The 113,165-nt window shown below is 64.1% G+C and carries 104 protein-coding genes, 2 tRNA genes and 2 pseudogenes (1 of these 108 cut by a window edge); 55 read left to right on the forward strand and 53 right to left on the reverse strand.

Features of this window, described 5'->3' with window-relative positions:
• The first annotated feature begins 177 nt into the window (after positions 1-177).
• Positions 178-708, forward strand: coding sequence for an outer membrane beta-barrel protein (locus IVB28_RS15260; RefSeq protein ID WP_247527249.1), 531 nt, complete (start codon positions 178-180; stop codon positions 706-708).
• A gap of 217 nt (positions 709-925) precedes the next feature.
• Here IVB28_RS15260 and IVB28_RS15265 read toward each other — a convergent pair whose 3' ends face one another.
• The 6 genes from IVB28_RS15265 to IVB28_RS15290 all read right to left on the reverse strand — a co-directional run bounded on the left by IVB28_RS15265 (position 926) and on the right by IVB28_RS15290 (position 7,228).
• Positions 926-1,288 carry a hypothetical protein gene (locus IVB28_RS15265; protein ID WP_247527250.1) on the reverse strand — a complete coding sequence of 121 codons (363 nt, stop codon included), beginning with the start codon at positions 1,286-1,288 and terminating at the stop codon, positions 926-928.
• A 254-nt stretch (positions 1,289-1,542) separates the two neighbouring features.
• Positions 1,543-1,767: a hypothetical protein gene (locus IVB28_RS15270; protein WP_247527251.1), complete on the reverse strand. Its 225-nt coding sequence runs from the start codon at positions 1,765-1,767 to the stop codon at positions 1,543-1,545.
• Positions 1,768-1,847: 80 nt separating this feature from the next.
• The gene (locus tag IVB28_RS15275; protein ID WP_247527253.1) at positions 1,848-2,030 is read right to left on the reverse strand and encodes a hypothetical protein; all 183 of its coding nucleotides are present in this window, start codon (positions 2,028-2,030) and stop codon (positions 1,848-1,850) included.
• 1,215 nt (positions 2,031-3,245) lie between these two features.
• Positions 3,246-3,321 (reverse strand) — tRNA-Lys (locus tag IVB28_RS15280).
• 430 nt (positions 3,322-3,751) lie between these two features.
• Positions 3,752-6,421: a glycosyltransferase gene (locus tag IVB28_RS15285; protein ID WP_247527255.1), complete on the reverse strand. Its 2,670-nt coding sequence runs from the start codon at positions 6,419-6,421 to the stop codon at positions 3,752-3,754.
• Between the two features lie 216 nt (positions 6,422-6,637).
• Positions 6,638-7,228, reverse strand: a complete 591-nt coding sequence (locus tag IVB28_RS15290) for a beta-1-3, beta-1-6-glucan biosynthesis protein (RefSeq protein ID WP_247527257.1) — start codon at positions 7,226-7,228, stop codon at positions 6,638-6,640.
• 341 nt (positions 7,229-7,569) lie between these two features.
• On the opposite strand from IVB28_RS15290, the gene IVB28_RS15295 reads away from it, so the two are divergent.
• Positions 7,570-9,129, forward strand: a complete 1,560-nt coding sequence (locus tag IVB28_RS15295) for a beta-(1-6) glucans synthase (protein WP_247527259.1) — start codon at positions 7,570-7,572, stop codon at positions 9,127-9,129.
• Here IVB28_RS15295 and IVB28_RS15300 read toward each other — a convergent pair.
• Positions 9,089-9,469 (reverse strand): hypothetical protein, encoded by a 381-nt coding sequence (locus IVB28_RS15300; RefSeq protein ID WP_246931402.1) that lies wholly within the window; start codon positions 9,467-9,469, stop codon positions 9,089-9,091. The two genes, IVB28_RS15295 and IVB28_RS15300, sit on opposite strands and share 41 nt — an antisense overlap.
• 150 nt (positions 9,470-9,619) lie before the next feature.
• Here IVB28_RS15300 and IVB28_RS15305 point away from each other — a divergent pair, with 150 nt between their 5' ends.
• Complete coding sequence (locus tag IVB28_RS15305) at positions 9,620-9,766, forward strand: hypothetical protein (RefSeq protein ID WP_247527260.1); 147 nt, start codon at positions 9,620-9,622, stop codon at positions 9,764-9,766.
• Positions 9,767-9,783: 17 nt separating this feature from the next.
• Here IVB28_RS15305 and IVB28_RS15310 read toward each other — a convergent pair whose 3' ends face one another.
• The 3 genes from IVB28_RS15310 to IVB28_RS15320 form a co-directional block, all read right to left on the reverse strand.
• Positions 9,784-9,939 (reverse strand): hypothetical protein, encoded by a 156-nt coding sequence (locus tag IVB28_RS15310; protein ID WP_247527261.1) that lies wholly within the window; start codon positions 9,937-9,939, stop codon positions 9,784-9,786.
• A gap of 86 nt (positions 9,940-10,025) precedes the next feature.
• Complete coding sequence (locus IVB28_RS15315; protein ID WP_247527262.1) at positions 10,026-10,466, reverse strand: MgtC/SapB family protein; 441 nt, start codon at positions 10,464-10,466, stop codon at positions 10,026-10,028.
• A gap of 135 nt (positions 10,467-10,601) precedes the next feature.
• Positions 10,602-11,966 carry a hypothetical protein gene (locus IVB28_RS15320; RefSeq protein WP_247527263.1) on the reverse strand — a complete coding sequence of 455 codons (1,365 nt, stop codon included), beginning with the start codon at positions 11,964-11,966 and terminating at the stop codon, positions 10,602-10,604.
• A gap of 172 nt (positions 11,967-12,138) precedes the next feature.
• On the opposite strand from IVB28_RS15320, the gene glmU reads away from it, so the two are divergent.
• A complete protein-coding gene (glmU, locus tag IVB28_RS15325) occupies positions 12,139-13,494 on the forward strand; it encodes a bifunctional UDP-N-acetylglucosamine diphosphorylase/glucosamine-1-phosphate N-acetyltransferase GlmU (RefSeq protein WP_247527264.1) in 1,356 nt (451 codons plus the stop codon).
• A 47-nt stretch (positions 13,495-13,541) separates the two neighbouring features.
• Positions 13,542-13,727, forward strand: a complete 186-nt coding sequence (locus tag IVB28_RS15330; protein WP_247527265.1) for a hypothetical protein — start codon at positions 13,542-13,544, stop codon at positions 13,725-13,727.
• Between the two features lie 9 nt (positions 13,728-13,736).
• On the opposite strand, the gene IVB28_RS15335 is transcribed toward IVB28_RS15330, so the two are convergent.
• A complete protein-coding gene (locus tag IVB28_RS15335) occupies positions 13,737-13,967 on the reverse strand; it encodes a hypothetical protein (RefSeq protein ID WP_247527266.1) in 231 nt (76 codons plus the stop codon).
• Positions 13,968-14,182: 215 nt separating this feature from the next.
• Here IVB28_RS15335 and glmS point away from each other — a divergent pair, with 215 nt between their 5' ends.
• From glmS to IVB28_RS15350, 3 genes and pseudogenes are all read left to right on the forward strand, one after another.
• On the forward strand, positions 14,183-16,009 hold the full coding sequence (glmS, locus tag IVB28_RS15340; protein WP_247527268.1) for a glutamine--fructose-6-phosphate transaminase (isomerizing): 1,827 nt from the start codon (positions 14,183-14,185) through the stop codon (positions 16,007-16,009).
• An 84-nt stretch (positions 16,010-16,093) separates the two neighbouring features.
• The gene (locus IVB28_RS15345; RefSeq protein ID WP_247527269.1) at positions 16,094-16,864 is read left to right on the forward strand and encodes a DUF502 domain-containing protein; all 771 of its coding nucleotides are present in this window, start codon (positions 16,094-16,096) and stop codon (positions 16,862-16,864) included.
• A gap of 104 nt (positions 16,865-16,968) precedes the next feature.
• Positions 16,969-17,823 (forward strand): annotated as a pseudogene (locus tag IVB28_RS15350) (DUF1932 domain-containing protein); the annotation flags it as partial.
• A 31-nt stretch (positions 17,824-17,854) separates the two neighbouring features.
• Here IVB28_RS15350 and IVB28_RS15355 read toward each other — a convergent pair.
• Positions 17,855-18,370 (reverse strand): AAA family ATPase, encoded by a 516-nt coding sequence (locus tag IVB28_RS15355; RefSeq protein ID WP_247527270.1) that lies wholly within the window; start codon positions 18,368-18,370, stop codon positions 17,855-17,857.
• Between the two features lie 150 nt (positions 18,371-18,520).
• A complete protein-coding gene (recG, locus tag IVB28_RS15360; RefSeq protein ID WP_247527271.1) occupies positions 18,521-20,629 on the reverse strand; it encodes an ATP-dependent DNA helicase RecG in 2,109 nt (702 codons plus the stop codon).
• A 186-nt stretch (positions 20,630-20,815) separates the two neighbouring features.
• Between recG and IVB28_RS15365 the strand changes: the two genes are divergently transcribed.
• The 5 genes from IVB28_RS15365 (at position 20,816) to IVB28_RS15385 (ending at position 25,692) form a co-directional block, all read left to right on the forward strand.
• Positions 20,816-21,106, forward strand: a complete 291-nt coding sequence (locus tag IVB28_RS15365) for a succinate dehydrogenase assembly factor 2 (protein ID WP_247527272.1) — start codon at positions 20,816-20,818, stop codon at positions 21,104-21,106.
• A complete protein-coding gene (mfd, locus tag IVB28_RS15370) occupies positions 21,103-24,621 on the forward strand; it encodes a transcription-repair coupling factor (protein WP_247527273.1) in 3,519 nt (1,172 codons plus the stop codon). Before IVB28_RS15365 ends, mfd begins: the two co-directional genes overlap by 4 nt.
• Positions 24,622-24,866: 245 nt before the next feature.
• The gene (locus IVB28_RS15375) at positions 24,867-25,076 is read left to right on the forward strand and encodes a cold-shock protein (protein ID WP_028144554.1); all 210 of its coding nucleotides are present in this window, start codon (positions 24,867-24,869) and stop codon (positions 25,074-25,076) included.
• Positions 25,077-25,284: 208 nt separating this feature from the next.
• Positions 25,285-25,437 (forward strand): hypothetical protein, encoded by a 153-nt coding sequence (locus IVB28_RS15380; protein WP_247527274.1) that lies wholly within the window; start codon positions 25,285-25,287, stop codon positions 25,435-25,437.
• A gap of 18 nt (positions 25,438-25,455) precedes the next feature.
• A complete protein-coding gene (locus IVB28_RS15385) occupies positions 25,456-25,692 on the forward strand; it encodes a hypothetical protein (protein ID WP_247527275.1) in 237 nt (78 codons plus the stop codon).
• 38 nt (positions 25,693-25,730) lie between these two features.
• On the opposite strand, the gene IVB28_RS15390 is transcribed toward IVB28_RS15385, so the two are convergent.
• The 3 genes from IVB28_RS15390 to IVB28_RS15400 form a co-directional block, all read right to left on the reverse strand.
• On the reverse strand, positions 25,731-26,954 hold the full coding sequence (locus tag IVB28_RS15390; protein ID WP_247527276.1) for a GGDEF domain-containing protein: 1,224 nt from the start codon (positions 26,952-26,954) through the stop codon (positions 25,731-25,733).
• Positions 26,955-27,040: 86 nt separating this feature from the next.
• Positions 27,041-28,543 carry a class I adenylate-forming enzyme family protein gene (locus IVB28_RS15395; RefSeq protein ID WP_247527277.1) on the reverse strand — a complete coding sequence of 501 codons (1,503 nt, stop codon included), beginning with the start codon at positions 28,541-28,543 and terminating at the stop codon, positions 27,041-27,043.
• 4 nt (positions 28,544-28,547) lie between these two features.
• The gene (locus IVB28_RS15400; RefSeq protein WP_247527278.1) at positions 28,548-30,407 is read right to left on the reverse strand and encodes an extracellular solute-binding protein; all 1,860 of its coding nucleotides are present in this window, start codon (positions 30,405-30,407) and stop codon (positions 28,548-28,550) included.
• 261 nt (positions 30,408-30,668) lie between these two features.
• On the opposite strand from IVB28_RS15400, the gene IVB28_RS15405 reads away from it, so the two are divergent.
• Entirely contained in the window at positions 30,669-31,487 is an 819-nt protein-coding gene (locus tag IVB28_RS15405; RefSeq protein ID WP_247527279.1) for an invasion associated locus B family protein, read from the forward strand.
• A gap of 74 nt (positions 31,488-31,561) precedes the next feature.
• Here IVB28_RS15405 and hspQ read toward each other — a convergent pair whose 3' ends face one another.
• Positions 31,562-31,894, reverse strand: a complete 333-nt coding sequence (gene hspQ, locus IVB28_RS15410) for a heat shock protein HspQ (protein ID WP_247527280.1) — start codon at positions 31,892-31,894, stop codon at positions 31,562-31,564.
• A 106-nt stretch (positions 31,895-32,000) separates the two neighbouring features.
• Here hspQ and IVB28_RS15415 point away from each other — a divergent pair, with 106 nt between their 5' ends.
• Positions 32,001-32,954 carry an AEC family transporter gene (locus IVB28_RS15415; protein ID WP_247527281.1) on the forward strand — a complete coding sequence of 318 codons (954 nt, stop codon included), beginning with the start codon at positions 32,001-32,003 and terminating at the stop codon, positions 32,952-32,954.
• A gap of 73 nt (positions 32,955-33,027) precedes the next feature.
• Here the strand turns inward: IVB28_RS15415 and IVB28_RS15420 are convergent, their stop codons facing one another.
• On the reverse strand, positions 33,028-34,212 hold the full coding sequence (locus tag IVB28_RS15420) for a UbiH/UbiF family hydroxylase (RefSeq protein WP_247527282.1): 1,185 nt from the start codon (positions 34,210-34,212) through the stop codon (positions 33,028-33,030).
• 247 nt (positions 34,213-34,459) lie between these two features.
• Here IVB28_RS15420 and pcsA point away from each other — a divergent pair, with 247 nt between their 5' ends.
• From pcsA to IVB28_RS15435, 3 genes are all read left to right on the forward strand, one after another.
• Positions 34,460-35,227, forward strand: a complete 768-nt coding sequence (gene pcsA, locus IVB28_RS15425; RefSeq protein WP_247527284.1) for a phosphatidylcholine synthase — start codon at positions 34,460-34,462, stop codon at positions 35,225-35,227.
• Positions 35,224-35,958: a TerC family protein gene (locus tag IVB28_RS15430; RefSeq protein ID WP_247527286.1), complete on the forward strand. Its 735-nt coding sequence runs from the start codon at positions 35,224-35,226 to the stop codon at positions 35,956-35,958. The genes pcsA and IVB28_RS15430 overlap by 4 nt, the downstream gene beginning before the upstream one ends.
• A gap of 76 nt (positions 35,959-36,034) precedes the next feature.
• On the forward strand, positions 36,035-37,009 hold the full coding sequence (locus IVB28_RS15435; RefSeq protein WP_247527288.1) for a quinone oxidoreductase: 975 nt from the start codon (positions 36,035-36,037) through the stop codon (positions 37,007-37,009).
• A 74-nt stretch (positions 37,010-37,083) separates the two neighbouring features.
• Here IVB28_RS15435 and IVB28_RS15440 read toward each other — a convergent pair whose 3' ends face one another.
• Positions 37,084-38,280, reverse strand: coding sequence for an acetylornithine transaminase (locus IVB28_RS15440; protein WP_247527290.1), 1,197 nt, complete (start codon positions 38,278-38,280; stop codon positions 37,084-37,086).
• Between the two features lie 448 nt (positions 38,281-38,728).
• Here IVB28_RS15440 and IVB28_RS15445 point away from each other — a divergent pair, with 448 nt between their 5' ends.
• Positions 38,729-39,667: a hypothetical protein gene (locus tag IVB28_RS15445; protein WP_247527292.1), complete on the forward strand. Its 939-nt coding sequence runs from the start codon at positions 38,729-38,731 to the stop codon at positions 39,665-39,667.
• 31 nt (positions 39,668-39,698) lie between these two features.
• Here IVB28_RS15445 and rimO read toward each other — a convergent pair whose 3' ends face one another.
• Positions 39,699-41,024, reverse strand: a complete 1,326-nt coding sequence (gene rimO / locus IVB28_RS15450) for a 30S ribosomal protein S12 methylthiotransferase RimO (protein ID WP_247527293.1) — start codon at positions 41,022-41,024, stop codon at positions 39,699-39,701.
• Between the two features lie 110 nt (positions 41,025-41,134).
• Here rimO and IVB28_RS15455 point away from each other — a divergent pair, with 110 nt between their 5' ends.
• The 5 genes from IVB28_RS15455 (at position 41,135) to IVB28_RS15475 (ending at position 46,967) form a co-directional block, all read left to right on the forward strand.
• Positions 41,135-41,725: an ANTAR domain-containing protein gene (locus IVB28_RS15455; protein ID WP_247527295.1), complete on the forward strand. Its 591-nt coding sequence runs from the start codon at positions 41,135-41,137 to the stop codon at positions 41,723-41,725.
• Positions 41,722-42,885 carry a CmpA/NrtA family ABC transporter substrate-binding protein gene (locus IVB28_RS15460; protein WP_247527296.1) on the forward strand — a complete coding sequence of 388 codons (1,164 nt, stop codon included), beginning with the start codon at positions 41,722-41,724 and terminating at the stop codon, positions 42,883-42,885. Before IVB28_RS15455 ends, IVB28_RS15460 begins: the two co-directional genes overlap by 4 nt.
• 334 nt (positions 42,886-43,219) lie before the next feature.
• Positions 43,220-45,004 carry a NirA family protein gene (locus tag IVB28_RS15465; RefSeq protein ID WP_247527298.1) on the forward strand — a complete coding sequence of 595 codons (1,785 nt, stop codon included), beginning with the start codon at positions 43,220-43,222 and terminating at the stop codon, positions 45,002-45,004.
• Positions 45,001-46,611 carry a sulfite reductase subunit alpha gene (locus IVB28_RS15470; RefSeq protein WP_247527300.1) on the forward strand — a complete coding sequence of 537 codons (1,611 nt, stop codon included), beginning with the start codon at positions 45,001-45,003 and terminating at the stop codon, positions 46,609-46,611. The genes IVB28_RS15465 and IVB28_RS15470 overlap by 4 nt, the downstream gene beginning before the upstream one ends.
• 203 nt (positions 46,612-46,814) lie before the next feature.
• Positions 46,815-46,967 carry a hypothetical protein gene (locus tag IVB28_RS15475; protein WP_247527302.1) on the forward strand — a complete coding sequence of 51 codons (153 nt, stop codon included), beginning with the start codon at positions 46,815-46,817 and terminating at the stop codon, positions 46,965-46,967.
• Here the strand turns inward: IVB28_RS15475 and IVB28_RS15480 are convergent, their stop codons facing one another.
• Genes IVB28_RS15480 through pxpB form a run of 3 tightly spaced genes read right to left on the reverse strand, consistent with a single transcriptional unit; the run spans position 46,968 to position 49,537 of the window.
• Positions 46,968-47,738, reverse strand: coding sequence for a 5-oxoprolinase subunit PxpA (locus IVB28_RS15480; RefSeq protein WP_247527304.1), 771 nt, complete (start codon positions 47,736-47,738; stop codon positions 46,968-46,970).
• A 33-nt stretch (positions 47,739-47,771) separates the two neighbouring features.
• Positions 47,772-48,809, reverse strand: a complete 1,038-nt coding sequence (locus IVB28_RS15485) for a biotin-dependent carboxyltransferase family protein (RefSeq protein WP_247527306.1) — start codon at positions 48,807-48,809, stop codon at positions 47,772-47,774.
• Entirely contained in the window at positions 48,806-49,537 is a 732-nt protein-coding gene (gene pxpB, locus IVB28_RS15490; RefSeq protein WP_247527307.1) for a 5-oxoprolinase subunit PxpB, read from the reverse strand. The genes IVB28_RS15485 and pxpB overlap by 4 nt, the downstream gene beginning before the upstream one ends.
• A gap of 249 nt (positions 49,538-49,786) precedes the next feature.
• On the opposite strand from pxpB, the gene IVB28_RS15495 reads away from it, so the two are divergent.
• Together IVB28_RS15495 and IVB28_RS15500 are read left to right on the forward strand one after the other, a co-directional pair.
• Positions 49,787-50,485 carry a ribonuclease activity regulator RraA gene (locus IVB28_RS15495; protein ID WP_008129640.1) on the forward strand — a complete coding sequence of 233 codons (699 nt, stop codon included), beginning with the start codon at positions 49,787-49,789 and terminating at the stop codon, positions 50,483-50,485.
• A 15-nt stretch (positions 50,486-50,500) separates the two neighbouring features.
• A complete protein-coding gene (locus IVB28_RS15500) occupies positions 50,501-50,905 on the forward strand; it encodes a cupin domain-containing protein (RefSeq protein WP_028144578.1) in 405 nt (134 codons plus the stop codon).
• Positions 50,906-50,969: 64 nt separating this feature from the next.
• Here the strand turns inward: IVB28_RS15500 and IVB28_RS15505 are convergent, their stop codons facing one another.
• From IVB28_RS15505 to IVB28_RS15515, 3 genes are all read right to left on the reverse strand, one after another.
• Positions 50,970-51,320 carry a hypothetical protein gene (locus IVB28_RS15505; RefSeq protein ID WP_247527308.1) on the reverse strand — a complete coding sequence of 117 codons (351 nt, stop codon included), beginning with the start codon at positions 51,318-51,320 and terminating at the stop codon, positions 50,970-50,972.
• A gap of 178 nt (positions 51,321-51,498) precedes the next feature.
• Positions 51,499-52,374, reverse strand: a complete 876-nt coding sequence (locus IVB28_RS15510) for a DUF2147 domain-containing protein (RefSeq protein ID WP_247527309.1) — start codon at positions 52,372-52,374, stop codon at positions 51,499-51,501.
• 205 nt (positions 52,375-52,579) lie between these two features.
• Positions 52,580-53,359: a transporter substrate-binding domain-containing protein gene (locus tag IVB28_RS15515; RefSeq protein ID WP_247527310.1), complete on the reverse strand. Its 780-nt coding sequence runs from the start codon at positions 53,357-53,359 to the stop codon at positions 52,580-52,582.
• A gap of 126 nt (positions 53,360-53,485) precedes the next feature.
• Between IVB28_RS15515 and IVB28_RS15520 the strand changes: the two genes are divergently transcribed.
• Entirely contained in the window at positions 53,486-53,983 is a 498-nt protein-coding gene (locus IVB28_RS15520; RefSeq protein WP_247528555.1) for a DUF1993 domain-containing protein, read from the forward strand.
• A 70-nt stretch (positions 53,984-54,053) separates the two neighbouring features.
• Here the strand turns inward: IVB28_RS15520 and IVB28_RS15525 are convergent, their stop codons facing one another.
• From IVB28_RS15525 to IVB28_RS15550, 6 genes are all read right to left on the reverse strand, one after another.
• Positions 54,054-54,599, reverse strand: a complete 546-nt coding sequence (locus tag IVB28_RS15525) for a hypothetical protein (RefSeq protein WP_247527311.1) — start codon at positions 54,597-54,599, stop codon at positions 54,054-54,056.
• A gap of 170 nt (positions 54,600-54,769) precedes the next feature.
• A complete protein-coding gene (locus IVB28_RS15530; RefSeq protein WP_247527312.1) occupies positions 54,770-55,759 on the reverse strand; it encodes a hydroxyacid dehydrogenase in 990 nt (329 codons plus the stop codon).
• 34 nt (positions 55,760-55,793) lie between these two features.
• Complete coding sequence (ugpC, locus tag IVB28_RS15535; protein ID WP_247527313.1) at positions 55,794-56,894, reverse strand: sn-glycerol-3-phosphate ABC transporter ATP-binding protein UgpC; 1,101 nt, start codon at positions 56,892-56,894, stop codon at positions 55,794-55,796.
• A gap of 6 nt (positions 56,895-56,900) precedes the next feature.
• Positions 56,901-57,812 (reverse strand): carbohydrate ABC transporter permease, encoded by a 912-nt coding sequence (locus tag IVB28_RS15540; protein ID WP_247527315.1) that lies wholly within the window; start codon positions 57,810-57,812, stop codon positions 56,901-56,903.
• Entirely contained in the window at positions 57,812-58,750 is a 939-nt protein-coding gene (locus tag IVB28_RS15545; protein ID WP_247527316.1) for a sugar ABC transporter permease, read from the reverse strand. Before IVB28_RS15545 ends, IVB28_RS15540 begins: the two co-directional genes overlap by 1 nt.
• A gap of 131 nt (positions 58,751-58,881) precedes the next feature.
• Positions 58,882-60,222, reverse strand: coding sequence for an extracellular solute-binding protein (locus tag IVB28_RS15550; protein WP_247527318.1), 1,341 nt, complete (start codon positions 60,220-60,222; stop codon positions 58,882-58,884).
• 494 nt (positions 60,223-60,716) lie between these two features.
• Between IVB28_RS15550 and IVB28_RS15555 the strand changes: the two genes are divergently transcribed.
• Positions 60,717-61,523 carry a Spy/CpxP family protein refolding chaperone gene (locus IVB28_RS15555; RefSeq protein ID WP_247527320.1) on the forward strand — a complete coding sequence of 269 codons (807 nt, stop codon included), beginning with the start codon at positions 60,717-60,719 and terminating at the stop codon, positions 61,521-61,523.
• A gap of 113 nt (positions 61,524-61,636) precedes the next feature.
• Complete coding sequence (locus IVB28_RS15560; RefSeq protein ID WP_247527321.1) at positions 61,637-62,014, forward strand: response regulator; 378 nt, start codon at positions 61,637-61,639, stop codon at positions 62,012-62,014.
• A 104-nt stretch (positions 62,015-62,118) separates the two neighbouring features.
• On the opposite strand, the gene IVB28_RS15565 is transcribed toward IVB28_RS15560, so the two are convergent.
• The 3 genes from IVB28_RS15565 to glk form a co-directional block, all read right to left on the reverse strand.
• Positions 62,119-62,274 carry a hypothetical protein gene (locus tag IVB28_RS15565; RefSeq protein ID WP_247527324.1) on the reverse strand — a complete coding sequence of 52 codons (156 nt, stop codon included), beginning with the start codon at positions 62,272-62,274 and terminating at the stop codon, positions 62,119-62,121.
• 144 nt (positions 62,275-62,418) lie between these two features.
• Positions 62,419-62,622, reverse strand: a complete 204-nt coding sequence (locus tag IVB28_RS15570; RefSeq protein WP_247527325.1) for a hypothetical protein — start codon at positions 62,620-62,622, stop codon at positions 62,419-62,421.
• A 142-nt stretch (positions 62,623-62,764) separates the two neighbouring features.
• On the reverse strand, positions 62,765-63,757 hold the full coding sequence (gene glk / locus IVB28_RS15575) for a glucokinase (RefSeq protein ID WP_247527328.1): 993 nt from the start codon (positions 63,755-63,757) through the stop codon (positions 62,765-62,767).
• Positions 63,758-64,025: 268 nt separating this feature from the next.
• Between glk and pncA the strand changes: the two genes are divergently transcribed.
• From pncA to IVB28_RS15620, 9 genes are all read left to right on the forward strand, one after another.
• The gene (gene pncA / locus IVB28_RS15580; protein WP_247527329.1) at positions 64,026-64,652 is read left to right on the forward strand and encodes a bifunctional nicotinamidase/pyrazinamidase; all 627 of its coding nucleotides are present in this window, start codon (positions 64,026-64,028) and stop codon (positions 64,650-64,652) included.
• A 16-nt stretch (positions 64,653-64,668) separates the two neighbouring features.
• Entirely contained in the window at positions 64,669-65,784 is a 1,116-nt protein-coding gene (locus IVB28_RS15585; RefSeq protein WP_247527330.1) for an alpha/beta fold hydrolase, read from the forward strand.
• 140 nt (positions 65,785-65,924) lie between these two features.
• Positions 65,925-67,958, forward strand: coding sequence for an NAD(+) synthase (locus tag IVB28_RS15590; RefSeq protein ID WP_247527331.1), 2,034 nt, complete (start codon positions 65,925-65,927; stop codon positions 67,956-67,958).
• A gap of 32 nt (positions 67,959-67,990) precedes the next feature.
• On the forward strand, positions 67,991-68,374 hold the full coding sequence (locus IVB28_RS15595) for a GrlR family regulatory protein (RefSeq protein WP_247527332.1): 384 nt from the start codon (positions 67,991-67,993) through the stop codon (positions 68,372-68,374).
• Positions 68,375-68,466: 92 nt separating this feature from the next.
• Positions 68,467-69,744 (forward strand): DUF1236 domain-containing protein, encoded by a 1,278-nt coding sequence (locus tag IVB28_RS15600; RefSeq protein WP_247527334.1) that lies wholly within the window; start codon positions 68,467-68,469, stop codon positions 69,742-69,744.
• 687 nt (positions 69,745-70,431) lie between these two features.
• Positions 70,432-72,282 (forward strand): dihydroxy-acid dehydratase, encoded by a 1,851-nt coding sequence (gene ilvD, locus IVB28_RS15605; RefSeq protein ID WP_247527336.1) that lies wholly within the window; start codon positions 70,432-70,434, stop codon positions 72,280-72,282.
• A gap of 219 nt (positions 72,283-72,501) precedes the next feature.
• Positions 72,502-72,825 carry a hypothetical protein gene (locus IVB28_RS15610; protein WP_247528556.1) on the forward strand — a complete coding sequence of 108 codons (324 nt, stop codon included), beginning with the start codon at positions 72,502-72,504 and terminating at the stop codon, positions 72,823-72,825.
• A gap of 306 nt (positions 72,826-73,131) precedes the next feature.
• Positions 73,132-73,221 (forward strand) — tRNA-Ser (locus tag IVB28_RS15615).
• A gap of 48 nt (positions 73,222-73,269) precedes the next feature.
• A complete protein-coding gene (locus IVB28_RS15620) occupies positions 73,270-74,025 on the forward strand; it encodes a DUF2786 domain-containing protein (protein ID WP_247527338.1) in 756 nt (251 codons plus the stop codon).
• Positions 74,026-74,066: 41 nt separating this feature from the next.
• On the opposite strand, the gene IVB28_RS15625 is transcribed toward IVB28_RS15620, so the two are convergent.
• Positions 74,067-74,273: a hypothetical protein gene (locus IVB28_RS15625; RefSeq protein WP_247527341.1), complete on the reverse strand. Its 207-nt coding sequence runs from the start codon at positions 74,271-74,273 to the stop codon at positions 74,067-74,069.
• A gap of 338 nt (positions 74,274-74,611) precedes the next feature.
• On the opposite strand from IVB28_RS15625, the gene IVB28_RS15630 reads away from it, so the two are divergent.
• The 4 genes from IVB28_RS15630 to IVB28_RS15645 all read left to right on the forward strand — a co-directional run bounded on the left by IVB28_RS15630 (position 74,612) and on the right by IVB28_RS15645 (position 78,191).
• Positions 74,612-74,908 (forward strand): hypothetical protein, encoded by a 297-nt coding sequence (locus IVB28_RS15630; protein ID WP_247527343.1) that lies wholly within the window; start codon positions 74,612-74,614, stop codon positions 74,906-74,908.
• A gap of 197 nt (positions 74,909-75,105) precedes the next feature.
• Positions 75,106-77,139: a VTT domain-containing protein gene (locus IVB28_RS15635; protein WP_247527345.1), complete on the forward strand. Its 2,034-nt coding sequence runs from the start codon at positions 75,106-75,108 to the stop codon at positions 77,137-77,139.
• Entirely contained in the window at positions 77,139-77,828 is a 690-nt protein-coding gene (locus tag IVB28_RS15640) for an endonuclease/exonuclease/phosphatase family protein (protein ID WP_247527346.1), read from the forward strand. The genes IVB28_RS15635 and IVB28_RS15640 overlap by 1 nt, the downstream gene beginning before the upstream one ends.
• Before the next feature lie 171 nt (positions 77,829-77,999).
• On the forward strand, positions 78,000-78,191 hold the full coding sequence (locus tag IVB28_RS15645) for a hypothetical protein (protein WP_247528558.1): 192 nt from the start codon (positions 78,000-78,002) through the stop codon (positions 78,189-78,191).
• 31 nt (positions 78,192-78,222) lie between these two features.
• On the opposite strand, the gene IVB28_RS15650 is transcribed toward IVB28_RS15645, so the two are convergent.
• Positions 78,223-78,447, reverse strand: a complete 225-nt coding sequence (locus IVB28_RS15650; RefSeq protein WP_247527347.1) for a hypothetical protein — start codon at positions 78,445-78,447, stop codon at positions 78,223-78,225.
• Between the two features lie 93 nt (positions 78,448-78,540).
• A pseudogene (locus IVB28_RS15655) lies at positions 78,541-78,708 on the reverse strand (TIGR00645 family protein); the annotation flags it as partial.
• A gap of 805 nt (positions 78,709-79,513) precedes the next feature.
• Here IVB28_RS15655 and IVB28_RS15660 point away from each other — a divergent pair.
• On the forward strand, positions 79,514-80,440 hold the full coding sequence (locus tag IVB28_RS15660) for a septal ring lytic transglycosylase RlpA family protein (RefSeq protein WP_247527348.1): 927 nt from the start codon (positions 79,514-79,516) through the stop codon (positions 80,438-80,440).
• Here the strand turns inward: IVB28_RS15660 and IVB28_RS15665 are convergent.
• Entirely contained in the window at positions 80,437-81,390 is a 954-nt protein-coding gene (locus IVB28_RS15665; protein WP_247527349.1) for an alpha/beta hydrolase, read from the reverse strand. The genes IVB28_RS15660 and IVB28_RS15665 overlap by 4 nt on opposite strands.
• Positions 81,391-81,542: 152 nt before the next feature.
• Between IVB28_RS15665 and IVB28_RS15670 the strand changes: the two genes are divergently transcribed.
• The 9 genes from IVB28_RS15670 to IVB28_RS15710 all read left to right on the forward strand — a co-directional run bounded on the left by IVB28_RS15670 (position 81,543) and on the right by IVB28_RS15710 (position 91,294).
• Positions 81,543-82,805 carry a D-alanyl-D-alanine carboxypeptidase family protein gene (locus tag IVB28_RS15670; RefSeq protein ID WP_247527350.1) on the forward strand — a complete coding sequence of 421 codons (1,263 nt, stop codon included), beginning with the start codon at positions 81,543-81,545 and terminating at the stop codon, positions 82,803-82,805.
• Positions 82,806-82,807: 2 nt separating this feature from the next.
• Positions 82,808-83,494 (forward strand): dTMP kinase, encoded by a 687-nt coding sequence (gene tmk, locus IVB28_RS15675; RefSeq protein WP_247527351.1) that lies wholly within the window; start codon positions 82,808-82,810, stop codon positions 83,492-83,494.
• The gene (locus IVB28_RS15680) at positions 83,491-84,537 is read left to right on the forward strand and encodes a DNA polymerase III subunit delta' (RefSeq protein ID WP_247527352.1); all 1,047 of its coding nucleotides are present in this window, start codon (positions 83,491-83,493) and stop codon (positions 84,535-84,537) included. Before tmk ends, IVB28_RS15680 begins: the two co-directional genes overlap by 4 nt.
• Positions 84,538-84,584: 47 nt before the next feature.
• Positions 84,585-86,615 (forward strand): methionine--tRNA ligase, encoded by a 2,031-nt coding sequence (gene metG, locus IVB28_RS15685; RefSeq protein ID WP_247527355.1) that lies wholly within the window; start codon positions 84,585-84,587, stop codon positions 86,613-86,615.
• A gap of 12 nt (positions 86,616-86,627) precedes the next feature.
• Positions 86,628-87,404: a TatD family hydrolase gene (locus IVB28_RS15690; RefSeq protein ID WP_247527357.1), complete on the forward strand. Its 777-nt coding sequence runs from the start codon at positions 86,628-86,630 to the stop codon at positions 87,402-87,404.
• A 13-nt stretch (positions 87,405-87,417) separates the two neighbouring features.
• Positions 87,418-88,215, forward strand: coding sequence for an MBL fold metallo-hydrolase (locus IVB28_RS15695; RefSeq protein ID WP_247527358.1), 798 nt, complete (start codon positions 87,418-87,420; stop codon positions 88,213-88,215).
• A gap of 189 nt (positions 88,216-88,404) precedes the next feature.
• Positions 88,405-88,968 carry a TRAP transporter small permease gene (locus IVB28_RS15700; RefSeq protein ID WP_247527359.1) on the forward strand — a complete coding sequence of 188 codons (564 nt, stop codon included), beginning with the start codon at positions 88,405-88,407 and terminating at the stop codon, positions 88,966-88,968.
• Between the two features lie 2 nt (positions 88,969-88,970).
• Positions 88,971-90,284 (forward strand): TRAP transporter large permease subunit, encoded by a 1,314-nt coding sequence (locus IVB28_RS15705; RefSeq protein WP_247527360.1) that lies wholly within the window; start codon positions 88,971-88,973, stop codon positions 90,282-90,284.
• A 32-nt stretch (positions 90,285-90,316) separates the two neighbouring features.
• The gene (locus IVB28_RS15710) at positions 90,317-91,294 is read left to right on the forward strand and encodes a TRAP transporter substrate-binding protein (RefSeq protein ID WP_247527361.1); all 978 of its coding nucleotides are present in this window, start codon (positions 90,317-90,319) and stop codon (positions 91,292-91,294) included.
• A gap of 90 nt (positions 91,295-91,384) precedes the next feature.
• On the opposite strand, the gene IVB28_RS15715 is transcribed toward IVB28_RS15710, so the two are convergent.
• Genes IVB28_RS15715 through IVB28_RS15725 form a run of 3 tightly spaced genes read right to left on the reverse strand, consistent with a single transcriptional unit; the run spans position 91,385 to position 95,995 of the window.
• The gene (locus IVB28_RS15715) at positions 91,385-93,034 is read right to left on the reverse strand and encodes an acyl-CoA synthetase (RefSeq protein ID WP_247527362.1); all 1,650 of its coding nucleotides are present in this window, start codon (positions 93,032-93,034) and stop codon (positions 91,385-91,387) included.
• A gap of 21 nt (positions 93,035-93,055) precedes the next feature.
• Complete coding sequence (locus tag IVB28_RS15720; protein ID WP_247527363.1) at positions 93,056-94,945, reverse strand: TRAP transporter large permease subunit; 1,890 nt, start codon at positions 94,943-94,945, stop codon at positions 93,056-93,058.
• 30 nt (positions 94,946-94,975) lie between these two features.
• Positions 94,976-95,995: a TRAP transporter substrate-binding protein gene (locus IVB28_RS15725; RefSeq protein WP_247527364.1), complete on the reverse strand. Its 1,020-nt coding sequence runs from the start codon at positions 95,993-95,995 to the stop codon at positions 94,976-94,978.
• Between the two features lie 443 nt (positions 95,996-96,438).
• Here IVB28_RS15725 and IVB28_RS15730 point away from each other — a divergent pair, with 443 nt between their 5' ends.
• Entirely contained in the window at positions 96,439-97,635 is a 1,197-nt protein-coding gene (locus IVB28_RS15730) for a Xaa-Pro peptidase family protein (protein WP_247527365.1), read from the forward strand.
• 191 nt (positions 97,636-97,826) lie between these two features.
• Here IVB28_RS15730 and mdoH read toward each other — a convergent pair whose 3' ends face one another.
• From mdoH to IVB28_RS15770, 8 genes are all read right to left on the reverse strand, one after another.
• On the reverse strand, positions 97,827-99,971 hold the full coding sequence (mdoH, locus tag IVB28_RS15735) for a glucans biosynthesis glucosyltransferase MdoH (protein ID WP_247527366.1): 2,145 nt from the start codon (positions 99,969-99,971) through the stop codon (positions 97,827-97,829).
• The gene (locus IVB28_RS15740) at positions 99,959-101,467 is read right to left on the reverse strand and encodes a glucan biosynthesis protein G (protein ID WP_247527367.1); all 1,509 of its coding nucleotides are present in this window, start codon (positions 101,465-101,467) and stop codon (positions 99,959-99,961) included. The genes mdoH and IVB28_RS15740 overlap by 13 nt, the downstream gene beginning before the upstream one ends.
• A gap of 230 nt (positions 101,468-101,697) precedes the next feature.
• Positions 101,698-102,513, reverse strand: coding sequence for a hypothetical protein (locus IVB28_RS15745; protein ID WP_247527368.1), 816 nt, complete (start codon positions 102,511-102,513; stop codon positions 101,698-101,700).
• 127 nt (positions 102,514-102,640) lie between these two features.
• Entirely contained in the window at positions 102,641-103,297 is a 657-nt protein-coding gene (locus IVB28_RS15750) for a hypothetical protein (protein ID WP_247527369.1), read from the reverse strand.
• 15 nt (positions 103,298-103,312) lie between these two features.
• Complete coding sequence (gene aroQ / locus IVB28_RS15755; RefSeq protein ID WP_247527370.1) at positions 103,313-103,807, reverse strand: type II 3-dehydroquinate dehydratase; 495 nt, start codon at positions 103,805-103,807, stop codon at positions 103,313-103,315.
• Positions 103,808-103,928: 121 nt separating this feature from the next.
• Positions 103,929-105,209, reverse strand: a complete 1,281-nt coding sequence (locus IVB28_RS15760) for a TRAP transporter large permease subunit (protein WP_247527371.1) — start codon at positions 105,207-105,209, stop codon at positions 103,929-103,931.
• Positions 105,210-105,270: 61 nt separating this feature from the next.
• Complete coding sequence (locus IVB28_RS15765; RefSeq protein WP_247527372.1) at positions 105,271-105,780, reverse strand: TRAP transporter small permease; 510 nt, start codon at positions 105,778-105,780, stop codon at positions 105,271-105,273.
• Between the two features lie 76 nt (positions 105,781-105,856).
• Positions 105,857-106,876, reverse strand: a complete 1,020-nt coding sequence (locus tag IVB28_RS15770; RefSeq protein WP_247527374.1) for a TRAP transporter substrate-binding protein — start codon at positions 106,874-106,876, stop codon at positions 105,857-105,859.
• 222 nt (positions 106,877-107,098) lie between these two features.
• On the opposite strand from IVB28_RS15770, the gene IVB28_RS15775 reads away from it, so the two are divergent.
• A complete protein-coding gene (locus IVB28_RS15775; RefSeq protein ID WP_247527375.1) occupies positions 107,099-107,755 on the forward strand; it encodes an FCD domain-containing protein in 657 nt (218 codons plus the stop codon).
• A gap of 56 nt (positions 107,756-107,811) precedes the next feature.
• On the forward strand, positions 107,812-108,702 hold the full coding sequence (locus tag IVB28_RS15780) for an SMP-30/gluconolactonase/LRE family protein (protein ID WP_247527376.1): 891 nt from the start codon (positions 107,812-107,814) through the stop codon (positions 108,700-108,702).
• A gap of 2 nt (positions 108,703-108,704) precedes the next feature.
• Here IVB28_RS15780 and fsrB read toward each other — a convergent pair whose 3' ends face one another.
• From fsrB to IVB28_RS15795, 3 genes are all read right to left on the reverse strand, one after another.
• Positions 108,705-109,997, reverse strand: coding sequence for a siderophore utilization protein FsrB (fsrB, locus tag IVB28_RS15785; RefSeq protein WP_247527377.1), 1,293 nt, complete (start codon positions 109,995-109,997; stop codon positions 108,705-108,707).
• 62 nt (positions 109,998-110,059) lie between these two features.
• Positions 110,060-112,048: a TonB-dependent siderophore receptor gene (locus tag IVB28_RS15790; RefSeq protein ID WP_247528559.1), complete on the reverse strand. Its 1,989-nt coding sequence runs from the start codon at positions 112,046-112,048 to the stop codon at positions 110,060-110,062.
• Between the two features lie 517 nt (positions 112,049-112,565).
• Positions 112,566-113,165: the 3' portion of a methionine ABC transporter permease gene (locus IVB28_RS15795; protein ID WP_247527379.1), read on the reverse strand. 66 nt of this gene lie beyond the right edge of the window; 600 of the gene's 666 nt are visible here — the last part of the coding sequence; its start codon lies beyond the right edge, outside the window; it ends in the stop codon at positions 112,566-112,568.

The following is a 113,165-nucleotide window of genomic DNA, read 5'->3' on the forward strand; positions in this document are numbered from 1 at the left end:
AGTCCCGGGATCACGGCAGGACCGTCCTAGGCTGCGCAACGCCGCGCAAGATGAGGATCGCGTTCGGCACCGCCCAAGGTTTATCGGCGCGGACGCCGGGTTCGCTGCGGGTCGCAAGGAAGCTTCACCCCCAAGGAAACCTCACCAGGCCGGCACGAGATCGCTCAGCCAGTCGGGATGAGCGGGTTTCTCGGAGGTGGCCAGATCGGCTACAATTGGCAGTCCGGATGGGCCGTATTCGGCGTCCAGGGTGACATCGCCGGAATGGACGTGAAGGGCACGACGCCATGCCTCTTCGTTGCCAGCTGCACCGGCAAGAGCGATTGGCTCGCAACTGTCACGGGCCGGTTCGGTGGCGTCGTGGCTGAACGTACGCTGGTTTATGTGAAGGGCGGTGCTGCATGGCTGCACACCAACCATACCTTCAGCGCGGGTGCCGGATTGGGACCGGCAGCGTTTTCGGTTAGCTCGGACAGCACGTCTTTCGGTTGGCTGCTCGGTCTTGGTGCAGAATACGCATTCGACCATAACTGGAGCGCATTCATCGAATACGACTACATGGACTTCGACAAGAAGAGCGTCGCGTTTGATTTCTCTCCGCTCGCCGGCGTACCCGCCGTTGCAAACGTCGACATCAAGAACAAGCTTTCCATCGCGAAGGTCGGCCTGAACTACAAGTTCGGCGGCCCCGTTGGGGGACGGTACTGATCTGCAAGCTTCTATGTTCCAGTCAACTGAGCCCGGCCGCTGTGCCGGGCTTTTTCTTTGGAAAGTCCCGGGATCACGGCAGGACCGTCCTAGGCTGCGCAACGCCGCGCAAGATGAGGATCGCGTTCGGCACCGCCCAAGGTTTATCGGCGCGGACGCCGGGTTCGCTGCGGGTCGCAAGGAAGCTTCACCCCCAAGGAAACCTCACCGCAATGCGTCAAGCGGCTCCGCGCAGAGGGAGCGCCAGTTGCAGGCCAAACGGGCGGGAGCTGTTGGCCTGAACGAATGCCTCCAGCGCGGGTGAGAGGTCGAGCCCTTCAAGTGCGGCCAGGTCTGCCAGCGCGTCCGCAATGTCCTCGGTGGCATCTCGCGACCAGCCCTCGATGGCATTGAAGGCAACGATCCTGACTGGATAGGCATACTGGCCTGAGAGCAAATCCCGCAGCACCGTCTTGAGGTCGGTATCCTGCTCGTCCGTCTCGCGCCACGAGCAGCCAGCGCGGGCCCCGAAGTCTTCGAGAACCAGGTAAATCTCCCGGTCGAGGCGATCCAACGGTACGATCGACGGCGCATGACCCATGACGCAACTCCTACTCGGAGGAGCAATCGCCCGCCTGAAGGCTTTGTTCCGCCCGAACCGGGGCGGCGGCTTGAGAAATGGCTGCTGCTCGACCGGGCGAGGCTGCAAATAGTAGGAACGATGCGGATCAGCGACGCTTGTTCTTCATGCGTTCAGACGCATGAGGCTACCGTAGCGTAGTCCGAAGCGGCCTCAGCCCTGGGTCCTGCCACCTTGGCCTGGGGCCGTTTCTTTGGGCTGCGGGCCTTGCGGGTTTATTCGCCCGCTCGCAGACCTTGCGCTGTCGGCTCGTAGCGCTGGCCGTGCTGTTCGAGCCAGCCGCCTTCGACCATTTTCCGCGCCAGAGACATCGTGCATACCGGCTGACTGCCGCCGGGGTGGTAGAGTCCGTCTCCGCGCTGGATCAGGTAGCCGTAGACGCGAGCCAGTCGCAGCGGCTTGATCATGCCGGGAAAGAGAAGGATAGATTTGTTGCTCATTGCCCGATCCCGAACACGTCGGGAGGGCTGATCGTTCCTGGAATCTTTGTCGCAGCCGCATCGCCGATCGCCCGGGCGACCTACGGCTTGTCCTCAGTCCAGGTCTGCTCCCCGCACTCGCACTTGAACATACGGACCGTGCGGCCGGTGAGAGAGTCCAGCATGAACCGAACCTGCGCCGGCTTCTTGCCGCATGCATTGCAGCTCCGGATCGGGTTCGGCTCGAATTTCGAAAAGACTTCGTTCTTGAAATCGCGGTCCACGGCACGGCCTCGCCATTGAGCGACTCGGTAAGTATCAAAGTGCACACTTGTTCCAATCGGCGAAACCGTCAACGGCTTAGTCACTGCTTCCTTGGTTATCGACATCGACGAGAGCGAGGACAGTCCGGCCGATTGAAGTCCGGCCTGACCTCCGCGCCTTGTTGCTACAGGCGGCGCAGACGCAGGCTCGTGTCGGGCGGCCACGGACAACTCGCAAATTTGGCGAACGCCGGCGCACTTCATCTCAGGGGGCTACTGGGGAATACGCGCAGGACACTATCAACCATGGAGAGATGCTTGTCGGAATCTTGGCGCTGCCTGATGCCGGTGCTGCCCTTGGCTGCATCTGGCGAACGGCCTGGCATTTGAGCTGGCCGAAGCCATCAAGGCTAGAAGCGCACGGCAACGCGCGTGATCCCGGCGCAGATGCTCGCCTGAACCAACAAACCATAATTGAGCCGCCGGGCATACAATACCTTGTCCCGGCGGCTTGATAGTGCGTCCAGCCCCGGGAGGGGATTAGCAAAAATCCCGGATACCCATGAGTATGGACGTGGAGTGTGAAAGTTCAGTGCGCTTCTGAAAATAAAGCCCGCCGGTTCACGCTGGCGGGCTGCTACGATCCAAGAGCGATTGAGAGTCCTCTGCGCAGCGTTGGTTGATAGCGATGCCGACGGGGCGCCACTATTCTTCTTGTAGTGATTGGAGTCCGCAGAATGACTAGGCCGATCTTAGTTGCTTCCGTTGCTCTGGTTCTAGTGGGCGGCTCTGTACAGGCCCAGCAGGGCGCGCCTCGCAACCCTCAAAAATTGGAAAGATGCCAGCAGCTCGCTAGCGAGCGTGGGTTTTCGAGTGCAAGCGGAAGAGCAAAGGGACAAGGAAACGCGAAGCGAGAGTTTGTGATCGCCTGCATGCACGGGAAGCAAAGCTGAGCGAGCGGTTCTAGGACCATCTACGGGCGTCCCGCCGGTTCACGCCAGCAGGCCAAGTTTCGCCTAGTAGAAGCCTCGCGGGGACGAACATCCCGGCGGCGCTTCCCAGCGCTCGCTCCAGCAAATCAAACGAGCAGCACGGCAGTGATGCGCACTTCATCCGCGAACGCAACCAACAGCGCCCGGGCGATCACTCGCGTTCTCCAGTGTGCATGTCGTGTGCACATGGTTCTTGAAGTTGAGGGAAGGAGCGCAAAGCCGGATCTAAGTAATCAATTTTGCTTGGTGAGCGCGCTGGGGCTCGAACCCAGGACCCCGTGATTAAAAGTCACGTGCTCTACCGGCTGAGCTACGCGCTCCCATGGCCGCTGATGGCATGAAGAGATCGCCATCGTGTTCGGACATTCGAGAAGCATGTCTTGCCGCTACGCTAAAGGGCGTCGCGAGGAAAAACCGGCTGTTTCCGGATCATGCTCTCGGCCTGCGCTGTGTAGGGGCAGTGGCTGCGCAGGTCAATAGTCGGGGGCGCTGCCAAAACTCTCGGCAGGAGCGGGGATTCGTTCGCCCTGTCCACGGCTTAGGCCGGAATTCTCAACTCGATTGGCGGGTCGTCATCCACGCTGAACCGCAGGAGGTTGCGGTAAGAGTTCGGCCTGCATGGTTCGAAACGCCCGCTTTGCGGGCTCCTCACCATGAGGGTCGGACAATCTCGCGGCAGATCCCGACCTCATCCTAATGGCCCGCCGTGGGCGGGCGTCTCGAAGGATGGGCGCAGGTGGGCTCGCCTTGTCAGTTCGTCTCCTGCCGAACCTCGTTCGGCACGGCTTGCGGCGTGCCACCCGGATGGGGCAGCGCGACCGGGCGCAGGCCGATCAGCTCGGCGGTACGGATGGCGCTGTCGCGCCAGAATTGGAACGAGTTGATGCGGCTGAGCTCGAGGATGGCGATGGCGACGGCGGCCAGGAACGGCAGGCTTTGCAGCACCAGCACGCCGGCGAAGATGTAGATCTCGGTGATCTGACGGAAGCTGTTGGAGGCGATCAGCACGCCGGCACCGATCAGCAGCAGAGCGCCGATCACGGCTTCCCAGAAAGCCTGGAACTCGATCGACATCCTGGATAGGCCGCCCTTGGAGGTGCGGGCGAAGGCGATGTGCTCGGTGATGAGGCCCTGCGCCACCGCGCGCGACACCGTCCACTGCACGCTCATCGCCGCGATCATGGCGCCCAGCATCTGGCCGGGCTTGATCGCAACACGGGCGCGGTACATTGAAAGGAAGTGCGCCAGCGAGATGATGAAGGCGCCGATGATCGGCAGCGTCAAAATCTTGTCGGGGATGGCGATGTCGGCGAAGGCGACGATCGGCACCCACACGAGGTTGAGCAGCGCCACCACGACGCCGAGGCTTTCGGCGCCGAGCCAGTTCAGCCAGCCGAGGCCATATTCGCGCTTCTGGTCGGCCGTCAGCCGGCTCGCGCCCGGCAGGAAGCGGCGCCAGTGCTTCTTCACGATCTGCAGGCCGCCATAGGCCCAGCGGTGACGCTGCTTCTTGAAAGCCTCATAGGTGTCGGGGAGCAGGCCCTGGCCGTAGCGGTGGTTGGTGTAGTGCGTCGTCCAGCCGAGCTGCTGGATCGAAAGGCCGAGATCGCTGTCCTCGCAGATCGTGTCGGACGACCAGCCGCCGGCCATATCCATCGCGGCGCGGCGGATCAGGCACATCGTGCCGTGCACGATGATGGCGTTGGTCTCGTTGCGCTGGACCATGCCGATGTCGAAGAAGCCGGCATATTCGCCGTTCATGATGTAGTGCATGATCGACAAATCGCCGTCGCGGTGCTCCTGCGGCGCCTGCACGAGGCCAACGCGCGGATCGGCGAAGGCCGGCACGAGATCGCTCAGCCAGTCGGGATCGACGACATAGTCGGCATCGAGGATGCCGATGATCTCGGCGTCGGCCGCGGTGCGGTCCATCGCGATGCGCAGTGCGCCGGCCTTGAAGCCCTGCACCTTCTCGGCGTTGATGAACTTGAAGCGTTCACCGAGCGCGCGGCAATGGTCCTGGATCGGCTGCCAGAACGCGGGATCCGGGGTGTTGTTGATGATGACGACGCATTCGTAGTTCGGATAGTTCAGCCGCGATAGCGCATCCAGCGTCTGCTTGAGCATGTCGACCGGCTCGAAGTAGGCGGGGATGTGGATCGAGACTTTCGGATAGTAATTCTCGGGAACGTTCTCGATGGGCTTGTGCTTCGTGATCAGCCGCTGCGGGGGCCGGCCGAACGCGACTGCTGCGATCTCCTCGATGCGCGCCATCGCAATGAGGACAAGAGGAACGAGCAGGATCATGCCGAGCGTCAGCGCGAAGGCCGAGCCGAAAATGAAATAATGGCTGTTCCAGAACGCGAACACGACCGCGGTCCAGGCGCCGACGCCGTTGGCGGCCGCCGACAGCAGGAACGCCTGCTTCGCGGTCGGTTTTTCAAGCCGCAGGATCGGCAGGGATAGCAGGATGCCGACCAGCAGTGCGATGCCCATCAGCTTCCAATAGTCGGGGTTCTCGACCGGGCCGGTCCAGGCGAATTTCGGCTCGCGGCTGGCGTTGAGGATGCCCCAATAGGGACCGACGCCGCCTTCGAAGAACTTCCACGGCTGATCGATAGCTTCGACGATGTTGTATTCCATGCCGATGGCTTCGGCGCGGCTGACGAAGTTGCGCAGAATCAGGGCCTGCTGGAATGGACCCGGATCGGCGTTGCGCAGATTGTAGCCCTGGCTGGGCCAGCCGAACTCGGCGATCACGATGCGCTTGCCGGGAAACAAATTGCGCAAGAGGTTGTAGCGGTCGACGGCCTGGTCGACGGCCTGGTCCGAGCGGAAGTTTTCCCAATAGGGCAGCACGTGCGCGGCGATGAAATCGACGCTGGATCCGAGCTCGGGATTGTCGCGCCAGATGTTCCAGATCTCGCCGGTCGTGACCGGCACGCGGACCGAGCCCTTGACCTTCTTGATCATGTCGATGAGGTCTTCAACCTTCTGCTCGCCGCGGTAGATCACCTCATTGCCGACGACCACGCCGACGACGTTGCTGTTCTTGCGGGCGAGCTCGATGGCGGCCTTGATCTCGCGCTCGTTGCGATCCTTGTCCTTGTCGATCCAGGCGCCGACGGTGACCTTGAGGCCGAACTCGGCCGCGATCGGCGGCACCAGTTCCACACCTCCCGTGGACGAATAGAGACGGATCGCGCGCGTCATGGTCGACAGCGTCTTGAGGTCGGCGCGGATTTTCTCGACGGTCGGGATGTTGTCGATGTCAGGGTGGGCCGAGCCCTCGAACGGCGCGTAGGAGACGCTCGGCAGCAGACCTTTAAAGTCGGGCGCGGCTTCCTTGTCGCGCAAGAGTCCCCACAGGCCGCCGTGAAGCGCGGACACAAGCAACAGAACGGCGGCGACAACGCGCATCGCGGCTAAACCAAAAGGGGCTGAGGGGGCAGGGAAGCGGATCCGACCCCGAGATCCGACCAAGTCCGCGGCAAATGGAGCATACCTCTGCCGCGCGGTTTCTCAACTGTCATGGCCTCATGTCCTTCTGAGGGCATGGCCTTTTCTGGAAGACGCGTGGCAGTGCCAACCGCGTCTATGGCCGACCGTTCCTGAACGACGGCTGAAACGATCGCGCTATTTCGGGGGCGCCGGCGACGGGCTTGCCGCAGGCGTGGGGCTGGCGGCCGGCTGCGGCTGCGCATTGCCGGCGGTCGGCGCGGCCGGCTGCGAGGCGCTCGCCGCCGCCTGCTGCGGCTGGGAGGCCGGATTAATCCAGCAAACGTGCACACGGCTATCCAGAGTCTCGGCGACCTTGGGATCGATCTGGCCGCCAAAGCGGGTTAGGCAGCGGAAGGCGGCCTGGATGTGGCCGCCGGGGCAGCCGAAACGGTCGTAGAGGTCGAGATGGCGGAACGCGGTATCGAGATCATCCCGCCACATCAGCCGCACCACGCGCCGGCCGAGCCAGACGCATTCGGGGTTGCCGGCCGGGCCGTTGATGACCTGGGCCGCTTCGGCGAACTCGTCGGTGCGGCGCTGGTTCTGGGCGGCATCCTTGGCGGCGTCGGCGGGCTGGGCGGCGGCCTTGCCCTGGTCCGGGGCGGGCGTGCCGCTCTGCGCGGAGGCGCCACCGAGACCTGCGAGAACGAGAAGGCAGGAGACGGCCAACGTGGCGGCGAACTGCCGCAGGACCGCATTTCGTGACTCGAACACCCGTTGCCGCATGAATTCCCCAATGTATCCGCTGGCCGTCCGCGTCAGGATCCCGCGGACGCGACGGTGATGGCGTCCAAATGGGTCTCCAATGCGGCGGAAAAGTCTTTCGGAGTCCATGACCTGTATTTTGAATTTTGTCCAGCAAAGTCACGACGCTAGGCCCCGGTCCAACAGCCGCAGCCGGTTTCCTTTGGGGCAAGAGCGGATACAAGGAGCGGATCCTCTCCGGCGCCCCCCTTGGCAGACGGCGTGCAAGCAGGTAATCGACGGACCCTTCGCGGAGGACGGAACCGATTTCTCTTCGTACGCCACTGGCGCTTCTGCTCGTTTCACTGGGTGCGATTGCTGCCGTGTGGTGGTGGTTGGCGACGCCGATCACGCTCGCGCGCGCCCCGATCGATCCCGCCGAGAAGGTTCAATGCGTCTCCTACGCGCCGTTCCGCGGCGAGCAGACGCCATTGGAGGCGTGGACCCATATCGAGGGCGAGCAGATCGAGCAGGATCTGCGCCAGCTCAAAGAGATCACCGACTGCGTCCGCACCTATTCGATGGAGAACGGGCTCGACCAGGTGCCGGCGATCGCAGCCAAGGTCGGCGGGCTGAAAGTGCTGCAGGGCATCTGGCTCTCCAGCAACCGCACCAAGAACTTCGAGCAGGCCGCGCTCGCCGTCCGTCTCATCAAGCAATTCCCCGACATCATCACCGCGGTCATCGTGGGCAACGAGGTGCTGCTGCGCGGCGAGATGACGACGGCCGACCTCGTCTCCATCATCCGCTCGGTGAAGGCGCAGGTCAGCGTGCCCGTCACCTATGCCGATGTCTGGGAATATTGGCTGAAGAACCGCGAGGTCTATGACGTCGTCGACTTCGTCACGATCCACATCCTGCCCTATTGGGAGGATTTGCCCGTCAAGGCGAAATTCGCCTCTGCCCATGTCGAGGCGATCCGCGAGCGCATGGCGGTGGCGTTCCCCGGCAAGGAGATCCTGATCGGCGAGACCGGCTGGCCGAGCGAAGGACGCATGCGCGAGGGCGCGCTGCCCTCACGCACCAACCAGGCGCGCGTCGTCTCGGAAATCCTGAGCCTTGCGAAGGCGAACAAGTTCCACGTCAATCTGATCGAGTCCTACGACCAGCCGTGGAAGCGCAAGCTGGAAGGCACCGTCGGCGGCTATTGGGGCCTGTACGATTCGGTGCGCCGGAGCCTGAAATATCCACCGGGCGAGCCGATCAGCAATTTTCCATATTGGAAATGGTACATGGGCGCGGGCATGGGCCTGTCCGTGCTGGTATTCGCAGTTGCCCTCATCACGCTGCGCCGGCGGCCGTGGACGCCGCGCTTCTCGGCCTGGCTCGGTGTCAGCATTTCGGCGACAACGGCGGGGAGCCTGCTTGGGATCGGCGCCGACAAGATGTATTACGAGAGCTACGGCATCGGCGGCTGGCTGCTCTGGGGCGCGCTGCTCCTGGCCGGCATCCTGTCGCCGATCTTCTGCGCGCAGGCGATGGTGATCGGCCGCAGCCTTCCGACATTTCTCGATCTGCTCGGCCCGCGCGAGGGCCGCAAATGGTCGAAGCTCACCGCCGTGCTTGGCCTGACGCTGGCGGTGACGGCCGTGATCGCGGCCGCGACCGCGCTCGGCTTCGTGTTCGACCCGCGCTACAAGGATTTTCCCTACGCCTCGCTGACGATGGCGGTGGTGCCGTTTGCAGCTCTGATGCTGAACCGGCCGCAGATCGGCCAGCGTCCGATCGCCGAATCTGTGTTCGCGGGCGTGCTGGGGCTGTCGGCCGTCTTTGTGCTCTTCAACGAAGGCCGCGACAACTGGCAGTCACTGTGGACCTGCGCGATCTATCTGCTGTTCGCGCTCACGCTGTGGCGGGCGCGGGCCGAGCAAATCCAAGAATGAACAGGCCGATCGCCAGACCCGACAGCACGACATTGTAGAGCACGATGCCAAGGCCCGCGGCGATGATGCCGACGGTGAGCAGCACGATCGACGGCCGCATCAGGTTCAGCGTCGCAACCACCAGCGCGACGATGCCGAACACCGAATTTTTGAACAGCACGGTCGAGACCGACCGCGCCTTGCAGACCAGCGTCTGAAGCCCGGCGTCACAGGCAAGCGCAACCTGCGAAAATTCGATCGCGAGATAGCGCACGTAGAACGCACAGCCGACAGTGACGAAACCGACGACGAGCAGGAACTGCACCTGGTAGGGCGTGAGGCGGAAGGGCTTTTTTGTCATGGCGGCAATATGGTCGGGATGGCGCGGGCAGGCAACAGGGCAGTCGATGTTTCTGCTGGTCTGGCGCTCCAAGCTCCCCTGAGGAACAGGCGAGGACCAGGGTTGTTCTAAGCGTGTGAGGCCCACCGCAGGTGCCGTCGAGGAGTGAGCATGGACAAGCCAACGCAAGAGCAGCTGAACGAGCTCAAAAGGTTGAGCAAGGAGGCGCGGGTGGAGGATTGGTCGGAAATCGTCCAGTCGAAGGAGGAGGCCGAGACGCGCATTCGAGATCTGAAGGAAAAGGCGCGCATCGAGTAGGCGCGCGCGAGCGTCTATCAGAGCTGACCTTGCGTCTTCCTGCTTTGCTCCGCCAGCCGCCGTTCGTATTTTTCAGCCAATGCGAGCAGTCGTTTCCTGATGTAGGGATCCGCCTGCTCGGCCAGTTCGCGGACGAGGGCGAGTTGCTCCCGCAGAAAGTTCGCGTCCGTCATCTCCGCTCCGAATCAAATCCGTCGCGGATACTGCCGTCTTACGCTGACCTCGCTCGTATCATTTGGTACATGCTAAGCCTCAGCCGCTATTTCAACCCCAGCCGGCGCTCGACCCAGCCGAGAACGAACAGCACGAGCAACGTGACCGCGATCGCTGCGCCGACCAGCAGCCAGGCTCCCAGCGCGCAGGCAATTCCAAGCCCTGCCGCAATCCAGACGGTTGCAGCGGTCGTGAGGCCGTGAACGGTCTTGGCCTTGGCATCGTGCAGGATGACGCCTGCGCCGATGAAGCCGACGCCGGTCAGCACGCCGGCAACCACGCCCTGAATGACCCGGGAGATCGCATCCGGATGGTCGCGTAAATTCTGGAACTCGATCACGGAGATCGAGACCAGCGCGGAGCCGAGGGCGACCAGCGACAGGGTCCGCATTCCCACCGGCTTGTTGTTCATGTCGCGGTCGATGCCGATCAGCAGGCCTGTTCCGGCGGCGACGAGAAGCCTCAGCACATCATCTAGTTCGTTCATCGAATTCCGCAGGGTTCGGAGAGGAGCGCTGCCCGGAGCGCGCCGTCAAAGAACGCCAACCAGCTGCAAAAGGGCAGCGCAGTCGCAGCGTCCGATCGACGCATGCACGCGGCTTCCATCGCGGATGGGGACGCCTTACCGCCTGAAGAAGGACGTCAGTGTCGATGCCGCCGACGCGGTCTCCGGCTTGGCCGGCGCCGGCTGCGCTGCGGGCGCCGGCACGGGCTCCTCGCGCTTGGACGAGCGCTTCGAAGAATAGCTGCGGCGGCGCTTGTCTGGCTTGGCAGTGGGCGCTGGCGGGGGCGCGGTTTCGGCTTGCGGGACCGCGTCCTGATTCTTCTCCGAGTTCTTCTCCTGAACCCTGTCCTGAGACTTTTCCTGTCCCTTGTCTTGCGTCTTTTCCGAGCCGCGCATCGACAGGCGCTGGCCGTCGAAGACGGTGGTCTCGCAGTGACGATCGTTCTCGGCGAGGCTCGCACAGAATTTTGCGGCAGCGGCGGCGTTGACGAGGGGGCCGGCACCCAGGCGGAGCTGCATGCCGAGCCCGGTGGTGCCTTCTTTGATCATGATGATCGGTCGCAGCGCTGCGACGTCCGGATTGGATTTGGTCACGCCGCGCCAGAGCGCGCGCAGGCCATCGACCGAATTGGCCCCGCCGAGGTCGATCGCGAAACGCGTCTGCTGAATCGCGATCGCGGGGGATTCGCTCTCGGTGGTTTCCGGTGGCTTTGCGGCTGCCGTGACCACTTCGGTCGGGGCGGGCGCCGACTCGGCCTTCTTCTCGGCTGCCGCCTCGTTAGTCTCGGGCTGAATCAATTTCGACGCAGCCGGATCGGGCGGCGCCATGATCGATTTGGACGGCACCAGCGGAATGGTCGGCAGGGCCGAATTCGTTGCCAGCGGTTGGTGCACGAGTGAGGCAGCGGCCGCGGTCTGCTGCGGCAGGCCCGGCAGCTCCTTTGCCGTGTCTTTGGAGGTTTCTTTGGGCGCCTCCTTGGCGGCCTCCATACGCGGCTTGTCGCCAGCGGAAGCGGGCGCCGAGGCGACCGGCGCGACGCTGGGGGCGGCAGGCGCGGCATCCAGCGGCTTGCCCGCCTGCGGCTGCGGGGTGGTCTGCTTGGCAATGGCGCCCGTGACGGAATCGAGCCCTTGCTCGAGCACGGTGACGCGCGAATAGAGCCGGTCGCGATCACCGTTGAGCGTCTCGACCGCGGCGGCGAGGCGGCGGGCCTCGTTCTGGCTCTCCTTGGTCAGCATCTGGAGCCGGTCGGCCTGGCGCGCAAGATCGGCGGCGGCAACCTGGTCACGCCGCCAGCCGAGCCCCGCCTGGTTGGCGATCACCGCGATGGTGACGGCACCCACGGCCGCCACGCCCCACGAGCCCAGTCGCCACATCATGCGGCGGTCGAACGCGCTTTCCTCGGCCACAAGTCCGGAGAACAGCCCGCCGGTCTCCTTGGTGCCGAAGGCATCCGCCAGTGGGTCGGAATCCTTTGCCATGAACGTTAAGTGCCCAACCCCGAAGCTTCCCCGAATCAATCAGGGAACATTAACAGGAAAACCCCGTCGCACTTGAATTCCGGGCGTTTGCGGGGGTAGCAAGGCGGGAGCTTTTCAGAATGACCCACCGCCCGTTGCGCCAATTGATTCGGCAAGATCTGACAGGATTTCGATGACCGCCCGTTCCAGCCTCACGATCGTGCTCGCCGCCGGCGAAGGCACGCGCATGCGATCGAGCCTGCCGAAAGTGCTGCATCCGGTAGCTCAGCAAACGCTGCTTGCCCACGTGCTTGCCGCGGCACCCAAGGGAACCGGCACCTCGCTCGCGGTCGTGATCGGTCCCGACCACCAAGTGGTCGCGGACGAGGCGAAGCGCATCAGGCCCGATGCGCTCACCTTCCTGCAGGCCGAGCGGCTCGGCACCGCGCATGCGGTGCTGGCGGCGCGCGAGGCGATCGGACGCGGCGTCGATGATCTCCTGATTGCCTTCGGCGACACGCCGCTGATTTCGGCCGAGACATTCGCGCGGCTGCGCGCGCCGCTCGCCACGGGCGCTGCGATTGCCGCGCTCGGCTTCCGCGCCGCCGATCCCACCGGCTATGGCCGCTTCATCGTCGAGGGCGAACGCTTGGTCGCGATCCGCGAGCAGGCTGATGCTAGCGCGGAGGAGCGCAGGATCGATCTGTGCAATGCCGGCGTGATGGCGATCGACGGGCGCCGGGCGCTTCAAATCCTCGGGCAAATCGGCAATGCCAATTCCAAGGGCGAATATTATCTGACCGACGCGGTCGAAATCGTCCGCAAGCAGGGATGGGAGTCCGTGGTGATCGAGACCAGCGAGGACGAGGTGCGCGGCATCAACACCAAGGCACAGCTCGCCGAGGCAGAGGCCGTGATGCAGGCGCGCCTGCGCAAAGCGGCGATGGAGGCCGGCGTCACGCTGGTCGCGCCCGAGACGGTTTTTCTCGCCGCCGACACAATGTTCGGCAAGGATGTGACCATCGAGCCTTTCGTGGTGATCGGCCCCGGCGTGTCGATCGCCGACGGCACCGTGATCCATTCCTTCTCGCACATCGTGCAGACGACGCTCGGCAAGAACGTCTCGATCGGTCCCTATGCGCGCCTGCGGCCCGGCACCTCGCTCGGCGACGGCGCGCGGATCGGCAATTTCGTGGAGACCAAGGCGGCGACGCTGGAGGCGGGCGTCAAGGTCAACCATCTCTCCTACATCGGCGATGCCACCATCGGCGCCAATTCCAACATCGGGGCCGGCACCATCACCTGCAACTACGACGGCTTCAAGAAGCACAAGACGGTGATCGGGCAGGGCGCCTTCGTCGGCACCAATTCATCGCTGGTCGCGCCCGTGAAGATCGGCAACGGCGCCTATATCGGCTCGGGCTCGGTGATCACGCGCGACGTGCCTGACGATGCGATGGCGCTGGAGCGCAGCCCGCAGACCATCCGGGAAGGCGGCGCGGCGCGCTATCGCGAGATGAAGACCGGCGGCAAGAAGCCAGAGAAGTGAGCGGCCGGGTGCCGATCCCCGATCGGTATTGCTAGGGCTGCGCGCTCATGGACGACGATGACGATTGGTTTCTGATCAAATTCCTCGTCGAGAATGTCATCAAGCCGCCGGGCCGATGGGTGCTGGAACAGATCGGCGATCCCCGCCCGACCGAGATCGCATCGCTGGTCACCGGACTAGCGTTCTGGGCGTTTGTCGTTGTGCTCGTCTTTGCCCTGGTGCTGGGGTGGTGAGGCACGCCGCTAGTCGTCGTCGGCGACTTCCGAGACCATCGCGCGCGTCAGGCGCCAGCCCCGCGGCCTTGCACGCTTTGCCGGTTCGCCGGCGGACTGCGTAACGAGGAGGGGCTTGCTTTCCTTGCCACGCTCCATGGCACGCTGGGGCGGCGGCCAATGCGCAAGGTGCGTGCCTGTGGTCTCGCTGGCGCGCACCAATGTCGATGACAGACCTTTGCGGTCGGATGAGCCTTTCATGGCCATATCTCCCAGAGGGGGAATCGTTGGCCAAATTTGTTGACAGGAAGTTAATCGGCGCGGTTTAACGCCGGACGATCCGACCCAGTCCACCCGCGGACGTGCGATGTCTCAATCCGCAATAATTATTGAGTATATGGGTCCTTAGAAACTTCGCTAAAAACCGGGCGTGTCGTTTAGGCGATTTTTCGACGATTTGGGGGATAGTGATCCGCATGTGCGGGATTGTGGGCATTCTCGGGCGCGAACCGGTTGCAGAGCAGCTGGTGGATTCGCTCAAGCGTCTTGAATATCGCGGTTACGACTCGGCGGGCGTTGCCACGCTCGAGGGCAAGCATATCGAGCGCCGTCGCGCCGAAGGCAAGCTGAAGAATCTGGAGAAGCGGCTGGATGCCGAGCCGTTGAAGGGTACGACCGGCATCGGCCACACCCGCTGGGCTACCCACGGCAAGCCGACCGTCAACAACGCCCATCCGCATGCGACCGAGCGCGTCGCCGTGGTCCACAACGGCATCATCGAGAACTTCCGTGAGCTGCGTGAGGAGCTCCAGAAGAAGGGTGCGGTTTTCCACACCGAGACCGACACCGAGATCGTGCTGCATCTCGTCGACGATTTGCTCACGCGCGGCAACAAGCCGGTCGAAGCCGTCAAGCTGGCTCTGGGGCGCCTGCGCGGCGCCTTTGCCCTCGGCTTCATCTTCGCCGGCGACGACGACCTCATGATCGGCGCCCGCAACGGCCCACCGCTGGCGATCGGCTATGGCGACGGCGAGATGTATCTCGGCTCTGACGCCATCGCACTCGGCCCGTTCACCGACACGATCAGCTATCTCGAGGACGGCGATTGGGTGGTACTGACGCGCAAGAGCGCAACGATTTTCGACAAGGACGGCCACGCCGTCCAGCGAGACAAGATCAGGCACGCAGCCTCGACCTCGCTGGTCGACAAGGCCAATTACCGCCACTTCATGGCCAAGGAGATCCACGAGCAGCCGGAAGTGGTCGGCCATACGCTGGCGCGGTACGTCGACATGGCGACCGAGCGCGTCTCGCTGCCGGTCAAGCTTCCCTTCGACTTCAGCACCATCCAGCGCATCAGCATCACCGCCTGCGGCACCGCGAGCTATGCCGGCTTCGTCGCAAAATACTGGTTCGAACGCTTTGCGCGCCTGCCGGTCGAGGTCGATGTCGCCTCCGAATTCCGCTACCGGGAGGCGCCCTTGCGCAAGGGCGATCTCGCCATCTTCATCTCGCAGTCAGGCGAGACCGCCGACACCCTGGCGGCACTGCGCTATGCCAAGGCTGAGGGCGTCCACACGGTCGCCGTCGTCAACGTGCCGACCTCGACGATCGCGCGTGAGAGCGAGACCGTGCTGCAAACGCTGGCCGGCCCCGAGATCGGCGTCGCCTCGACCAAGGCCTTCACCTGTCAGCTCATGGTGCTGGCAAACCTTGCGATCGCGGCCGGCAAGGCCAGAGGCGAATTGTCCGACGCGGACGAGACCAAGCTGGTTCACGGCCTGGTCGAGATCCCGCGCCTGATGGCGGATGCGCTCACCCTCGAGCCCCAGATCGAAAAGCTCGCGCAGCGGATCGCCAAGTCCCGCGACGTGCTCTATCTCGGCCGCGGCACCAGCTTTCCGCTCGCGCTCGAAGGCGCGCTGAAGCTGAAGGAGATCTCCTATATCCACGCCGAGGGCTATGCCGCCGGTGAGCTCAAGCACGGGCCGATCGCGCTGATCGACGAGACCATGCCGGTCGTCGTCATCGCGCCTTACGACCGCGTGTTTGAAAAGACGGTCTCCAACATGCAGGAGGTCGCCGCCCGCGGCGGCAACATCATCCTGATGACAGACGCGAAGGGCGCAGAAGAGGCGACGGTGGAGTCGCTCGTCACCATCATCATGCCCGACATGGCGGCGGCCTTTACCCCGATGGTCTATGCCGTCCCCGTGCAGCTGCTCGCTTATCACACGGCTGTGGTCATGGGCACCGACGTCGACCAGCCGCGCAATCTCGCGAAATCGGTGACCGTGGAATAGGCAGAAGGGATATCAAGCGGTCGCGGCCTTCCAAAACCTGTTAGAAGGCCCTAGCTTGTGTGCTGCGACCGACTTGGAACCCGAATGACCCCCCGCGACGACGCGCCTGCGCCTCTTGATCCCGTTCCGGAACCGCATACCGGCCTGATGGGCCGCTTCCGCAATTATTTTCTGACGGGACTCATCGTCACAGGGCCGATCGCGATCACGCTGTACCTGGTCTGGTGGTTCGTCACCTGGGTCGATGGCGTGGTGCGGCCGTTCGTGCCGCTCGCCTATCGGCCTGAAACCTATCTGCCGTACGTCATTCCCGGCTGGGGACTGGTTGTCGCGTTCTTCACGCTGACGCTGGTCGGCTTCCTCGCGGCCAATCTGATCGGCCGGACGCTGGTCGATGTCGGCGAAACGCTCCTCGGCCGGATCCCGGCGGTGCGCGCCATCTATCGCGGCTTGAAGCAGGTGTTCGAGACGCTGTTCTCGGGCAAGGGCTCGAGCTTCCGCAAAGTCGGCCTGGTCGAATTTCCCTCGCCGGGCATGTGGTCGATCGTGCTGATCTCGCAATCACCGAATGAAGAGGTCGCGCGCAGCCTGCCGGGGCAGGAGGAGCACGTCTCGGTGTTCCTGCCGTGCTCCCCGAACCCGACCACCGGCTTCTTTTTCTACGTGCCCAAGAGCAAGATCGTCGAGGTCGACATGAGCACCGAGGACGCGGCGACGCTGATCATGTCGGCCGGCGTGGTGCAGCCGGGCTCGGCACCCGATCCGAAAAAAGCCGCGGCGCTCGCCGGCGTGGCGAATGCCGCGCGCATCGCCAACGCCTCGGCGCTTCACCCCGAGCCTGCGAAGGTGGAGTAGGGCCATTCCCTTGCGGGGTGGCGTCGGTCACGTGCGCGCTGGCATCCTCTGCTATGCTCCTGTCGAGCCGAGCGCCTCGCCCGGCGTTCGACCTGGAGTGCTTGATGTCCAAAACCATTGCGATCCTCGCGCCTGGCGCCATGGGCAGCGCCGTCGCCCGCCGTCTCAGCGAGCATGGGGCGCGCGTGCTGACGTCCTTGGAGGGGCGGAGCGAGGCGACGCGCAAGCGCGCAGCAGACGCCGGCATGGTCGGCGCCGATGACGATGCGATCGCAGGTGCCGACATCATTCTTTCGATCGTGCCGCCGGGCGAAGCCGTTGCGTTGGCGGAGCGGCTGGCCGCGCTGATCGTCAGGCGCGAGAAGAAGCCGGTCGTGGTCGATTGCAACGCCGTCAACGTCGACACGGTGCAAAGGATCGAGGAGATCATCGGCTCGGCCCAGGCCCCGTTCGTCGATGGCGGCATCATCGGCTTCCCACCGCAGCCCGGGGCCAAGAGCCCGGCCTTCTACATGTCCGGCGAGCACGCCAAAGACGTTGCGGTGCTGAAGGACCTCGGCCTCGACGTGCGGATCGTCGAGGGGCCGGTCGGAGCGGCCTCGGCTTTAAAAATGTCCTACGCCGGCATCGTCAAAGGGCTCGCCGGCATCGGCTCCGCCATGGTGATCGCAGCAACGAAGGCAGGCGCAGCGGACGCGTTGCGCGACGAGCTCGCGCTCAGCCAGCCCGCGATCCTGGCCCGGCTCGAAGTCGCGCTGCCGGACATGATCCCGAAAGCCTATCGCTGGGTTGCGGAGATGCGGGAGATTTCCGGCTTCCTCGGTCCCGATCATCCAGCCAGCCAGATCTACGAGGGCTTTGCGAAGTGGTTCGAGCACCTCGCGGAAGATGCGCAGGGCGAGGCGGCGGATACGGACCTGATGAAGGCATTCGCCGCGCGTATTGTGCAGAAGAAATCCGGATCGTCCGGTCTCACGACACGGCTATCGATCATTTGCCGTGCACCGAATCCAGAAAACTCCGGATGTCCCGATCGCGTCTCAAGCGCACGACCGGGACGCCAGCGCCATACTGCACACGCTCGGCCTCGATGACAGGCGCGCGCTCGGTGTTGTAGCGCCACGCCTCCCGCATCAATGTCCAGTCGAATTGTTCGGGGCACCCCTCCGGGAGGTCAGGCCGCGTCGTGTCGCGATCGAATGCCGAGCGCCAGAGAATGCGCCACTGGCAGAGCCAGCGCGGACGGTCGATGATGACGAGCGTATCCGCGCGCGCGAGCGTCAAATCGAAAGCCAGCCCGGAGAAGCTACCGTCGACCACCCAAGCATCGCCCCAGATCGCTTCCGTGACGCGCATCCGAAAGCCCGGCTTGTCGGATGGCGTCCAACCCGGCCGCCAATACAGCACGTCGAGATGCACCACCGGCAGCCCGAGCTTTCGCCCGAGATTCCGGGCGAGGCTGGTCTTTCCGCTACCCTGGGAGCCAACGATGATGATGCGGCGCATGGTGGGAGAATTTCATGAAGTTGGCCGCAACGAAAGATGGTGCTTTGGGCCGAGCACCGAGACGTGGCCTTTGTTCCGCTGCGCTCGCAACGACGGGAAGGGCCGGGCGCTCTTACGTCCGTGACAAGCTTGCGGCAGCGCCGCATTAACTCAACCCGCCCCGATCAGCGGGATCGCCTCGTCCCGCTCGTAGAGATACAACAGGCACCGTAGTGCCTCGCCGCGCTCGCCCTTCAGCTTCGGATCGTCCTTCAGGATCCGCAGCGCTTCGTCTCTGGCCTGGGCGATCAGCTGGCCATGCACCTCCGGGCGCGCGATGCGGTAGCCCGGCAGGCCGCTCTGGCGTACCCCTAACACGTCGCCTTCGCCGCGCAGCTTCAGATCTTCCTCGGCGATGCGAAAACCGTCGGTGGTCTCGCGGATCACCTTCAGCCGGGCCTTTGACATCTCGCCGAGCGGCTCGGAGTAGAGCAAGATGCAGGTCGAGGCTTCAGAGCCACGTCCGATGCGCCCGCGGAGCTGATGCAGTTGGGCCAGGCCAAAGCGCTCGGCGTTTTCGATCACCATAATCGTCGCCGCCGGAACATCGACGCCGACTTCGACCACCGTGGTCGCGACCAGCAGGCCGATCTCGTGCGCCGCGAACTGTCCCATCACGCGGTCCTTCTCGGTGCCCTTCATCTGGCCGTGGACGAGGCCGACACGCTCGCCGAAGCGCTTTTGCAGGGTCTCGAAGCGCTTGGTCGCATTGGTGAGATGCTCGGTGCCCTCCGCCTCGGATTCCTCGACCAGCGGGCAAATCCAGTACACCAGCTTGCCGGACTCGAGCGCACGGCCGACGCCGTCCATGACCTCACCGAGCCGGCTCATGGCGACGGCGCGGGTGTCGATCGGCTGCCGGCCGGCGGGCTTTTCGCGCAGCTCGGAGATGTCCATGTCGCCGAAATAGGTCAGCACCAGCGTGCGCGGAATGGGCGTGGCGCTCAGCACCAGCACGTCGACGGCTTCGCCTTTGGACGTCAGCGCGAGGCGCTCGCGCACGCCGAAACGGTGCTGCTCGTCGACGATGGCGAGCGCAAGATCACGGAAGATCACGTCGTCCTGGATCAGCGCATGGGTGCCGACGAGCAGGTCGATTTCGCCGGAAGCGAGCTGAGTGATGAGCTCGCGCCGCTCCTTGCCCTTTTCGCGGCCGGTGAGGATCGCGACGCGCATGCCGGCGCGCTCGGCGAGCGGGGCGATGGTCTTGATGTGCTGGCGCGCCAGGATCTCGGTCGGCGCCATCAGGGCGGCCTGCTTGCCGACCTCCGCGACGGCGGCGGCCGCGAGCAGCGCGACCACGGTCTTGCCGGAGCCGACGTCGCCCTGGAGCAGACGCAACATGCGTACGGGTTGTTGCAGGTCCTCGGCGATGGCGGCGGCAGCGCTGCGCTGCGACGGCGTCAGCGCATAGGGCAGGGCATCGATGATCTTGTTGCGGAGGTGACCATCGCCGGCATTGCGGACGCCGGCCGGGCGGCGCAGTTGCGCGCGGATCAAAGCGAGCGCGAGCTGACCGGCCAGGAGTTCGTCAAAGGCGAGGCGCGACCAGAACGGCTGGTCGGGGAGGATGTCCGTGAGCTCGACCGGCTGGTGTACGCGGGTGAGCGCTTCGGCGATCGACGGAAAATGACACCGGCGCATGACCTCCGGGCTGATCCATTCCGGCAGCACCGGCAACTTCTGCAGCGCCTGCGCGATCGCGCGGCGCAGCGAGCCGAGCGCGAGGCCCTCGGTTAGGGGATAGACGGGATCGATGCCCGAGAGTTTCGAGATCGCTTCCTCGTCCAGCACGCGGTCGGGATGCACGATCTGCGGAATGCCGTCGTACATCTGCAGCGTGCCGGAGACGTAGCGCTTCTCGCCGATCGGCAGCAGCTTTTCGACGTAGCCGGGCTTGGCGCGGAAGAAGGTCAGCACGACCTCGCCGGTGTCGTCGCTGGCGTAGACCAGATACGGCGCGCGTGCGTTGCGCGGCGGGGGCGGGCGGTGGCGGTCGACCGTGACCTCCAGCGTCACCATGGTTCCCTGCACGGCGTCGCGGATTTTCGGCCGGGCGCGGCGGTCGATCACCTGACTAGGCAAATGCAGCAGCAGGTCGAGCAGCCGCGGCGTCTCGCTGCGGCTGAGCAGGTATTGCAGCAGCTTGTCCTGCTTCGGACCGACGCCGGGCAGGCTGGTCACGGCAGCGAACAGCGGATTGAGCAGGCTGGGGCGCATGGATGCGAATCTAGGATCGTTTCGGCTCGTCTTGCCCGGCTTTATGCCGGGCATCCACGGCTTTTTTCGCAGCCTTCGTCCGGGCATCAGGCCATGCCAAATCGAGGGCTGACACGGCCACCCCGAGTGGCTATATCACCCCCGCCCGGCACGTCCGGGCTTTCGGCGTTTGACTGGATCTGAGACATGACGGGAACGACACGATCGAGCAACGGGCTCGACGACCGCCGCAAGCGGCTCTTGTTCCGCTGCTGGCACCGCGGCACGCGCGAGATGGATTTGATCCTCGGCCGCTTTGCCGACGCTGAGATCGGCAATCTGTCCGATGCCGAGCTCACCGAGCTCGAGACGCTGCTCGAAGAGTCCGATCCCGACCTCTACGCCGCGATCACCGGTGACAAGGTGCTGCCACCTGATGTGACCGGCGCGATCTTCGCCCGCATCAAGGCATTCCCGATTACGGACGGCGATTTATGAAGCAGGGGATGAAATCTCCGGCCGAGCTGCTTGCGCCCGGCCGCGCGCTGACGCTTGCCAATGTCGCGGAAGGCGCCGAAGGCCTCGTCGTCTCCGATCTCGCCCGGGCCATCGCGGCGCGGCCGAAGAAGCCGGCGGTCAGCCTTGCGGTGGTCTGCCGCGACGGTCCGCGCATGCAGCAGCTCGAGCGCGCGCTGCAGTTCTTCGCCCCCGATCTGCCGGTGCTGACCTTCCCGGCCTGGGATTGCCAGCCCTATGACCGGGTCTCGCCGCATGGCGGCATCCTGGCGCAACGCCTGACCACGCTGGCACGGCTTGCGTCACTGACCGGCAGCGACAAGCCGCTGATCGTGCTGACGACGGTGAACGCCGTCGTGCAGCGCGTGCCCGCGCGCGAGCTGGTCGCGGCGCAGGCGCTTTCGGTTGCGCCCGGCAACGTCGTGCCGATGGACACCATCGTCGCCTGGCTCGAGCACAACGGCTACAACCGCTCCTCGACGGTACGCGAGCCCGGCGAATATGCCGTGCGTGGCGGCATCCTCGATCTCTTTCCGGCCGGCCTCGATCAGCCCGTCCGCTTCGACTTCTTCGGCGACAGTCTGGAATCGATCCGCACTTTCGACGCCGAGACCCAGCGCACGCTGCTCGACATGCGCGCGCTCGACCTGGTGCCGATCTCCGAGTTCCAGCTCGTCACCGATACCATCCGCCGTTTCCGCATGGGCTATGTCGCCGAGTTCGGCGCGCCCACGCGCGATGACGCACTGTATGAGGCCGTCAGCGAGGGCCGCCGCCATCCCGGCATGGAGCATTGGCTGCCGCTGTTCCAGGACCGGATGGATACGCTGTTCGACTATCTGCAAGGGGCTCCGATCGCGATCGAGCCGCAGGCCGAGGACGCCGTCCGCGAGCGCTTCAAGCAGATCCTGGACTATTACGAGGCCCGCCGCGATGCCATGGAGCATCCAGGCGGCGGCGCGATCTACAAGCCGCTGCCGCCGGATCGGCTTTATCTCACCGCGGAGGAGTGGGCCAAGCGCGAGAGCGACATGCCGGTGTTGCGGTTGACGCAATTTTCGGTTCCGGCCGACGGCACGAATGTCATCGACGCCGGTGCGCGCAAGGGCCGCGACTTCGCGCCGGAGCGCAACGACACCACGGTCAACGTGTTCGAATCCGTGGTCAGCCATGTGATGGCGCTGCACGCCCAGCGCAAGAAAGTCGTGATCGCGCTCTGGAGCGAAGGCTCGCGCGACCGCATGACGTCGATGCTGCGCGACCACAAGCTGACCCACACCACCAGCGTCAACAGCTGGCGCACGGTGCAGGCCACTCCGCGCAACGAGACCATGCTCGCCGTGCTCGGCCTCGATAGCGGTTTCGAGACCGACGAGATCGCGCTCATCAGCGAGCAGGACATCCTCGGCGACCGACTGGTGCGGCCGCGGAAGGCCAGCCGCAAGCTCGACAATTTCATCTCGGAGGTGACGAGCCTTGCCGCCGGCGACATCGTCGTCCACGTCGATCACGGCATCGGCCGCTTCGTCGGCCTGCAGACGCTGGATGTCGCGGGCGCGCCGCATGACTGTCTCGAACTGCACTATGCGGGCGAGACAAAACTGTTCCTGCCCGTCGAGAACATCGAGCTCTTGTCGCGTTACGGCTCCGACCAGACCACGGTCGAGCTCGACCGTCTGGGCGGCGGCGGCTGGCAGACCCGCAAGGCGAAACTCAAGAATCGTATCCGCGAGATCGCGGGCGAATTGATCAAGATTGCTGCCGCGCGCCATCTGCACGAGGCGCCCAAGCTGCTGGTGCAGCCCGGCCTCTATGACGAGTTCTGCGCACGCTTCCCCTATGACGAAACCGAGGACCAGTTGGGGGCCATCGAATCCACGTTGAAGGACCTCGAACTCGGCCGTCCGATGGACCGGCTGATCTGCGGCGACGTCGGCTTTGGCAAGACCGAGGTGGCCTTGCGCGCGGCGTTTGCCGTGGCGCTCGAGGGCAAGCAGGTTGCCGTCGTGGTGCCGACCACGCTCCTGGCGCGCCAGCACGCCAGGACCTTCACCGAGCGCTTCAAGGGCTTTCCGGTGAACGTGGCCCAGGCTTCGCGCCTGATTGCGGCCAAGGAGCTCAATCTGGTCAAGAAGGGTATTGCCGACGGTTCGATCGACATCGTCGTCGGCACCCATGCACTGCTCGGCAAGGCGATCAAATTCCGCGACCTCGGCCTCGTCATCGTCGACGAGGAGCAGCACTTTGGCGTGACCCACAAGGAACGGCTGAAGGCGCTTCGCGCCGAGGTGCATGTGCTGACGCTGACGGCGACGCCGATCCCCCGCACGCTGCAACTTGCGCTCACCGGCGTCCGCGAACTCTCGATCATTGCCTCGCCCCCGGTCGATCGCCTCGCCGTGCGCACCTTCGTTGCCCCGCATGATCCCCTCATGATCCGCGAGGCATTGCTGCGCGAGCGCTATCGCGGCGGGCAGGCGTTCTACGTGGTGCCGCGCATCGACGACCTCGCCGAGGTCAAGGATTTCCTCGACAAGAACGTGCCGGAGATGAAGGTCGCGGTCGCGCACGGCCAGATGCCGCCCTCTGCAATCGAGGACATCATGACCGCGTTCTACGACGGCAAGTTCGACATCCTGCTGTCGACGACGATCGTGGAATCCGGCCTCGACATTCCCAACGCCAACACGCTGATCGTGCATCGCGCCGACATGTTCGGTCTCGCCCAGCTCTATCAGCTCCGCGGCCGCGTCGGCCGTGCCAAGCTGCGCGCCTATGCGCTGTTCACGCTGCCGGCGCAGCAGAAGATCACGGCGCAGGCCGAGCGCCGGCTCACCGTGCTGCAATCGCTGGAGACGCTGGGGGCGGGCTTCCAGCTCGCCTCGCACGACCTCGACATCCGCGGCGCCGGCAATCTGCTCGGCGAGGAGCAGTCCGGCCACATCAAGGAGGTCGGCTTCGAGCTCTATCAGTCGATGCTGGAGGAGGCGATCGTCAACCTCAAGGCCGGCGTCTCCGAGCCTGCCGCCGACCGCTGGTCGCCGTCGATCACCATCGGCATGCCCGTGCTCATTCCGGAGGATTACGTCAGCGACCTCTCGGTGCGGCTGTCGCTGTACCGGCGCCTTGCCGACCTCGACAGCGAGGAGGAGATCGAGAACTTCGGTGCCGAGATGCGCGACCGCTTCGGCGTGCTGCCGGACGAGGTGCGCTACCTGTTCAAGGTCGCCGCGATCAAGGCGTTCTGCCGCCGGGCCAACGTCGGGAAGATCGATGCCGGCCCGAAGGGCGCCGTCATCGCCTTCCGCGACAATTCCTTTGCGCATCCCGACCGCCTGGTGTCATTCATCCGCAGCTACGGCCAGGCCGCCAAGGTGCGGCCCGACATGAAGGTGGTGTTCCTGCAGGACTGGGAGACACCGGAAGAGCGTCTCGCCGGCACCACCGAGATCATGCGCCAGCTGGCGCAGCTCGCGCAGAGCAAGAAGGCGGCGTGATCACTTATTTCGATGGCAGAGGCGACGCAGCCAAGCGATGCGGAGGGGCGTCGATTCCGACAACGAAATGATCACTTGCGGAATGGCCGAACAGTCCCTATGTTATGTCCATCGAGTTTCGGCCGAACGACTTGGCCTCGCCGCTTTCGGGCGCGCCTGACTGACGACCCTCCCTCCAGATCTCGACGACACCGAACGCGCTTTTCAGCGCGGTCAAACGCTTATCTATCTTAAAGGACGACCCCATGACGACGGGAACTGTGAAGTGGTTTAACAGCCAAAAGGGTTTCGGATTCATTCAGCCCGACCAGGGCAGCCAGGATGTGTTCGTTCATATCAGCGCCGTTGAACGCGCCGGCATGAATACCCTCAACGAAGGGCAGAAGGTTTCATTCGAAATCGTTGCAGACCGCCGCACCGGCAAGTCTGCTGCTGAAGATCTGCGCGCCGCATAGGCTGCCGCAATCGCCATGACGTTGCTTTGACCACGGATGTACTGGCAAAGCTTCGGATTTCTGAACCCGCGACCGTTCACCGGCCGCGGGTTTTTTGCGCCCGCTGCCGCCCATCGCGAATGAGAATACGAATGCTGGCATTCCGCGCAAAGATCCCCATATGGACTGTATGAGCAATTGGCAGAAGTCGACCACGCGACAAGCACCCATGACAAAGGCAGAGCTCCGGCTGATGCTGACGGAGGCGGTCCGCAATACGCAGCCGGGCCTTGACCCGAAGCAACTGTCGAAAGCCAGGAAGATCGCCGCCGGAACGGCTCGCGCCGATCCAGCCTCCGGGGTCGCCGTACCGGTTCGCTGAGCCCCGAGAAGGAGCAGCATGCGCAAGCTTCCCCAGCCCACCGAGCAAGAGCTTCGAGAGGGCCCCCAAGCCGTGTCCTTCCAGATCGCGAACGGGAACGCGCGGCAGATCTGTATTCTTCAAACCAATTTCCCGACCAAAGTGCAGGCGCAGAGATACCTTCTGGCGAGTTGGCCGACCGTCGAGAAGATGGCTCGCGACGCTCTCGCGAGGGGGACCGTTGAGGACGGCCAGATCAAGCTCATGATGCTTTGAGCGGTCGAGGCTTGACCGCGGCGAATGCCGTCGGATGACTACGACGCCGCGCGCGACGCGTCAGCGGACAGCCGTCCGAGCAGCGATCTTGCCGTGTCCGACGGCGACAGCGAGTCCACGCTGACGACGGGATCGCTGCGCATCTCGTGCTTGCCGTTGGAGGTGTGCCGCATCACGGCCGAGAGGCGGCGGGCGATCATGTGGGCGGTGCGGAAGTCGGTTTCCGCGAACACGACGACGACCGAACCGTCCTTCTGCGCCGTGCCAAAATCCATCTGCCGCATCAGGCGGCTGAGGATGCGCGCGGCATCGAGCTGGGCGCGGGAATTGCCGGGGTCGAAGGCGAAGCGCGCGACTGACAAGCCGCCGCCGCGGGCCAGCGTCTGCTCGACCGCCTTGGCGAAATCGCGGGCGAAAGCTTCCACCGTCAGCAGGCCGCTGCGCGGATCGAGCCAGCCGCCGGCATCGATCGAGCGCAGCGTGCGGCTCAATTGTGCTTCCATCGCGTGCTGGCGGATCAGCGGCAGCGCATTGGACGCGACCTTCGCCGGCTCGCCCGGGATCAGCTCGAGATTGGGCAGGTCGTAAGTCTGCGTCAGCTGATGCGCGGTGACGACCACGGGCAGGCTGCGGAAGCGGGCGTCTTCGGCAAGCACGGTGAGAAAGGCGTCGGTGACGCGCGCTGTAAAACCCTCGGCGAGCACGACGCCGTCGAGGTCACGGGTGTTGAGGTGTTTCGCGGCGGCCTCGATCGAGAGTGCGCCGACCACGCCGACGCGTTCACCGAACGCGACGGAGAGCGCGGGATAGGCCGCGCCCCTGCCGACCAGGAGCACGGTGGCATCGCGCACGGGATCGCCCTCCGGGAGCGCGACCTTCACTTCCGGTAACCGGCGCAGCACCGTGGCGTGGAGCGTGCGCACGCGCAGAGCGGCGCGAAGGCGTGCGATCAGGCGGTCGGGATTGCCGCCGCGCGAGGAGAAGGGCAGGGCGTTGTGAGGCAGCATGCCCGCCGCATCCACGGCCACGAAGGGAAGATAGGGCGATTGGTCGGCGATCTTCCTTGCGAGCGCGGCCATATGCGGCTCGTGTCCGCCATGCATCGCAGTGAGAACCGCGGCTGGCTGCACCTCTTCGAGCGCGCGCGCCGCGCTGGCCCAGTCGATATCGACCACGGGAAACAGCCGGGCCTCGTCCAGCGCCCGGACGAAGGGCGGCCGCTCGGCATTGGACACAAACAGGATCGGGCCCGCCTGGGACATTGGGAAACTCTGATCACGCGACAGTTGCCGCGGCAATCTAGTTTGGCCGCATTAATGCAGCGTCAACGTACCAGGCGAAACTGCGCCTAGACCGGGCCGGAGCGATCGCGAAAAGCTTCGACCATCAGTGGGTTAAGGCCGAGTTCGCTGAGGGCCTCGCGGGCGCGGGCATTGTCCTGGGCGCGTCCGGCCAGCCTGTGGCCGGAAAGCCGGTCGGGCAGTGCTGTGAGCAGCGCGCCCTGGCCGAGCCGGCGTGCCCATTCCTGCAGGTCGTTGGAGAGGAAGCGGTAGCCGCCGACGGCCATGATCCCGGAGGGCGGCGCGGTGATGCAGATGGCCCCGCTTGGGCGGTCGAGCCGGGCGGCATAACCGGTGTCGACATAGTCGCGCGGCGGCTGTGCGATCAGCGTGTCGCCGACCGGCTGCGGCGGGGCATAGGCCGCGATCGGCACCATCGCGCCGCGCAGGCCGAGCGTGCCCTTCGGCGTCAGCAGGATTTCGCCGGCAATGGACGAGCCCGTCTGCTCGCGCGGGGCGCCGTGTGGCCCGGGCATCACCGGCACCGGCATGCCGTTTTCGCCGCGGCGGGCGCCGAACAGGCCGGCCTCGCCGAACAGATAGACGTCGGTCAGTGGGGCACGGGGGGCGATCCAGGCATCGCTCGCCGCGACCTGCTCGGGCGCGCGCCACAGGCCGACGACGTTGCGCAAGGACGGCATCCGCGTCGCCAGGTCGGAATCGCCGAGGCGCAAGGCAAGCTGCGCCGGCGCGATCAGCACCTCGCATTCGTGCTCGTTGATCTGCTGCTCGAGCACGTCGTTCTCGAAGGGATGATGCAGCGCCAGTGCGCCGCCGGAGAGCAGCCACACCGCGAGCGAGGAGGCGAGGCCTGCGAACGACATCGGCGCGAACGCCGCCATCACGGTCGCGCCCTGCCTTATGTCGGCTTCCAGCGACATCGCAAGCCCACCGGCGATCAGGCTGAAATGCGGCCGCGGCACCGGGCGAAAGCCCTCCGCCGTGACGTCGAAGGAGATCATCGCCGCCTTGCGTCCGTCCTGGATCACGGCGCGCGTGGTGCCGGGCGGGCGGGCCAGCACCTCGTCGAGCGACGCCATGCCTTCGGGCAGGTCGGTGCCGAAGCCGCAGACGTGACGGATCGAGAAGGCTTCGGCGGCCGCATGCATCGCGAGGTCGGCATAACTGACGCCGTCGACCGTGCTCATGGTGACGATGGCACGCGCCGCGGTGCGGTTGAGCGCAGCGGTCAGTTCCGCATGCCGCCACAGCAGCGGCAGCACCGCGACGACAAGGCCGGCGCGATGGGCGGCGAGCACGGCGAGCACGAACTCGACTGTGGCGGGCAATTGGATCGCGATGACGGAATTGGCCGGCAGACCCGATTCGACGAAATAGGCCGACAGCGCCTCGATGGCCGTGTCCGCCTCGGCGTAGGTCATGCGCCGCGGCTGGTGCCCGGTCACGCGAGCCTTGTTGAGGGGATCGAGCAGCGCGGGCGCGTGCGGCTGCCGCATCAGCGTGCGCTGGAACAACGTGTCGAGCGTCGGCGATATGGCTGGCTGGTTCACGGCGTCACTTTGCTTGAGTAGCTGGCGGATGCCCCTTCGACCACGAAGTCTCCGGCAAATAGCCTGAGAGCGAGGTAGCCTTGGGCCGTTCTATCCGATTCCAGCGCGCGATCCATTGCTCGGATACGTTAAACAGGGGGATTGTGTAGATGCCCGCGATCAAAGCGCGATCGAGCGCCCGTACAGTGGCGACAAAATCCGTATGTTCACGGGCCTCGAGCAGGGCAGCGATCATGGCATCGACCGCAGGATCCCTGGCGCCCATGTAGTTGCGGGTCCCCGGATTGTCGGCGGCAGCGCTGCCCCAGTAGAAAGATTGCTCGTTGCCGGGAGATAGCGACTGATCCCAGCGGTTCTGGATCATGTCGAACTCGAAGGCGAGCCGCCGCTGGTCGAACTGCACGGGATCGACTGACCGCACGCTCGGCTCGATGCCGGCGCGCTTGAGGTCGCGCTGGAACGCGAGCGCGATACGCTCCTGATCGCGGGTCGTGACCAGGATCTCGAAGGTGAAGGGCGCCCTGGTGGCGCGGTTGCGCAGCACGGTGCCTTCGAACTCGTAGCCCGCCTCCGACAGCAGTTTCAGCGCGGCGCGCAGCGTGCTGCGGTCGCGCCCCGAACCGTCGGTGACGGGCAGGCGATAGCTGCCGTCCATGATGTCGGGCGGAATGTGGGCCGCGAACGGCTTGAGCAGTTCGCGCTCGCGCGCGTCCGCGGGGCGGCCATAGGCCGACAGCTCGGAGCCCGCGAAATAGCCGGCAGCGCGCGAATAGAGGCCGAAGAAATAGTTGCGGTTGACCAGCTCGAAATCGAACAGCAGCGTCAGCGCCTGGCGCACGCGGATGTCGGCGAAGATCGGCCGGCGCGTGTTGAACACCAGGAACTCGGATGGCTGCGGCAAGCCCGGCTTGACGGTGTCGCGGATCACCTCGCCGCTTTTCGCGGCCGGAAAATCGTAGCCGTCATGCCAGCGCAGCGGCTCGTGCTCGACCCGGAAATCGTAGAGGCCTCGCTTGAAGGCTTCGAACTGGCCGTTGGCCTCGCGAAAATAGTCGAGCCTGATCTCCTCGAAATTGTAGAGCCCGCGGTTGATGGGCAGGTCGCGGCCCCAATAGCCGGGATCGCGGGTGAGCGTCACGCTGGCCCCGGGCTTCACCGCCGTCACGCGATAGGGACCGGAGCCAGTCGGGCTCGCCAGCGTCGTCTCCTCGAAGGTCGCGACGTCGACTGCATGCTTGGGCAGGATCGGCATCAGGCCGAGGATCAGCGGCAGCTCCCGGTCGCTCGCGCCGGCGAGGTCGAAGCGGACGGTGAGGGGATCAGGTGCCTCGGCTTTGGCGACCTTGGCGTAATACTGCCGGTGGTTCGGCCGGCCGTGGTCGCGCAGCAACTGCCAGGAGAACAGCACGTCCTCGGCCGCCACCTGCTTGCCATCGGAGAAACGGGCGCGGGGGTCGAGACGGAACGTGACGAAGCTTCGCTCGTCGTCGGTCTCAATGCTCCTCGCGAGCAGGCCATAGAGCGTGAACGGCTCGTCATTGCCACGCGCGAGCAGGCTCTCGACCACGTAGCCCCGCATCTGCTGCACGGCCAGTCCCCGCACGATGAAGGGATTGAGACTGTCGAAGGTTCCGAGAACACCCCAGGTCAACCGGCCGCCCTTGGGGGCATCGGGATCGACATAGGGCATATGGGTGAAATCGGCTGGCATCACCGGCTTGCCGTGCATGGCGATGGCATGCGCCTGCTCCGCACGTGCGTCGTCTATCGACGATCCCGCGCCGAGGGCCAAGATGACAAGGGCTGAGGCCAAGACGCAAAGGCGGACACCGGATCCCTCGAAACGGCGTTGGAACATGAACATCAGCACACGTTGATTCGAGGACCGGCGATCCTTGAATCCTATCACAGGGAATTTCACTGGATGCAGCTGGGGATGTGGCCAAAGGCGCTTGTCGGCATTGATCTTTTCGTCGGCCACGTTAAGAAGGCGGGCAATCGCGCAAGAGCGCCGAGCCCGTCACTTATCCGCCTCAATTGACGGGGAGAGAGCCGCGCCCAACGCGGCCTGGTTCGGTGCTTCGGAGCGGTTCGGGCACTTCCCGTTCAGAAAGGGTTTTCCGCAATGAATTTCCGTTACTTGGCCGCGTCCGTACGGCCGCGCGGGCGACTTCTCGCCCTGTTGACGGCGACGGCGTTGGCCGTTCCGTTTGCCGCCGAGGCCCAGACGCCGGCTCCCGCCCCGGGTGCGCCCAAGGCGGCTCCGGTCCCGAAAGCCGCTCCGAAGGCCGCCCCCAAGGCTCCGGCGCCCGCAGCGTCTCCGCAGGCCCAGCCGGCTCCCGCCCAGGGCGCTCCGGCGCAGCAGGGCGCGGCGCAGCCGGCTGACCAGCAGATCCAGCTGATCTACGCCCCCTGGACCAAATTCTGCCTCAAGGGCCAGGACGCCAATGCCAAGCAGGTCTGCTTCACCGGGAAGGACGGTCGCATCGAGTCGGGCCAGCCGGTCATCGCCGCCGTCATCATCGAGCCGGAAGGCGAGCCCAAGAAGATCCTGCGCGTGACGCTGCCGCTCGGCATGCAGCTCGTGCACGGCACCCGCATTATCGTCGACAGCAACCCGCCGCTGCAGCAGCCCTATGTGATCTGCTTCCAGAACGGCTGCATGTCCGACTACGAGGCCTCGCCCGAGCTCATCAACAACATGAAGAAGGGCCAGAATCTCGTTGTTCAGGCGATCAACGCCAACGGTGCACCGCTGACCTTGCCGCTGCCGCTGGCCGGTGAATTCCAGAAGGCCTATGACGGTCCGCCGACCGATCCGAAGGTGTTCGAGGAAACCCAGAAGAAGCTCCAGGAAGAGCTTCAGAAGAAGGCCGACGAGCAGCGCAAGAAGCTCGAGCAGCAGGGTGGCGCGCCCGGCGCACCTCCGACCGCTCAGAAGTAATCGGAACCCGATCCCGGACATGAAAAAGGCGCTCGGTCTGAGCGCCTTTTTTGTTGGCGGTTAGTCGGAGCGACTTAGTTCAGGGACGGATTGCGCGGGCGGTAGCCGCCATCCTTGTTCTTGATGAAGATCTCGGTCACCTGGGAATGCCGAATCGGCTCGCCCGAATCGTCGGGCAACAGATTTTGCTCGGACACGTAGGCGACGTATTCGGATTCCGCGTTCTCCGCGAGCAGGTGGTAGAACGGCTGATCCTTGTGGGGCCGCACCTCCTCGGGGATCGACAACCACCACTCCTCGGTGTTGTTGAATTCCGGATCGATGTCGAAGATCACCCCCCGGAACGAGAAGATCCGGTGGCGCACGACCTGTCCGATCTGGAATTTGGCGGTCCGCGCTTTAATCATCCTCCGTCGATAGACCAGGATTGTGGCCGATGCTAGTGGCCTCATCTGGAATTAACGTTCACTTAAGGGGCAGATAGCCCCCAAGTCTTCAGAAAACACTTGATCAATGATCGATATCCTCAATCTGGCCCTACCTTATTTTGGCTTGATCTTCGTTGGTTTCGCGTGCGGCAAGGTCAAATCCCTGCCGGAATCCGGCCTCGCCTGGATGAACTTCTTCCTGCTCTACGTGTCGCTTCCAGCACTGCTGTTCGCGATCATGTCGAAGACGCCGTTCTCGGAATTGAACAACCCGCCGTTCCTGGTGGCGACCACGCTGTCCACCGTCGCCGCGTTCACCCTGGCACTGGTCCTGGGTAAGGTTTTCGGCCGGCTGACATTGCGCGAGGCGACGCTCGCAGGTCTCTCCGGCGGTTACGGCAATATCGGCTACATGGGACCGGGCTTGGCGCTCGCCGTGCTCGGAACCAAGGCTGCGGCGCCGACCGCGCTGATCTTCTGCTGCGACAGCATCTTCCTGTTCACCATCGTGCCACTGCTGATCGAGCTCTCCGACCGGGACCATCCCTCGATCGTGCACGCCTTCGGCGTCGTGCTGAAGCAGATCGTGCTCAACCCGCTGATCATGTCGGCGTGTTTTGGCGCTGCCTTCGCATCGCTGCATATCGAGATGCCGGTCGCGCTCGACCGCACCATTACCTTCCTGCAGAACGCGGCGGCCCCGACTGCGCTGTTCGTGCTCGGCGTGACCGTGGCGCTGCGCCCGTTCGACCGGGTCCCATGGGAGGTGCCGGGCGTGATCGCAGTCAAGCTGCTGTTCCATCCACTCGCAGCGTTCGGCCTGATGCTCGCGTTCGGGCCGTTCGCACAGCCTTGGGCCGCGACCGCCGTGCTGATGGCCTCGCTGCCGCCGGCGCTGAACGTGTTCGTGATTGCCCGGCAGAACGATGCCTGGATCGAATCCGCTTCCGTCGCGGTGCTGCTCGGGACGTTTGCGTCCGTGGTCACGCTGACCAGCGTGATGTGGGCGATCCAGAGCGGGCGGCTGGCGTTTCCATGAGAGGGCTGGCCGGATGGCCATCTCTCCCGACGGGAGATGTGTTCGAGCGCTCCGGCCGACAGCTAGCCCGCGGCTACCTTCGCCATGTCGGCGTCAGGCCCTCGCGCATGGCAAAGCGCCGGAGCGGGCCGATGGCGCCGAGAAGGTGCATGCCGACGGCGCGGACCGGCTGCAGCGGCAGGAAATCATTGAGCAGGGAGCGGTTGGCCATGTCGATCGCAAAGGTCCGGCTCAGAATGTCCGGACGCCGCGCCCGGTCGTAGCGCTTGAGCACGTCGTCCGCCCCGGGATCCTGGCCCGCAGCGATGGCCTCGCCGGCGAGCCGGGCGATGTCGGCGGCATCGCGGAGGCCAAGGTTGAGGCCCTGGGCACCAATCGGGGGAACCACATGGGCGGCTTCGCCGGCCAGCGCGATGCGATCGCTGCCGAAGCATTTTGGACGTTCGATCGCGAGCGGGAACAGGTTGCGCCCGGGCTCGACCGTCATCCGACCCAGGATCGAGTGCGACTGCTTCTCGATCGCCGCGGAGAGTTCGTCATCGCTGAGGCCGCGCAGGCGTTCGGCCTCCGCGGGTGCCGAAACCCAGACGATGCTGGAGCGGTCGCCGGGCAGGGGCACGAACACGCAGGGTCCGTGCGGCGTGTGGAACTCGGTCGAGACATTGCGATGTGGCCGGGTATGGCCGACGTTGAAGGTGAGCGCGGTCTGGTTCAGCTCGCGCCGCGTCACCGCAATGCCGGCGGCCTCGCGGCACAACGAATGCCGGCCGTCGGCGCCGACCACGAGCCGGGCCGAGAGAAACTGTGCGGAGGCCGTGCGGACCGCGACGTCGTCGGCCTCGATGACGACGCTTTCGGCCTCGTCGTCAAAACGGACGAGATTGGGCAACTCCGCCGCACGCTGTTCCAGCGCCAGCATCAGCGAGCGGTTGTCGATGTTGTAGCCGAAGGCGTCGAGCGCGATTTCGTGACAGGAAAAGCGGACCTCGGGGCTGCGGAACAGCCGGCCGGTGTCGTCGACCAGGCGCATGATTTCGAGCGCAGCGGCCTTGTCCTTGCAGCGCGACCAGACGTCGAGCGTCTCAAGCAGATCGACGGAGGCTCCTAACAGTGCTGTGGTGCGATTGTCGCTATAGGGCACGCGCCGCGCCACCAGCGCCGTCCGCGCACCCGCCTGCGCCAGTGCGATGGCCGCCGCAAGTCCGGCCGGTCCACCCCCGATCACGGCAGCGTCATGGAGTGTTGATGCATCTGTCATGGAACGACACATGACACGCCCCGCGGCAAATTCAAGTCCGCTATCTCCGCCTCATTCCGGCGCGCCGTTTGGCGCGAGCCGTGATGCGCAATTGCACACCTGAGAACCCATCGGGGCGCACAGTCGGTTGAACGATTGGATTCCGGGCTCGACGCTTCGCGTCGCCCGGAATGACAATGGGGAGACAGCCAATTCGCTTTCACTGATCTAGCCTGATTTTCGACGAATTGTGCGACCGCGCGGCGCCTTGGCGGATGTGCAAACCGGCCCCATTCTGATAGCAGAAGCCATGGACAGCCAAGAGGATTCCCTGAAGCCCACGCCTGCGATCCGCGCCGCGGCCTTCTCGGTGCACATCTTCACCGCGTTCGGCGCGGCGATCGCGCTGCTCGCGATGCTCGAGGCCGTGCGCGAGCACTGGGCGGGGATGTTTCAGTGGCTGGGCATAGCGCTGATCATCGACGCGATCGACGGTCCAATCGCGCGCCGGCTCAACGTCAAGAACGTGCAGCCGAACTGGTCGGGCGACGTGCTCGATCTCGTGGTCGACTTCGTCACCTACGTCTTCGTGCCGGCCTATGCGATCGTGGCGAGCGGCTTGCTGCTGCCGGTGGCAGCTCCCTTGCTCGGAATTGCCATCATCGTCACCAGCGCATTATATTTCGCCGATCTGCGCATGAAGGCGGACGACAATCATTTCCGCGGCTTCCCGGCGCTGTGGAATGCGGCGGCGTTCTATTTGTTCCTGCTGCACTGGCCACCGCTGTGGTCGACGGTGCTGGTGACCGCGCTCGTCGTGCTGACCTTCGTGCCGTTCCACGTGCTGCATCCGGTCCGGGTCGTCCGGCTGCGGTGGCTGACGATGTCGCTGATCGCGATCTGGGCGGTGCTCGGCCTCTACACGCTGGAGATGGATTTTCGCGTCGGCGCCGGCGTCACCATCGTGCTCTGCGCCATCGCGCTCTGGATCAGCTTCAGCGACGCTTTGATCCGCCTGGCAAGATCCTTCGCATGATGCACCTCTTGACCAGCCCCGAAGCCTGGGCGGCGCTGGTGACATTGACGGCGCTCGAGATCGTGCTCGGCATCGACAACGTCATCTTCCTGTCGGTGATCGTCTCGCGCATTCCCGAGAAGCAGGCGCATCGCGCCCGCCAGATCGGGCTCGCGCTAGCGCTGATCTTCCGCATCATCCTGCTCAGCCTGCTGGTCTGGCTGATCGGCCTGACCGCGCCGGTGTTTTCGTTCTCGGGTTACGGTTTCTCCTGGCGCGACCTCATCCTGATCGGCGGCGGCCTGTTCCTGATCGCCAAGGCGACACACGAGATCCACGCCGAGGTCGAGGCCGATGACGGCGAGGGGGACCAGAAGTCCGGGGGCAACGCCTTCTTCTGGGTAATCGTCCAGATCATCGTCATCGACATCGTGTTTTCGCTGGATTCGATCATCACCGCGATCGGCATGGCGCAGGACATCGAGATCATGATCGCGGCCGTCGTGATCGCCTGCCTGATCATGTACATTTCGTCGGGACCGGTGTCGCGTTTCGTCGCGGAGCATCCGACCACCAAAATGCTGGCGCTGGCCTTCCTGGTGCTGATCGGCGTTGCGCTGGTCGCGGACGGATTCCACTTCCACATTCCGCGCGGCTACATCTATTTCGCGATTGCGTTCTCGGCGGCGGTCGAATTCTTCAACGTGCTGGCCAAGCGCAATCGCAGGAAAGCCGGCAAGCCATCCGTTTAGCCGTTTCAGCTACCGTCGAGTTGACAAGGCGGGCGTGATGTCTTTCGCTGGCCCTGCGAGAAGAGGAGGTCAGGTGATGACCAAAGCGGTCCGTGTCCACAAGGTCGGAGGCCCCGAAGCCCTGGTCTATGAGAGCGTCGACGTGCCGGCGCCCGGGCCCGGCGAGGTGCGCATCCGCCAGCACGCGGTCGGCCTGAACTTCATCGACGTCTATTACCGCACGGGCCTCTACAAGGCGCCCGGACTGCCCTTCATCGCCGGCAACGAGGCCTCGGGCGAGGTCATCGCGGTTGGGCCCGGCGTGACGCATTTCCATCCCGGCGACCGCGTCGCCTACTACCACAATCTCGGCGCCTATGCCGGCGAGCGCAACATCCCCTGGGAGAAGCTGGTCAAGCTGCCCGACCACATCACCCACGAGCAGGGCGCCGTGCTGATGCTGAAGGGGCTGACCGTCTGGTATCTCCTGCACAAGACCTTCAAGGTCGAGCCGCATCATCGCGTGCTGGTCCATGCCGCCGCCGGCGGCATCGGCTTGCTCGCCTGCCAATGGGCGAGGGCGCTCGGGGCGCACGTCATCGGCACCGTCGGTTCGCGCGAGAAGGCCGAGCTCGCCGAGGCAAACGGCTGCGACCACGTCATTCTTTACAACGAGGAGGACTTCGTCGCGCGGGTCAAGCAGATCAGCCGCAACGAGGGCTGCGACGTCGTCTATGACGGCGTCGGCAAGGCGACCTTCCCGGGCTCGCTGTCCTGCCTGAAGCCGCGCGGCATGTTCGTCTCGTTCGGCAATGCCTCCGGTCCCGTGCCGCCGTTCGCGATCGCCGAGCTCAACAACCACGGCTCGCTATTCGCGACGCGGCCGAAGCTCAACGACTACGTCGGCACGCGCAAAGAGCTGCTGGAAGGCGCCGACACGCTGTTCGCCGCCGTCATCAACGGCAAGCTGCACGTGCCGATCAACCACGCCTACGCGCTCAAGGACGCCGCCAAGGCGCACATCGATCTCGAAAGCCGCAAGACCACGGGCGCGTCGATCTTGAAGCCGTAATTGATCGTCATTCCGGGTCGATGCAGAGCATCGAACCCGGAATCTCGAAATTCCGCCCGGAATGACCAAGCTACCTACGCCACCAATCGTGCCGCGCCCGCCTTCGTCAATATCCCATCCAGACAGTCGATCATCTCGGCGATCTCTGCCTTCGTGACATTCAGCGCCGGCATGAAACGCAGCGTGTCGACCTGCGGCGCGTTGAGGAGCACGCCGGCCTCGAACGCCTGCGCGACGATGCCGGGCGCGATCGGCAGCTTGAGGTCGAGCGCGAGCAGTAGGCCACGTCCCCGTACGCCGCCGAGGCCGTGCCGGGCTGAGACCTTCTGCAGCTCGCTTTCGAGCAGCAGGCCGGTTTCGGTGACCTGTTTCAGGAAGTCCGGCTTGCTGATCTCCTCCAGCACCGCAAGCCCCGCCGCACACATGATCGGGTTGCCGTTGAATGTGCCGCCCTGGTCTCCATGCGCAAAGCAGGAGGCACGTTCGGTGGCGAGCAGGGCGGCGAGCGGCACGCCGCCGCCGATGCCCTTGCCGAGCGTCATGATGTCGGGCGCAATGCCGGCGTGCTCGTAACCGAAGAGCTTGCCGGTCCGGCCCATGCCGGTCTGGATCTCGTCGAAGATCAGCAAAAGGCCATGCGCGTCAGTGAGCGCGCGCAGCTCCTGCAGGAACTGATCGCTCGCGGGCCAGACGCCGGCCTCGCCCTGGATCGGCTCGAGCATCACCGCGACGGTGTTGTCGTTGATCAGCCTTTCGACCGAGGCAATGTCGTTGAGTTTCGCCTTCTTGAAGCCCGCGACCTTCGGCTCGAACAGCGGCTCGAACGCCTTCTTGCCCGAGGCCGACATCGTCGCCAGCGTCCTTCCGTGGAAGCCGCCTTCGAAGCTGATGATCTCGAACGCGCCGTTCCTGTGCAGGCCGCCATATTTCCGCGCGAGCTTGATCGCGCCCTCGTTGGCTTCCGCGCCGGAGTTGGCGAAGAACACCTGGTCGAAGGCGCTGTTGTCGACGAGCGACTGCGCGAGCTTGAGGCTCGGCTCGTTGTAGAAGGCCGGGCTCGGCGTCAACAGCCGCTTGGCCTGTGCGGTCAGCGCGTCGGCAACCGCCGGCGGCGAGTGGCCGAGACAATTGACGGCCCAGCCCTGCACGAAATCGAGATAGCGATTGCGACCATCGTCCCAGAGGTAGGAGCCGGCGCCACGGACGAACACGGTCTTGGGCCGTGCGGTGATGTCCATCAGCGCGTCAAACGCATGGGTGGCGGTGGTCATGTCGAACTCCTCTGGAGGCGGGTGGAAAAGGGGCGCAAAAAGCAGAAAGGCCGCACCTTGCGGGTGCGGCCTTCTCGAAAACTTCAGCTGAATTCAGTGCTTCAGCGGCGTCGTCGGACATGGCGCAACCCATCATCGTCGCGGGAGCGACGACGCATGACTTGGCGCAGATGGGTCCGGGAGCTGATCATGGGCGCGTCCGTACAGCCGAACGCCGGCGCTTGTCAAGCGGGTGTTTTGCAGGTCACCCGCTGAGCGTGCATCGGTCAGCTCGGATGCGCGGCTGCTTCTCCTGCCGTTGCGCTGCGATCGTGGCAATGCGCGAGCATCTCCATGGCAACCATCACGTCTCCAGCGCGTTCGTGATCGCAGGACGCGAATTGGTTCGAACCGAACGCATGGCGGTTTAGACCAAGATGGGCGGGACCAACCAAGTAGTTTAGAAGCCTTGTCCGACAGGCCTTATTCGATCGACCTCGACAGCGTTCGCGGTGCCTTTCCGCCGGGCGTCGATGCGCCTCCGCTGCTGGTGGACTTTGCCGCCTGGCTCGAGGGGCGGCCCTGGGGCAGCGTCGGCTGCTTCTCCCTGCAGGGCCAGTTCTCCGATCACGCGCTCATCGACGGCAGTCCATTGCGCGACAGGTTTTCGCTGTTCATGCGGCTGCCGGATGGTTCGGCCGTCGGCGGCTGGTACGGCGCGGGTCTTGATCGCGACGATCCGCCGATCGTGGGACTGGGCTCCGAGGGCGATTACGAGCTGCTCGCGCCGAGCCTCGATGGTCTGCTCGCCAAGCTGACGTCGCAACAATTCGACAATGCCTGGAGCGATCTCAAGCCGCATGACGAGGTCGCGTGTCAGACGGTCGAGCTCGCGCAATGGCTTGCCGGACGGCCGCATGGAGAGCCGGCGATGCTTGACGACAATCCGTCGGAGCTGCCTGACTTCCGCGGCTTCGTGGAAAAATGGAGCCGGGATCGCGAGGACTATTGGGCCAATCACCGGCTGATGGCCGAGCTCGGCTGGCGGCTGGCAGCGCATCTGCCCAAGGGCAAGAAGCCCTTGGACCGGACGCGCTTCGAGGTCGCGATCGTCGGCAAGCAATACGAGGCGCGCGTGCTCTCGCGCGGGCCGCAGCCATTCGAGGAAGCTGCCTCGATTGAATCCCTGCTGCGCGACCTGCGCGAGGAGATGCGCCGTGCGCAGCCCGAGCTTGGGCTGTGGTACGCGATGAATTTTGCGCTCTACGCCGACGGCCGCGTCATGCCGAATTTCGAATACGATCTCCGCCCGACGATCGATGGCGAGCCGGCGATACTGTCCGAGGCGCAAGCCGATCTCGCGCGGGCACCGCGCCCCGAGCGCTGGGTGCCGAAATGGCTGGCGTGATTGCCGCTACATCGCGCAATGACGGCGTGCCTCAGAATCCCGCGACGCTGCCGTGCAGATCGTACTGGTCGGCGCGCTCGATCTTCGCGGTGACGATCTCGCCGACGCGCAAGGGGCGGCGGCTCGTGAGGTACACCGCACCGTCGATCTCCGGCGCATCCGCCTTGGAACGACCCTTTGCAACGGTGGGGCCGACCTCGTCGATGATGATCTGCTGGCGCGTGCCGACCTTGCGCTTGAGCCGGCGCGCAGAGATTTTCTGCTGGCGCGCCATCAGCGCGTTGTAGCGCTCCTGCTTGACCTCTTCCGGCACCGGGTTCTCGATCGTGTTCGCCGTGGCGCCGGCCACCGGCTCGTATTTGAAACAGCCGAGGCGGTCGATCTCGGCTTCGTCCAGCCAGTCGAGCAGATAGGCGAAGTCGGCGTCGGTCTCGCCGGGGAAGCCGACGATGAAAGTCGATCGTAGAGCGAGATCCGGACATTCCTCGCGCCAGCGCTTGATCCGCGCCAGCGTCTTGTCCTGCGCCGCCGGGCGCTTCATCGCCTTCAGCACCTCGGGGCTCGCATGCTGGAACGGGATGTCGAGATAGGGCAGCACCTTGCCCTCGTTCATCAGTGCGATGACCTCGTCGACATGCGGGTAGGGGTAGACATATTGCAGCCGCACCCAGGCGCCGAATTCGCCGAGCTCGCGTGCGAGGTCGATGAATTTGGCGCGGACCTGGCGATCCTTCCACGGGCTCTCGGCATATTTGAGATCGACGCCATAGGCCGAGGTGTCCTGCGAGATCACCAGCAGCTCCTTGACGCCTGCGCCGACCAGGCGCTCGGCCTCGCGCAGCACGTCATTGGCCGGACGCGAGGCCAGATCGCCGCGCAGCTTCGGGATGATGCAGAAGGTGCAGCGGTTGTTGCAGCCTTCGGAGATCTTCAAATAGGCGTAGTGGCGCGGCGTCAGCTTGATGCCCTGCGGCGGCACCAGATCGAGATGCGGATTATGCGCGGGCGGCAGTGCGCGGTGCACGGCGTCGAGGACGCTCTCATATTGCTGCGGCCCGCTGATGGAGAGCACGCCGGGATAGGCCTGCTCGATCTGCTCGGGTTCCGCGCCCATGCAACCTGTTACGATCACCTTGCCGTTCTCGGCCATGGCCTCGCCGATCGCCGAGAGCGATTCCTGCTTGGCGCTGTCGAGGAAGCCGCAGGTGTTGACGATGACGATATCAGCCCCGTCATGTTTGCGGGCGAGCTCGTAGCCCTCGGCGCGCAGGCGCGTGATGATACGCTCGGAATCCACCAACGCTTTGGGACACCCGAGCGACACGAAGCTGACCTTGGGCGCAGCCGTCTGATCCATATCTGATCTGCCTGATTGACCGGCCTGAGCTAGTCCCAATTGCCCACAATTACAACCCTTTGCAGGTCGTTCCGGCGTGCTATGGATGAATCACCTGCCGTGAGTGAGCAATGAGCGCCGAACAGTCGCCCAAAATCGTAATCGTCGACGAAAGCCCGATCCGGGCTGCGATCCTGGAGGATGGATTGCGGGAGGCCGGATTCACGCAAGTGGTCCATATCCGCGAGATGCAGAGCCTGCTCGCCCGTATTTATGCGGTGGACCCCGACATCATCCTGATCGATCTGGAGAACCCCAGCCGCGACGTGCTGGAAGCCATGTTCCAGGTCAGCCGCGCCGTAAAACGGCCGATCGCGATGTTCGTGGACCAGAGCGATTCCGCCTCGATCCAGGCCTCGGTGGAAGCGGGAGTATCCGCCTACATCGTCGACGGGCTGAGGAAGGAGCGCATCAAGCCGATCCTCGACCTCTGCGTGTCGCGCTTCAATGCCTTCGCAAAACTCCAGGAAGAGCTTGAGCGCACCAAGTCGCAGCTCGAGGACCGCAAGATCATCGAGAAGGCCAAGGGCATCCTGATGAAGGTGAAGGGACTCACCGAGGACGAAGCCTATGTGCTGCTGCGCTCCACCGCGATGCGCGAGAAGAAGAAAATCGGCGAGATCGCGCAGTCGATCATCACCGCGTCGGAGATGCTGAAATGACTGCTCCCCTCCGCATCGGGTTCATTCCGCTGGTCGATGCCGCAGCTCTCATCGTCGCCGTCGACAAGGGCTTCACCGCCGCCGAGGGGCTCGAGGTCGAACTGGTGCGCGAGGTCTCCTGGTCCAACGTCCGCGACAAGCTCAATATCGGCCTGTTCGACGCCGCACATCTGCTCGCGCCCGTGGCTATCGCGTCCTCGCTCGGGCTCGGTCAGGTCAAGGTGCCGATCGCCGCGCCTTTCAATCTCGGCATCAACGGCAATGCGATCACGGTCTCGCCGGCACTCCATGCGGCCCTGATGCAGGAGATCGAGGGCGACCGCTTCGATCCGCTCGCTACGGCGAAAGCGCTGGCACGGGTGGTCGCCAAGCGCCGCAAGGCCGGCGCCGAGCCGCTGACCTTCGGCATGACCTTCCCGTTCTCCACCCACAATTATCAGCTGCGGTTCTGGATGGCTGCGGCCGGCGTCGATCCCGACGAGGATTTGCGCCTCGTGGTGCTGCCGCCGCCTTACATGGTCGACAGCCTCGCCAACGGTCATGTCGATGCGTTCTGCGTCGGCGCGCCCTGGAATTCGGTCGCGGTCGATCTCGGCATCGGTCACATCCTGCATTTCGTCTCCGACATTCTGGCGCATGCGGCGGAGAAGGTGCTGGCGGTTCGCCAGGTCTGGGCCGACAAGCATCCGGACGTCGTCGCCAGCCTGGTACGCGCGGCGGTCAAGGCAGCCGAGTTCATCGAGCAGCCCGCAAACCTGGCCGAGGCGGCACATATCCTGGCGCAGCCCGAGCGGATCGGCGTCGACGCCGAAGTGATCCAGCGCACCCTGACCGGACGCCTGAAGATTTCCCCGGATGGCACCTTACGCGAAAGCGGCCGCTATCTTTTGGTGGGGCGGGAAGAGGCAGGGCGCCCCGATCCGGTCCAGGCCGCCTGGCTCTATGCGCAGATGGTGCGTTGGGGGCAGGCCGCACTCAGCCCTGAGGCCGTCGAAACGGCGATGGCCGTGTTCAGGCCCGACCTTTACGATGCGGCCCTCGGCCGTCGCCCGCCCGAGCAGGCGCCCGCGGCGTTCGGCGCATTCGCCGGCCCGGTTTTTAATCCCGACAACATCCCGGGGCATCTCGAGGCCTTTGACGTCGGGCGCTGGAAGGCCTGATTCGCTGTTGCATAACATTTTGGCATGCTAGCTCATCGGCTAAAGTTTAGGCTGCCTGCTCGAATTTCGTGAGCCTGGCCACCGCCGGAACTTCCGGATTCCCTACTAATACGTTGAAATCCCGACATCTTTAATTTCATGGAAGCTGGCACGCAACTTGAATGTTGCAGTGCGGCCAGCTTGTCACAGGTGCCTGCTGAGCCGAGTCCTACAGCAACGAAGCTGATCGGACCGTGGGTGGCTAGGCCGGCTCTTGAGCCAGCAAGGTTGCTCGCGGGTCGCACCAATTTCCGTCGAAGCCACTGAGGTGGCCGCAGGAGCTTCGTTACCGACCATGAAAATCGATACGCTCGCAGTCGACTTTACCGACGAGCAGAAACGCTATCTCGAAGGCTTCACGACCGGTCTGCAGATCAGCAAGGTCGGGCGCGGTCTCGGCGGTGGCAGTGCCGGCAAGGCGAATACCGAACCCACCGGTCCAGATGCCGTGCACATCAAGGCGCAGGACAAGGTCATCGCGTCGGGAAAGAAACTCGCCGATCAGGAGAAGTTCAAGCGCGACGAGCATCCCTTCGATGCCTATCCGCGGCTGCGCCAGCAGGCGTTCGACAACGCGCCGCCGAGCCCGGCGGACAATTTCCGCTGGCGCTATTACGGCATCTTCTATGTTGCGCCGACGCAGGACTCCTATATGTGCCGCCTGCGCATTCCCAACGGCATCATGAAGCACTGGCAACTGTCAGGCCTTGCCGACCTCGCCGACGAACTCTGCGGCCCGTACAGCCACGTCACGACGCGCGCCAATCTCCAACTCCGCGAGATCCCGCCGAAGAACGCGGTGAAGCTGATCGAGGGCATCCAGGACCTCGGCCTGTGCTCGCGCGGCTCCGGCGCGGACAACATCCGCAACGTAACTGGGACCCCGACGGCTGGCATCGATCCGCAGGAAATCATCGACACGCGGCCCTATGCGCGCGAGTGGCACTACCACATCCTCAACGACCGCTCGCTCTACGGCCTCCCGCGCAAGTTCAACGTTGCCTTCGACGGCGCCGGCCGGATCGCGGTGCTCGAGGAGACCAACGATATCGCGTTCACGGCCTATGAGGTGAAGGACGCTTTCGGCGTCGAGCCCGGCGTCTGGTTCCGGCTCGGCCTCGGCGGCATCACCGGCCACAAGGATTTTGCCAAATATTCCGGCATCATCGTCAGGCCGGAGCAGGCGACCGCTGTTGCCGACGCCATTGTGCGCGTGTTCATCGACCATGGCGACCGCACCAACCGCAACAAGGCGCGGCTGAAATACGTGCTCGACGCGATGGGCCATGACGGCTTCCTCAAGCTGGTCGAGGAGCGGCTGAAGACGCCGTTCATGCGCGTGCCTGAAGAGGCGTTTCTCCCGCGCCCTGCGGCGGACCGCATGGCGCATGTCGGCGTGCACAAGCAGAAGCAGGACGGCCTCAACTGGATCGGCGTGTCGCTGACGCTCGGCAAGCTCACCTGCGAGCAGATGCGGGGCCTCGCCAAGGTTTCCCGCGACCTCGGCGACGGCGAGATCCGGCTCACGGTCTGGCAGAACGTGCTGATTTCAGGGGTGCGCGACGAGAATGTCGAGCTTGCGATCGCGGCCATCAAGCAGATCGGGCTCGCCGTCGACGCCTCGCACATCCGCGCTGGCCTGATCGCCTGCACTGGCAATGCCGGCTGCCGCTTCGCCGCGGCGAATACCAAGCGCCATGCCGCCGAGATCGGCGACTGGTGCGAGCCGCGCGTCGCGATGGACAAGCCGGTCAACATCCACGTCACAGGCTGCCACCATTCCTGCGCGCAGCATTACATCAGCGACATCGGCTTGATCGGTGCGCGCGTGCCTGTTGGCGAGGACGACACGGTCGAGGGCTATCACCTCTTCACCGGTGGCGGATTCGGGCCCGACGCCGACGTCGGTCAGGAGGTCTATCACGACCTCAAGGCCGAGGACGCGCCGAAGACGGTCGAAGGACTGCTCAAGGCCTATATCGCCCATCGCACGTCTGCCGACGAAACCTTCCTCTCCTTTGCGCGCCGCCACGACGGCGAAACGCTGCGCAAGCTTGCCGATGCACAGGTGTCCGCATGAACCAGATCACTCCTCCGCCCAGGCTCGACATCATCCCAGCCAGCGCACCGTTTTCCGACGCGCAGCGCTCCTGGCTGAACGGCTTCTTCGCCGGGCTGCTGTCGCCCGACGCCGCCGCGCCGCTGTCGGCAGAGCAGGGCGCCGCCGTCATGCAAGGTGCTGCCGGCGACGGTGACGACGGCGAAGCGCCCTGGCATGACCAGACCATGCCGATTGCCGATCGGATGAAGCTTGCCGAGGGACGCCCGGTGCGCCGCAAGATGATGGCGGCGATGGCGCAGCAGGATTGCGGCCAGTGCGGCTACAATTGCCAGGACTATTCGGAGGCGATCGCGAGCCGTAGCGAAGCGCGGCTCAATCTGTGCGTTCCCGGCGGCAAGGAAACCGCGCGGATGCTGAAGTCGCTCTACGAGGAGCTCGACAAGGCCCCGGCGGCCAAAGCGTCTGACAAGCCGGACGCTCCGGCGCCGGCCGTGACGGTGACGATCGCAGAGCCGGGCCGCTCGCGCGACAACCCTGTTGCCGCGACCTTCCTGTCGCGCCGCTTGCTCAACAAGGGGAAGTCAGAGAAGGAAACCTATCACGTCGAATTCGATCTCTCCGAAAGCAAGCTCGACTACGTCGTCGGCGACTCTTTTGGCGTGTTCGCACGCAACGATGTCGGACTCGTCGACCAGGTCATCGCGCTGCTCGGCGCCTCCCACACCACCAAGGTCAACGGCAAGACGCTGCGCGAGGTGCTGATCGACGACGTCTCGCTGTCGCCCGCACCCGACACGCTGTTCGAGCTGATCTCCTTCATCACCGGTGGCGCGGCGCGCGAGAAGGCGCGGGCGCTGGCGCAGGGGGAGGATCCCGATGGCGATGCAGTTACCCTCGACGTGATGGCGGCGCTGCAGAAGTTTTCCGGCACGCGGCCGCATCCCGAGGCCTTCGTCGAAGCGCTGGAGCCACTCCAGCCGCGGCTCTATTCGATCTCGTCCTCGCATAATGCAACCCCGGGAAAGCTGTCGCTGACGGTCGATTCCGTGCGCTACGTCGTCGGCAAGCGCAAGCGTCTCGGCGTCGCCTCGACCTTCCTCGGCGAGCGCATCAATGAGGGCGAGAATCTCAAGGTCTATGTGCAGAAAGCGCATGGCTTCGGCCTGCCGCAGGATCCGAAGACGCCTATCATCATGATCGGTCCCGGCACCGGCATCGCGCCGTTCCGCGCCTTCCTGCTCGACCGCAAGGCCACCGGCGCCCCCGGCAAGAACTGGCTGTTCTTCGGCCATCAACGCAGCGACTGCGACTTCTTCTACCAGGAAGAGCTCAATGCGATGAAGACCTCGGGCCTGCTCACGCGCATGTCGCTGGCCTGGTCGCGCGACGGCGAGAAGAAGTTCTACGTGCAGGACCGAATGCGCGAGGTCGGACGCGAGGTCTGGACCTGGCTCGCCGAAGGCGCGCATCTCTACATCTGCGGCGATGCCAAGCGCATGGCCAAGGATGTCGAGCGCGCGTTGGTCGACATCGTCGCCCAGTTCGGCGCGCGCTCGACCGATGAGGCCGTCAGTTTTGTCGCCGAGCTCAAGAAGACGGGCCGTTTCCAGGCCGACGTGTACTGAAGCCCGTCACTCCCCTCGCATCCGAGCCGGTTCCAACTGGCTCGGATTTGAACGAATAAGATTCTCGGAAGCTGCATCCCAAGGGAATTTACGTCTGCGATGCAGCCACTTCGCAGAAGGCGCATCGCTATTTCCCCGGCCGTCTTGCCTCCCGTGCTGGTTGATCCTTCATAATCCCGCAAATGGGGCGTTGGAGATCGACCATGCGCGAACTATCGGCGGAAGCCAGGCTGCACCTTTACGCGCGTGCGCTCTCGCGGCAGACCCGGGCGAGCGTGCATCATGCCGCGATGTACAGCGCGTTTGCCGTCATCGCTGCCATCGTGTTCGGAACGCTCTCGGTGCATCCGTTCTGATCACGCCCCGCGCCTGAACGGCGCGACCTCAATCCCCGCAGCTTTCAACGCCTGACGCAAGTCGCGCGCGATCTCGACTGCGCCGGGCGTATCGCCGTGGATGCACACCGTGTCGGTGCGCATCTTGATGACCTTGCCCGTGACCGAGACCACCGCGCCGTCCTGCACCATGCGCACCACGCGGTCGGCGATCACTTTCGCATCGTGCAACACCGCGCCGGGCTTCTTGCGCGAGACGAGATTGCCGTCGTCCTCATAGGCACGGTCGGCGAACACCTCGTGCACCATCGGAAGGTTGGCCGCTTCGCCGGCCTTCACCAGTTTTGAATTGGCGAGCACGACGAAGATCAGGCTGGGATCGACCGCCTTGATGCCAGCGGCGATTGCCCTGGCGGTCATGTCGTCCTCGCAGGCGACGTTGGAGAGCGCACCGTGCGCTTTCACATGGGTGACCTTGTGGCCGGCGGCGATCGCGATCGCCTGAAGCGCGCCGATCTGGTAGGCGACGAGGTTCTCGATCTCGGAGGCCTTCAGTCCCGCGATCGGATGCCGGCCGAAGCCGTGGAGGTCGCGGTAGCCGGGATGGGCGCCGACCGAGACGCCGCGCGCCTTCGCCAGTTCCACCGTCCGGCGCATGATGTCGGGGTCGCCGGCATGGAAGCCGCAGGCGACGTTGACCGAGCTTGCCAGCTCGATCATCGCGGCGTCGTTGCCCATCTCCCACGCGCCAAAACCTTCGCCGAGGTCGCAATTGAGGTCAACAGTCTTCATGGGTGCTCTCCGCCTCTGGTCTTGTTGTTGGACTTAAGGCTCCGCGGTGACCTGCCAGGTCGCCGCGTCGACGGCGCTCACCGCGTAGCCCGCAACGTTGGCATCGCTGAGCGCCTCGATATTGAGCGCGACGCTGTCGGAAGAGCGCAAGCGATCGGACAGGGTCCGGATCAGTTGCGCGAATTTCTTCGCCTCGTCCTGCGCCTCGGCCATGCTGACGGCCTTGAAGCGGAACGCCGTTCCAGCCGAGGTCTGCGCGAGGCGGCCGACATCGGCCGTGATCACGGTCGCGATCTTCGGATAACCGCCGGAGGTGCCGCGATCCATCATCAGAGCGATCGGCGCGCCGTTGCCGGGCACCTGGATGCTGCCGTTGACGGTGCCGTCGGAGACGATGTTGTGGCCGTGCAGATGCTTGATGGCCGGGCCCTCGAGCCGGTAGCCCATGCGATCGGAGGTCGCCGAAATCTTCCACTCGCTTCCTAAGAACAGCGCCTTGTTGGCATCGTCGAATTCATCATCTTGCGGACCGAGCAGAACCCGGATCGGGCCGTTCACCGGTTTGGGCAGTTCGATCCGCAGCTCCGGTGCGCCGCTCGCGGCGTCGACGCTGAATTCGTCGCCGGCCTGGAGCGGGCGCGGGTAGGGGCTGCCAAGGCCCGCGCGGGCATTGACCGCGAGACTGCCGAACACCGGCTCGCCCTTGATGGCGCCTTCGATCGCCAGATAGGTGAAGGCGCCGCCGCGGGCAAAGCCCAGCGTCAGCGTCTCGCCGTCCTTCAGCGTCACCGAATTGTCCATGGCGAGGGGGCTTCCGGCGACGTCCGCATTGCGCGGCGCGCCTGAAATTGCGACGCGCACGGCGCCGTCGCGCGCGGTGAAAGAGGCGCCGAACGGGCCGATCTCGACGGCGGCCGCGAACGGCTCGTTGCCGACCAGCGTATTCGCCGCAGCCAGTGACAGCTGGTCCATCGCCCCGCTCACCGTCAGGCCATAGCGCTGCGCGCCGAGGCGCCCGCCATCCTGGACGGAGCTTGCAGGGCCGATGCTGGCGATGACGAGCCGGCTCATGCGACCACCTGCTCGGCGATGATCTCGCCGGCTTCCGCCGCGCGGTCCTGCTCCTCGAAGGTCTTGTGGTCGATGGCGAAGAACGTCACGCGATCACCGGGCTCGGTGAGGAAGGTCGGGTTGCGATGGAGCTGATAGGTTCTGACAGGCGTGCGGCCGAGCAGGTGCCAGCCGCTCGGGGCGGCGAGGCACTGGATGCCGGCCTGGATGCCGCCGATCGAGATCGTGCCGGCAGGCGTCAGCAGCCGCGGATTTTGCCGCCGCGACATGTGCAGGGATTTGTCGAGGCCACTGAGATAGGACCAGCCCGGCGTGAAGCCGATCATGGCGACCTTGTAGTCGCCGCCAATGTGCCGGGCGACGATGTCGTCGGGCGTGGTGCCGAGCGCCTTGGCGACGTCCTCCAGATCGACGCCGTGCTCGCCGCCATAGGCGACGGGAATGCGCCAGCGGCGCGCCTTGGTCACCGGCGGCAGCGGGCGGGTGGCGATCGGGAGGATCTTTTCGCCGAGGGCGGCGAAACCGATCTTGCCGGGATCGTAATGCACCAGCAGCGAGCGATAGGTCGGCACGGTCTCGGTGATGCCGTCGATGGGGCTTGCCGCGAGCGCCTTGTCCAGCGCCAGCACGCGCTGGTTGGCTGCGTCATCGATCGTGCGGCTGAACTCGACCGTGACGGCGCTGTCGCCACTGGGCAGAAGGCGGGGCGGGGGAAGCGTCGCGGCCATGAGCTGTCGAAGAGCTGTCGAAATCGGGAATGCGGTCCCCAACGTGAGAGTTCCGCTTGGTCCTGCTTCGCGTAAATGCGCCCGCAAGTCCAATAAATTAATGCAACGGGGCGCGATAAGACCTTGTTATCGCGTCGCATAACGGCTCAGCCGCCCTGCGTTATTGGTGGGCTCTTGGCCCTTGACGCAAGAGCTGCGGCTCGCAAGATGCGCGCGTTCTTTCCCGCACCTTGGAGCTCGTTGTCGTCCATGTCGCTGTCCCCCGAAGCCCGCAAGACCCTCGCCGGCATCACCACCGCCACCATCACCACGGTCCTGCTGAAGAAGGGCCTGCGCAATGTGTGGATGCGGGGCGCGCGGCCGCTGCGCCCGGGCCTGCCGCGCCTGGTGGGACCGGCCTTCACGCTGCGCTTCGTGCCGGCACGCGAGGATCTGGCGACGCCGGAATCCTGGTCGTCCCCGATCTCGACCCGCACCGCGATCGAGGCGATGCCGGACGGATGCATCGCGGTGGTCGATGCCATGGGCATCACCGATGCCGGCATTTTCGGCGACATTCTCTGCGCCCGCATGATGAAGCGCGGCGTCACCGCGCTCGTCACCGACGGCGTCGTGCGCGATGTCGAGGGCGTGCTCGGCACCAATTTGCCGGTGTGGTGCGACGGCTATGCCGCGCCGCCTTCCGTTGCCGGCCTGACCTTCGTCGGCTGGGGCGAGCCGATCGGCTGCGGCGGCGTTGCGGTGTTCCCGAACGACATCGTGGTCGCCGACCAGGACGGCTGCGTCCTGATCCCGCAGGCGATGCTCGATCACGTCCTCAACGAGGGCGTCGAGCAGGAGCGCATGGAAGCCTGGATCGTCAACGAGGTGAACAACGGTGCGGTGCTGCCGGGCCTTTATCCCATGAACGCCGAGACCAAGGCGCGCTACGCCGCCAGCAAGAAGTAACAGGAGCGAGGACCCATGGAGATCACTGTTGCAGGCACGCGGCCGACCCGCCGCGCGCCCAAGGAAAACTTCACCGGCACCGTGTGGCAGGACCCTGTCATCATGGCGCCCGCGCCGGCACGGCTGAACTGTTCGCGCGTTGCCTTCGAACCGGGCGCGCGCACCAACTGGCATCACCATCCGCTCGGGCAAACGCTCTATGTCATCTCCGGCGTCGGGCGTGTGCAGACCAAGGGCGGTCCTGTCAGGGAGATCCGTCCCGGCGACACGGTTTGGATTCCGCCGGGCGAGCTGCACTGGCACGGGGCATCGCCGACCAACGGCATGTGTCACATCGCCATGCAGGAAGCGCTCGACGGCGTCTACTCGACCTGGCTGGAGCCGGTCACTGACGCGGAATATGGGGCGGCGTTGGGCTAGCTTCTCGCGTCCCGGACAAGACGCATCGCCCAAGGCGATGCGTCGCCGATCCGGGATGCAAGCCCTACATCCGCTCCGCCGTCCACGTTCCCGTGCACAGGGGGCCGCGCCAGGTGCCGGAGCCCGAGGTGCCGCTGAGCCGTCCGAAGCCGACGGCTCGCTTGATGCCGGTGCTCAAGGTGACGTTGATGCTGCCGGCGTCCGCCACGCGGCCTGACGCCGTCACCATTGCGCTGCTCGAAGCGATCTGCCCGTTGTTGATGCCAATCGCCACCGTCGAGCCGTTACCGCAGGTCTCGCTCGACGACGAGATACGGACATTCCATGCGCCATCGAAAGTGCTGGCGCTGGCCTGTGCGGCCGGCAACGCGATGACGATGATTGTGGCGAAGAGAGCCTTGCGAAATCCGTTCATGACACGCCCCTTGGGTTGAACATGCGGAGATCGTAGCGTAGGCGCGGAACCGGCGATGTGAGGGCTGTCACGCGCGCGACGGGCTCTGTGACCTCGCGCACGTCGCAATCGATTTGACGGGCAACAGCAAAGGGCCCGCGCTGCGGGCCCTTTGTGTCGGTCAGAGTGCGCCCAGAGGTCAGTTCACGCGCGTCCAGGTCTGCCCGCCGCAGAACATACCGCCGAAGGCGCAACCCTGCACGCGCAGGCGGTCGGTGCCCTTCATTGCGATCGTCGAATCGTAGGTCGAGCCGGAGTTCGGATCGAGGATGCGGCCGGACCATTTCTGGTCCTTGCTCGGCTTCATGTTGATGAGCACCTGCTCGCCATTCTGGTTCGATTTGCCGTCGACTGAATAGCCGCAAAGATTCGTGCCGCATTGTTCGATGCGGACCTTGCCTTCCTTCTCCTCGGTAAGCCAGACGCCGAGCGGCGAATTGAGATCGCGCGTGGGCGCGGCTGCGGCAACCGGCGGCGCGACGGCGGCGGCCTGAACCGGGGCAGGGGCCGGCGCGGGCGGCGGAGGCGGGGCGGCCGGAGGTGCCGCCGCCACTGTCGGGGCTGGCGGCGGGGCTGCCGCGGCGGGAGCTGGCTGCTGCTCGACTGGCGCAGCGGCCGGAGGGGGTGCGGGCGGCGGCAGGACGGCTGGGCTGGCCGGCGCATTGCTGGCGGTCGCGGCCGGAGGCGGAGCCGGCGGTGGTGCTGCGGCAGCGGGTGCAGGTGCGGGAGGCGCTGCGGCGGCGGGCGGCGGGACAGTCGGGGCGGGAGCCGCAGGCGCGGCCGGCGTTTGTGGCTCGACGGTGGCTTGCTGCGGAGCCTGCTGGACCGGGGTCGCCTCGTTCTTCTTGGCCTTCTTCGCCTTGCCCTGGCCGGTGTTGTCGTACACGCCGGGAATCTGCACCGTGCCGCGATCGGGATCGATGCGGATGGTGCGCCCGCCATATTCGAACGTGTACTGCGCTTGCGCAGCGGTGCTTGCCAAAAGGAATGCGGCCGTGGCCAACAGCTTCCTCATTTCGGTCTCCTGAACAGGTGGTCCCCGCACCGACGCTTACGCGCCGGCTGCATTCCAAAACGTGATCTAGATCACTGTCTCGGTATGAGTCGCCGTCCCGCTGTTCCGGGTTCAATAGGCTAGGAGCCGGTCCAAAGTTTGGCAGAGACAGGCGACAGGAGGGCACGGGCTGGCGCGCCGTGCCCAGGGAACGCCCGACGAGGATCTAGTCGAACCAGGCGGCGTAGATCTTCTTGTAACTGCCGTCTTCCATGGAAATGTGCAGCCATTGATCGACGAAGGCCTTCAGTGCCATGTCGCGCTGGAGCCAATAGGCCTTCTCGGAGAAATCGAACGGTTTTTCGGGATGCACGGCGCAGAGCACGCCCGCGTGCTGCTTCTGCTGGTAGCGCGTCTCGGAGGCGTCCGTCATCATCAGATCGGCATTACCTTTTGCGATCTCCTCGAAGATCACGGTGTTATCGGGGAAGACCGTGATGTCGGCATCCCTGATGTTGGCACGCGCGAAGCGCTCGTTGGTGCCGCCGGGATTGACGATGACGCGGGTGCCCTTCTTGTCGATGTCGGCGATGCTCTGGTACTTGCCGACGTCGGCGCAACGCGCGATCGGCGTCTTGCCCTCGCGCATGATCGGCGTCGAGAAGAAGCCCTTCTTCTGCCTGTCGAGCGTCACCGAGACGCCGCCCATCGCGACATCGAACTGGTCGGCCTCGAAATCCGTCATCAGCTTCGGCCAGGCCGTCGCGACGAACTCGACCTTGACGCCGAGCGCCTTGCCGAGCGCCTGCGCCATGTCGACATCGAAGCCGCTGAACTGCTGCGTCGACTTGTCCAGATAGGTAAAGGGCTTGTAGTCGCCAGTCATGCCGACGCGCAACGTGCCGCGCTTGACGATCTCGTCGAGCCGCGAGGGCGCCTGCTGCGCGTGAGCCGAAAGGTTTGCCAGCAACGCCACCGCAAAAGCCGCCAAGATTCGAACAGCCATTCGAACGATCATCTCTTCTCCACCCCTGCGCGAACTGTCATTGTGCAGCGCTTGAGGCGTGGATTTAGACCAGATGCGAGCGCCTGGCGAGGCGGAATTGAAAGGAATCTCGAAGTGACGATCTCGATGTACGAGGCCTCGGTCGGCCTCTTCGTGCCCTACTTGCGAAACCTGTCCGCGTTGCTCGACAAGGGCGTTGCCTACGCCGAGGCCCGCAAGTTCAACCCGACGGTCCTGCTCGGCATGCGAATGGCGCCGAACATGTACGATCTGGCGCAGCAGGTCGGCGAGGCCTGCCGCCACGCCACCGTCGCGCCGGCCTTGCTCGCCGGGCGCGAGCCCGCGGCGCTACCGGTCCTTGAGCACGACATGGCCGGGCTTCAGGCGCGCATCGCGACGTCGATCGAGTTCATCGAAAGCCTGCCGCGCGCGGAGATCGACACGGCGGCGGAACGAAATGTCCCCTTCAAGCTGAAGAACGGCACCGAGCTGCCTTTCACAGGGCGGACGCTGCTGCTGACATTCAGCGTCCCGCAATTCTTCTTTCACGTCACGACGTCCTACGACCTGTTGCGGCACGCCGGCGTCGAGCTGGTGAAGAAGGATTATTTGGGAAGGAAGTAGGTGCGGAAGCTCGATGTCCACCTCTCCCCGGCGGGAAGAGGTGTAGGAAATATCCGACTTGCGGCCAAGCTTACGCTTCGCCCTTGCGCTCGTAATCGGCGAGCGAGCTGCGGCCGGCGATCTCGCTGCGCAGCTCTTCGAAGCGACGATGTGCCTCGTCCTCGTGCTCGTCGACGAAGCGCACGGCGGCCTCGCTCGTCATCGGACCGCTAATCACGGGAACGGACTGCTCGCCGATGGTCTCGTGGACGTAGAACTGGTCGTCATCGCCGCGATGGACCGTCCATTTTAGACGGATCGCGACCATCGGTCCGGGCCCGACCTTGCTATAGCCGTCGCCGTCGGTGTGCTCCGGCACCAGCGGCTGCTCTTCGACCACTGGATGCTCTTCGCTTGACGCATGCTCTTCGACTGACCGATGCTCGTCTACCGACGAATTCTCGTCGACCACCGAATGCTCTTCGACGACCCGCCGTTCGTCGGAGTCCATGTGCTCGCGCTCTCCGGCGACCACGATTTCGGTCTCGGTCTTGCGAATGACGAGGACGGGCTCCGGGTGCTCCAGGATGCTGGCGATGGTCGCCAGCGCGTGGTCGGTCGGGTCGATCTCTGACAAGGGTCCATCCTCCAGCTCGACGCGCCGGCCAGTCTGTCCCGCTGCCGCCGCGCTTCCGTCACCATTACGCGCGCTTGATTAAGGCTGAGTTGGGGCTCGATCTGCACCAAAATGGGACGCATTCTGGCCTTCCGAAGGCGGGCGGACCAGCCGCCCAACCATCGGCTCGCTCAGCCCAGCACGTCCTGATTGATGACGTTCTGCCTGATAGGATCGCCGTCCAGAACACTGAGGATGTTGCGCGCGGTCTGCTCGCTCATGCGCTGGACCGCTTCCACCGTGACGCCGGCAACGTGCGGGGCAATGATGACGTTGGGCAGGGCGAACAGCGCATTGCTGACCGGCGGCGGCTCCACCTCGAACACGTCGATGCCGGCCCCGGCGAGCTTGCCCGAGACCAGCGCGTCGTAGAGCGCGGCTTCCTTGACGATGCCGCCGCGTGCCGTGTTGATGAGATAGGATTTCGGCTTCATCCGGCCGATCCGCGCCGCATCGAATAGACCGATCGTCTCCGGCGTCTTCGGGCAGTGGATGGTGACGAAATCGGCGTTGGCTAGCGCGGCGTCGAGGTCGGTGACCGGCTCGCAAGCTGCAGCCTTGATCTCGGAGGCGGGCTTGTAGGGATCGTAGACCTGCACGTTCATGTCCATCGCCAGGCAGCGCTTGGCGGTACGGCTGCCGATGCGACCGAAGCCAATGACCAGAACGGTCTTGCCGTAGAGATCGAACGGCAGCATGCCGAGCCGGTCGGCCCATTTGCCGTCCCTGACGCAGGCGTGAAGTTCCTGTGCTCGCTTGGCGAGGGTCAGCATCATGAACAGCGCCGCTTCCGCGACCGAAGGAGAGTTCGCGCTGCCCGCAACCATCAGCGGCACCTTGCGGCGGGAGAGGGCGGGCACGTCGACGGCGTCGTAGCCGACGCCAATGCGGGTCACCACCTGCATGCCGCGGGACGCCTCGAGCTCGGTCTCGCCAAAGGCGGTGGCCCCGAGTGCCACGCCGTGGACCGGCGCATGGCTCTTGAGCAAGGCCTCGAAATCTCCGGCCGAGATCAGGTTCGGAAATTCGACGAGCTCGATATCATCGCGTTGGGTGAGGAGGGCGCGCGCGCCTTGCGACAAAGTTTGCGTGACAAAGATTTTCTTCTTGTTGGTCGACATCGTCCCCTGCCTGCGCGAGTTTCTTGCCCGGCCGTCACAATACGGCGCCGGTCGCCTCGTTTAGCAGGTGCATATTGTTGAGGTCCATCGCCAAACGCATGGGTGCCCCGTCCTTGGCGCCGGCATTGGGATCGACACGGCCGCAGATCGGCGTGCCTTCCAGTCCGAAATAGACCAGCGTTTCCATTCCCATCGGCTCGGTGACATCAAGCACGGTGTCGAAAGTCTCGACACCCGGCTCCAGATGCGCATTCGATTCCGTGAGATGTTCGGGACGAATGCCGAGCAACAGGTTTTCAGTTCGGGGCAGTGCACTGTAACGGGCGGCGCGGGCCGGCGGCAACGGGAATGAGATGCGGTCCGTCAGGCGGACGTTGAGCTTGCCGCCGACGTCTTCCAAGCGGCACGGAATGAAGTTCATCGCGGGCGAGCCGATGAAGCCGGCGACGAAGCGCGTTGCCGGCTTGTGGTAGAGCTCGTTCGGCGTGCCGATCTGCTCGATCCGTCCCTTGTTCATCACCACGACGCGGTCGGCCAGCGTCATCGCCTCGACCTGGTCGTGGGTGACGTAGACGGTGGTGGTGCGCACCTTCTGGTGGACCTTCTTGATCTCGATCCGCATCTGCACGCGAAGTTTCGCATCGAGATTGGACAGCGGCTCGTCGAACAGGAAGACTTTTGGGTTGCGGACGATGGCCCGCCCCATGGCGACGCGCTGGCGTTGGCCGCCGGAGAGCTGCTTCGGCTTGCGGTCGATCAGGTCGGTGATGTCCAGAAGCCGCGCGGCCTCTGTCACACGCGCCTTGATCTCGGCCTTGGGATAGTGCTTCAGCCGCAGCCCGAATGACATGTTCTCCGCAACGGTCATATGCGGGTAGAGCGCGTAGTTCTGGAACACCATGGCGATGTCGCGATCCTTCGGCGGCACGTCGTTGACGACGTCGCCACCGATCGTGATGTCGCCATCGGTGATGTCCTCAAGCCCTGCGATCATCCGCAAGGTCGTCGATTTGCCGCAGCCCGATGGCCCCACCAGCACGATGAACTCATGGTCGGCGATGTCGAGATCGATGCCGCGCACCGCCTCGACATCGTCGTAACGCTTGACCACCTTCCGCAATGCAACTTCAGCCATCAGACATCAACCCTTTGTCGAGCCGGCGGTCAGGCCGGCAATGTAGTAGTCCATCAGGAAGGCATAGATGATCAGCGGCGGGGCCGCGCCCAGCAGCGCGCCCGTCATGATCTGACCCCAGTTGAAGACGTCGCCCTTGATCAGCGTTGTGGTGATGCCGACCGGCAGCACGAGCTGGTCGATGGAGGTCGTGAACACCAGGGGATACAGGAACTGCGCCCAGGACACCGTGAAAGCGAAAATGGTCGCGGCGATCAAGCCAGGCAGCGCCACCGGGATGAAGATCCGCGTCAGGGTCTGGAGCCAAGAGGCGCCGTCGATGAGAGCGGCCTCATCCAGCTCCTTCGGGATCGAGGCGAAATAGCCGATCATGATCCAGGTGCAGAACGGCACGGTCAGCGTCGGATAGACGAACAGCAGCACGTACCATCGGTTGAGGAGCGTGATGCCGGTGATGTCCTGGACCGCAGCGAGCATCTTGAACAGCGGAATGAACAAGAGGCTGTCCGGGACCAGGTAGGTGAGAAAAACACCGGTCGCGAGCGTCGTCGAACCCCAGAACTTCATCCTCGCCAGCGCGAAGGCCGCAGGAATGCTGATCAGCATGGTGACGCACACGACTACGATGGAGACGACCGCCGAATTCCAGAAGAAGCGTAAAAACTGGTTCGACGTCAACAACTCGACGTAGTTCGCCAGGGTAGGATGAAATACCCACCATGGATTGGTCGCCGCCGAGATCTCCGCGCTGCTTTTCAGGGAGGTGATCAGCATGTAGATCGGTGGGATAAGCGAGAAAATCGCGAACAGCACCAGGAAGAAGTAGGACCAGCGCAGCGCCCAGGTCCGATCCCGGCTCATGCTCCGGTACTTGATCTTGCGCGTGGGACCGCCCTTGTCGATTGCAAGCGTGCTCATCAGGCTTCGTTCCCGCGTTTGTTGACGTCGCGTAGGATGAAGATCGCCGCGACTGCGAGGATCGGCACCATGAACAGCGAGACGCAGGCGCCGAGCGGAATATCACTGCTCTGGATTCCGACCTGGAACGCCCAGGTGGCGAACAGATGCGTCGAATCCAACGGGCCACCCGAGGTCAGGATGCGCACGATATCGAAATTGGCGAAGGTGACGATCAACGAGAACAGCGTCGTAATGGCGATGATGTTGCGCATCATCGGCAGGGTCACGTACCAGATCCGTTGCCACCAATTGGCGCCGTCAATCGCGGCCGCCTCGTAGAGCTGGTCAGGCACCGATTTAAGAGCTGCCAGATACATGATCATGAAGAACGGCGCGCCATACCAGACGTTGACGAGAATGACGGAGAAACGCGCCCAGAAGGTGTCGCCAAGCCAGGGGATCGGGCCGACGCCGAAGAACGACAGCGTGTAGTTGAAGGCGCTGTAGGAGGGATCGAACAGCCACAGCCAGGCCAGCGTGCTCATCGCCGGCGGGATCACCCAGGGCACCAGCAGCATGCCGCGCCACTTGCGCTGGCCCTTCGCCGGAAGGTTGTGGACGAAATGAGCGACAATGAAGCCCATCAACGCTTTGAAGAACACGGCGGTGAGGGCGAAGATGCAGGATTGCCTCACCACCATCCAGAACGTGTCGCGCTTGAACAGGAAAGTGAAATTGCCCAAGGCGACGAACTTCTGCATCGACTTATTCAGCGTGGCGAGATGCATCGAGTAAAAGGCAGGATAGAGCACGAACAGCGCGATCAGGAGAATCAGCGGCAGCGTCAGGAAGAACGCCATCGTCGACTTCCGCCTGAGCGCATTGCGGAGGCTGGCCCGTTTGCGCGAGCTCCCAGCGCGGACGGAACGACCTTGCTCAACGACGATATCGGCCATGGTCAAGACTTTCGTGAAGGTTCAACAGGGAAGCCGACCGCGTTGGCCGGCTTCCCCCAACAAGGAGATGGGACAGGCGGAATTTTCGGCGGCTCACGCGTCACTGCGTGAACCGCCCTGAGCACCCGGCATCAGCTCCGCATGAAACCTTCGCACTCGCCCTCGGCCCAGGCGAGCGCCTGCTCGATGGTCTCGCCACGGGCATAGCGCAGCACCAGTTTGGTCAACGTCGCCTGGCTGTAGATCTGCTGGGCGATCTTCGGCGGTGCCGGCGAGGCCGCGATCGACATCGTCTGGCGGCCGTGTGGGTCGGGATAGCTATAAAGCGTGCCCTTCGGCGGCCCTTCCTCGGCCCACGTCTTCAGCTTCGTCATATTTGCGAAAGCCGGGAGATCGTAGCCGCCGCTCGCCGCGACGAACTTCTCGATAGAAGAGGGTTGCGACAGATGAGTCAGCAGGCTCTTGGCGGCCTCCTTGTTCTTGCCGAAGGCCCAGACGCCCCAGAAATAGGGCAGGAATGGCGCGAAGCGGCCCTTCGGACCCGCCGGCATGCCGTGTGTCCAGCATTGCTCGGCAACCTGTGGTGCATCGCGTTTGGCGACGGCCCACGAACTCGGCGGGTTCAGGATCAGTGCACCGCGGCCCGAGATCAGCCACTTGTTATTGGACGCGTCATCCCAGGAGGCCGCGTCCGTCGGAAGCACCGCGATCAGCTTCTTGTAGAATTCGAGAGCCTGACGCACGGCGTCAGTCTTCACGGTGATGTCGCCCTTGGCATTGACGAGCTCGGCGCCGAACGACTGGAAAATCGCGCCGGCGGTATCGACGCTGTCGGTGGTCTCGCCGAGGCCGATCCCGAACGGGACGCCAGCCTTGTTGCAGGCTTCGGCAGCCTTGAGAAAGGCTTCCATCGTCCAGTTCTCGTCCTTGGGCACGCTACCGGCCGGATACATCTCCTGCACGTCAATGCCGGCGTGCTTCTTCATCAGGTCGATGCGCGAGCAGGGGCCCTTGATCTGACTGCCGACGGTGGCAGGGACGGCAAGCCATTTGCCGCCGGCCTGGCCGAGATATTTGGTCGTGCCGTTCACCTCGCCATTTTGCTTGATGATCGGCTCCATGATGTCGCTGACGGGCTCGAGTTGGTCTGCATAGGCGTGCGGCCACCAGGTCGGCATCTGGAGAATATCGTGACCGGATTTCGCCTGCGCTTCGGCGGCGACGGTCAATTCGAGCTTCTTGTTGTTGCTGGTGATGTAGTCGATGGAGACTTCCACCTTCTCCTTCGCGGCCCATTCGTTCACGAGATCGGTCGAGGACTTGTTGGCGCCCGGTACCCAATGGTCCCAGAAGCCGATGGAGAGTTTGCCGGCGGCATAAGCGCCCCGAACATAGGGCGCCGTGATCAGCGCCGCGGAGGACATTGCAGTGGCAGCCACAAATTGACGTCGCGTCAGTGTCTTGCGTGACATCTCGTTTCCTCGCCTGGGTGTTTGTTGTTGGAGTTTCCTCTGAGAGACTTTCTTATTGAGTTCTTGCTTATCGAGTTCTTGTTGTCGATTTTCTTGTTGGCGGTATCGGCTGGCGTGGACCTTTCACGCAGGCCGCAGCAATTGGTAGCGCGATCAGATCATGATTGATCGCCTCTGTCGAGAAAGCCGAACGGCTCCTCGTCTAGAACTAATGGTGTGCCCGGCACCGTCTTGATTGCACGCCGGGATCATGCGTTACGCGTCAACGCAGTCGTTCATTTTGCGACGCACACGTCGTGCAGGCGAGCCCTCAAACGATCCGTGCGCAATTACGCCGCAGTTCCGAATGAGCCTGCATAACCGCTTCGCGCCAAAGACTTTTCGGGCGTGGACAGCAATCGGCCACGTCTGGACCTTGGCGCGGCGGAAACGATAGAGTTGCATTGGCGCGGGCTCCGCCCGACAGGCCAGTCAGATCGACGATGGAGATGAGAATGATCAACCGGGCGTCGTCAGCGCGGCTTCACCTGCGACAATGGTTTGCGCTGGGGTCCGTGCTCGCGCTGCTCCTCGGCAACGCCGCCGCGGCTAATGCTCAAGGTCTGGTCAAAGGCGTTCAGGACGGCGCGGCGGCCGGGAACAAGGCCGCAGGTCCGGTCGGTGGCGTGCTCGGGGGCGCAATCGGCGGCGTGGTCGGCGTCTTCACCGGCGTGCTCGGCGTCGGCAACAACAATGGAAATCAGGCTCCAGCTGCCAAGGACGCCGGCAAGGATGCTGGCAAGGACACCGGGAAGGATGCCAAGCAGCAGGGCGCGGCCAAGGACAAGGATGGCAAGAACGCCAAAGCCGGCAAGGGCGCCAAGGCGAGCAAGGAGGCGAAGAACACACCGCAGGGCAAGGATAATAAAGATGTCACGGTCCTCACCCAGACCGGCGCCCCGCAGCAGTCCGCCGAGCAGATCGTTGCGAACAGCGATTCTTATATCGAGCGGATCAAGACCGAGCTGAACCTCACACCTGAACAGGAGAAGCACTGGTACGGCTTCTCGAGCGCTATGCACTACCTGGGGCATAACGGCGCGGAGCGGCTCAACTTGCGGGTTGCGCGCGCCAAGCGGGATCCGCCCGACGACATCATCGAACAGATGCGCAACGAGTCGCAGTTCCTGATCGACCGTGCCGCCGACCAGCGCAATGTCGCCGACGCGGCCGAGCCGCTCTTTTCGAGTCTCGACGACAAGCAGAAGCAGGTCTTCATTCAGGAGATGGTGCGCCTGAGCCACGAGCGCGGATTGGATTGATCAAGTTGAATCGGATCGGGCGCGTGTGAATTAACGGCGCCCGCCACGAATTCGTGAATCCTCTCCACAATTGAGGTATGCTTAGCTTCACGAAGGCTGACTGCGGGGTTGAAATGGCGGACGGACTCTCCGTTTTCCTGGTCGAAGACGAGGCGTTGATCCGGATGATGATCGCCGACATGGTGGTGGAACTCGGCCACCACGTTGTCGCGGAAGCGGACAATGTCGGCGACGCCAGCGCGTTCGCCATGACCGCGCAATACGATCTGGCCATCCTCGACATCAATCTCATGGGCGTCTACGTCGATCCCGTCGCCGACTTGATCGAGCGTCGCGGCAAGCCGTTTCTGTTCGCCACCGGGTATGGTCCGGAACTGCTGCCGTCCTTGCTGCGACGCAGGCCGATCCTGCGCAAGCCGATCGCAATGGATCAGCTCAAGGCGATGATCGACTCGATGTTTCCGGGAGCCCCCGTCGAAGCGCCGCACTGAGCGAAGACGCCGCGCTGAGTGACAGCGAAGGCGCCGCACCGAGTTTGCCAACGAAAATGGCCGCCCGTCGGGGCGGCCATTTGGCAACGGAATTTGCCGCGATCTCACATCAGGCCGGCGCCGAGGTTGATGCCGTGCGCCATCAGGCCGAACGAGGCGACCAGGCCCGTGCAGCAGAGCAGCAAGATGGTCTTGAAGGACGTATCGGCGAAACGCGCTTCCACGACGGCCGGCATCGCGGCGATAGAAATCATGCTCATGTTTATTGCCCCCTCTGTTGATCCTGAATTGCATCAGGTGAGGGAACTCTTACAGCAAAGAGTTTGACATCAGATTGCGGGAAATCGTTAATGAAACCGCAACCGCTTCCCGCTTTCGCGCCTACCTTAGCCGGATTGCAAGCCTCAGTTGCGGCCGTTCTTCAGCACGGTGGCGATGGTGTAGGCCGTCATGGCCGCACGGTCCGAAGCGCGCTGGGCAGCCAGCCGGTCTCGCGCCTTTTCCTCGATCAACAGGTCGATCAGAGCCTGCCGCTTGTCTTCGTCGTCCGCCTCGCTCAGCAGACGGTGATACCGGTGATAGTCGAAACCCAGATCCTGCTTACGCATGCTACGCCCCCGCAACTACGACACGCACGGCCTTATTGTTTCTCATCGGGAACATGCAGGCAAGCACGATCATGCGTGGAACTGCGCGTGCGCTGATCAGCCGTGAATATGGGAACCCGGCAACAGGGAGAGTTCTCGCGCCTCAATCCACGTTGTGGTCGGCAAACATTTTCAGCCCGACGAAGCTTGCGTCTGGCTTGACCACAAGCCTGGTGGGAATGTCCCGCAAATACTCCTGGAACCGTCCCTTGGCTTCGAAACGTGCCCGGAACGCGGATGCCATCAGGAACTCAGGAAACCGCGGCACGATTCCGCCGGCGATATAGACACCGCCGCGGGCCCCGAACGTCACCGCGAGATTGCCGGCGACGGAACCCAGGATGGCGCAGAACATCTCCAGCGTCGCGAGGCTGACCGGACAAGTACCCTCCAGGGCGGCCTTGGTGATACCGGCAGCATCGCGCTGCGGCACTTGAGCGCCGTCAACCTCGGCCAAGGCTTCGTAGAGGTTTTGCAGGCCAGAACCCGAGAGCGCGCCGCGCTCGATGGAGACGTGGCCGAGGCGCCGGCGCAAGCACGTGATCACACGTTCCTCGCGCTCGTTTTCCGCTGGCAGCGTCGCGTGTCCGGCTTCGGTGACGACGGCCAGTCGCGCGCCATGGCGGTCGACCAGACACGAGACGCCAAAGCCCGTTCCGGGTCCAACCACCAGCAGCGGCTCTCCGGGCAGGCCATCTTGTCCGCCAAGCGGGATCAGATCGGCAGGCTGCAAGGCGGGCAGCGACCAGGCGACCACCTCGAAATCGTTGAGCACATGGACGCTGTCGAACCCGAGAGCCGGTTGCAGTTCATTGCCGTCGATGACCCAGGGACTGTTGGTCATGACGCAGCGGTTGTTCGTGACGGGACCCGCGACGGCCAGCACGGCTCTGTGAGGCCGCTCGCCACCGGAACCGCGCGCCAGGACGTCCGAGATCGCTTCGCGGACGGTCGGGAAGTCGGCGACCTTCACATAATCGATCGGTCCGATCTGATCGAAATCGCCGCGGCCCAATTCGCCCTGGCTCAGCCCAAAGCGCGCGTTGGTGCCGCCGATATCGGCGAGAAGAATCTGTCCTGTCTTGCCGATACTCATGACTTCGTGGCTGCCACAGCCATCCGGCCGCGCCAACCCTGTCCTCCACGCTTTGACCCGATCCGCCCGTCGCGGACAGCGCGAGAATCCGCCGTCGGGTGCGCCTAGTCAACACGGACGAGGCCAAACCGTTGCATACTGGCTGTCGGCAGCTGGCCAATTCGCGCAGGCTTGCACGGCCCCGGCGGTTGCGAAGCTGCGCGGGAAGACCGACACTAAGGGGACGGGTCTGGCGCCGGCGCACCCGGCACATCGAACGAGACTGGCGATGAAGATTTCCGAGCGCGACGTGCTGCTGGCGATCGACGTGCAGAACGACTTCTGCACCGGCGGAGCGCTTGCGGTCCCCGGCGGCGAGAAGGTCGTCCCCGCCATCAACCGCATCGCCCAAAAATACGCCAACGTGGTGTTGACCCAGGATTGGCATCCGCGCGACCACGTCTCGTTCGCGCCGAACCATGCGGGCAAGCAGCCGTTCCAGACCATCGAGCTCGATTACGGCACCCAGGTGCTCTGGCCGGCACATTGCGTGCAAGGCACCTCGGGCGCCGAATTCCATCGCGATCTCGACATCACTTGCGCGAGCCTCGTGGTGCGCAAGGGGTTTCGCCGCGAGATCGATTCCTATTCGGCGTTGTTCGAGAACGACCGTCGGACGCCGACGGGCCTGCTCGGCTATTTGCGAGAACGTGAGCTGAAGACCGTCTTTGTCGCCGGTCTCGCGCTGGACTTTTGTGTCCGCTTCTCGGCGGAGGATGCGCGCAAGGCCGGCTTGGAAGTGGCCGTCATCGAGGACGCCTGCCGTGGCATCGATCTCGACGGTTCGGTGGCCGCGGCCCATCGGAGTTTTCGGGACCTCGGCATCTCCGTCGTCAGCCTCGAGGCTATTCTGTAGGACCTTTGAGAAAGTCATGGTGGAAAAGATCGCCAAACAGCCGGGCGGACCGGATCATCCCCCTGACGAGCCGCTGCTATGGCCGTTTGCGGCGGCGCGGCTCGCCATGGACGCTTGCTTCTGGTGGGTCGAGCGCGGCCGGGCAGAGCAGGATGAGAGCAGACTGGCGTGGACGACGCCCAACAGCATTGCGCTGGAGCTCGCGACGATGCGCCTGCGCGATTGCTCGCGGACCCGGTCCGGCCAGCCAGTGCTGGTGTGCGCGCCCTATGCGCTGCATCGGGCCCTGATTGCCGATTTCGCACCCGGCCACAGCGTGGTGGGGTCGCTGCGAGACGGCGGCATTGACCGGATCTATCTCACTGATTGGCGCTCGGCTACGCCGGACATGCGTTATCTCTCGATCGACAGTTATCTTGCCGATCTCAACGTCGCGATCGACGAGATCGGCGCGCCGGTCGATCTGGTCGGCCTGTGCCAGGGCGGCTGGCTGTCGCTGCTCTATGCGGCGCGCTTTCCGGCCAAGGTGCGGCGGCTGGTACTCGCCGGTGCTCCCGTGGACCTGTCGGTCGATTCCTCGTTGTGCCGGCTGACCCGTAACGCACCCGAGATGGTCTACGACCAGCTCGTCGCCCGCGGCGGCGGCAATGTCAGTGGCGAGGAGATGCTCCGCTTGTGGTCCAAGGCGCCAGACCGAGACGATATCGCAGCTGCGTTGCAGAAAGAGCTGTCGGACGAGGAGGGTGCGGCGCTGCTCGCGCGCTTCGATCGCTGGAACGCGGAGGCGCTCGATCTGCCAGGCAAATATTATCTGGAGACCGTCAACCGTATCTTCCGGGAGAACCAGATCGCCGCCGGCAGTTTCACAGCTCTGGGCCGCACGGTCGATCTGAGGGCCGTCAAGGTACCGGTCTTCCTGCTCGCCGGGCTCGACGACGACGTCGTGCCGGCTGTGCAGGCGCTTGCCACCGCAGGTCTCCTCGGCACGCCGCCGGCCTTCATCGCCGCGGCATCCGAGCCGAGCAACCATCTTGGCCTGTTCATGGGTGCGCACACCCATGCGCATGCCTGGCCGCGGATCGCTGAATGGCTGCGCGACGACCTGTCCGGCGTGCTGGCCCGCGGTGCCTGAACTCGCCAGGCGCCGGGCAGCCTATCCTGCAAGTCCGTTATGCATGACGTCGGATGGCCTGCACGGGCCGCAGCCGATGGGCTACATATGGTCCGGAGCTGACGGCTTCGGCAGCGACGACATCAAGGGTACTGCGCTCGATGACTTTCCACTCGATCTACGCCCACGGATTTGCGCGCGTGGCGGCCTGTGTCACCACCTCCCATGTCGCCGATCCCTCGGCCAACGCGAAGGCGGTGCTGGCGGCGGCCAATGCCTGCCACGAGCAGTCGGTGGCGGTCGCCGTGTTTCCCGAGCTGTGCCTGTCCGGCTATGCGATCGAAGATCTGGTCAAGCAGGATCCTCTGCTCGATGCGGTCGAGCGCGGCCTCGCGGGCATCGTCGAGGCCTCCGCAGGGCTGATGACGGTCCTTATCGTCGGCGCCCCGCTGCGCTTTGGCCTTCGCATCTACAACTGCGCCGTGGTCATTCATCGTGGCAACATTCTCGGCGTGGTGCCGAAGACTTACCTGCCAACCTACCGCGAATTCTACGAGGGCCGGCATTTCGCCTCCGGTGCCGGCATGGCCGGGGAGACGATCGCGCTCGGCGGGCTGCAGGCCCCGTTCGGCATCGACCTGTTGTTCTCGGCCGACGACGTCCCGGGCCTCACCATCGGCGTCGAAATCTGCGAGGACATGTGGATCCCAGTGACGCCGTCCGCGGAACTCGCGCTCGCCGGCGCCAGCGTCCTGATCAATCTCTCGGGCAGCCCGATCACGATCGGCCGGGCGCGCTCGCGCGCGCTGCTGTGCCAATCGACCTCCGCGCGCTGTCTTGCGGCCTACGTTTACGCCGCCGCCGGGGCGGGGGAATCGACCACGGATCTTGCCTGGGACGGCCAGACCTCGATCTACGAGAACGGCGTGTTGCTGGCCGAGGGCGAGCGGTTCCGCCAGGGCGGCCAGATCACCTACGCCGACATCGATCTCGACCTGCTCAGGCAGGAACGCGCCCTGATGGGAACGTTCGACGACAATCGCCGCCAGCGCGAGGCGTTTTTCCGCAAGGTGACGTTCGCCTTGAACCCGCCGGCCGCGGACATCGGCTTCCTGCGCAAGGTCGAGCGCTTCCCGTTCGTACCGAGCGACGAAAGTCTGCTCGAGCAGGATTGCTATGAGGCCTACAACATCCAGGTCGCCGGTCTCGTGCAGCGCATGCGCGCCACCGGCACCAAGCGCGTCGTGATCGGCGTCTCGGGCGGGCTCGATTCCACCCACGCGCTGATCGTCGCCGCCAAGGCGGTCGACCTCCTCGGTCTGCCCCGTGAAAACATCCTGGCCTACACCATGCCGGGCTTTGCCACCGGCAGCGAGAGCAAGACCCATGCGCTGGCGCTGATGCAGGCGTTGCACACGAGCTGGCAGGAGCTCGACATCCGCACCACGGCGACGCAGATGCTACAGGACATCGGCCATCCCTTCGGCGAGGGCCAGAAGGTCTACGACGTCACCTTCGAGAACGTACAGGCGGGCCTGCGCACGGATTATTTGTTCCGGCTCGCCAACCATCACGGCGGCATTGTCATCGGCACCGGCGATCTCTCCGAACTCGCGCTCGGCTGGTGCACCTATGGCGTCGGCGACCAGATGGCGCATTACAACGTCAATGCCGGTGTGCCGAAGACGCTGATCCAGCATCTGATCCGCTGGGTGATCTCCTCGAAACAGTTCGGCGACGACGTCAACCGGACGCTCGGCGCGATCCTGGTGGCCGAAATCTCGCCCGAACTCGTACCGGTCGAGGCCGGCGAGAAGCCGCAGAGCACCGAAGCGGCCGTGGGCCCTTATGAGTTGCAGGATTTCAACCTGTTCTACACCCTGCGCTTCGGCATGCGGCCGTCCAAGATCGCGTTCATGGCGCAGCATGCCTGGAAGGACGTCGCCAAGGGCGAATGGCCGCCGGCGTTTCCGCACGACCGGCGCAAGGCCTACGAGCTTCCCGAGATCCGGCGCTGGCTCGAGGTGTTCTTGCGCCGCTTCTTTGCCTTCAGCCAGTTCAAGCGCTCGGCGATGCCGAACGGGCCGAAGGTCTCGGCCGGCGGCTCGCTGTCACCGCGCGGCGACTGGCGCGCGCCCTCGGATTCGAGCGCGGCCGCGTGGCTCGAAGATCTCGAACGAAACGTGCCGAACTGATCGGGGCGCGGATCGACATGGGAGATGATCGGATGTCGGCCGGGGATGGGGCAGAAGCGGGTGGAGAGGCCAGGATCGTCAACGGCCTCTACATCTTCGACATCGAGATGCGTGACGGCAAGCGCGGGCAGGCCAGAGGCGTGGTCGTGCTCAGCGATGGTCGCATCATGGGCGGCGACAGCTTTTTCTACTACACCGGCAGCTACACGTTCCGGAACGGCAAGTGGCGGGGCGACATGATCGTCAACCAGCACACCGAAGCCGTCGGCAGGATGCTCGCATTCGGCGGCCGGGAGGTCACATGCGGTTTCTCCGGCGACTATTCCGCCGGTGCTGCCGAGGTCGAAGGCATGGCGCTGGTCGGCAAGACCACCGTAACATTCACAGCCCGCCTCACACTCACGGACGCGATGTGACCCCGGCGTGATCGGCCCTCGTTCCTGCACTGGAACCTTCGTACCCGAAGAACGTTCGCGTGTGTTGTTGTGAATTGTCGAGGAGAGGGACCATGCGCCAGCACTTGATGTTATCGACCGCCGCTATCGGACTGATGCTCGCCTCCGGCTTCGCCTACGCCCAAGGGCCCGGTGAGCGTAGAGACGAGCCGAGACGGACCGAGGAGCCCGCGAAAGGCGCTGCGCCGCAGCGCGGCGGCGCCCAAGAACGGCCTCAAGAACGCGTTCAAGAACGCGCGCAAGGCGCCCAGGAGCGACTGCAGGGCGCGGGGCGCGAGGACAAGGGCGGCGGCGCTGCCAAGCAGGAAGCGACTGACGACAAGCGCCAGCCGGCCAACTCTGCCGAGCGTAACCAGCCGAAGGCCAAGGACCAGGCACAGGAATCCCGCGAGCCTGCGCGCGATCGCAGCCGTGACGCCGAGAGCACCAAACCGGGACGCGACAGCAAGAGCAGCGCCGAGACGAAGCAGGATAAGCCTGCGCCGCAGAAATCAACGGCCGAGTCCGAGAAGTCCAAGACCGGTCCCGCTGGTCAGCACAACGAGCGCACGGGAGCTACGGCCAACCAGAACGAGCGTAACCAGGCCCAGCCGCCCCGCAACGCAGCCGAGCAGCAGCCGCCGGCGCAGCAGAACAACCGGCCGGCCACTGCGACCGATACGAACCGGACGGCTCCGACCAACAACGCGCAGACCGCGCCCGGCACCTCGGGCACGCAGACCAATCAAGCCAATCAAACGACGCAGACCAACACCCAGGTCAATCAGCAGACCCAGGTGACGTCCGAGAAGCAGGTGCGGATCTCCGAAACGGTGAGCCGTGCACGCCTGGCGCAGCCGGAGCGCAATCTGAACATCTCGATCCGGGTCGGCGAGGCGATTCCCCCGCGCGTGCGTCTCCATCGGCTTCCGCCCGAGATCATCTCGATCGAGCCGCAATATCGGGACTACGAATATTTTGCCACGGAGGAAGATGTCGTTATCGTGGAGCCGCGCACCCATCGGATCGTCAGCCAGGTGCCGCGCGATCCGTCGCGAGCTCGCGCGCAGATGAGCGGCACTGGCTCATCGAGCGTGGCGGCCGGCGGTAGCACTGCGAGCAACAACGTGAACTGCCAGATCATGCGGCGTGACGCCTCGGGCAATGTGGCCCAGGCAGAGCCCTCAACCGTGGGCTCGACCGCACGCACGGATTCGCTGAGCGTGATTGTCCAGATGCCCGGCGGCGGCTCGTCCGCGCCGATCGCCCTCGGCGCTCCCGCCGGCAATATCGTGGTCGCAACGCAAGGGCAGGGCGACTGCACGGTCACGCTCGAGCCGCAGACGCGCTGACCGAAGAACCACGCTGAAACGACAACGCGCCGCCCGGATGCCCCACCGGACGGCGCGTTGCTGCGTTCAATCTTAGAAAGCGTCGAGGTCCGGAGTGCCTAGGAGTCCGGACCTCGTCACCTTGCCCCAGCCTTCAATCCCCCGCCCCATGTGGTCCCCCAACCCCATGTAGCGCGATCAGAGGGTGATGCCCGTGGAAGTGGCCGCCGATCGATGTCACGCGATGTACGCGACATCCCAATAGGACTCCATTCCGGATCACTACGGATTTAATCGCGCTTGAATTTGCGCGGCGCATGCGCCTGCACGCGCAGTTGCCCGACATCAATGCAAGCGCGCGACTAACATCGTGGTGACCACGCTGGCCTCTCCGTGATCGGCGACTGGCTGCGCGACCGGCGATCCGACTGCAATAGCTCGCCCGGTCTCGTGTCCCGGACGCGGTGCGGCGCGGAGTGCCGCGCCGCAGAGTCGGGACCCATGCCGCTCTGGACCCCGGTTCTGCAGCGCACCGTTGCACGCTGCGCTGCGCCCGGGGAACGGCCGTGCCCGCGCCGGGAGCAGGGGAGCCCTGTCCGGCTCAAGTTCCCGTTGCGCGCGTTCCCCGCGTGCGCTATCCGGCCACAAAGGCCTGAGGCGGCTCCATATTTTTCCGCCCGCCCGGCCAAACCGAGGACGGAAACCGCCATGCCAGCCTATCGCTCCCGCACCACCACCCACGGCCGCAATATGGCGGGTGCCCGCGGCCTCTGGCGCGCGACCGGTATGAAGGATGCCGATTTCGGCAAGCCGATCATCGCGGTGGTCAATTCCTTCACCCAGTTCGTGCCCGGCCACGTCCATCTCAAGGACCTCGGCCAGCTCGTCGCGCGCGAGATCGAGCAGGCCGGCGGCGTCGCCAAGGAGTTCAACACCATCGCCGTCGATGACGGCATCGCCATGGGCCATGACGGCATGCTCTACAGCCTGCCGTCGCGGGAGCTGATCGCCGACAGCGTCGAGTACATGGTCAACGCGCATTGCGCCGATGGCATGGTCTGCATCTCCAATTGCGACAAGATCACGCCCGGCATGCTGATGGCGGCGCTGCGCCTCAACATCCCCGCCGTGTTCGTCTCCGGCGGTCCGATGGAAGCCGGCAAGGTCACGCTGCAGGGCAAGACCAAGGCGGTCGACCTGATCGATGCCATGGTCGCCGCCGCCGATAGCAAGGTCAGCGACGAGGACGTCAAGGTGATCGAGCGCTCGGCATGCCCGACCTGCGGCTCGTGCTCGGGCATGTTCACGGCCAATTCGATGAACTGCCTCACGGAAGCACTTGGTCTTGCGCTGCCCGGCAACGGCACGGTGGTGGCGACCCATGCCGATCGCAAGCGACTGTTCGTCGAAGCCGGCCACACCATCGTCGACATCGTGCGTCGCCACTACGAGCAGGACGACGCCTCCGTGCTGCCGCGCAATGTCGCCAATTTCAAGGCGTTCGAGAACGCGATGACGCTGGACATCGCGATGGGCGGTTCGACCAACACCGTGCTGCATCTGCTCGCCGCCGCCCATGAAGGGCAGGTCGCGTTCACCATGGGGGACATCGACCGGCTGTCGCGCCGCGTGCCCGTGCTGTGCAAGGTCGCGCCGTCGGTCGCCGACGTCCACGTCGAGGACGTGCACCGCGCCGGCGGCATCATGGGCATTCTCGGCGAACTCGACCGCGCCGGGCTGATCGACACCTCGGTCACGACCGTGCATGCGCCGACCATGAACGATGCGCTGGAGCGCTGGGATATCAAGCGCTCCAAGAGTGAGTCCGTCCGCACTTTCTTCCGCGCCTCGCCAGGCGGCATTCCGACCCAGGTCGCGTTCAGCCAGGAGCGCCGCTACGACGAGCTCGATATCGATCGCGAGAAGGGCGTTGTCCGTAACCTCGAACACGCCTTCAGCAAGGATGGCGGTCTGGCCGTGCTCTACGGCAACCTCGCGCAGGACGGCTGCATCGTGAAAACCGCGGGCGTCGACGCCTCGATCCTGAAATTCACAGGTCCGGCCCGCGTGTTCGAGAGCCAGGACGCGGCGGTGGAAGGCATTCTGGGCGGCAAGGTCGTTGCCGGCGAGGTCGTGGTCATCATCTATGAAGGCCCGCGCGGCGGCCCCGGCATGCAGGAGATGCTGTATCCGACCAGCTATCTGAAATCGATGGGCCTCGGAAAGGCCTGCGCGCTCGTCACCGACGGACGCTTCTCGGGCGGTTCGTCGGGCCTGTCGATCGGGCATCTGTCGCCGGAAGCGGCCGAAGGCGGCAACATCGGTCTGGTGCGGACCGGCGACCGCATCGCGATCGACATCCCGAACCGCAGCATCACCCTGGAGGTCTCCGACGAGGAGCTGGCCAGGCGCCGCGCCGCGGAAGAGGCGAAGGGCGATGCCGCCTGGCAGGCGATTGGCCGCAAGCGCAACGTCTCGACCGCGCTGCAGGCCTACGCAGCGCTCACCACCAGCGCCGCGCGCGGCGCGGTGCGTGAGGTGAAGCGTCGTTCGAACTGAGCATTCGCAACATTCGCCTCACGCGGATGGTCAACAAATTCTGAACGGCCGGCTTTCGCCGGCCGTTTGCATTAAGGATGCCCCGACGAACATCGGCAGCCCGGAAGTTTGCGGCGTATACTGCGCCGACCTTCGCAAATCCATTTTGGCAATTGGGGCACCACCGCAATGTCTCGTACTCTCGCCGTTGTTTTCTCCACCGCCGTCGCCGCGATTTCCATGACGGGCGCGGCCTCCGCCGGCTGCCACAATTGCTACGCACCCCCGCCGTGCACCACCTGCTATCAGCAGCAATACGTGCAGCCGCAATACCGCACCGTCGACGAGACCGTGATGGTCTCGCCCGGCGCCACGGTCGCGCACCGCACGCCGGCGCAGTATCGCACCGTGATGGTGCCGCAGACCGTGATGGTGGCGCCGCCGAGCGTGCAGTACCAGCAGATCCCGCCGCAATACGCCACCCGCCAGCGCGTCGAGATGGTCCAGCCAGGTTATTCCTATTACGCCCCGGTGCAGATGAACTGCGCCTCCTGCGGGTACTGAGGCCAAGGACGAGGAAGGCTTCGAGCGGCGCTCCTCACGGGGCGCCGTTTTCTGTTGCGCGCCGCAAAACGAGGCCCGGACCTGGAGACAGATCCTGCCGGGCCTCGCAACCGGCGACGCCCTGGGAGGTGTCGCCAGTGTCGGATTGCCGAGACGTCGGCGCGCGGTGGCGCCGAACCTGTCGCCAAGCTAGAGGAACAAGCTGACGCTCGCCTGACAGAGGGCAGGCGCATACGCCGGAGGCGAGGCGCCAACTTCGCGTTGCCTTGGGCCGTCGACTGCGTTAAGCGACAGCAATTCGGACTTGGAAGGGTGGCCGAGTGGTTTAAGGCACCGGTCTTGAAAACCGGCGTGCCCGCAAGGGTACCGTGGGTTCGAATCCCACCCCTTCCGCCAGTTTATCCGACGGGTCTATCGGTCGGGCTTTTCCCGGGCAGGTGATCGGTGAATCAGACGTCCAACCCGGCCGCGCTCGACAAGCTCAAGCTCCGCATTCATGCGTTGCGCGCCAAGACGATCGCCAATGGCTGCACCGAGGACGAGGCGCTGTCTGCCGCTGCCAAGGTCGCCGAACTGCTGGATCGCCATGATTTGTCGCTCTCCGACGTCGAACTTCGCGCCTCGCCGTGCGAACGGAGGGTCTACGAGACCCATCGCAAGAAGCGAATTCCCCTGGACGACTGCATCGGCGCGATCGCTCGTTTCTGCGATTGTCGGGTCTGGCGCGAGAAGAACGCGGCCGGCGAGAGCAGCTATGTGTTCTTCGGTCTCGGCGCTGATATCGAGGTCGCGCATTATCTGGCCGAATTGATCGACAGCGCCGTGCGCGCCGAGCTTGGCCGCTTCAAGACCTCGGCCGACTACAGCAGGTTCCGGCACCAGGAGCGGCATCTGGCCAATGCGTCCTTCGCGCTCGGGATGGTGGCGTCGATCGCGGACAGGCTGCTGTCAATCAAGGCCAGCCGCGATCAGGTCAACGAAAGCACCGGCCGCGGGCTGGTGGTCCTCAAGACCTCGGTGGTCGATGCGGAGCTCGACAAGCTCGACCTGAAGATGCGGACCCAGCGCAGCACCAGCCGGATGGTGTCGATGACGGCCTATGAAGCCGGCGGCGCCGCCGGTGCGTCGCTCGCCATCAATCCCTGGCTTGGCGAGTCCCTTGGCGAGTCGCAGTCAAGGACCGCTCCCAAAGGGCGCTGAACGCATCGGCGGAGGGCGTGCAGCGTCACCGTCATTTCAATTCAGTCGATGGACTCCTCGAGCTTCTGGGCTGCCCGGAAGTCATCCATATGCTGCAGGTTGGGGCCGTACGCGGCCTCCTTGGTAAGCAGGTGATAAATCCGGGCCACCACGAACTGCAGATGCTTCACACGTCCGCGCGGCATCGCCCGGGCCTTGCACAGCGCCCGAATGGCATGCGCGCGAAAATAATCAAAAGCATCGGACATCGCGAACTCAACGTTTCGCGCATGGAATAGTTCTTGCCCATCGCGCTCCGGAACACGGCCAATTCGCTCACGAGTCACGCGGTCGACGATCAGGACACAAGAGGGTCCCTCGGAACGCTGTCGATGTTGAACAATTAGCTCGGTGGAAACGCTTCACTGCGGGCTACGCATGTTCTTCTTTTTCTCCAACCGGCTAGGGTGCTTGGGCTCGCTGCTTGTATCCGGCTTGATCTCTGTCGCGCTGCTTGTCCTGTTCGGGATACTCCGGTTCTGAACATCAGGAACCTGGCCCCAATTCGCCCGTTATTCGCACTCTCGTCCATCCACGGAGTGCGCCCTTGGAAAGTACCATCATCGGAGAATTCGACACGCGACGCGGCGCCGAGCTTGCGGTTGAGCATGTCGTGCAGGAATGCGGCGTGCCGCGAAGCGACGTCTTCGTGCAGCCCGCTGGCGATGCGAACACGTCGGGGACACGCTCGGCCGGTCCTGACGCCAAAGCCGCGCCTGCGCCGGAGGGGCATCAGAAGCTGGAAGGTCGGATCGAGGTGTCCGTGGATTTTCACGGCGACGCCCCTGAGAAGATCGCAGACGTCTTGAGAGACGCCGGTGCAAAGACTGTCCGAACAAAATAGATCGGGGACTGTGCCGAAGCGGGCGCCGTGACGCCGGCACCACTTGCCGTGCAGTCGCCTGCAGTCCTGAACACGTGGAACCGCTTGAGCGTTCGGAGCGTTTAGACGCGAATGCAAATTGCGAGGTCCACCTGCTTCAGAGTTCGTCGAACCTGATCCCCGGCGACACCGTTTGGCGACGGTGCAAGGCGCGGCGCGTGGCGGTTCTGAACGATGCTGCCGCATATTTCGCGGCCCTGCGTAATGCGCTGCTGGAGGCGCAAGATCTCGTCTTCGTCATCGGATGGGACATCCATAGCGAGACCCGGCTGGTCGGAGATTCCGGGCAGGCGGATGACGGCTTGCCGGAACAGCTTGGCCCATTCCTGCGCGCGCTGGTTCGACGGCGTCCCGCCTTGCAGATCAACATCCTCGTCTGGGACTTCGTCTCGTTTTATGCCTCCGAAAGGGAATGGAATTCCGCGGCAAAATTCACCGCCGACACGGATGGCCGCGTCCGCTTTCATCTCGATGCCACGCTTCCGTTTGGCTCGGCCCAACACCAGAAGATCGTCTGTATAGACGGTTCCCTCGCGTTCGTCGGCGGGCTCGATCTGACCATCAGGCGCTGGGACACGAGTGATCATCGCGCTGATCACGCCTTGCGCTGCGATCCCCAGGGCAAGCCGTACCCGCCGTTTCATGATGTTCAATGCATCGTCGACGGGGACGCTGCGGCACGGCTGTTTGAACTCGCAGAGGAACGCTGGCGCGCGGCAGGCCAACAGGTTCGTGATCGGCGCGCGCCGAAGAGCATCCGGTGGCCGGCGAATGTGCCGGTCGAGGCCGAGCACTTGCCGGTGGGTATCGCCAGGACCGAGGTGGTCTGTCCCACAGGTTCGACGATCAGGGAGGTCGAACGCTCGTTGATCGCAGCGATCCGGTCAGCGACGCGCTTCGTCTACATCGAAAACCAGTTTACCAGCGCCATCAAGATCGCGCGTGAATTGGCGGAGCAGATGCTGCGTGTGCCTTCGCTGCGGGTTCTGGTCGTCACGCCAAGACTGCATTCCTCGTGGGTGGAATCCCAGGCCATGCAGAACGGTCGTGGCGCCTTTATCGACTGCTTCAGCGCGGCCGGCGTCGCGGATCGTATCCGCTTCGTCCATCCGGTTTCGCGCAGCGGGAACACCGAGGCTGCCGTGATGGTGCACAGCAAGCTCATGATCGTCGATGACCGCATCCTCAGAATTGGCTCGGCGAACTTGAACAATCGCTCAATGGGCGCCGACAGCGAATGCGATCTCATCTTTGAAGCCTCGTCCGACGAGCACAGGGCTTTCATCACATCGGTTCGCCATCGCCTGGTCGCTCATTTCTGCGGTGTCGATGAACAGGCTGTCGCACAACATGACGATCGTCTTTTTGCGCTGCTGGACGACGTCTCGAGCGCCGGCGGGACGAAGGCGCTGCGGGACGTGGAGTTCTCGGTCCTGACCAGCACACTGGCCACGATGGTACAGCCGGTTGCGGATCCTGAACGGCCTCTTCATCTCGAACGGGCGGCATCTCGCATGTGGACCACAAAGACGATCATCGGGATCGTTTCCATAGCCGTGGCGCTTTTGGGACTGGCGATAGCCTGGTCGTACACGTCCTTGAGCGATTTTGCCGATGCGGGCCGGATCTTGAAATTCCTGTCTGCCTACGCGCAGTCGGTCTGGGGACCGCCATTCGCGATCGCAGCTTTTGTCGTCGGCGGACTGGTCGTGTTTCCGGTTCTCGTCCTCATTGCGGCAACTGCCGCCGCACTCGGACCGTGGCTGGGTTTCGTCACCGCGATGGTGGGCGTCTTGCTCAGCGCCTTCATCCTTTTTGCGATCGGGAGGGTGCTCGGCCGAGAACGCCTTCAGCGTCTGCTGGGGCGACGTGCCGCGCGCATCCAGGAACGCGTCGTCGGCAAGGGCATTCTGGCCGTCGTCGTCATCCGGATGATTCCGATCGCGCCGTTCTCGGTCGTGAACGTCGTGGCTGGTGCGAGCACGCTGCCTCTGCGCGATTTCCTGGTCGGAACTCTGCTGGGCATGACGCCCGGGATTCTCGCAATGGCAGTTCTGGGCGCCCAGATCGCGGATCTGGCCAGGAATGCATCCTGGACCAACATATTGCTGCTCGTGCTGGCGTTCCTTGGGTGGCTCGCGATCTGCGCAGGCGCGCAATTCGTCGCGACCTGGCTCGCCGGGAGGCGCTGATGGCGCCGATGCGCTTCATGACGTGGAATGTGCATGGCACGTTCAACCTCAATCCGAAGTTCGATCTGGAGGGTATCTGTTCCATCGTTCGCAAATGGGGCCCCGATGTCGTCGCGCTTCAGGAGGTGGATTCGCGATCGCGGTCAGACGATCCGTTTGCGAAGCTGGCGAGTGTCGTCGGCGATCACCGTATTCACGCCAAGTCGATCGTCACGGCGGACGGCGACTACGGTCAGATGCTCCTGAGCCGCTTTCCATTCGCCGCCGTGCCCGAGATCGTCGACGTGTCGTATCGCGAGCGGGAGCCGCGTCGAGCGATTGCCACGGATTTGCTGACGCCTGCCGGCGATGTGCGCGTGGTGGCCACGCATCTCGGCTTGAGTATCCACGAGCGCTATGCGCAAGCCCGGGCTCTGGTGAGCCTGGTGAAGCCGGCAAGGACCGTCGTTCTCGGCGATTTCAACGATTGGTTCTGGGTCAGATCGGTACGGCGCGTGCTCGCGCAGGTCTGCCCAAACCGGACGCAGCTGCGAACTTTCCCGTCGCGCGTACCCCTGATGCGGCTTGACCGGATCTATGCAACGTCCGACAGCCGGATCGGGAAAGTCTGGACCGACGCAGAGGCGAGGGCCTATTCAGACCATTTGCCTGTGATTGCGGACATCGAGATCTCCGCCGACGGGAGATGATCGTCTCGCCTTGTCCGACGGGCCCGCGGCCTCAGGCGCATGATGGAAAAATCCTTCCTGCAGAAGGACTTGGCTACTGTGCATGGGGTTGTTTTCGCAATATTTGGGCCGCCAAACGTGCCACTCAGCGGAACACGCGGAACTTTTCCCTTGCCGCCGCGTTCTCTTGGCATGACTGAAGACCTTTCATTCCGACGCAAACCCCTGACCCCCGAACAGCGCCAGGCGCGCGATGCGGCACGCCGGATCGAGGCCGAAAAGGCCATGCGCGATCATGAAGTGGCGCAGAAGGCGTTTTACGCCAACAAGGAGCGGTTGAGAGCCGAGCGCCTCGCGCGCGAACAGGCCGAGGCCAAGGGCTGACGGGTACCCCGTCCGTCGCCTTTCTTCGTCGTTAGTGCCGGCCGGGAATGCGCGTCGGGCTCAAGGCATGCTTCAGCGCGTAAACGGCGACTGCAAATGCGCCCCGTGGCGATCGCGCGCCGATCGCTTCGGCCGCCGCCCGGCAGTCGTCGGCGACTTTGAGCAGCCCGCTTCGCGTGAGATCCATGTCGCATAGCGCGGCCTGCTCCAGGCAGACCCGTTCAAGCCGTCGAAACTCCCGCAGCTCTTTGTTCATGCGTCAGCTCTCGGTGTGCCCAAGCCATGCGGCGCTGAGTCTGCTTAATGAATGGTAAACGATCTCGGCCCAGCCGAGCTGGCTGGCGCCGAGCTTTCGCATTCCGCAATCGCTGAGCTTGTCGACATAGGCGATGCCGATCGCCGGGAGAATTAAAGTGATGTGGATCAGGACCTGCCACATCACGCCGGTCTCGGTGAAGCCGGTCCGGTCCGAGCCGAGATTGCCGGCCTCGATGAAAGTGCGCAGCAGCGCGATCGAGACGATCTCGCTTTCACCTAGCCCGACAAGACGGCCGGCGGAAGAGCGGTGCGCGTCCCACCTTCGGCCGTGCGACGGCCGGGATCGGGCGGTGCGCCTATTTCTGACCAGCCAGCTTCAGCGGTATGTGCGGGGAAGTGCTGATGACCCGGTGGCGGCGCTCAGGCGAAGGCCAAGGCCACGAGGCTCGAGCAGAGCAGGACCAAGCCGCCGGCGGTCAATGCCAGGAAGCCATCGGATACCAGGTCATGGTTGCGCATGGGACACCTGCCGCTCTTGTCTTCGATGCTCGGTCGGATCGATCAGAATTCGCCGAACGCGCCGTCTCGAAAGAGGTGATGCTTGCCGTTCGCGCGAGTGCCTTTAGGCCCTCGTGCGGTAGCCTTCAAACGCATGGGCCAGGAAGATCCCCGCGCTTACCAAACCCATCAGTGCCGAAACCGTCTCGATCATCGTTAAATTCCAGATCCGCCCTTGCATCCGAGAAAACGCGTGCGGCCTTGCACAGTCAAAAGAATTTCGGCGAGCGGCGCGACAATGGGGGTGGAGTGAGGATTTGGCGCAACAGAATGTCCAGCCGTTGCACAGCAGACGCCGTCGCTCCCTAGAACAACGGAAAAATGCGAACGTCCCGTTTACCATCCCGGCGGGATCGCGGTGGGCTCCCCATTTCCGCCGTGTTCGGGTTGCGTTATCGTTACTGCTTCCGACGCGGTGGTGGGCCGCTTCGGATAAGAGGACTGGACGGCGCTCCCCGTAGCATAGCGGGATGGGTACGCCTCCGGCGAAGTGGTATTTGGGGCGCATGGGGATCCGACGGTCAGATTCGGTTTTGCGGGCCGCGCGTGCTGTTGCGGCGGTCGCAACCTGTCTTGCGCTTGCCAATTGCGCGTCCTCCAACAAGTTCGCCAGCCGCGTCGATCCGAAATACGGCGTGTCCTCGAGCCCCCGGGTTGTGGCTCTGGGTGATCCGGTCCCGAAGGGCGGCGGCGCCTACCGTGTCGGCAAGCCCTATGTCGTGGCCGGCCGGACCTATGTGCCGGAGGAGGACGTCAACTATCGCGCCGAGGGCATGGCCTCCTGGTACGGCGATGATTTCCACGGCCGGCTGACCGCCAATGGCGAAGTGTTCGATATGACCTCGCTGACCGCCGCGCATCCGACCCTGCCGATGCCGTCCTACGCCCGGGTGACCAATGTCTCGAACGGCAAGTCGCTGATCGTCCGCGTCAATGACCGCGGGCCCTATCATGGCAATCGCCTCATCGACGTCTCGAACAAGGCTGCCGAACTCCTTGAATTCAAAGGAAATGGTGTCGCCAAGGTTCGGGTCGAATATGTCGGCCGGGCGCCGCTTGAAGGCTCCGACGACCGCCAGCTTCTGGCAACCCTGCGCACCGGCGTCCCGGCGCCATCGCCTTCGATGGTCCGTGTCGCCTCGGCAAGGCCCTTCGTGCCGGAATTGCCGGGATCGAGCCGCGCTGCCATTCGCGGTGACGTGCCGATGCCGGAGGGGCGGCCCTATAATCTCGGCACCACCTCGGCCGACATGGCCTCGCTCAATGCGACCTCGGAAATGTCGGCCTCGAGCCGCAGCCGGGGCCGGGCGGTCCAGAACGCCCGCGCCGTGTCCTACGAGGAGGACGGCCGTTACGCCGCCGAGAACGCGTCCTCATCGGCCGACGGCGCCGCCGAAGCCCGCAACATCCTGAGCGGCCGCGGCCTCTACTAGGCCGCGCTCTCCCTCAAGAAGGCCACGAGCGCCGCGTTCACCTCGTCGGCCCGTTCCTGCTGCACCCAATGGCCGGCGCCCTCGATGATCAGCTTTCGCTTCAGATTGGGCAGCACGCGCTCGAGCTCGTTGACGCGCTTGGCGCCGATCAGCCCGGTGATGACGGCGTCCCTGGAGCCGGCGATGAACAGCGAGGGCTGACGGATCTGCGCGTCCTGCCAGGGCGCCGTCAGCTCCCAATTGCGGTCGATGTTGCGGTACCAGTTCAGCCCGCCGCGAAAGCCGGACTTTCGGAAGCTCTCGGTGAAATAGGCCAAATCAGCCTCGCTAAGCCAGCCGGGCAGTGGCTCCTCGGCGGTGGCGTGGCTGAGAAAGCCCTTGCCCTCCTGCACGAACATGGCGGCGCTGGGATCGGCCAGGCCCCGTCCCCCCAGCACGATGCGCATGGTGCGGGCGACGTTTCGCTCCAGCTCGGCCTCTGCGACGCCGGGGGTTTGGAAATACTGCCAGTAGAAATTAGTGACGCCGCCCTGGCGCAACAGGTCGAGCGGCTTGCCACGGCCGCGGAACGGCGGCGGCACGCTCAGGCCCGCGACCGCCGTGAAGATGTCGGGCCGGAACAGCGCCGCGTGCCAAGCCACCGGCGCGCCCCAATCGTGACCGACCACCATCGCCTTGGTCTCGCCCAGCGCCTTTACGAGGCCGACCACGTCGCCAACCGTGTCGAAGATCGAGTAGGCGGCGATGTCAGGCGGCGCGGCGCTCTGGCCGTAGCCGCGCATGTCGGGGGCGACGACGCGAAACCCGGCCTCGGCGAGCGCCGGGATCTGGTGGCGCCAGGAATAGGACAGCTCCGGCCAGCCATGGCACAGCACCACCAGTGGACCCTGGCCGGCTTCACGGATGAAGAGATCGATGCCGTTGGTCTTGATCACACGGGTGGAAGACATCGCTTTTCCGCCTTGTTTCAGGGGTTTGGTCGAGAAACATAAGGCGCCACGATAGGGGCGCGGCGAGAATCGTGCAATCTCGCGGCAGGCCTCCAACCTCGTGTTGTTCGCACCGGTACCAGCTGTTAGAACGCCGCTCTCAGGGCTTGGCCATGGCATTACGTCCTTCTTCGCTACGTCGCAGCCGCTTCACCGCCGGAGCGCTGGTGCGCGGCTTGATCGCGACGGTTCTGGCTGTGGGCATAGGTTGGGGTGGGGCGGTTCTGGCCGCCAACCAGAGCGTCCAGGGCGCCAAGAAGGCGGACGACGCCGGCTTCGACGGCGATGCTCCGACCGCCATCCTGATCGAAGCCTCCAGCGGCAGCGTGCTGTTCGAGAAGAACGCCGACGAGCTGCGCGCGCCCTCCAGCATGATGAAGCTGATGACCGCAGAGGTCGTCTTCAATGCCATCAAGAAGGGCGACATCAAGCTGACCGACGAGTACCGGATCAGCGAGAACGCCTGGCGCCGGGGCGGGGCGCCCTCGGGCGGCTCGACCATGTTCGCCGCCATCAACAGCAAGGTCTCGGTCGACGATCTCCTGCACGGCGCGATCATCCAGAGCGGCAACGACGCCTGCATCGCGCTGGCCGAGGCCATGGCGGGCAACGAGAAAATCTTCGCGGCCGACTTCATGACCAAGCGCGCCCGCGAGCTCGGCCTCACCAGATCGACTTTCGGTAACTCCAACGGGCTGCCCGACCCCGCCAACAAGATGACCGTGCGCGAGCTCGGCATCCTTGCCCGGCATATCATTCTGGACTTTCCGGAGTTCTACAAACTGTTCGGCGAGAAGGAGTACACTTGGAACAAGATCCGCCAGCCCAACCGTAATCCGCTGCTGAATTCGATGGAAGGTGCCGACGGTCTCAAGACCGGCTACACCAAGGAAGGCGGCTACGGCATGGTCGGCTCGGCGGTGCAGAACGGCACGCGGCTGATCGTCGTCGTCAACGGGCTCGACGATCCCGAGGATCGCGCCACGGAAGCCAAGAAGATGCTGGAATGGGGCTTCCGCAATTTCGAGACCCGCACGTTGATCGCCGCCGATCAGCCCGTCGGCTACGCCAAGGTGTTCGGCGGCGAGAGCCGATCGGTGAAGCTGGTCGCCAAGAATCCGGTGAAGGTGATGGTGCACAAGAACGGCAGCGACAAGCTGATTGCGCGCGTCGTCTATAGCGGGCCCGTGCGGGCACCGGTCGAAGCGGGCCAGCGGGTCGGTGTGGTCAAGGTCTGGCGCAGCGGCAACATCGCGGTGGAGACGCCGGTCTATGCGGCCGAGGCGATCGGTACCGGCTCGACCGTGCGGCGCGCGATCGACGGTGCCAGCGAGCTCGTAGTCGGCATGTTCCGCGCAGGCGCCGAGAAGCTCTGACCATGAGTGAGAGCGCGGTACAGCGGCCGTCCGGGCGCGGACGCTTCATTACCTTTGAAGGCGGCGAGGGCACCGGCAAATCGACCCAGATCAAAAAGCTCGCCGACCGCCTCAAGGCGGCAAAGTTGCGCATTCGGGTCACGCGTGAGCCGGGCGGATCGCCGGGCGCCGAGATCATGCGTCATCTGGTGCTGTCGGGAATGGGCAGGCTGCTGGGCCCCGAGGCGGAAACGCTGCTGTTCGCCGCTGCCCGCGACGACCATGTCCGCACCGTGATCCTGCCGGCGCTCAACCAGGGCACCTGGGTTCTGTGCGACCGCTTTGCCGATTCCACGCGGGCCTATCAGGGCAGCCTCGGCAAGGTTTCAATCGGTCTCATCAACGCGATGCAGCGAGTCACGATCGGCGATCTCAAGCCGGACCTCACCATCATCCTCGACCTGCCGGTCGAGATCGGCCTCCAGCGCGCCGCCGCACGCCGCGGCAACGCCACGCCGGACAGGTTCGAAGGCGAGCAGCTCAGTTTTCATCAGGGCCTCCGCGAGGCCTATCGCAAGATCGCTGCGGACGATGCCGCGCGCTGCGTGCTGATTGACGCCAATTCCGACCCGGACACGGTCGCGGCACGAGTCTGGACAGCGCTGCGCGATCGTCTGCTTGCGACACCGGCCTCGGTGGTTTCCGCATGAGCCCGCGTCAGACCGAGCGCGAAAGCGCCATTCCGCAACCGCGCGAGACCTCGCGGCTGTTCGGACATCGCGAGGCCGAGACGGCGCTGCTCGCGGCCTATCGCAGCGGGCGGATTCCGCATGCCTGGCTGATCGGCGGGCCGCAAGGCATCGGCAAGGCGACGCTGGCCTATCGCATGGCGCGCTTCGTGCTCGCCCACGGCCAGCCGCTGGCGGCAGCCGTGCAGAATGCCGAAGACCTTGCGATCGATCCTGATCACGCCGTGGCGCGGCAAGTGGCGGCCGGCTCGCATGGCGGCCTGCTGACGCTGGAGCGCACCGCGAACGATCGCGGCGTGATGCGCACTGTGATCACGGTAGACGAGACGCGTGAGACCATCAGCTTCTTCGGCTCAACGGCCGCCGCCGAGGGATGGCGCGTCTGCATCGTCGACACCGTCGACGAGCTCAATCCAAACGCGGCCAACGCGCTTCTGAAGATTCTCGAGGAACCGCCACAGCGATCGCTGTTCCTTCTGGTGAGCCACGCGCCCGCGCGCGTGCTCGCCACGATCCAGTCGCGCTGTCGCAAGCTGCGCCTGCGCCCGCTCGCCACTGACGACGTGATTGGCGCGGCGGCATCGACCGCCGAGCTCGATCCGAACGATCCTGCGCTGCGCGAGGTCGCGGAGGCCTCCGAGGGCAGCGTTGCACGGGCCCTGACGCTGCTCGGCGGCGACGCTCTGAAACTTCAGCAGCGCACGGCGGCGCTGCTCGCGCGCCTGCCGCAGGTCGATCCGCGCGAATTGCACACGCTCGGCGATTCGCTCGGCACCAGCGATCGCGTCGCACTCGCCGCCTTCATCGACGGCATCGATCGCTGGATCGCGGAACGCCTGCATGCGGACGAGGCCAACGCCAACCAGAACCTGCCGCGCCTTGCGCGCCTAGCTGAGGTATGGGAAAAGATCGTCCGCGCCGCGCGCGACACCGAAACCTACAATCTGGAGCGAAAGCCCTTGGTTTTCTCGGTGTTCGGCTGGCTGGCGGACGCAACGCGCTAGGCGCAGGTTCGTTTCCAAATTTCGAGAAGTCGGTAAAGGAATTTGTCGTGGCAACGCGAGCTAAGAAAAGCGCTAAAGGCAAGAGCAGCAAGAAGAAAGCTGCCAAGAAGCCCGTAAAGAAAGCCGGGAAAAAGGCCGCGAAGGCGCTCACGCGCAAAGCTGCCAAGAAGGTCAAGAAAGCCACTAAATCCAAGAAAGCGGCCGCCAAGAAGGCAGTGAAGAAGAGCACTGCGAAGACGGCAAAGAAGGTCGGCAAGAAGGTTGCGAAGAACGTCGTTGCCGAGAAGACGGTGAAGAAAGCGGCCAAAAAGCCAGCCAAGGCTTCGGCGAAACGCAAGGCTTCGGCGAAAAACAAGGCTCCTGCGAAGAAGGTAAGCAAGAAGGCGAGGGTGGCAGCGCCTGCCGTGACCGCCGCACCGGCTCCTGTTGCCACGCCGCCAAAGGCTGCGAAGCCCAATGTATCGAAACCCAAAGTCCTCCGCGGGCCGGAGCCGGTCGTAGCGCCGCAGGCCAGCACGCCCCTGGCCGCCCCCGCGCGCGACAACGTCTTCTACATCACGACTGCGATCGCCTATCCCAATGGAAGCCCGCATATCGGCCACGCCTATGAGGCGATCGCCACCGATACGTTGGCGCGCTTCGCGCGACTCGACGGCAAGGATGTGTTCTTCCTGACCGGCACCGACGAGCACGGCCAGAAGATGGTGCAGACCGCGGCCAGCGAAAAAATGCCCGCCTCGGAGCTCGCTGCGCGCAATGCCGGCCGTTTCAAGGAGATGGACGAGCGCCTGAACGTGTCGTTCGACCGCTTCATCCGCACCACCGAGGAGCAGCATCATCGCTCCAGCCAGGAGATATGGCGACGGATGGCTGCCAATGGCGACATCTATGCCGATACCTATGCCGGCTGGTATTCCGTGCGCGACGAAGCCTATTACGCCGAAGACGAGACGCGTCTGAACGATGACGGCGTGCGGCTCGGGCCGCAGGGCACGCCTGTCGAATGGGTCGAGGAGAAGAGCTACTTCTTCCGTCTGTCGGCGTATCAGGACAAGCTGCTGAAGCTCTACGCGGATCGTCCCGATTTCATCGGGCCGGACTCCCGCAAGAACGAGGTCGTGAGCTTCGTCAAGGGCGGCCTCCGCGATCTCTCGATCTCGCGCACGACGTTCGACTGGGGCGTCAAGGTGCCCGACGACGAAGAGCACGTGATGTATGTCTGGGTCGACGCGCTCACCAACTACATCACCGGTGTCGGCTTCCCCGACGAGAGCGACAAGAACTGGCGTTATTGGCCTGCCGACGTGCACATCATCGGCAAGGACATCATCCGCTTCCATGCGGTGTATTGGCCAGCGTTCCTGATGTCGGCCGGCATCCCCGTGCAGAAGCGGGTCTATGCGCATGGCTTCCTGTTCAACAGGGGCGAGAAGATGTCGAAGTCGGTCGGCAACGTCATCGATCCCTTTAACCTCGCCGACCAGTATGGCGTCGACCAGATGCGCTATTTCTTCCTGCGCGAGGTGCCGTTCGGACAGGACGGCAATTACAACCACGAGGCCATCGTTGCGCGCATCAATGCCGATCTCGCCAACGATCTCGGCAATCTGGCACAGCGCTCGCTGTCGATGATCGCCAAGCAGCTCGGCGGCGTATTGCCCGAGCCCGGCGAGTTCAGCGACAACGACAAAGCGATCCTGGCGATGGCGGACGGCATGATCGCCGCGTCACGCGAGGCAATGGCGACGCAGCAGATTCATCACTGGCTCAACGCCGTCTGGGCCGTGGTCGCGGAGGCCAACCGCTATTTCGCGGGCGAGGCGCCGTGGGCGCTCGCCAAGACCGATCCGGCCAGGCAAAAGACGGTGCTCTACGTCACCGCCGAAGTCGTGCGCCAGATCGCGATCCTGGCCCAGCCCGCGATGCCAACCGCCTCGGGCTTGCTGCTCGACAGCCTCGGCGTTCCCGCGAGCGAGCGCAGCTTCGCCATGCTCGGCGGCGCCAAGCGGATCGCGCCAGGCTCGACGCTGCCGGCGCCGACGCCGGCGTTCCCGCGCTACATCGAGCCAGCAGCCTAGGACGTTCGCGCGATGCTGGTCGACAGCCACTGCCATCTGGACTTTCCGGACTTTGCGGAAGATCTCGACGGGATCGTGTCGCGCGCACGCGCGGCCGGCATCGGGCGCATGGTCACGATCTCGACGCGGGTACTGCGCCTGAAGGGACTGCTCGCGATCGCCGATCGCTATGACGACGTTTATTGCTCGGTCGGCACCCATCCACACAACGCGGATGAGGAAGACGGCATCGCGCCGGACGAGCTGGTTGCGTTGACCGAGCATCCCAAGGTCGTCGCGCTCGGCGAGGCCGGGCTCGATTATTTCTACGACAACGGCTCGCCGGAGGCGCAGGCGAGGGGCTTTCGCGCCCACATCGCCGCCGCCCGCACCACCGGCCTGCCGCTGGTGATCCACACCCGCGAAGCCGACGAGGACTGCGCACGCATCCTGGAAGACGAGGTGGCAAAGGGACCGTTTCGCGCGGTGCTGCATTGTTACACGGGCGGGCGTGAGCTGGCGCTGAAGGCGGTGTCGCTCGGGCTCTATATCGGTTTCACGGGAATCCTGACCTTCAAGAGGTCGGAGGCCTTGCGCGCGCTCGCAGCCGAACTGCCCTCCGATCGTATTCTGGTCGAGACGGACTCGCCCTATCTTGCGCCGGGCAAGTTCCGGGGCAAACGGAACGAACCGGCTTATGTAGTCGAGGTTGCAAAAGTGCTGGCCGAGACGCGCGGCGTGTCGCTCGAGGAGATCTCGCGCCAGACCAGCGAAAACTTCTTCCGCCTGTTCTCGAAGGTGAAAGCTTGAAACCGGAAACCGCATGACGCTGACGCTGACGATCCTGGGCTGTGGCTCCTCCGCCGGCGTGCCGCGCCCGGCGCTCGGCTGGGGCGCCTGCGATCCCAACAATCCCAAGAACCGCCGTCGCCGCTGCTCGCTGCTGGTCGAACGGACCTCCGAGCACGGCACCACGCGCATCGTGATCGACACTTCGCCGGACCTGCGCGAGCAATTGCTCTCAACCAATGTCGATCACGTCGACGCGGTGTTCTTGACGCATGAACACGCCGACCAGACCCACGGCATGGACGATCTGCGTTCGGTCGTCATGAAAATGCGTCAGCGCATCCCGACCTACCTCAATCAGTCGACCGCCAAGGATATCCTGTCGCGGTTCTCCTATTGCTTCATCTCGCCGGAGGGCAGCGACTATCCGCCGATCCTGACGCGGCATTCGATCGAGGCGGGCGAAAGCCAGACCATTGTGGGGAAGGGCGGCCCCGTGACGATGACCGCCTTTCTGGTCCAGCATGGCAACATTCCGGCGCTCGGCTATCGCATCGGGGATGCAGCCTACACACCGGATCTCAACGACATTCCGCGCGAGAGCTGGGGGGCACTGGAAAATCTGGACCTCTGGATCGTCGACGGCTTGCGCTACACTGGCCATGTCAGCCATTTCAGCATCAATGACGCGCTGTCCTGGATCGAACGGTTCAAGCCGAAGCGCGCGGTCATCACCAACATGGCGTCCGACGTGGATTACGAGGTGATCCGGCAATCGCTGCCCCCCGGCGTCGTGCCCGCTTTTGACGGGCTGCGGCTGGAGACGCACTGAACCTGCAGTAGAAATTCCGCCGCAAGCAGGCATAGTCCTTGCTTGCATCGGCTGCATCATGTTGATCTAACGTCTGAAAGACAGGCGTTGGGCAAGGGCGATATTGAGGCAGGACGGTCGGCGAGCGATATGTGATCGCCTGATCGCCGCGTGTTGAGGGGTGGGGATTGCGTGACAGGGGACGAGGTAATGGCTGGGGGACTGGTGCGCCGCGCTCTGGATCTCCTCTATCTCGGAGCAGGCTACGCCGCCGGCGTCTTCATGGTTGCGATCTTTGCGATCATGATGGTCATGTCGGTCGGGCGCCAATTTGCGATCAACATTCCCGCCGGCGATGATTTCGCGTCCTGGTGCATGGCCGCGATGGCTTTCCTCGGCCTTGCGCACACCTTCAAGCGCGGAGAGATGATCCGTGTCGGCCTGCTGCTGGAACAGCTGCACGGGCGGACCAAGCAGATCGCGGAGATCGTGGCGCTCGGGATCGCCACCGCCTTCATTCTCTATTTCACCCGGTATGCGGTGCAGATGACGTACGATTCCTGGCGCTTCAACGATATCGCGCAGGGCGTCGTCGCACTTCCGCTCTGGATTCCGCAGCTCGGTTTTGCCGGCGGTCTTGCGATCCTGTCGATCGCGCTCGTGGATGAAATGATCAGCGTCATCAGTGGCAACCGGCCGAGCTACGAGAAGGGCTCGCCGGAAGAGACGCCGGACGAGTTCATCGAGCGCATTTCGCAGGGCGGCGGAGGTTGACCATGGCCAATCTCGGCATGATCGAGCTGTCATTCGTCCTGCTCGGCGTCATGATCCTGCTGCTGGGAAGCGGCGTCTGGATCGCGGTCTCGCTCGGCCTCGTCGGCTTCGTGGCGATGGCACTCACCACGAGCCTGCCGCTCGGCGCCGTGCTCGCCACCACCACCTGGAGCGCAAGCTCGTCGTGGACGCTGGCCGCGCTGCCGCTGTTCATCTGGATGGGCGAGATCCTCTTCCGCACTAAATTATCGGAAGAGATGTTCCGAGGGCTGTCGCCCTGGGTTCAGTGGCTGCCCGGGCGCCTCACTCATGTCAACGTGATCGGCTGCGGCATCTTCGCGGCGGTCTCGGGCTCTTCGGCGGCGACCTGCGCGACGATCGGCAAGATCGCGCTGCCTGAACTCGACAAGCGCGGCTACGACAAGGGCCTGAGCCTCGGATCGCTCGCAGGTGCGGGCACGCTCGGTCTCCTGATTCCGCCCTCGATCCCCATGGTGGTCTACGCGGTCACGGCGAATGTCTCCGTGCTGCAGGTGTTCCTCGGCGGATTCCTGCCTGGCGTGCTCGTGATGGTGCTCTATTCGGGCTACATCATCATCTGGTCGCTGCTTAACCCGAAGAAGATTCCGCCGCGCGATCCGCCGATGCCGTTCCGGCAGAAGCTGCGCGAGTCGGCGAAGCTTGCGCCCTGTCTGCTGCTGATCCTGGCGGTTTTCCTCTCGCTGGTGCTCGGATTCGCGACCGCCACTGAATGCGCCGCATGGGGCGTCTCAGGCGCGCTGCTTCTGGCATGGTGGAGCGGCACGCTGACGCGCAAGAACTTCCTCGAGAGCATCATGAGCGCGACGCGCCTGACCTGCATGATCATGCTGATCCTGGCGGGTGCGGCCTACACGACGGCTGCGATGGCCTATACGGGCATTCCGGCCGCGCTCGCCACATGGGTGCAGGGGCAGCAGCTCACGCCGGGCATGCTCGCGCTGTATCTGAGCATCATGTACATCATTCTCGGCTGCCTGATCGACGGCATCTCGATGATCGTTCTGACCGCCGTCATCGTGCTGCCGATGGTCAAGCAGGCCGGCCTCGACCTGGTCTGGTTTGGCGTCTACCTCATCATTCACGTCGAGATGGCTCAGATCACGCCGCCGGTCGGATTCAATCTCTTCGTGCTCCAGAACATGAGCGGCCGCGACACTTTCACCGTCGCGCGGGCAGCGTTTCCGTTCTTCGTCCTGCTGCTCTCCGCCGTGTTCATCATCACCGAGTATCCGCAAATCGTGATGTTCCTACCCAAGCTCGCCTTTCCAGACTGAGCGCATTCAAATTGACTGTGAGGAGAAGCCCGATGATGTCTCGTTTATACCGCGCATCCTTGATCGCCGGCCTCGTGATGGCAGCGACACCCGCTTTGGCCCAGACCAAATGGAATCTGCCGGCAGCCTATCCAGCGGATAATCCGCATTCCGAAAACCTGGCCGCCTTCGCCAAGGACGTCGAAGCTGCCACGTCCGGAAAGCTCGTGATCACGGTCCATCCGGGGGCCTCGCTGTTCAAGGCGCCGGACATCAAGCGCGCGGTGATGACCGGGCAGGCGCAGATGGGCGAGGTGCTGCTGTCGATCCACGAGAATGAGGATCCGCTGTTCGGCATCGACGTCGTGCCGTTCCTCGCGACCAGCTTCCCGGACGCGATGAAGCTCTATCAGGCCTCCAAGCCCGCGATCGCCAAGAAGCTCGATGCGCAGGGTCTCAAGCTGCTGTTCGTCGTGCCGTGGGCCCCGCAGGGCGTCTATGTCAACAAGCCGCTTGCCACGATCGAGGACATGAAGGGCTTGAAATGGCGAGCCTATAATGTCGGAACCGCGCGCATCGGCGAGTTGGTCGGCGCGCAGTCGGTCACGATCCAGGCGGCGGAGCTGCCGCAGGCACTGGCGACTGGCGTCGTGAATTCGTTCATGTCGTCCGGCGGCACCGGCTACGACGCCAAGGCGTGGGAGTCGTTGAAGTACTTCTACGACGTGCAGGCCTGGATTCCCAAGGACTACACTTTCGTCAACAAGGCCGCGTTCGACGCGCTCGACAAGCCGAGCCAGGAGGCCATCCTCAAGGCGGCGGCAACGGCGGAAACCCGCGGCTGGAAGGCCTGGCAGGACAAGAGCACCTGGTACATCGACCAGCTCAAGGCGAAAGGCATGACCATCGAGCCGCCAAGCCCGGCGCTCAAGGCAGGTTTCCAGAAGATCGGCGAGCAGCTCACCTCCGACTGGCTCAAGAAGGCAGGGCCCGACGGCCAGGCGGTGGTCGACGCCTACAAGAAGATGTAAATCCGGCGAGGCCTTCCACCTGCCGCCTTGCGGCGGGTGGGCGGAAGTCTTTTCCTCGAGCTCGAGGCAGCCTCCGCACGCGCCGCTGGTCTAGGCTGTAATCGCCTTCGCAGAATCCACTTTGTTGCGCAGCAGGAATTTTTGAATCTTGCCCGTGGACGTCTTCGGGATAGGCCCGAACACGACGGCCTTCGGCGTCTTGAAGCCCGACATGTGGCTGCGGCAGAACGCGATGATGTCGGCTTCGCTCGCGCTTGCGCCGTCCTTCAGTTCGACGAAGGCGCAGGGCACTTCGCCCCACTTCGGATCGGGCTTTGCGACCACGGCGGCGAACAGCACGGCCGGGTGCTTGTAGAGGATGTCCTCGACCTCGACGGAGGAGATGTTCTCGCCGCCGGAAATGATGATGTCCTTGGAGCGGTCCTTGATGATGACGTAGCCGTGCTCGTCGAGCACGCCGAGGTCGCCGGTGTGAAACCAACCACCCTCGAAAGCTTCCTTCGTCGCTTTCTCGTTCTTGAGGTAGCCCTTCATCACGATGTTGCCGCGGAACATGACCTCGCCGATGGTCTCGCCGTCGCGCGGCACCGCTTGCATCGTCTGCGGATCGATGACGGTGACGCTTTCCTCGAGCGGGTAGGGCACGCCCTGCCGGCGCTTCATCCGCGCGCGTTCGGGAGCGGGGAGTTCGTCCCAGCCGGGCTGCTCGGCACAGACGGAAGCGGGGCCGTAGACCTCGGTCAGGCCGTAGACATGCGTCAGCTTGATACCGATGCTTTCGGCCCCTTCGAGCACCGCGACCGGCGGTGCAGCCCCTGCGATCAAGCCGACGACGCCGCGCGCGGCGGTGCCCTTGGGCGCATCGGGCGCGTTGATCAGCGTGTTGTAGACAATCGGCGCGCCGCACATGTGGGTGACGCCGTGCTGCTTGATCAGCTCGAAGATTTTGGTCGGCTCGACCTTGCGCAGGCAGACATTAATGCCGGCTGACGCCGCAATGGTCCAGGGAAAGCACCAGCCGTTGCAGTGGAACATCGGCAGCGTCCAGAGATAGACCGGATGCTGGCCGAGATTGCCGGCAAGGATGTTGCTGACGGCGTTGAGATAGGCGCCGCGATGATGGGTCACGACCCCCTTGGGATTGCCTGTCGTGCCCGAGGTGTAGCTCAGTGCGATGGCGTCCCACTCGTCATTCGGCGTGATCGCCGCGAAGCCTGGATCGCCTTGCGCAACAGCTTCCTCATACGCGATCTCGCCGATGCGTTCGCCGCCCTTGAACGAGGCGTCGTCGACGTCGACCACCAGCGGCTTGGGGCCCGTCATCTGCGCCAGCGCGTCGGTGATCACGCCGGAGAACTCGGGATCGACCAGGATGATCCTGGCACCGCCATGGTCGAGCTGGAACGCGATGGAGGGCGCATCGAGACGGATGTTCAGCGCATTGAGCACGGCGCGGGTCATGGGCACGGCGAAGTGTGCCTCGTTCATGGCCGGAATGTTCGGCAGCATCGCCGCTACGGTGTCGCCGGAGCCGATGCCCTTGCTCGCGAGCCAGGACGCAAAACGCCTGCAGCGCTCATAGGTCTGCGCCCAGGTGAAGCTGCGTCCCTCGTAGACGGTGCTGAGGTGGTCGGGATAAACGGCGGCACTGCGCGCGAGGAAGCTCAGCGGGCTCAACGGCACGTAGTTGGCGGGCGTCCTGTCGAGGCCGATATTGTACTGGTTCAGCCGCTCACTCATCGACACCTCCTTAACCGCGCCTCAAAGGAATCCGATCGAGATCCAGGGGAAGATCGCGACGATGATCAATCCCGCGAGCAGCGCCAGCAGATAGCCCCAGATCGGCCTGATGCCTTCAGCCGGGTCGACGCGTCCGATGGCGCAGGCTGCATAATAGCCGACGCCGAAGGGCGGGGCGAATAATCCGATACCCATGGCGAGAATGATCACCATGGCGTAGTGCACCTCGTGCACGCCGACAGCCCGTGCGATCGGAAACAGCAGCGGCCCGAACAGCACGATCGCGGGGATGCCCTCCAGCACGCTGCCGAGGATGGTGAAAGCCAGGATCGAGACGGCGATAAAGGTCGCAGCTCCCCCGGGTAATCCGGTCATGGCTGCAGCCAGCGAGCGCGAGAAGCCTGATTGCGTCAGGCCCCAGGCCATGCCGGTCGCCGTGCCGATGATCAGGAGGATCGCGCCCGACAGCGCCGCAGTCTCGACCAGCATCGGAAACAGCCGCTGCCAGTCGAACCGGCGGTAGACGAGGAGGCCGACCAGCGCGCCATAGACGATGCCGATGGTGGAGACCTCGGTTGCGGTCGCGACACCCTCGACCACGGCGTAACGGATCACGAAGGGCAGTGCGAGCGCGGGCAGGGCGACGATGAAGGTCTTGCCGATCTCACCACCCGTCGCGCGGCGGACGTGGCTCATGTCCTCATGGCGGTAGCGCCACCACACGAGCATGCAGAGCGTGATCGCGAGCACGACGCCGGGCAGGAGGCCGCCAGTGAACAGCGCCGCAATCGAAACGCCCGTCACCGAGCCGATCGTGATCAGCACCAGGCTCGGCGGAATGGTCTCGGTCTGGGCACCCGTGGCGGCCAGAAGCGCGACGAGATCGCCGGGCTTGGCGCCGCGCTGTTTCATCTCCGGAAACAGCACGGGCGCGACCGCCGCCATGTCGGCGGCCTTGGCGCCGGAAATGCCGGAGACCAGGTACATCGCGCCGACCAGCACGTAGTGCAGGCCGCCGCGGACATGGCCGAGCAGGCTGGCCAGGAACGCCACCATGGCCCGCGCCATTCCGGTCATCTCGATCAGCAGCCCCAGGAACACGAACAGCGGCACCGAGAGCAGGATGAGGTGGCTCATGCCCTCGTCCATCCGCCCGACCAGCACCATGACGGGGGTGCGTGTTGTGAGCGCGAGATAGCCGAAGATCGCCAGGCCAAAGCCGAACGCAATGGGAACGCCGGCGAAGACGCAGAAGCCCGCGACGCCGACGAAAAAAATGACGAGGTTGAGATTGCCGAGCGGCCGCAGCAATGGCTCCGCCAGCCAGAACAGGCCGATCAGGACGGCAACAGTGACGACGGCAGCCGCGACCATCCGATGGTCGGCCGCGCGCAGCAGCCGCAGCAAGGCGAACGCCGCCATCAGGCCGATGCCGGCCGGCAGCGCGGCAGCGCGCCACATATTGGAGATCTGTAGCGCCGGCGTGGTGATGTAGCTTTCCTCATAGGCATAATCGCCGGACGGCCAGACGATCAGCATCAGGAACGCCAGGGCCGCAGCAGTCGCGACCAGATCGAGATAGGCGCGCATCGCTGGACCGGCACTCGCGACGACCGCGGTCATGCGCATGTGCTCGGAGCGGCGGAACGCAACCGCCGCGCCCAGCATGGCGAGCCACAGGAACAGGATCGAGGCGAGCTCGTCCGACCAGATCAGCGGACGGTGCAGGCCGTAGCGCGCGACCACGCCTGCAAACAGGATCACGATCTCGGCGACGACCAGGATCGCCGCCGGGATTTCCACGGCAAGACCGAGCGCGCGCTCGATCGAAGTCAGCAACGAAGGTCGGCGAGGGGACTGAATAGCCACCTCGCCCGCCACTTCGATCACCTCGACCTCGACATGAGCCATCCTGATAACGACCTCGGCGGGCCCGACGCGTTACGACAGCTTGCCCACGGCCTTTTCCAGCAGATCCCAGGCCTGGTCGCCATATTTGCCCTTCCACTCGGCATAGAAGCCGGCGGACCGCAGCTTGTCGCGGAACGGGGCCACGGTCGGCTGATTGAAGGTCAGGCCCTTGGTCGCGAGCTCCTGCTGCAGGTTGGCATTGAGCTTGGCGGTATCCTCACGTTCCCTAACGGCAGCGGCGTTGATGTTCTTGGCGACGATGGTGCGCACGTCCTGCGGCAGCTTTTCCCAGGCTCTGCGGTTGGCAAGGAACCAGAAGCCGTCCCACATGTGGTTGGTCAGCGAGCAGTACTTCTGCACCTCGTAGAGCTTGGCGGTCGAGATGATCGCCAGCGGGTTCTCCTGGCCTTCGACGATCTTGGTCTGGAGCGCCGAATAGACCTCGCTGAAATTGATCGACGCGGGCGCCGCATCGAACGCCTTGAACATCGAGGTCCACAGCGGCGACACCGGCACGCGGATCTTGAAGCCCTTGAGGTCGTCGGGACCGGTGATCGGCTTGCTCGACGAGGTGGTCTGGCGGAAGCCGTTGTCCCAGATCTTGTCCATGACCTCGAGGCCGGCCTTCTTGATCTCGCCGCGGACGTGGGCGCCGAGATCGCCGTCCATGGCCTTCCAGACCGTGTCGTAGTCCGGGAATGCGAAGCCGATGCCGTTGATGGACGCTGCCGGCACCAGGGTCGACAGGATCAGGCCGGACAGCGTGAAGAACTCGACCCCGCCGGAGCGGATCTGGCTCAGCATGTCGGTGTCGGACCCGAGCTGGTTGTTCGGGAAGATCTGGAGGTCGAACTTGCCGTTCGTTTCGCTCTTGATCGCCGCCGCCATCTCCTTGGCGCGGACGTTCAGCGGATGGGTGTCGGGCAGGTTGTTGGCGTATTTATAGGTGAACTCGGCGCTCTGGGCGCGGGCCACATGGGGCGCACCGATTCCGCCCAGGACCGCGGTCGCGGCGGAGGCCTTGAGAAGCGTGCGTCGGGAAAAGCTCATGGGTCTGCTTCCTCGGAGGTTTGTTGTTGTTCTGAGACGCAAACCTATACGGACGTCGGGTCAGAAGGTCATCTGCGATCTCGCGAGGCCTCGCTTATTGCAGCCGGACAAGGTCACGGCAATATCGGCTTTCGGAGAGATCGATCCGATTCTAGATCTGAAAAACAGCCCCATCCACAGTAGCCGGCAAGAGCCGAGGTGACGGTCGAGGCGCAGGCCGAAATTGGGCCCGGGCGAAGGTGCGATGACAGACATTCCATCTAAATATCTGATCTGATTGTATATAAATATATTCCATAATATACCTTATGCGAATCACGGATGTGGGCCTGTGCAGATCAGCCCGGCCAAATCCATGGGTACCGAGAACCCCGCTCCCGGCCCAGAATTGTCGTCGGAGAACGAGTGCAGGCATCCAAGCCGCACCACATGGGAGGTTCGTCATGCAAGAGAACGCCGCCCGCGCAGGCCGCTCGCGCGCCATTCCATTCGATGCCGCCAAGCTCGATCGTCTGATGGAAGCGGCCGGCCTCGACGTGCTGGTCGCGACCTCCAAGCACAATGTGCAGTACCTGCTGGGTGCCGACCGCGCGATCTTTTTCGACTACATGGACGCGCTCGGCGTCAGTCGCTATCTGCCGGTCCTGGTCTATCCCAAGGGTGCGCCGGAGCATGCGGTCTATGTCGGGCATCGGCTGGAGACCCATCAGCGCGCCGTTGCGCCGCCATGGGTGGCGCAGGTCCGGACCGAGTCCAACGGCTCGGTCGATGCGATCACGCGGGCCGTAAGCCTGATCCGCGACGCCGGCGTGCCCTTGAAGCGGGTCGGCGTCGAGATGGCGTTCCTGCCGATGGATGCGGGCCGGGCGCTGGCCGACGCCCTGCCCGGCGCCGAGCTCAAGGATGCCCTCCTGATCCTGGAACGGTTGCGGGCGGTGAAGTCCGCGGAGGAGCTTGCGAAACTCAAGACCGCGTCCGAACTGGTCATCGCCTCCATGCTGGAGGTGATCGCCGGACACGGGCCGGGCACGACCAAGCAGCAATTGTCGGACGCCTTGCGCATCGCCGAAGCCAGCCGTGGCCTGACCTTCGAATATTGCCTGCTTGCCTGCGGCAACAGCCACAACCGGGCGCCCTCGGCCCAGCGCTGGGAGCAAGGCGACGTGCTGTCGCTGGATTCAGGCGGCAATTATCACGGCTATATCGGCGACCTCGCGCGCATGGCCGTGCTGGGAGATCCCGATTCCCAGCTGAAGGATTGTTTGGCCGAGATCGAGGCGGTGCAGCGCGCCGCCTTCGCCGCGGTCCGCCCGGGCGCCATGGGGGGCGACATCTACGTCGCGGCCGAGCGGCAGCTCGCCCACATCAGCAACCGCGACTCCACCGATTTCCTCGCCCACGGCATGGGTCTCGTCAGCCACGAGGCCCCTCGCCTGACTGCCAAGGGTCCGGTTCCCTACGACGACGCCGACGCCCGCCTCCCGCTCGAAGCCGGCATGGTGGTGTCGATCGAGACCACGATGAAGCATCCGAAGCGCGGCTTCATCAAGCTTGAGGACACGGTGGCGGTGACGCCGACGGGCTATGAGATTTTTGGTGAGGGCGGCCGCGGCTGGAATGTTGGTGGCAGTGCGCTGTAGGCTGGCACCACTCGCCGCGCTTACAGGAGACATTTCATCCTGGGCCCAAGCCCGGCTGGGTCGTCAACGCCCTGACCTACAACGCCGTGACTAAAGCGCGATGCGATCAGGATGAATCACGATCTCGCTTTAGGTTATTGTTTAAGCATGATCTCTTCGGAAAACCGCTGCGCACTTTTCCGGATCATGCTTTAGACTTCCGCGGAAGTGGTAGCTCGCGGCATTCGCATGACTTGCTCAAGGGCGTGCCGGTGCTTGAGCACGGCAAGGGTTTCGCGTGCACTGAGGTTGCTGACGACTTCCTCGAAATCGTCGCTCTGCTCAATCTTGGCACGGGCGATCGCGAGGTCCATGTCGATCCGGCTCGATTTGCGAGGCGGCGTTTCGAGGGACTGGATGTGCGGTCCCAGCAACGCGCGGTTCTGCCTAAGTTCGGTCAGAGCCCCGTGTGCCTCGATCCGATCCAGGCTGGCAAGCTCTCTCGCCCTCTCCAGCAGTGCCGGCGCGCGATTGTCCTCCGGAGTCGCAAACAGGTGCGCCATTCGCGGTGCTGTCGATGTGACGATACCGATCGGAATGGCACAAACCAGGCCGATGATCACCGGCGACATCCAGAGCAGCAGCGGAAGCGACACGGCGTAGGCGCTTGCCGCCATTGCCAGACCGCACAGGGTCGGCAGCGTGAATTTGCGATAGACTTCATCGCGCGTGATCTTGCCATCGCTTCTCCGTTGCACTTGCCAGCCCGCGTCACGCCCCAGCAGGATCTCCGCCACGGCGGTGGATTGAAAGATCATCATGGATGGGGCGATCAGGGCGGCAAGCAGGCTCTCGGCGACCACCGCCAGGAGCACGCGAAATCCGCCACCGAAGGCCTGCCGTTCCGTGCGCCTGGTGAGCAGAACGACGTAGGCTAGCAATTTGGGCACGATGAGGAGGCCCATTGTCGCGGCGAAGACCCAGGCGGCAAGCACGGGATCCTGTGCGGGCCAGGTAGGAAACAACGAAAAGCCCTTGGGAAAGTACTCCGGCTTGACGAAATAGGCCTGCAAGGAGATCAGGATTCCGAGCAGTAGAAACAGCAGCCATAGCGGGGCGGTCAGGTAAGAGCCGATCCCGGTCAACAGGTGAAGCCTGGAGACCCAATGCAGGCCCCGGGCCGGCAGAACGGCAAGATGCTGGAGGTTGCCCTGACACCAGCGACGGTCTCGCGCCGCGAAGTCCAGAAGCGACGGTGGCACCTCTTCGAAACTCCCGCCGAGATCCGGGGCCATGAAAATCCCCCACCCCGCCCGTCGCATCAGTGCGGCTTCCACAAAATCGTGGCTGAGGATGTGCCCGCCGAAAGGCTTCCTCCCGCGCAATTCGGGCAAGCCCGCCTCTTGCGCAAAAGCCTGCACCCGGATGATTGCATTATGTCCCCAGTAGTTGCCCTCGGAGGCGTGCCACCAGGCGTTCCCGGCCGCAATCAGAGGACCGTACAGACGACCCGAGAACTGCTGAAGCCGGCTAATCAGGGTCCGCGCATTGACGACGATCGGAAGCGTTTGAATCAGCGCGGCTTGCGGATTTGCTTCCATCGCCCCCGCCAGCCGAACGATGGTCTCCCCGCTCATCAGACTATCCGCGTCAAGGATGATCATGTAGTCGTAGGCGCCCCCGAACCGCCTCACCCATTCGGCGATGTTGCCGGATTTTCGGGCGGTGTTGTCGGATCGGTGACGGTAGTAGAGATGGCCGGGACCGCAGTTGCGCTGCAGTTGCAGAAACGCAAGCTCCTCGGCAATCCAGATGTCCGGGTCTGTCGTGTCGCTGAGCAGAAACCAATCGAACAACGAGGCCTGTCCGGTGTCGCCGACCGACTCGTACATGGCGCGGAGTCGCGCCATGAGATGGTGCTGATCCTCGTTATAGGTCGGCAACAGCATGGCTGTTCGGCCGGAGAGCGCTGGCAGTGGACCGTCGCTGTCAATGGGAAGCACATCCGGTCGGCCCCGTAGGAGCACAAAAAAACCCGCTACTGAAGACACGAACGAAAACGCGATCCAGGCGAGCAGCACGAGAAACAGCCCAAACACCGTGCCTTCGAGGACTGTGACGCCACCAACCTTGAGAACATCGTACATCTCAAAGGCGCCCGCAGCGGTAATCGCGACCGTTCCGCCGAGAATGAACAGGCGCCGCGCCGCAACGGCAGGGGTGGTCCGCAGTCGCGCCGGATCGGCACGATTGGTCCCGTCCAATCGGCAAGGCTGCATCGGGAGAGGCGTTTCATCGGGAAGATAGCGAACGCCAAGGTCAGGCGAGAGCGCAGGCGACGTCGTCAGGGCGCCCATCGGTAAACCCAGACTTCGGATATGGGTTGATCGCCCTGCATCAATACCGCCCTCAACTCGATCGGTGCATCCTTCACGGCGCATTGGAAACTCAGGCGCCAGCCGCCGGTTTCCGGGTTTGGCTGTGTGACGACGTTCTTGATCTCGGATTTGTCAGCCCTGACGGCACCCCTCACCTGGTCAGGATTGACCTGCTTCAGCGTGTCGCCGGCGAGTTCGAGTACGAACAATTTGCTGTCGTCGCCGCGCGCGCCAACGCCTGTGCGGGTGAACCGGGCCAGGGAATTGGGCTTCGGCGCGTCCGGACCCCAGTGCAGACGATAGGTGTAGTTGTTTTCGCTCTTGGCCTGGAGAGCCGTTTTCGGGCGCCAGAACGCCGCGATGTTGTCGTGAACTTCCTCCTTGGTCGGGATTTCAAACAGGACCACACTGCCCTCCCCCCAATCTCCGATCGGTTCGACCCAGAGGCTCGGGCGACGTTCAAAGCGCGATTCGATATCCTCGTAGGCAAAGAAGTTTCTCTCCCGCTGCATCAGGCCGAAGCCGCGAGGATTGAGGTCATTGAATGTGCTGGCCTGCAGATCGCGTGGATTGTTCAGAGGACGCCAGAGTTGCTCGCCCTTTCCGTTGAACACGGCAAGCCCATCGGAGTCGTGCACCGCAGGGCGGAAGTCGTCGACATCCTGTCGGTCGTTCGGACCGAAAAAGAACATGCTCGTCATGGGCGCCAGACCGGCATGCTGCAGGTCGACCCGCGGATAGAGCGACATTTCCACATCGAAGACCGTCGGTGCGCCCGGCCTGATCGTGAAGCGGTAGCTTGCCGCGGCGCTCTTGCTGTCGAGCAGTGCGTGTACCACGACGGATGTGGCACCCGGCGCGGGCTTCTCCAGCCAAAAGGCCTTGAAGACGGGAAATTCCTCTCCCTTGCTCTCGCCGGTATCGATCGACAGGCCGCGCGCGGACAGGCCGTAGCTCTCGCCTTTGGCAACGGCACGGAAGTAGCTGGCACCGAGAAAGGCGCAAACCTCGTCGTAATAATCGGCCCGATTGATCGGGGCGTGAATGCGAAAGCCCGCAAATCCGAGATCGGCGTCCGGTATCTGGCCGATATTGTCGCCGAATGCAAAATCGTCGCGCCGGTACCGGATCGGTACGGCTCGTCCGCCGGAGACCTCGTAGATGTCGACCCTGCTTTTATAGAAAAAGCCGCGGTGGAAAAACTGGACCTCGAAGGGCAGCTTCTCGCTGCGCCAAAGCCCGCGCTCCGGCAGAAAGCGGATTGAGCGGTACTGATCGTATGTGAGATCCTTAAGCGCGTCCGGGACCTTTTCCTCTGGTGGCGCAAAGGGCTTGCTCGCCAAATTGCGGGCAAGCTCGCGGACATAAGAGGGACCAAACGGCACCTCCGCGGCGTGCGCCGCAGAGACTGCGCCAGGTAGGAATGTCGCCAACGGCGCCAATGCCGAGGCTTCCAGGAATTGTCGGCGATTCAAGTGTTCTACCCGTTCGGTTCCAACCGCAATGCAACCCCCTCGTCGCGACCGAGTTCCATGGGCGTTGCCGAATCCGAGCACTGCGCGCCGACGACCTCGTCGATGCGGACTGGGCCATGTCGCGCCGCTCTGGCCTTGGTTGCGTCTGGAGGACAAGCTGCAATTTCCGATTGCGCATTCTGCCATGGCTGCGCAACGCTGTAGGCCTCAAAGGTAGCTGGATGACCGCGTTAGCGCAGCGGTAGCAGCTCCAACTGGCTCTGCGCCTTCTTGACGACCGCGGCGAACCAGCTCTGGCTTGGCGCTTCCTTGGCGAAGCACTTTGTGTAGGCCTCCATCGCCCGGTTTTCGCGGGCCATGGCATCCTGCGGAATCTTCCTGGCCATCATCTGCGTCCAGACTTTTTCGCAGGCCGGGATCTCGGCGGTCTTCACGGCGTCGCTTGCAGCGATGAAGAAGACCTTCTCGCCCCGGGCCGCGACGACGTCGATTTCATGTGGCGGCCCCTTCAGGCCGCCATTGCCGCGCACGCCGAGCACGGCGGCCGCGGCACTCGTGCCCGCTGGCTTGGCGATCGGCAGCTCCGCATAGATGGCAAAGGCGGCGTCTTGAATCGCATTGTAGTAGAAGCGGTCCGACTTGAGCGCCGCGCCGATGTCCCGCGGCATGTGGTCCTCGTGATGCTCGCGCAGCCAGTGCTTGAGCAGCCTCATCGTGGTCACCACGGCTTGGGTCTTGTCGCCTTCCGACGCGAAACTGAGCCCGTCGAGATGGCCGAAGCCGATGTCACTCCGAAAGAGCGTATCGACGTTCGACTTGGCCTCTGCGGGCAGCCCCTTGATCGCAACCGATCCCACCACGCCGCGCAGCACGCCCGCCAGCTCCTTGAGGGCGGCCTCGTGCTGCTTGTAGATCTCCTCGCTCTCCTTGGCTTTGGAGAATCTCTCGATGTACCGATCCCGCAGGTCGAGATAGACCTGCTCGGGTGTCGCCGCATGGACGGGCGCCGCAACGACGAGCAGGCAGAGCAGGACTAGCAATCTCATTCGATGTCCGCGGAGTGGGGAGCGATCTCCAGTTTTGTGCCCTCTCCTTGCGGCAGGTTCATCGGCCCGCATAGGTTTGCGCCGCTTGGCCGGTAAAGCCATGCTCACTTTAGCGCGAATTTGCCCGTCAAACGAAGTCCGCGATGCGGGCGTCGAGCGCGAACATGGTCTGATAAATCTCCGGCTCGCCGGCGTAGTTCATGATGTCGGGTGCAATCTCAGTCGCCTTGTGAAGGGCGGCCTGCAAAGACGTCACGTCCAGCGCTTCGATCAGCAGAAGCCCTACGAAAAAACCTTCGTTCTTGCGGATGCCCTTCTCCGCCGTTGGGACCGAGGTCCGCGCCTGATCGGTCGCGCCGATTTGCACGGCGGCGACCCCGTCGCAAGCGACGAGCGCCCGGGCCATTGCTTGCGGATCTCCAGGCAGCTTCTCGATCCGCAGGGCCATGACCGTTGCCCCCTCGCCCCGCCCCGCACGCGCGACCATGACGCCCCCGCCCCGGATGAAATTGCCGAGCTTTGGCATGGTCCGCCGCGACCACGGCGTTGGCGCGTTGAGGCGCGCCAGATAGGCCTCGCCATCGAGAACCTCGGGCGTTTCCAGCTCGTACAGGATGAAGAAGCGGTTGATGTCGGCCCTTACGGCGCGCAACACACGCGCAGCCAGAAAGCCCCTGGTCGTCACGCGCTCGGTGGTGTGCTCGCGCGTCAGCCAGTGCCGGTAATCAGTTAGATCCTGCGCCTCGACGTCGCTCCAAATGGCGAGAAATCCCGCTCCGCGCATTCCGCTCTCCCCTGCTCAGGTCTTACCGACGGCCGCCAGCCCGTGGAGAGCGGCCGGGATCGTGTCGGGCAACTGTCCGATCCGCTGGACAGCTGCCAGCATCGCGGCGAGATAGCCGTAGGGGCCCAGGCCGCAAATGACCGCCGTGCAAGCGCTCGAGGTAATCGAATGGCGGTGAAGCTCGTCGCGCGTATGGATGTTGGAGATATGCACCTCGATCTTCGGCCCTTCGAAGATCTTCAGCGCATCGATCAGCGCGATCGAGGTGAAGGAATAGGCCGCGGGGTTCATGATGATCGCATCCGCTTTGCCATGAGCGGACTGGACGAGATTGACGAGCTCGCCTTCCATGTTGGACTGGTGGAATGAGATCGAGACACCAAGCTGATCGGCCAAGGCCTGACAGCTGGCTTCGATCTCCTTCAGCGTCGTCGAGCCGTAGATGTGGGGCTCCCGGATGCCGAGAAAGTTGAGATTGGGTCCATTGAGGATCATGATCCGCGCGGTCATTTTTTCTCTCTTTTCCTTGCCAACGCTACGCGACCAAAGCGCGACGAAATCATCGCGCTTCAGGTGATTGTTTGAGCATGATCTTTTCGGAAAACCGCTGCACACTTTTCCGGATCATGCTCTAGCCGCCAAACCACTTGGCCGGGATTGTCACCAGTCCAGGGAACAGCACCATCGCGAACAGCACGACGAGCTGCGCGATCATGAACGGCCATACGCCCTTGACGATCTCCTCCATGCTGATCCTGGAGACACCGCAGACGACATTCAGCACGACGCCGACCGGCGGGGTGATGAGACCAATGGCGTTGTTGATGATGAAGAGGACGCCGAAATAGACCGGGTCGATGCCGGCGGCCTTGACGATAGGCATCAATATCGGCGTGAGGATGAGGATCGTTGGCGTCATGTCGAGGGCCGTTCCCACGATCACCACCACGGCCATGATCGCAAACATCAGAAGCGTGTTGTTGCCCATGAACGGCTTCAGGAGCTGAACGATCTGGGCCGAGATCTCCGACACCGTGATGAGCCAGGACGACACGAGAGCTGCCGCAATCAGAAACATCACGATGCTCGTCGTCACTGCGGAGGAGACGAACACGTCGTAGAGCTGGGACAGCTTCAACTCGCGATAGATGCAGGTTGCGACGAATAGCGAATAGACGGCGACCACCACCGCGGCTTCCGTAGGCGTAAAGATTCCGAAACGCAGGCCGACGACGATGATGACGGGCAGCATCAGCGCCCAGAAGCCATCGAGGACGGCCGTCACGATCTCGGACAACGAGGCCCGTGACGGCGGCGTCAGGTCCTCCCGCCGCACCACCCACGCCCAGGCGATGCACAGCCCGGCCCCGAGCAGTAGCCCGGGCACGATGCCGGCCAGAAACAGCTTGGAAATCGAGACGCCGGCGGCGACGCCGAAGATAACGAAGCCGATACTGGGCGGAATCACGGGGGCGATAATGCCGCCGGCCGCCACCAGGCCCGCTGCATAGGATTTCTTGTGCCCCGCCGCCACCATCATCGGCACCAGCAGTGCCGCCAGCGCCGCGGCGTCGGCCGCGGCCGAGCCCGACAGCGAGGCGAGAATGCACGACGCCAGGATGGTGACGTAGCCGAGGCCACCGCGAAAATGCCCGACGGCGACCAGTGCGACGTTGACGATGCGCTTAGCCAAGCCACCCTTGTTCATGACCTCACCGGCGAGCATGAAGAACGGTATCGCCATCAGAGGAAAACTGTCTGCGCCATTGATGACGTTCTGCGCCACGATCTGGGCGTCGAACATGTCGATCGTGCTCATCAGGGCGACGCCGCAGACGATCAGCGCAAACGCGATCGGCATGCCGAGCGCCATGGCGCCGAGCAGCGAAAAGGTGAAGACGGCGATCGTCATGGCGTGGTCCCGCTGGTCTGCAGGATGTGAGCGCCGGCCGGCAAGGTTCCGTTCGACAACATCAGTGCTCTTCCGATTCCTTGACTGCCACCATGTCGGCTTCGCTGGCCTGTCCGCTGAGCACGCGGAAGAGGTCGTAGAGAAGGATCACGCCGGCGGACACGCCGAAGATCACACCGACGCCATAGAAAATCCCAAGCGACAGGCCGGTGGCCGGCGCCCGGTCGTCGATGTTGATGATGGTCTGGCGCCAGCTACCCGAGAGCAGAAGCCAGTCGGCAAACAGCATCAGGCAATAGTTGATGACGAAGCAGATGCGCTTGCCGTAAGCCGGCAGCACCCGGACCAGACTATCGACGCCGAGATGCGCGTGTTCACGCATCGCGACGATGGCGCCGAGGAAGGTCAACCAGACCAGCAGCCATCGCGATAGTTCCTCGGAGATCGCAATGCCGGAGTTGAAGCCGTAGCGCAGAACGACGTTGCCGAACACCAGCACCACCATGACTGCAAGACACGCGGCAATCACGGCCTTCAGGAACGTGCAATAGAGGTCGATAGCTCGCGCCATGGGTAACGTCCGGGCAAATCAAAGGGGCGGAGCCGCCCAGCCGACGGCTCCACCGCCTGCGTGACGAAGAAGGCCGCTACTTCACGTCCTTGCGGATGCGCTCGACTTCTTCGTTGAAGAGCTTCACCGTCTCGGTACGAAGGTTGGCCGAGATCTTTTCGACCACGGGCTGAACCGCCTTCCGCATACGGTCGGTCTCTTCCGGAGCGATCGCATTGTACTGCATGCCCTTGGCCTGCAGCTCCGCCAAGGCCTTTTCCGTCTGAAGGCGCGTCTGCTCCTTCTGATAACCGCGACTTTCTTCATAAGCCTCGCGCATCAGGCGTTGCTCTGTCGGCGACAGCTTGTCCCAGAATGCCTTGCTCACCAGGATGATGTTCAGGGTGAAGGTGTGATTTGTGGCGGAAACGAATTTCTGCACTTCGTAGAATTTGTTCGAGAGGATGACCGTGTAGGGATTCTCCTGGCCATCGACGGTGCGTGTCTCCAACGCTGAATACAGCTCACCGAAAGCCATCGGGACCGGGTTGGCTTTAAAGGCGCTGAAGCTTTCGAGATAAACCGGATTCGGAATGACGCGAAGCTTGAGCCCGCTGAAGTCCTCGAGCTTGGTGATGGGGCGGGTGCTGTTGGTGACGTTGCGGAAGCCAAGGCCCCAATAACCCAGCCCGGTCAGCCCCTTCGCCGGCAGCGTGTCGAGCATCGCCTTGCCGAATTTGCCGGTGCCGAGAGCATCGGCCTGCTCCGTCGAGTTGAACAGGAACGGAAAATCGATGAGGCCGAACTCTGGAATGACGGTCGCGAGCGAGGTCGTCGAGGCCGACAGCATCTCCTGGGTGCCGCCGCGCAGTGCGGATTGCTGCTGCAATTCGTTGCCGAGCTGCGAGGCCGCGAACTCGCGGACCTTCATCTTGCCTCCGCTCTTGGCGAGCAGGATCTCGGCAAACTTCTGCACGCCCTGGCTCACGGGGTGATCGGTATTGTTCAGGTGGCCCCACCTGATCGTGCGCTCCTGAACATCGTCGGCAGCAGATGCACCGACCGTCAGCGCCACGCAGATCGCCGTCGCAGACAGCGCCCGTACCAACAAGCTCATCGCTTCCTCCCTATGCGAGCGGGCACGAACCGCGGCTTAAGCCATTATCTTTCGTGCCCTCTGTCTATTTAGAGATCATAGATGAATTTACATGTCAAATGATGATCGCCATTTCATATGATATTTCGCTGGACGTCAGGGATCGTCGGTCTGCTATAATGCTGGCAACATTGATGTTCGGCCCTCCGCACGGAGCGGCGGCGATCGGATGGGATCGAAAGCATGACGGCAGTTGATGAACGGCCCCTGTCGGCGGGCGACAGCGGCTATCAGCGCATTCGGTCGGACATCATTTTCGGGGTGCTCACGCCATCCGGGCGGCTCAGGCTCGATGCCATGAAGGAAGATTACGGCGTCAGCATCAGCACACTGCGCGAGATCCTCAATCGTCTGACGTCCGAAGGTTTTGTGGTTGCCGAAGGCCAGCGTGGATTCGAGGTGGCGCCTGTCTCGATCCAGAATCTGCGGGAGCTCGCCGATCTGCGCATCCTGCTGGAGCATCACGCGATGGCTGAGTCGTTCCGCGCCGGCGACGTCGAGTGGGAGGGCCGTGTGGTTTCAGCGCACCACAAGCTGGCGGCCACCGAGCGAACCGTGCTCAAGGAGGGCGACGATCCCGAGCTCCGCAAGCGCTATGATGGCGAATTTCACCAGGCGCTGATCTCTGCTTGCGGCTCGCGTGAGTTGATGCACACCCACTCGGTCGTGTTCGACAAATATTTCCGCTATGCGCTGCGCTATCGCGGCGCCCAGACGATCAACCAGCACAAGGCCCTGCTGGAATGCGCGTTGGAGCGGGACATCAAGACGGCCAGGGCCGTCCTCACCGACCATATCAATGGCTGCGTCGCGCATGCGCTGTCGTCCTGGAGCAGCTGACTGCCCTCTCCCGTCAGAACAATCAATTTTGTCGACGGCCGGAACAGGATACCTGAATGACTCCGGACACGATCCCCGCGCATCGGGTTGAGACCGCGGTCGCCAGCGCGGATATTCTCGGCGAAACGCCATTGTGGTGCGACCGCTCCCGCAAGCTGTGGTGGATCGACATCGACAGCAGGCGTCATCAATCCTTCGATCCGGTGACGGGCACCCATCAGTTCGCCTCCCATGATGGCCAATTCCTCGGCAGCCAGGCCCTGACGATGGACGGCTCGCATCTGCTCGCGCAGGATCTGCGCCTCGCTCGCCGCGTTTCCGACAAAGCTCCTCCCGCCGAATTCTGCAAGGTCGAACGCGGCCTGGACAACCGCCTCAATGACGGCCGCGTCGACGCCCGCGGCCGCCTGTGGATCGGCACCATGGACAATCAGCTGCATCGTCCGAACGGTGCGCTGTATCGTGTGACCGGCGACGGCGAGGTGGCGCGAATCTTCGGCGATGTCATCGTCACGAACGGAATTGCATTCTCGCCGGACAATCGCACGTTCTACTTCACCGACACGCGGCGATACTGCACCTGGATGTTCGACTTTGATGTCGACGAGGGCTTGATCCGAAACAGGCGCTTGTTTGCAGACTATAGCGCTTCTCAGGAAAGACCCGACGGTGCGTGCGTCGATGCTGCCGGCGGGCTATGGACGGCTTTCTTTTCCGGGGGCCGGGTCGTGCGATACCGGCCGGACGGGCGGATCGACACGATTATCGCGATGCCTGTCACCAATCCGACCTGCCTGTGCTTCGGAGGGAGCGATCTCAAGACGCTGTATGTCACGACGGCAAGAAAGTTCCTGGATCAGCGCCAGTCGAGCATCGAGCCTCAGGCCGGTCATGTTCTTGCCATTCACGGTGTCGCGCAGGGCCTTCCAGAACATCGGTTCGGCTAGCCCTACTCCGCCGGCGTGAGTTGGCGCTCATTCAGGCGCACCGCCGCGGTTTCGCGAACGCGGACCCGGGCGCGACGCTTGCGCCACCAGATGACGACGCCAGTGACCGAGAGTGCGGCAACCACGAGGCCCATGATCGAGATCAGGATGCGGCCGAACAGGCCGACGATCCGTCCCGAATGCAGCGGAAACTGCGCCTGGACGAAGATATCGGCGGCGGTCCCGACCCAGGGTAGCCGTTCGCCGATCGGGCGGCCATCCTCGCTGTCGTAATAGAGCTGCGCCGGGCCGACGCCGCCGGCGCCGTGATCGTCGCCGGGGTGGAAGAAAGCGGCGGCGTAGACCCCATGGGCCGGGCCGTAATTGATCGAGCCGACCGGAATGGTCCAGCCTCGCGCCTTGCCGTCGGCCGCCGCGCGGGCGGCGATGTCGGCGAAGGTGACCTTGGGCTCGATGGGGTTGTCGAGATCGCGATAAGGCCGCTGCTCATAAGGCGTCGGCGTATAGTTCGAGACCATCTTCATCAGCGGCGAGAACACCTCGAAATAGAGGTTCAGCGAGAACGCCGTGAAGGCGATGACGAACAACAGGCTCCAGGTCCAAAGGCTGAACGCGCGATGGATGTCGAAGTTGATCCGGTAGGCGCTGCCGGAGGTCTTGACGGTCCAGGCCGGTGCCCAGCGCGCCCAGAATCCGCGCTCGAGCTGGCGCGTGACTTCAGGCGCCCGCGCTGCCCTCGCGCGCCGGCGCGAGGGCAGCGTCAGATAGAAGCCGACGAAGCAATCGATGGTCCAGAAGATGGCGATCACGCCAAGCACGCGCATGCCCCAGCGATCGCTGCCCCAGAACTCCGGGATGTGCATCGTGTAATGCAGCTTGTAGAGAAACGAGACGAAGTTTTCCCGCGTCACAGGCCAGACCGCGCCCCAGTAGCGGCGACCAAGCTCCGCGCCGGTGTTGGGGTCGAGGAAGACCTGATTGTAGTCGAGCGGGTAACGCTTGCCGGTCGTGGGATCGATCCGCGGCATGACGAAGAACCAGAGCGAGTGACCCTCCTCCGGCGTCATGAAGAGGTAGACGACGCGCGCGTGGGGATCGCGTTGTTCGATGATCTTGGCGAGCTCGATCGAGGGGATCGCCGGTCCTTTGCTGGTGACGTCGAACAGATGGCTGTTCAAGACGTCGTCGATCTCGTGATCCCACGAGATGATCGCGCCGGTGATGCCGGAGAAGAACAGGAAGCCGGCCGTGAGCAGTCCAGCCCAGCGATGCAGCTTGCCGAATATCGCTCTCATCGTCGTCTACTCTCATCAAGCGGTCCGGCTCGCATTCGCCCTCGACCGTCCTCAGATTGAACTCACCAGCGGTACGTCAGCTTGCCGATGGCTTTCCGTCCCTCGGCATACATGCAGCCCGACAGGCCGTAGCAGGCCGCGACATAGCGCGTGTCCGCGAGGTTGGTGACGTTCAGCGACAGACGCCAATTGTCCCTGGTGTAGGCAACGAGCGCATCCAGCACGGTTGCCGATCCCACCTTGAACGTGTTGGCATCATCGCCCCAGGTCGCGCCGACATAGCGAATGCCGCCGCCGAATTGAAGGCCGGCGGCCGGCCCGTTCTGGAGCGTGTAGTCGCTCCACAGCGAAGCGCGGTTAAGCGGCACCGTGACCGGCGCCTTGCCGACATTGACCGGGTCCTGCGTGACCACGGCATCGATATAGGCGTAGGCCGCCCGCAGGTTCCAGCCGTCGGCGACTGACATCGTGCCTTCGAGTTCGATGCCGCGCGATTTCACCTGTCCGGTCTGCTCGGCAAAGGTGCTTGCAGGCACGTAGACGACGACGTTGTCTCGCGTAAGGTCGAAGGCCGCGAAGGTAAATAGCGCATTCCATCCGAGCGGCTGGTATTTGACGCCTACTTCGTACTGCACACCGGTCTCGGGATTGAGCATCTGTCCGGACGCGCTGGTTGCGAGCACCGGCAGAAACGATTCCGAATAGCTGAAATACGGAGCGATGCCGTTGTCGAAATTGTACATCACGGCGGCGCGGCCGGTGAAGGCCGATGCATCCTTCGAGGACGAGGTGTTGGTAATACCGCTGTCGAGCTGCGTTGTTACGAAATCCTGGCGACCACCGAGCTGGAATGACAGCCGGCCTAGCTTGATCTGATCCTGCGCGTAGAGGCCGACCTGCGACTGCTTGACGCCAGTGTTGTCGTACATGCCGCCGAGCGTCCAGTCGTAGCTGTAAACCGGGTTGAAGACGTTGATCTCAGGCGCCGACGTCGTGACGGCAAAGGCGGTGTCGCGAAACGTGGTGTTGCGATAGTCGAGCCCGACGAGCGTGGTGTGGCTGAGGATGCCGGTGGTGAATTTGCCCTGCAGCTGGTTGTCCACCGCGAAGGAGTTGATGTACGAGTTGCTGTAGCTGCCGAAACGCCCCAGCTGCCCCGCCGCCTCGTCGGTATATCCCGTGCCCCAGAAGGTCTTCTCCTCGTTGTGCTGATAGGCGTAACGCAGGTTCTGCCGGAACGTGATGTTGTCGGTGAAATTGTGCGAGAGCTGGTAGCCGGCCGTCGCGATCTCGGTGTTGAACGCGTTGAAACCCGGCACGCCCGCGAAGAACGAGACCGGGATGGTGCGGCCGTTGTTCGGCCACACCGTGCCCGAGGCCGGCAGGAACTGCAGGCCCCACCCGGCCCGATCCCGCTGGTAGTTGGCCAGGATCGTGATGGTGGTGTCCTCGTTCGGCTTGAAGGTGACGGCGGGCGCGATGAAAACGCGGTTGTCCTTGGTGAAGTCGACCTGGGTTTCGCCGTCGCGGACAACGCCGGTCAGGCGCCAGAGCACGGTGCCTTCCTTGTTGGCGGCACCGCCCATGTCGAACTGGCCCTGATAGCGGTTGAAGCTGCCGCCGGAGATCGAGACTTCGCCGAACTGCTGCGCCGTCGGCAGCTTGGTCACGTAGTTGAGGATGCCGCCCGTGCCGCTGCCGCCATACATCGCCGAGGACGGCCCCTTGAGAACCTCGATGCGCTCGGCGCCGTAGGGATCGAGGCCGTTGAAATGCACGTAGTTGCTGGACGGAATCCGCAAGCCGTCGACGTAGAGGCCCGACATGGTCGTGTCGAACCCGCGGATCTGGAGCGCGCCGAAGCGGGTATCCGAACCACCATTGACGTCGCCGCTGACACCGGCGGTGTAGCGCAGCGCCTCGCCGATCGAGACCGCGCCCTGGTTTCTGACCTGGTCGGTGGTGACGACGGATACCGACTGCGGAGTTTCGATCAGCGGCGTATCCGTCTTTGTCGCGGTGCCGCTGCGCATCGCAACGAAACCGCGCACCGGACCGTTGGCGCGTTCACCGGTGGCGCCGTTCGATGAGGCCGATTGGGTTGGCGCAGCTTGCTGCGCCGGAGAGCGACGACTGGCGCGCGCGGTGCGTGTCGCCCCTGACTGTCGCGATGAAGCAGCCGCCGCAGGACGGGCGCGCTGAGCCGCGGCTTCGACCGTGACGGCCGGAATCTGCGTCTGCGCCTCCACGGCACCGAGCGGAACGATGAGAGCGAATGTGCTGGCCGCTCCGAGGAAAAGCACCTGTGTTTGTCGACGACGCGCGTCGGAGCGCGAAACAAATTGGAAGTCGGTCACGTCTGTCGAGGCCCCACGCACTGCCGGCTTCGCCGGTATGGTTGTGATGCCTCGCCCTAACGCAGGCATGTTGGGAGTGCGATAGGAACAGCGTTAGAATTTCTCCAGACATGTGCGCAACGCGTGCGGCGAATGCGCTCAGTCACGATTCGGAATTTGGAATGTTTCCAGGCGAACAAAATCTGCCTGTCGGCAACATCTTGAAATCGCGTCAGTGATGCCGCAGCCGGCGGTTGACCCTGCGCGCCAGATAGTCGCCGGCGCTCTGGACGAGCTGCACCAGCGCAATCAGAACGACGACGACGGCCAGCATCATCTCCGGCATGAAGCGCTGATAGCCGTAGCGGATGCCGAGGTCGCCGAGACCGCCGCCGCCGACCGCGCCGACCATCGCGGAGTAGCCGAGCAGACTGACCACTGCGAGCGTCAGCGCCAGCAAAAGACCCGGCAGCGCCTCCGGGATCAGCACCTTGAACACGATCTGAAGCGGCGAGGCGCCGAACGAGGACGCGGTCTCGATCAGGCCGCCATCGACCTCGCGGATGGCGGCTTCGACCAGACGCGCGATGAACGGCGTCGACGCAATCGTCAGCGGCACGATCGCCGCACTCGATCCGATCGAGGTGCCCGCAACGAGGCGCGTGAACGGGATGATGGCGACGACCAGGATGATGAACGGCGTCGACCGCGTCGCATTGACGACGATGCCGAGCACGCGATTGACGATGGGAGCCGCGAACAGCTCGCCCTTCCGGCTGGTTGCGAGGAAGACGCCGAGCGGCAGGCCGAAGGCGGTGCCGAGCAGCGCCGC

It is taken from the genome of Bradyrhizobium sp. 199, assembly GCF_023073355.1.
Taxonomy (GTDB): Bacteria; Pseudomonadota; Alphaproteobacteria; order Rhizobiales; family Xanthobacteraceae; genus Bradyrhizobium.

Excerpts from the sequence above, each read along its gene's own strand:
- IVB28_RS15260 (WP_247527249.1), top strand. The coding sequence starts at position 178 with ATGAGCGGGTTTCTCGGAGGTGGCCAGATCGGCTACAATTGGCAGTCC.
- IVB28_RS15265 (WP_247527250.1), bottom strand. The coding sequence starts at position 1,288 with ATGGGTCATGCGCCGTCGATCGTACCGTTGGATCGCCTCGACCGGGAG.
- IVB28_RS15270 (WP_247527251.1), bottom strand. The coding sequence starts at position 1,767 with ATGAGCAACAAATCTATCCTTCTCTTTCCCGGCATGATCAAGCCGCTG.
- IVB28_RS15285 (WP_247527255.1), bottom strand. The coding sequence starts at position 6,421 with ATGCGCGTTGTCGCCGCCGTTCTGTTGCTTGTGTCCGCGCTTCACGGC.
- IVB28_RS15290 (WP_247527257.1), bottom strand. The coding sequence starts at position 7,228 with ATGCGGCAACGGGTGTTCGAGTCACGAAATGCGGTCCTGCGGCAGTTC.
- IVB28_RS15300 (WP_246931402.1), bottom strand. The coding sequence starts at position 9,469 with ATGACAAAAAAGCCCTTCCGCCTCACGCCCTACCAGGTGCAGTTCCTG.
- IVB28_RS15305 (WP_247527260.1), top strand. The coding sequence starts at position 9,620 with ATGGACAAGCCAACGCAAGAGCAGCTGAACGAGCTCAAAAGGTTGAGC.
- IVB28_RS15310 (WP_247527261.1), bottom strand. The coding sequence starts at position 9,939 with ATGACGGACGCGAACTTTCTGCGGGAGCAACTCGCCCTCGTCCGCGAA.
- IVB28_RS15315 (WP_247527262.1), bottom strand. The coding sequence starts at position 10,466 with ATGAACGAACTAGATGATGTGCTGAGGCTTCTCGTCGCCGCCGGAACA.
- IVB28_RS15320 (WP_247527263.1), bottom strand. The coding sequence starts at position 11,966 with ATGGCAAAGGATTCCGACCCACTGGCGGATGCCTTCGGCACCAAGGAG.
- glmU (WP_247527264.1), top strand. The coding sequence starts at position 12,139 with ATGACCGCCCGTTCCAGCCTCACGATCGTGCTCGCCGCCGGCGAAGGC.
- IVB28_RS15330 (WP_247527265.1), top strand. The coding sequence starts at position 13,542 with ATGGACGACGATGACGATTGGTTTCTGATCAAATTCCTCGTCGAGAAT.
- IVB28_RS15335 (WP_247527266.1), bottom strand. The coding sequence starts at position 13,967 with ATGAAAGGCTCATCCGACCGCAAAGGTCTGTCATCGACATTGGTGCGC.
- glmS (WP_247527268.1), top strand. The coding sequence starts at position 14,183 with ATGTGCGGGATTGTGGGCATTCTCGGGCGCGAACCGGTTGCAGAGCAG.
- IVB28_RS15345 (WP_247527269.1), top strand. The coding sequence starts at position 16,094 with ATGACCCCCCGCGACGACGCGCCTGCGCCTCTTGATCCCGTTCCGGAA.
- IVB28_RS15355 (WP_247527270.1), bottom strand. The coding sequence starts at position 18,370 with ATGCGCCGCATCATCATCGTTGGCTCCCAGGGTAGCGGAAAGACCAGC.
- recG (WP_247527271.1), bottom strand. The coding sequence starts at position 20,629 with ATGCGCCCCAGCCTGCTCAATCCGCTGTTCGCTGCCGTGACCAGCCTG.
- IVB28_RS15365 (WP_247527272.1), top strand. The coding sequence starts at position 20,816 with ATGACGGGAACGACACGATCGAGCAACGGGCTCGACGACCGCCGCAAG.
- mfd (WP_247527273.1), top strand. The coding sequence starts at position 21,103 with ATGAAGCAGGGGATGAAATCTCCGGCCGAGCTGCTTGCGCCCGGCCGC.
- IVB28_RS15375 (WP_028144554.1), top strand. The coding sequence starts at position 24,867 with ATGACGACGGGAACTGTGAAGTGGTTTAACAGCCAAAAGGGTTTCGGA.
- IVB28_RS15380 (WP_247527274.1), top strand. The coding sequence starts at position 25,285 with ATGACAAAGGCAGAGCTCCGGCTGATGCTGACGGAGGCGGTCCGCAAT.
- IVB28_RS15385 (WP_247527275.1), top strand. The coding sequence starts at position 25,456 with ATGCGCAAGCTTCCCCAGCCCACCGAGCAAGAGCTTCGAGAGGGCCCC.
- IVB28_RS15390 (WP_247527276.1), bottom strand. The coding sequence starts at position 26,954 with ATGTCCCAGGCGGGCCCGATCCTGTTTGTGTCCAATGCCGAGCGGCCG.
- IVB28_RS15400 (WP_247527278.1), bottom strand. The coding sequence starts at position 30,407 with ATGTTCATGTTCCAACGCCGTTTCGAGGGATCCGGTGTCCGCCTTTGC.
- IVB28_RS15405 (WP_247527279.1), top strand. The coding sequence starts at position 30,669 with ATGAATTTCCGTTACTTGGCCGCGTCCGTACGGCCGCGCGGGCGACTT.
- hspQ (WP_247527280.1), bottom strand. The coding sequence starts at position 31,894 with ATGATTAAAGCGCGGACCGCCAAATTCCAGATCGGACAGGTCGTGCGC.
- IVB28_RS15415 (WP_247527281.1), top strand. The coding sequence starts at position 32,001 with ATGATCGATATCCTCAATCTGGCCCTACCTTATTTTGGCTTGATCTTC.
- IVB28_RS15420 (WP_247527282.1), bottom strand. The coding sequence starts at position 34,212 with ATGACAGATGCATCAACACTCCATGACGCTGCCGTGATCGGGGGTGGA.
- IVB28_RS15430 (WP_247527286.1), top strand. The coding sequence starts at position 35,224 with ATGATGCACCTCTTGACCAGCCCCGAAGCCTGGGCGGCGCTGGTGACA.
- IVB28_RS15435 (WP_247527288.1), top strand. The coding sequence starts at position 36,035 with ATGACCAAAGCGGTCCGTGTCCACAAGGTCGGAGGCCCCGAAGCCCTG.
- IVB28_RS15440 (WP_247527290.1), bottom strand. The coding sequence starts at position 38,280 with ATGACCACCGCCACCCATGCGTTTGACGCGCTGATGGACATCACCGCA.
- rimO (WP_247527293.1), bottom strand. The coding sequence starts at position 41,024 with ATGGATCAGACGGCTGCGCCCAAGGTCAGCTTCGTGTCGCTCGGGTGT.
- IVB28_RS15455 (WP_247527295.1), top strand. The coding sequence starts at position 41,135 with ATGAGCGCCGAACAGTCGCCCAAAATCGTAATCGTCGACGAAAGCCCG.
- IVB28_RS15460 (WP_247527296.1), top strand. The coding sequence starts at position 41,722 with ATGACTGCTCCCCTCCGCATCGGGTTCATTCCGCTGGTCGATGCCGCA.
- IVB28_RS15465 (WP_247527298.1), top strand. The coding sequence starts at position 43,220 with ATGAAAATCGATACGCTCGCAGTCGACTTTACCGACGAGCAGAAACGC.
- IVB28_RS15470 (WP_247527300.1), top strand. The coding sequence starts at position 45,001 with ATGAACCAGATCACTCCTCCGCCCAGGCTCGACATCATCCCAGCCAGC.
- IVB28_RS15475 (WP_247527302.1), top strand. The coding sequence starts at position 46,815 with ATGCGCGAACTATCGGCGGAAGCCAGGCTGCACCTTTACGCGCGTGCG.
- IVB28_RS15480 (WP_247527304.1), bottom strand. The coding sequence starts at position 47,738 with ATGAAGACTGTTGACCTCAATTGCGACCTCGGCGAAGGTTTTGGCGCG.
- IVB28_RS15485 (WP_247527306.1), bottom strand. The coding sequence starts at position 48,809 with ATGAGCCGGCTCGTCATCGCCAGCATCGGCCCTGCAAGCTCCGTCCAG.
- pxpB (WP_247527307.1), bottom strand. The coding sequence starts at position 49,537 with ATGGCCGCGACGCTTCCCCCGCCCCGCCTTCTGCCCAGTGGCGACAGC.
- IVB28_RS15495 (WP_008129640.1), top strand. The coding sequence starts at position 49,787 with ATGTCGCTGTCCCCCGAAGCCCGCAAGACCCTCGCCGGCATCACCACC.
- IVB28_RS15500 (WP_028144578.1), top strand. The coding sequence starts at position 50,501 with ATGGAGATCACTGTTGCAGGCACGCGGCCGACCCGCCGCGCGCCCAAG.
- IVB28_RS15505 (WP_247527308.1), bottom strand. The coding sequence starts at position 51,320 with ATGAACGGATTTCGCAAGGCTCTCTTCGCCACAATCATCGTCATCGCG.
- IVB28_RS15510 (WP_247527309.1), bottom strand. The coding sequence starts at position 52,374 with ATGAGGAAGCTGTTGGCCACGGCCGCATTCCTTTTGGCAAGCACCGCT.
- IVB28_RS15515 (WP_247527310.1), bottom strand. The coding sequence starts at position 53,359 with ATGGCTGTTCGAATCTTGGCGGCTTTTGCGGTGGCGTTGCTGGCAAAC.
- IVB28_RS15520 (WP_247528555.1), top strand. The coding sequence starts at position 53,486 with ATGTACGAGGCCTCGGTCGGCCTCTTCGTGCCCTACTTGCGAAACCTG.
- IVB28_RS15530 (WP_247527312.1), bottom strand. The coding sequence starts at position 55,759 with ATGTCGACCAACAAGAAGAAAATCTTTGTCACGCAAACTTTGTCGCAA.
- ugpC (WP_247527313.1), bottom strand. The coding sequence starts at position 56,894 with ATGGCTGAAGTTGCATTGCGGAAGGTGGTCAAGCGTTACGACGATGTC.
- IVB28_RS15540 (WP_247527315.1), bottom strand. The coding sequence starts at position 57,812 with ATGAGCACGCTTGCAATCGACAAGGGCGGTCCCACGCGCAAGATCAAG.
- IVB28_RS15545 (WP_247527316.1), bottom strand. The coding sequence starts at position 58,750 with ATGGCCGATATCGTCGTTGAGCAAGGTCGTTCCGTCCGCGCTGGGAGC.
- IVB28_RS15550 (WP_247527318.1), bottom strand. The coding sequence starts at position 60,222 with ATGTCACGCAAGACACTGACGCGACGTCAATTTGTGGCTGCCACTGCA.
- IVB28_RS15555 (WP_247527320.1), top strand. The coding sequence starts at position 60,717 with ATGATCAACCGGGCGTCGTCAGCGCGGCTTCACCTGCGACAATGGTTT.
- IVB28_RS15560 (WP_247527321.1), top strand. The coding sequence starts at position 61,637 with ATGGCGGACGGACTCTCCGTTTTCCTGGTCGAAGACGAGGCGTTGATC.
- IVB28_RS15565 (WP_247527324.1), bottom strand. The coding sequence starts at position 62,274 with ATGAGCATGATTTCTATCGCCGCGATGCCGGCCGTCGTGGAAGCGCGT.
- IVB28_RS15570 (WP_247527325.1), bottom strand. The coding sequence starts at position 62,622 with ATGCGTAAGCAGGATCTGGGTTTCGACTATCACCGGTATCACCGTCTG.
- glk (WP_247527328.1), bottom strand. The coding sequence starts at position 63,757 with ATGAGTATCGGCAAGACAGGACAGATTCTTCTCGCCGATATCGGCGGC.
- pncA (WP_247527329.1), top strand. The coding sequence starts at position 64,026 with ATGAAGATTTCCGAGCGCGACGTGCTGCTGGCGATCGACGTGCAGAAC.
- IVB28_RS15585 (WP_247527330.1), top strand. The coding sequence starts at position 64,669 with ATGGTGGAAAAGATCGCCAAACAGCCGGGCGGACCGGATCATCCCCCT.
- IVB28_RS15590 (WP_247527331.1), top strand. The coding sequence starts at position 65,925 with ATGACTTTCCACTCGATCTACGCCCACGGATTTGCGCGCGTGGCGGCC.
- IVB28_RS15595 (WP_247527332.1), top strand. The coding sequence starts at position 67,991 with ATGTCGGCCGGGGATGGGGCAGAAGCGGGTGGAGAGGCCAGGATCGTC.
- IVB28_RS15600 (WP_247527334.1), top strand. The coding sequence starts at position 68,467 with ATGCGCCAGCACTTGATGTTATCGACCGCCGCTATCGGACTGATGCTC.
- ilvD (WP_247527336.1), top strand. The coding sequence starts at position 70,432 with ATGCCAGCCTATCGCTCCCGCACCACCACCCACGGCCGCAATATGGCG.
- IVB28_RS15610 (WP_247528556.1), top strand. The coding sequence starts at position 72,502 with ATGACGGGCGCGGCCTCCGCCGGCTGCCACAATTGCTACGCACCCCCG.
- IVB28_RS15625 (WP_247527341.1), bottom strand. The coding sequence starts at position 74,273 with ATGTCCGATGCTTTTGATTATTTTCGCGCGCATGCCATTCGGGCGCTG.
- IVB28_RS15640 (WP_247527346.1), top strand. The coding sequence starts at position 77,139 with ATGGCGCCGATGCGCTTCATGACGTGGAATGTGCATGGCACGTTCAAC.
- IVB28_RS15645 (WP_247528558.1), top strand. The coding sequence starts at position 78,000 with ATGACTGAAGACCTTTCATTCCGACGCAAACCCCTGACCCCCGAACAG.
- IVB28_RS15650 (WP_247527347.1), bottom strand. The coding sequence starts at position 78,447 with ATGAACAAAGAGCTGCGGGAGTTTCGACGGCTTGAACGGGTCTGCCTG.
- IVB28_RS15660 (WP_247527348.1), top strand. The coding sequence starts at position 79,514 with ATGGGGATCCGACGGTCAGATTCGGTTTTGCGGGCCGCGCGTGCTGTT.
- IVB28_RS15665 (WP_247527349.1), bottom strand. The coding sequence starts at position 81,390 with ATGTCTTCCACCCGTGTGATCAAGACCAACGGCATCGATCTCTTCATC.
- IVB28_RS15670 (WP_247527350.1), top strand. The coding sequence starts at position 81,543 with ATGGCATTACGTCCTTCTTCGCTACGTCGCAGCCGCTTCACCGCCGGA.
- tmk (WP_247527351.1), top strand. The coding sequence starts at position 82,808 with ATGAGTGAGAGCGCGGTACAGCGGCCGTCCGGGCGCGGACGCTTCATT.
- IVB28_RS15680 (WP_247527352.1), top strand. The coding sequence starts at position 83,491 with ATGAGCCCGCGTCAGACCGAGCGCGAAAGCGCCATTCCGCAACCGCGC.
- IVB28_RS15690 (WP_247527357.1), top strand. The coding sequence starts at position 86,628 with ATGCTGGTCGACAGCCACTGCCATCTGGACTTTCCGGACTTTGCGGAA.
- IVB28_RS15695 (WP_247527358.1), top strand. The coding sequence starts at position 87,418 with ATGACGCTGACGCTGACGATCCTGGGCTGTGGCTCCTCCGCCGGCGTG.
- IVB28_RS15700 (WP_247527359.1), top strand. The coding sequence starts at position 88,405 with ATGGCTGGGGGACTGGTGCGCCGCGCTCTGGATCTCCTCTATCTCGGA.
- IVB28_RS15705 (WP_247527360.1), top strand. The coding sequence starts at position 88,971 with ATGGCCAATCTCGGCATGATCGAGCTGTCATTCGTCCTGCTCGGCGTC.
- IVB28_RS15710 (WP_247527361.1), top strand. The coding sequence starts at position 90,317 with ATGATGTCTCGTTTATACCGCGCATCCTTGATCGCCGGCCTCGTGATG.
- IVB28_RS15715 (WP_247527362.1), bottom strand. The coding sequence starts at position 93,034 with ATGAGTGAGCGGCTGAACCAGTACAATATCGGCCTCGACAGGACGCCC.
- IVB28_RS15720 (WP_247527363.1), bottom strand. The coding sequence starts at position 94,945 with ATGGCTCATGTCGAGGTCGAGGTGATCGAAGTGGCGGGCGAGGTGGCT.
- IVB28_RS15725 (WP_247527364.1), bottom strand. The coding sequence starts at position 95,995 with ATGAGCTTTTCCCGACGCACGCTTCTCAAGGCCTCCGCCGCGACCGCG.
- IVB28_RS15730 (WP_247527365.1), top strand. The coding sequence starts at position 96,439 with ATGCAAGAGAACGCCGCCCGCGCAGGCCGCTCGCGCGCCATTCCATTC.
- mdoH (WP_247527366.1), bottom strand. The coding sequence starts at position 99,971 with ATGGGCGCCCTGACGACGTCGCCTGCGCTCTCGCCTGACCTTGGCGTT.
- IVB28_RS15745 (WP_247527368.1), bottom strand. The coding sequence starts at position 102,513 with ATGAGATTGCTAGTCCTGCTCTGCCTGCTCGTCGTTGCGGCGCCCGTC.
- IVB28_RS15750 (WP_247527369.1), bottom strand. The coding sequence starts at position 103,297 with ATGCGCGGAGCGGGATTTCTCGCCATTTGGAGCGACGTCGAGGCGCAG.
- aroQ (WP_247527370.1), bottom strand. The coding sequence starts at position 103,807 with ATGACCGCGCGGATCATGATCCTCAATGGACCCAATCTCAACTTTCTC.
- IVB28_RS15760 (WP_247527371.1), bottom strand. The coding sequence starts at position 105,209 with ATGACGATCGCCGTCTTCACCTTTTCGCTGCTCGGCGCCATGGCGCTC.
- IVB28_RS15765 (WP_247527372.1), bottom strand. The coding sequence starts at position 105,780 with ATGGCGCGAGCTATCGACCTCTATTGCACGTTCCTGAAGGCCGTGATT.
- IVB28_RS15770 (WP_247527374.1), bottom strand. The coding sequence starts at position 106,876 with ATGAGCTTGTTGGTACGGGCGCTGTCTGCGACGGCGATCTGCGTGGCG.
- IVB28_RS15775 (WP_247527375.1), top strand. The coding sequence starts at position 107,099 with ATGACGGCAGTTGATGAACGGCCCCTGTCGGCGGGCGACAGCGGCTAT.
- IVB28_RS15780 (WP_247527376.1), top strand. The coding sequence starts at position 107,812 with ATGACTCCGGACACGATCCCCGCGCATCGGGTTGAGACCGCGGTCGCC.
- fsrB (WP_247527377.1), bottom strand. The coding sequence starts at position 109,997 with ATGAGAGCGATATTCGGCAAGCTGCATCGCTGGGCTGGACTGCTCACG.